Annotated in this window: 91 protein-coding genes, 1 tRNA gene and 1 pseudogene (2 of these 93 cut by a window edge); 18 read left to right on the forward strand and 75 right to left on the reverse strand. The window is 54.2% G+C overall.

Going from position 1 to position 115,343, the window contains the following annotated elements; translation table 11 throughout:
* Positions 1-55: transfer RNA gene (locus tag WD823_RS00605), tRNA-Ser, on the reverse strand; it reaches 134 nt to the left of the window's first position.
* A 292-nt stretch (positions 56-347) separates the two neighbouring features.
* Here WD823_RS00605 and mltF point away from each other — a divergent pair.
* On the forward strand, positions 348-1,796 hold the full coding sequence (gene mltF, locus WD823_RS00610) for a membrane-bound lytic murein transglycosylase MltF (protein ID WP_368427534.1): 1,449 nt from the start codon (positions 348-350) through the stop codon (positions 1,794-1,796).
* 80 nt (positions 1,797-1,876) lie between these two features.
* Here the strand turns inward: mltF and tadA are convergent, their stop codons facing one another.
* From tadA to guaB, 3 genes are all read right to left on the reverse strand, one after another.
* A complete protein-coding gene (gene tadA / locus WD823_RS00615) occupies positions 1,877-2,359 on the reverse strand; it encodes a tRNA adenosine(34) deaminase TadA (protein ID WP_368427535.1) in 483 nt (160 codons plus the stop codon).
* On the reverse strand, positions 2,350-3,921 hold the full coding sequence (gene guaA, locus WD823_RS00620; RefSeq protein ID WP_368427630.1) for a glutamine-hydrolyzing GMP synthase: 1,572 nt from the start codon (positions 3,919-3,921) through the stop codon (positions 2,350-2,352). The genes tadA and guaA overlap by 10 nt, the downstream gene beginning before the upstream one ends.
* A 77-nt stretch (positions 3,922-3,998) precedes the next feature.
* Entirely contained in the window at positions 3,999-5,456 is a 1,458-nt protein-coding gene (gene guaB / locus WD823_RS00625; protein ID WP_368427536.1) for an IMP dehydrogenase, read from the reverse strand.
* A gap of 175 nt (positions 5,457-5,631) precedes the next feature.
* On the opposite strand from guaB, the gene WD823_RS00630 reads away from it, so the two are divergent.
* From WD823_RS00630 to WD823_RS00640, 3 genes are all read left to right on the forward strand, one after another.
* The gene (locus tag WD823_RS00630; RefSeq protein WP_368427537.1) at positions 5,632-5,970 is read left to right on the forward strand and encodes a hypothetical protein; all 339 of its coding nucleotides are present in this window, start codon (positions 5,632-5,634) and stop codon (positions 5,968-5,970) included.
* A 135-nt stretch (positions 5,971-6,105) separates the two neighbouring features.
* Positions 6,106-7,464: an exodeoxyribonuclease VII large subunit gene (gene xseA, locus WD823_RS00635; protein ID WP_368427538.1), complete on the forward strand. Its 1,359-nt coding sequence runs from the start codon at positions 6,106-6,108 to the stop codon at positions 7,462-7,464.
* Entirely contained in the window at positions 7,454-8,299 is an 846-nt protein-coding gene (locus WD823_RS00640) for a peptidoglycan DD-metalloendopeptidase family protein (protein ID WP_368427539.1), read from the forward strand. The genes xseA and WD823_RS00640 overlap by 11 nt, the downstream gene beginning before the upstream one ends.
* A 45-nt stretch (positions 8,300-8,344) precedes the next feature.
* On the opposite strand, the gene WD823_RS00645 is transcribed toward WD823_RS00640, so the two are convergent.
* From WD823_RS00645 to WD823_RS00735, 19 genes are all read right to left on the reverse strand, one after another.
* Positions 8,345-10,504 (reverse strand): protein kinase, encoded by a 2,160-nt coding sequence (locus WD823_RS00645; RefSeq protein WP_368427540.1) that lies wholly within the window; start codon positions 10,502-10,504, stop codon positions 8,345-8,347.
* A 79-nt stretch (positions 10,505-10,583) separates the two neighbouring features.
* Positions 10,584-11,996, reverse strand: a complete 1,413-nt coding sequence (der, locus tag WD823_RS00650; RefSeq protein WP_368427541.1) for a ribosome biogenesis GTPase Der — start codon at positions 11,994-11,996, stop codon at positions 10,584-10,586.
* Between the two features lie 91 nt (positions 11,997-12,087).
* A complete protein-coding gene (gene bamB / locus WD823_RS00655) occupies positions 12,088-13,230 on the reverse strand; it encodes an outer membrane protein assembly factor BamB (protein WP_368427542.1) in 1,143 nt (380 codons plus the stop codon).
* A complete protein-coding gene (locus tag WD823_RS00660; RefSeq protein ID WP_368427543.1) occupies positions 13,227-13,865 on the reverse strand; it encodes a YfgM family protein in 639 nt (212 codons plus the stop codon). Before WD823_RS00660 ends, bamB begins: the two co-directional genes overlap by 4 nt.
* On the reverse strand, positions 13,862-15,142 hold the full coding sequence (hisS, locus tag WD823_RS00665; RefSeq protein ID WP_368427544.1) for a histidine--tRNA ligase: 1,281 nt from the start codon (positions 15,140-15,142) through the stop codon (positions 13,862-13,864). The genes WD823_RS00660 and hisS overlap by 4 nt, the downstream gene beginning before the upstream one ends.
* A 10-nt stretch (positions 15,143-15,152) precedes the next feature.
* Entirely contained in the window at positions 15,153-16,292 is a 1,140-nt protein-coding gene (gene ispG / locus WD823_RS00670; RefSeq protein ID WP_368427545.1) for a flavodoxin-dependent (E)-4-hydroxy-3-methylbut-2-enyl-diphosphate synthase, read from the reverse strand.
* On the reverse strand, positions 16,292-17,323 hold the full coding sequence (locus WD823_RS00675; protein WP_368427546.1) for a RodZ domain-containing protein: 1,032 nt from the start codon (positions 17,321-17,323) through the stop codon (positions 16,292-16,294). Before WD823_RS00675 ends, ispG begins: the two co-directional genes overlap by 1 nt.
* A gap of 3 nt (positions 17,324-17,326) precedes the next feature.
* Complete coding sequence (pilW, locus tag WD823_RS00680; RefSeq protein ID WP_368427547.1) at positions 17,327-18,100, reverse strand: type IV pilus biogenesis/stability protein PilW; 774 nt, start codon at positions 18,098-18,100, stop codon at positions 17,327-17,329.
* Positions 18,097-19,194: a 23S rRNA (adenine(2503)-C(2))-methyltransferase RlmN gene (gene rlmN / locus WD823_RS00685; protein WP_368427548.1), complete on the reverse strand. Its 1,098-nt coding sequence runs from the start codon at positions 19,192-19,194 to the stop codon at positions 18,097-18,099. Before rlmN ends, pilW begins: the two co-directional genes overlap by 4 nt.
* Positions 19,195-19,410: 216 nt before the next feature.
* Positions 19,411-19,614 (reverse strand): Fe-S cluster assembly protein IscX, encoded by a 204-nt coding sequence (gene iscX, locus WD823_RS00690; protein WP_368427549.1) that lies wholly within the window; start codon positions 19,612-19,614, stop codon positions 19,411-19,413.
* A 10-nt stretch (positions 19,615-19,624) separates the two neighbouring features.
* A complete protein-coding gene (gene fdx / locus WD823_RS00695; protein WP_368427550.1) occupies positions 19,625-19,963 on the reverse strand; it encodes an ISC system 2Fe-2S type ferredoxin in 339 nt (112 codons plus the stop codon).
* Complete coding sequence (gene hscA, locus WD823_RS00700; protein WP_368427631.1) at positions 19,960-21,855, reverse strand: Fe-S protein assembly chaperone HscA; 1,896 nt, start codon at positions 21,853-21,855, stop codon at positions 19,960-19,962. The genes fdx and hscA overlap by 4 nt, the downstream gene beginning before the upstream one ends.
* A gap of 116 nt (positions 21,856-21,971) precedes the next feature.
* A complete protein-coding gene (gene hscB / locus WD823_RS00705) occupies positions 21,972-22,511 on the reverse strand; it encodes a Fe-S protein assembly co-chaperone HscB (protein ID WP_368427551.1) in 540 nt (179 codons plus the stop codon).
* Between the two features lie 19 nt (positions 22,512-22,530).
* A complete protein-coding gene (gene iscA, locus WD823_RS00710) occupies positions 22,531-22,854 on the reverse strand; it encodes an iron-sulfur cluster assembly protein IscA (RefSeq protein WP_368427552.1) in 324 nt (107 codons plus the stop codon).
* Positions 22,855-22,888: 34 nt separating this feature from the next.
* Positions 22,889-23,296, reverse strand: a complete 408-nt coding sequence (gene iscU, locus WD823_RS00715; protein WP_368427553.1) for a Fe-S cluster assembly scaffold IscU — start codon at positions 23,294-23,296, stop codon at positions 22,889-22,891.
* A gap of 39 nt (positions 23,297-23,335) precedes the next feature.
* Complete coding sequence (locus tag WD823_RS00720; protein ID WP_368427554.1) at positions 23,336-24,550, reverse strand: IscS subfamily cysteine desulfurase; 1,215 nt, start codon at positions 24,548-24,550, stop codon at positions 23,336-23,338.
* Positions 24,551-24,673: 123 nt separating this feature from the next.
* Positions 24,674-25,129 (reverse strand): Rrf2 family transcriptional regulator, encoded by a 456-nt coding sequence (locus WD823_RS00725; protein WP_368427555.1) that lies wholly within the window; start codon positions 25,127-25,129, stop codon positions 24,674-24,676.
* A 57-nt stretch (positions 25,130-25,186) separates the two neighbouring features.
* Positions 25,187-25,981 carry a serine O-acetyltransferase gene (gene cysE / locus WD823_RS00730; RefSeq protein ID WP_368427556.1) on the reverse strand — a complete coding sequence of 265 codons (795 nt, stop codon included), beginning with the start codon at positions 25,979-25,981 and terminating at the stop codon, positions 25,187-25,189.
* A 33-nt stretch (positions 25,982-26,014) separates the two neighbouring features.
* Complete coding sequence (locus tag WD823_RS00735; RefSeq protein ID WP_368427557.1) at positions 26,015-26,764, reverse strand: RNA methyltransferase; 750 nt, start codon at positions 26,762-26,764, stop codon at positions 26,015-26,017.
* 140 nt (positions 26,765-26,904) lie between these two features.
* Here WD823_RS00735 and WD823_RS00740 point away from each other — a divergent pair, with 140 nt between their 5' ends.
* Positions 26,905-27,711 (forward strand): inositol monophosphatase family protein, encoded by an 807-nt coding sequence (locus WD823_RS00740; RefSeq protein WP_368427558.1) that lies wholly within the window; start codon positions 26,905-26,907, stop codon positions 27,709-27,711.
* On the opposite strand, the gene WD823_RS00745 is transcribed toward WD823_RS00740, so the two are convergent.
* Positions 27,708-29,441: a hypothetical protein gene (locus WD823_RS00745; RefSeq protein ID WP_368427559.1), complete on the reverse strand. Its 1,734-nt coding sequence runs from the start codon at positions 29,439-29,441 to the stop codon at positions 27,708-27,710. The two genes, WD823_RS00740 and WD823_RS00745, sit on opposite strands and share 4 nt — an antisense overlap.
* Before the next feature lie 223 nt (positions 29,442-29,664).
* Here WD823_RS00745 and fdxA point away from each other — a divergent pair, with 223 nt between their 5' ends.
* From fdxA to WD823_RS00760, 3 genes are all read left to right on the forward strand, one after another.
* On the forward strand, positions 29,665-29,988 hold the full coding sequence (gene fdxA / locus WD823_RS00750) for a ferredoxin FdxA (RefSeq protein ID WP_368427560.1): 324 nt from the start codon (positions 29,665-29,667) through the stop codon (positions 29,986-29,988).
* Positions 29,978-32,914 (forward strand): PD-(D/E)XK nuclease family protein, encoded by a 2,937-nt coding sequence (locus WD823_RS00755; RefSeq protein ID WP_368427561.1) that lies wholly within the window; start codon positions 29,978-29,980, stop codon positions 32,912-32,914. The genes fdxA and WD823_RS00755 overlap by 11 nt, the downstream gene beginning before the upstream one ends.
* 271 nt (positions 32,915-33,185) lie before the next feature.
* Positions 33,186-36,662: a UvrD-helicase domain-containing protein gene (locus WD823_RS00760; protein WP_368427562.1), complete on the forward strand. Its 3,477-nt coding sequence runs from the start codon at positions 33,186-33,188 to the stop codon at positions 36,660-36,662.
* Positions 36,663-36,665: 3 nt separating this feature from the next.
* Here the strand turns inward: WD823_RS00760 and WD823_RS00765 are convergent, their stop codons facing one another.
* The 3 genes from WD823_RS00765 to ppsA form a co-directional block, all read right to left on the reverse strand.
* On the reverse strand, positions 36,666-37,745 hold the full coding sequence (locus WD823_RS00765; protein ID WP_368427563.1) for a GGDEF domain-containing protein: 1,080 nt from the start codon (positions 37,743-37,745) through the stop codon (positions 36,666-36,668).
* A gap of 16 nt (positions 37,746-37,761) precedes the next feature.
* Positions 37,762-38,514 carry a DsbC family protein gene (locus WD823_RS00770; RefSeq protein ID WP_368427564.1) on the reverse strand — a complete coding sequence of 251 codons (753 nt, stop codon included), beginning with the start codon at positions 38,512-38,514 and terminating at the stop codon, positions 37,762-37,764.
* Positions 38,515-38,623: 109 nt separating this feature from the next.
* Positions 38,624-41,017, reverse strand: coding sequence for a phosphoenolpyruvate synthase (ppsA, locus tag WD823_RS00775; protein WP_368427565.1), 2,394 nt, complete (start codon positions 41,015-41,017; stop codon positions 38,624-38,626).
* Between the two features lie 298 nt (positions 41,018-41,315).
* Between ppsA and WD823_RS00780 the strand changes: the two genes are divergently transcribed.
* On the forward strand, positions 41,316-42,323 hold the full coding sequence (locus WD823_RS00780) for a DUF3187 family protein (RefSeq protein WP_368427566.1): 1,008 nt from the start codon (positions 41,316-41,318) through the stop codon (positions 42,321-42,323).
* A gap of 29 nt (positions 42,324-42,352) precedes the next feature.
* On the opposite strand, the gene WD823_RS00785 is transcribed toward WD823_RS00780, so the two are convergent.
* Positions 42,353-43,207, reverse strand: a complete 855-nt coding sequence (locus WD823_RS00785; protein WP_368427567.1) for an NAD-dependent epimerase/dehydratase family protein — start codon at positions 43,205-43,207, stop codon at positions 42,353-42,355.
* On the reverse strand, positions 43,146-43,307 hold the full coding sequence (locus WD823_RS00790) for an NAD-dependent epimerase/dehydratase family protein (protein ID WP_368427568.1): 162 nt from the start codon (positions 43,305-43,307) through the stop codon (positions 43,146-43,148). Before WD823_RS00790 ends, WD823_RS00785 begins: the two co-directional genes overlap by 62 nt.
* Before the next feature lie 154 nt (positions 43,308-43,461).
* Here WD823_RS00790 and galE point away from each other — a divergent pair, with 154 nt between their 5' ends.
* The 7 genes and pseudogenes from galE to WD823_RS00825 all read left to right on the forward strand — a co-directional run bounded on the left by galE (position 43,462) and on the right by WD823_RS00825 (position 46,907).
* On the forward strand, positions 43,462-44,439 hold the full coding sequence (gene galE, locus WD823_RS00795; RefSeq protein WP_368427569.1) for a UDP-glucose 4-epimerase GalE: 978 nt from the start codon (positions 43,462-43,464) through the stop codon (positions 44,437-44,439).
* A 269-nt stretch (positions 44,440-44,708) separates the two neighbouring features.
* Positions 44,709-44,996, forward strand: coding sequence for a type II toxin-antitoxin system RelE/ParE family toxin (locus WD823_RS00800; RefSeq protein WP_368427570.1), 288 nt, complete (start codon positions 44,709-44,711; stop codon positions 44,994-44,996).
* Positions 44,997-45,001: 5 nt separating this feature from the next.
* Positions 45,002-45,316 (forward strand): HigA family addiction module antitoxin, encoded by a 315-nt coding sequence (locus WD823_RS00805; protein WP_368427571.1) that lies wholly within the window; start codon positions 45,002-45,004, stop codon positions 45,314-45,316.
* A 37-nt stretch (positions 45,317-45,353) separates the two neighbouring features.
* Positions 45,354-45,917: a type II toxin-antitoxin system RelE/ParE family toxin gene (locus tag WD823_RS00810; protein WP_368427572.1), complete on the forward strand. Its 564-nt coding sequence runs from the start codon at positions 45,354-45,356 to the stop codon at positions 45,915-45,917.
* Positions 45,914-46,192, forward strand: coding sequence for a hypothetical protein (locus WD823_RS00815; RefSeq protein WP_368427573.1), 279 nt, complete (start codon positions 45,914-45,916; stop codon positions 46,190-46,192). Before WD823_RS00810 ends, WD823_RS00815 begins: the two co-directional genes overlap by 4 nt.
* 171 nt (positions 46,193-46,363) lie before the next feature.
* Positions 46,364-46,612, forward strand: a pseudogene (locus WD823_RS00820) (BrnT family toxin); the annotation flags it as partial.
* On the forward strand, positions 46,596-46,907 hold the full coding sequence (locus WD823_RS00825) for a BrnA antitoxin family protein (RefSeq protein WP_368427574.1): 312 nt from the start codon (positions 46,596-46,598) through the stop codon (positions 46,905-46,907). The pseudogene WD823_RS00820 and the gene WD823_RS00825, both read left to right, overlap by 17 nt.
* Positions 46,908-47,064: 157 nt before the next feature.
* Here the strand turns inward: WD823_RS00825 and WD823_RS00830 are convergent, their stop codons facing one another.
* From WD823_RS00830 to WD823_RS00930, 21 genes are all read right to left on the reverse strand, one after another.
* The gene (locus WD823_RS00830; RefSeq protein ID WP_368427575.1) at positions 47,065-47,460 is read right to left on the reverse strand and encodes a VanZ family protein; all 396 of its coding nucleotides are present in this window, start codon (positions 47,458-47,460) and stop codon (positions 47,065-47,067) included.
* 210 nt (positions 47,461-47,670) lie between these two features.
* The gene (locus tag WD823_RS00835) at positions 47,671-48,771 is read right to left on the reverse strand and encodes an MraY family glycosyltransferase (RefSeq protein ID WP_368427576.1); all 1,101 of its coding nucleotides are present in this window, start codon (positions 48,769-48,771) and stop codon (positions 47,671-47,673) included.
* A gap of 317 nt (positions 48,772-49,088) precedes the next feature.
* On the reverse strand, positions 49,089-50,264 hold the full coding sequence (locus WD823_RS00840; protein ID WP_368427577.1) for a glycosyltransferase family 4 protein: 1,176 nt from the start codon (positions 50,262-50,264) through the stop codon (positions 49,089-49,091).
* Between the two features lie 8 nt (positions 50,265-50,272).
* On the reverse strand, positions 50,273-52,252 hold the full coding sequence (gene asnB / locus WD823_RS00845; RefSeq protein WP_368427578.1) for an asparagine synthase (glutamine-hydrolyzing): 1,980 nt from the start codon (positions 52,250-52,252) through the stop codon (positions 50,273-50,275).
* 9 nt (positions 52,253-52,261) lie between these two features.
* Complete coding sequence (locus WD823_RS00850) at positions 52,262-53,503, reverse strand: glycosyltransferase family 4 protein (protein WP_368427579.1); 1,242 nt, start codon at positions 53,501-53,503, stop codon at positions 52,262-52,264.
* Positions 53,416-54,318, reverse strand: a complete 903-nt coding sequence (locus WD823_RS00855; protein WP_368427580.1) for a glycosyltransferase family 4 protein — start codon at positions 54,316-54,318, stop codon at positions 53,416-53,418. The genes WD823_RS00850 and WD823_RS00855 overlap by 88 nt, the downstream gene beginning before the upstream one ends.
* A 112-nt stretch (positions 54,319-54,430) precedes the next feature.
* Entirely contained in the window at positions 54,431-55,693 is a 1,263-nt protein-coding gene (locus tag WD823_RS00860; RefSeq protein WP_368427581.1) for an O-antigen polymerase, read from the reverse strand.
* 38 nt (positions 55,694-55,731) lie between these two features.
* On the reverse strand, positions 55,732-56,646 hold the full coding sequence (locus tag WD823_RS00865) for a glycosyltransferase family A protein (RefSeq protein ID WP_368427582.1): 915 nt from the start codon (positions 56,644-56,646) through the stop codon (positions 55,732-55,734).
* On the reverse strand, positions 56,639-58,075 hold the full coding sequence (locus WD823_RS00870; protein WP_368427583.1) for a polysaccharide biosynthesis C-terminal domain-containing protein: 1,437 nt from the start codon (positions 58,073-58,075) through the stop codon (positions 56,639-56,641). Before WD823_RS00870 ends, WD823_RS00865 begins: the two co-directional genes overlap by 8 nt.
* Positions 58,076-58,107: 32 nt before the next feature.
* Positions 58,108-59,052, reverse strand: coding sequence for a GNVR domain-containing protein (locus WD823_RS00875; protein WP_368427584.1), 945 nt, complete (start codon positions 59,050-59,052; stop codon positions 58,108-58,110).
* A gap of 284 nt (positions 59,053-59,336) precedes the next feature.
* A complete protein-coding gene (locus tag WD823_RS00880; protein WP_368427585.1) occupies positions 59,337-59,546 on the reverse strand; it encodes a DUF4926 domain-containing protein in 210 nt (69 codons plus the stop codon).
* A 10-nt stretch (positions 59,547-59,556) separates the two neighbouring features.
* Positions 59,557-59,889, reverse strand: coding sequence for a DUF6883 domain-containing protein (locus WD823_RS00885; RefSeq protein WP_368427586.1), 333 nt, complete (start codon positions 59,887-59,889; stop codon positions 59,557-59,559).
* 131 nt (positions 59,890-60,020) lie between these two features.
* On the reverse strand, positions 60,021-60,236 hold the full coding sequence (locus WD823_RS00890; RefSeq protein ID WP_368427587.1) for a DUF433 domain-containing protein: 216 nt from the start codon (positions 60,234-60,236) through the stop codon (positions 60,021-60,023).
* Positions 60,237-60,438: 202 nt separating this feature from the next.
* Positions 60,439-61,935, reverse strand: coding sequence for an alkaline phosphatase family protein (locus tag WD823_RS00895; protein ID WP_368427588.1), 1,497 nt, complete (start codon positions 61,933-61,935; stop codon positions 60,439-60,441).
* Positions 61,936-62,123: 188 nt separating this feature from the next.
* Positions 62,124-64,856, reverse strand: a complete 2,733-nt coding sequence (locus WD823_RS00900; RefSeq protein WP_368427589.1) for an SLBB domain-containing protein — start codon at positions 64,854-64,856, stop codon at positions 62,124-62,126.
* Positions 64,857-65,299: 443 nt separating this feature from the next.
* On the reverse strand, positions 65,300-67,489 hold the full coding sequence (locus WD823_RS00905) for a YjbH domain-containing protein (RefSeq protein WP_368427590.1): 2,190 nt from the start codon (positions 67,487-67,489) through the stop codon (positions 65,300-65,302).
* A 236-nt stretch (positions 67,490-67,725) separates the two neighbouring features.
* A complete protein-coding gene (locus WD823_RS00910) occupies positions 67,726-68,004 on the reverse strand; it encodes a hypothetical protein (protein ID WP_368427591.1) in 279 nt (92 codons plus the stop codon).
* A gap of 354 nt (positions 68,005-68,358) precedes the next feature.
* Entirely contained in the window at positions 68,359-70,695 is a 2,337-nt protein-coding gene (locus WD823_RS00915; protein WP_368427592.1) for a response regulator, read from the reverse strand.
* 367 nt (positions 70,696-71,062) lie between these two features.
* Complete coding sequence (locus WD823_RS00920; protein WP_368427593.1) at positions 71,063-71,176, reverse strand: DUF5989 family protein; 114 nt, start codon at positions 71,174-71,176, stop codon at positions 71,063-71,065.
* Between the two features lie 38 nt (positions 71,177-71,214).
* On the reverse strand, positions 71,215-71,622 hold the full coding sequence (locus WD823_RS00925; protein WP_368427594.1) for an SxtJ family membrane protein: 408 nt from the start codon (positions 71,620-71,622) through the stop codon (positions 71,215-71,217).
* 5 nt (positions 71,623-71,627) lie between these two features.
* Positions 71,628-73,472, reverse strand: a complete 1,845-nt coding sequence (locus WD823_RS00930) for a carbamoyltransferase (protein ID WP_368427595.1) — start codon at positions 73,470-73,472, stop codon at positions 71,628-71,630.
* A 426-nt stretch (positions 73,473-73,898) separates the two neighbouring features.
* On the opposite strand from WD823_RS00930, the gene WD823_RS00935 reads away from it, so the two are divergent.
* A complete protein-coding gene (locus WD823_RS00935) occupies positions 73,899-78,056 on the forward strand; it encodes a tandem-95 repeat protein (RefSeq protein ID WP_368427596.1) in 4,158 nt (1,385 codons plus the stop codon).
* A gap of 83 nt (positions 78,057-78,139) precedes the next feature.
* On the opposite strand, the gene WD823_RS00940 is transcribed toward WD823_RS00935, so the two are convergent.
* The 3 genes from WD823_RS00940 to WD823_RS00950 form a co-directional block, all read right to left on the reverse strand.
* Complete coding sequence (locus WD823_RS00940) at positions 78,140-79,357, reverse strand: glycosyltransferase family 4 protein (protein WP_368427597.1); 1,218 nt, start codon at positions 79,355-79,357, stop codon at positions 78,140-78,142.
* Positions 79,341-80,651: a nucleotide sugar dehydrogenase gene (locus WD823_RS00945; RefSeq protein ID WP_368427598.1), complete on the reverse strand. Its 1,311-nt coding sequence runs from the start codon at positions 80,649-80,651 to the stop codon at positions 79,341-79,343. Before WD823_RS00945 ends, WD823_RS00940 begins: the two co-directional genes overlap by 17 nt.
* 203 nt (positions 80,652-80,854) lie before the next feature.
* Entirely contained in the window at positions 80,855-82,858 is a 2,004-nt protein-coding gene (locus WD823_RS00950) for an alginate lyase family protein (protein WP_368427599.1), read from the reverse strand.
* A gap of 1,542 nt (positions 82,859-84,400) precedes the next feature.
* Here WD823_RS00950 and WD823_RS00955 point away from each other — a divergent pair.
* Positions 84,401-86,089, forward strand: a complete 1,689-nt coding sequence (locus WD823_RS00955) for a hypothetical protein (RefSeq protein WP_368427600.1) — start codon at positions 84,401-84,403, stop codon at positions 86,087-86,089.
* A gap of 692 nt (positions 86,090-86,781) precedes the next feature.
* Here WD823_RS00955 and WD823_RS00960 read toward each other — a convergent pair.
* The 22 genes from WD823_RS00960 to WD823_RS01065 all read right to left on the reverse strand — a co-directional run.
* On the reverse strand, positions 86,782-88,179 hold the full coding sequence (locus WD823_RS00960) for a phenylacetate--CoA ligase family protein (protein WP_368427601.1): 1,398 nt from the start codon (positions 88,177-88,179) through the stop codon (positions 86,782-86,784).
* Positions 88,172-89,275, reverse strand: coding sequence for a glycosyltransferase family 4 protein (locus WD823_RS00965; RefSeq protein ID WP_368427602.1), 1,104 nt, complete (start codon positions 89,273-89,275; stop codon positions 88,172-88,174). The genes WD823_RS00960 and WD823_RS00965 overlap by 8 nt, the downstream gene beginning before the upstream one ends.
* A gap of 35 nt (positions 89,276-89,310) precedes the next feature.
* Positions 89,311-91,311, reverse strand: coding sequence for an asparagine synthase (glutamine-hydrolyzing) (gene asnB, locus WD823_RS00970; RefSeq protein WP_368427603.1), 2,001 nt, complete (start codon positions 91,309-91,311; stop codon positions 89,311-89,313).
* A 575-nt stretch (positions 91,312-91,886) separates the two neighbouring features.
* Positions 91,887-93,164, reverse strand: a complete 1,278-nt coding sequence (locus WD823_RS00975; RefSeq protein WP_368427604.1) for an O-antigen ligase family protein — start codon at positions 93,162-93,164, stop codon at positions 91,887-91,889.
* 122 nt (positions 93,165-93,286) lie between these two features.
* A complete protein-coding gene (locus WD823_RS00980; protein ID WP_368427605.1) occupies positions 93,287-94,150 on the reverse strand; it encodes a beta-1,6-N-acetylglucosaminyltransferase in 864 nt (287 codons plus the stop codon).
* Positions 94,151-94,522: 372 nt separating this feature from the next.
* Positions 94,523-95,725, reverse strand: a complete 1,203-nt coding sequence (locus tag WD823_RS00985; RefSeq protein ID WP_368427606.1) for a glycosyltransferase family 4 protein — start codon at positions 95,723-95,725, stop codon at positions 94,523-94,525.
* A 20-nt stretch (positions 95,726-95,745) separates the two neighbouring features.
* Positions 95,746-96,624, reverse strand: coding sequence for a glycosyltransferase family 2 protein (locus tag WD823_RS00990; protein ID WP_368427607.1), 879 nt, complete (start codon positions 96,622-96,624; stop codon positions 95,746-95,748).
* Positions 96,621-97,574: a glycosyltransferase family 2 protein gene (locus WD823_RS00995; RefSeq protein WP_368427608.1), complete on the reverse strand. Its 954-nt coding sequence runs from the start codon at positions 97,572-97,574 to the stop codon at positions 96,621-96,623. The genes WD823_RS00990 and WD823_RS00995 overlap by 4 nt, the downstream gene beginning before the upstream one ends.
* Positions 97,575-97,793: 219 nt before the next feature.
* Entirely contained in the window at positions 97,794-99,983 is a 2,190-nt protein-coding gene (locus WD823_RS01000; protein ID WP_368427609.1) for a bi-domain-containing oxidoreductase, read from the reverse strand.
* A 67-nt stretch (positions 99,984-100,050) separates the two neighbouring features.
* Positions 100,051-101,883: an asparagine synthase (glutamine-hydrolyzing) gene (asnB, locus tag WD823_RS01005; protein ID WP_368427610.1), complete on the reverse strand. Its 1,833-nt coding sequence runs from the start codon at positions 101,881-101,883 to the stop codon at positions 100,051-100,053.
* A 2-nt stretch (positions 101,884-101,885) separates the two neighbouring features.
* Positions 101,886-103,232 carry a glycosyltransferase gene (locus WD823_RS01010; protein ID WP_368427611.1) on the reverse strand — a complete coding sequence of 449 codons (1,347 nt, stop codon included), beginning with the start codon at positions 103,230-103,232 and terminating at the stop codon, positions 101,886-101,888.
* Between the two features lie 481 nt (positions 103,233-103,713).
* Complete coding sequence (locus WD823_RS01015) at positions 103,714-104,880, reverse strand: SGNH/GDSL hydrolase family protein (protein WP_368427612.1); 1,167 nt, start codon at positions 104,878-104,880, stop codon at positions 103,714-103,716.
* Positions 104,881-105,100: 220 nt separating this feature from the next.
* A complete protein-coding gene (locus tag WD823_RS01020; RefSeq protein ID WP_368427613.1) occupies positions 105,101-106,063 on the reverse strand; it encodes a glycosyltransferase family 2 protein in 963 nt (320 codons plus the stop codon).
* Positions 106,064-106,065: 2 nt separating this feature from the next.
* Positions 106,066-107,109, reverse strand: coding sequence for a 50S ribosomal protein L11 methyltransferase (locus WD823_RS01025; RefSeq protein WP_368427614.1), 1,044 nt, complete (start codon positions 107,107-107,109; stop codon positions 106,066-106,068).
* Positions 107,110-107,354: 245 nt separating this feature from the next.
* Entirely contained in the window at positions 107,355-107,666 is a 312-nt protein-coding gene (locus tag WD823_RS01030) for a glycosyltransferase family 2 protein (RefSeq protein WP_368427632.1), read from the reverse strand.
* Between the two features lie 258 nt (positions 107,667-107,924).
* Positions 107,925-109,949 (reverse strand): asparagine synthase (glutamine-hydrolyzing), encoded by a 2,025-nt coding sequence (gene asnB, locus WD823_RS01035; protein ID WP_368427615.1) that lies wholly within the window; start codon positions 109,947-109,949, stop codon positions 107,925-107,927.
* A 58-nt stretch (positions 109,950-110,007) separates the two neighbouring features.
* Positions 110,008-111,549 (reverse strand): hypothetical protein, encoded by a 1,542-nt coding sequence (locus tag WD823_RS01040; protein ID WP_368427616.1) that lies wholly within the window; start codon positions 111,547-111,549, stop codon positions 110,008-110,010.
* 179 nt (positions 111,550-111,728) lie between these two features.
* A complete protein-coding gene (locus tag WD823_RS01045; protein ID WP_368427617.1) occupies positions 111,729-112,397 on the reverse strand; it encodes a GNAT family N-acetyltransferase in 669 nt (222 codons plus the stop codon).
* A gap of 117 nt (positions 112,398-112,514) precedes the next feature.
* A complete protein-coding gene (locus tag WD823_RS01050; protein ID WP_368427618.1) occupies positions 112,515-113,696 on the reverse strand; it encodes a GNAT family N-acetyltransferase in 1,182 nt (393 codons plus the stop codon).
* 163 nt (positions 113,697-113,859) lie between these two features.
* Entirely contained in the window at positions 113,860-114,513 is a 654-nt protein-coding gene (locus tag WD823_RS01055) for an acyltransferase (RefSeq protein WP_368427619.1), read from the reverse strand.
* Positions 114,510-114,662: a hypothetical protein gene (locus WD823_RS01060; protein WP_368427620.1), complete on the reverse strand. Its 153-nt coding sequence runs from the start codon at positions 114,660-114,662 to the stop codon at positions 114,510-114,512. The genes WD823_RS01055 and WD823_RS01060 overlap by 4 nt, the downstream gene beginning before the upstream one ends.
* A gap of 155 nt (positions 114,663-114,817) precedes the next feature.
* A protein-coding gene (locus WD823_RS01065; protein WP_368427621.1) for a hypothetical protein crosses the window boundary here: on the reverse strand, positions 114,818-115,343 show its end. The gene runs 905 nt beyond the window's last position; the window shows 526 of its 1,431 coding nt (coding positions 906-1,431); its start codon lies off the right edge, out of view; its stop codon occupies positions 114,818-114,820.

The following is a 115,343-nucleotide window of genomic DNA, read 5'->3' on the forward strand; positions in this document are numbered from 1 at the left end:
TTTCCGCCCATCTGATTTCGAGTCAGCGCCGTTATGACCGCTTCGGTACCTCTCCGGAAAATGGGATTATATCAGCATCCGAATCATGGAATTAATTTAATAGCGGGAGGGATTACTCGGCGCATCCCTGCGCCTCGCCCCTTCGGGGCCGCCGCTGGCGCGGCGTTCGGGATCGCTCCCGGCGATCCTCGTCGAACCCCCGTGGCGTTTCCGCCCATCTGATTTCGAGTCAGCGCCGTTATGACCGCTTCGGTACCTCTCCCGGAACGGTTATTATACCAACGGGCATCAATTCAACCAGACGTGATATTTGCAATCCCCGGGATATGTTCCATTAGATTGCAGCCATGGTCCCCATCGAGTCGCTATTACCGTCCAACCTCGCCAATGCCGTGAGGCGAATCATTCGTTCGATTCTGCTCGTATCGATCATGCTCCCTGCCCTTCTGTCCTGTTCGCTAACGGAGAATAACGGCCTGAAGGCCATTAAAACGGGCGGAGAACTTGTGGTGCTGACGCGCACGAGTCCAACCACCTTTTTCGACACTCCGGAAGGACCGGCCGGATTCGAGTACGATCTGGTAACGAGTTTCGCCAATTACCTCGGCGTCAAACCTCGTTTCATCGTGGCGGAAAAGTTCAACGATATCCTCCCGCGACTGATCAAAGGGGAAGCCAATATGGCTGCAGCCGGAATTACGATCACGGAGGCGCGCCGCAAAGTGGTGCAATTCGGTCCGCCGTATCAACAGATTCGCCAACAAGTGATCTATCGCTTGGGCACGGACCGTCCGGCCACCGTGGCGGATCTGGTCGGACGGCACGTTGATGTCCAGGCCGGAACCAGCCAGGTAGAACTCCTCCAGGAACTTAAGCGGGAATATCCCGATCTGAAATGGACGGAAGTGAGCAAGGATACCGAGGAATTGCTGTTGCAAGTCTGGCAAGGTCTGGTTGAGCTTACCATTTCGGATTCAAACATTATGTCAGTAAACCGCCAGTACTTCCCCGACCTCCAGGTTGCATTCACCATGCCCAAACCGAAATTGCTGGCCTGGGCTTTCCCTCAGAGCGCAGACCGGAGCCTGCTACATGCGGCGGAGAAATTCCTGGAACAAAGCCGTGCCTCGGGAGAACTGGCGCAATTGATAGACCGCTATTACGGCCCGGCCAGCCGTTCGAACTTTATAAATATGAGCGTTTACAAGGTACGCATACGCAGCCGATTACCCGAATTCCAGATTATGTTCGAGAACGCGGGAAAGAAATACGATGTTGACTGGCGGCTGCTGGCGGCCATCAGTTACCAGGAATCCTTTTGGGAACCGCTCGCCACCTCACCGACCGGCGTGCGCGGCATCATGATGCTGACGGAAGAAACCGCCGGACAACTTGAAATCAGCGACCGTCTGGATCCGGCGCAAAGCATTGACGGCGGCACACGTTATATTCTGAATCTGATCGATCGTATGCCCGCCGGCATCACCGGCCCTGACCGTCAATGGATGGCGCTCGCGGCCTATAACATCGGAATCAATCACCTCGAAGATGCACGAATAATCACACAGAAAAAAGGTGGTGACCCGAACAAATGGAATGACGTCAAGAATAATCTGCCGCTGCTGTCTGATAAGAACTGGTATGGTAAAACCAAATACGGTTACGCCCGCGGAATGGAATCGGTTATCTTTGTCAACCGCGTGCGGACATATTATGACGTTCTGGTAAAAATCGACGACGAGGAAAAAGCCAAAAATAAACCCCGGGCGCTGGATTTGAAGGCACCGGCAATATAACTGCCGTGAGTCGTGAACCGTAAATCGTGAACCGTGAGAAGTAAAAGTTTTTTTGCGTTTTACGAATCACGATTCACGACTTACGACTCACGGTCACTGCGGCGTGCTTGAAAGAATTTCTGAAGCACGTGCCGGCAGTCCTCGGCCAACACGCCGCCTGTGATCTGCGCGCGATGATTGAACGCAGTTGAATCCAGCAGATTGACAACACTGCCGGCGGCGCCGGACTTGGGATCGGCGGCACCGTATACGACGCGTGCGATGCGTGCCTGGACAATGGCGCCGGCACACATGGCACAGGGTTCCAGCGTTACATATAAAACCGCATCCGGAAGACGATAATTTTTCACCCGTGCCGTCGCGGCGCGCAATGCCACGATCTCGGCATGCGCGGTCGGATCGTACGAGGCAATCGGTTGGTTCCAGCCTTCTCCGATCACCTCATCGTCGCGAACGATCAGCGCCCCCACCGGTACTTCACCGGCGTCTTCGGCGTGCCGGGCCAACGCGAGGGCGCGGCGCATGAACGCCTCATCGCTTGATCGCAACGGAGCTATTCCCATTCGATAGTGGCCGGCGGCTTGCCGGAGATATCGTAAACCACGCGCGAGACGCCTCGGATCTCATTGATGATGCGATTGGAAATAATACCGAGCACATCGTAGGGTATCGGCGCCCAGTTGGCGGTCATGAAATCCACCGATTCCACGGCACGCAACGCGATCACGTAATCGTAGGCGCGCGCATCTCCGAGCACGGCAACCGATTTGACCGGAAGAAATACGGCGAAGGCCTGACTGATTTTCTCGTAGAGATTGTGGCGCTGAAGTTCTTCGAGATAGATTGCATCGGCCCGTCGCAGGAGATCGGCGTATTCCTTCTTGACTTCACCCAGAATACGGACCCCAAGCCCCGGCCCGGGAAACGGATGGCGGTAAACCATCTGGTGGGGGAGCCCGAGTTCCTCGCCGATGCGGCGAACTTCATCCTTGAACAACTCCCGCAACGGCTCGAGCAGCTTGATGTTCATGATTTCCGGCAGCCCGCCCACGTTATGATGCGATTTGATGACATGCGCCTTCTTGGTCTTGGCATCCGCGGATTCAATCACATCGGGATAGATCGTCCCCTGAGCCAGCCATTTGGCATTTTTTATTTTCGCGGCCTGTTCCTCGAATACTTCAATAAATATCCCCCCGATGATCTTGCGCTTCTGCTCCGGATCGGACACTCCCTTGAGCGCCGCCAGGAACCGGTCCTCCGCCATGACGCGCGCGACCTTGACGCCCATGTGACGCGCGAAGGTATCCATCACTTGATCGCCTTCATTGAGGCGCATCAAGCCATTGTCCACAAAAATACAGGTGAGTTGTTTCCCGATGGCGCGATGCAGCAAGGCGGCGACCACGGAGGAATCCACGCCACCGGAGAGCCCCAGAACCACTTCGTCCTGACCCACCTGGGCGCGCACCGACTGAATCATGCTTTCGACAATGTTCCCCGGCGTCCATAACGAACCGCAGCCGCAGATGTCGTGTATAAACCGTTGCAGGATCGCGCGCCCCTGGGTGGTGTGCGTCACTTCCGGATGGAACTGGATGCCGTAGAATCCACGCGACTCGTCGGCGATTCCGGCGTACGGCGCCGCAGCGGTATCCGCAATCACCTTGAACCCCGGCGGAAGCCGGGTGACGCGATCGCCGTGGCTCATCCAGACATGCAACCATTCCGCGCCGGAATCTTCGCTTTCGTCACGCAAATCCCGGAAAAGCTTGGAATGCCCGTGCACGCGTACGCGTGCATAGCCGAACTCGCGCTTGTCGGAACTCTGCACGGATCCCCCCAGTTGCGCCGCCATGGTTTGCTGGCCGTAGCAGATCCCGAGAACGGGAACATGCATGTCAAAAATTTCCCTGGGCGCTCGCGGCGTCTCCGACTGCGTGACGGACTCCGGCCCTCCCGACAAAATGATGCCCCGCGGAGCAAAATTTCGTATTTCATTAATCGGTGTATCAAACGGATGCAGCTCGCAATACACTCCGGCCTCGCGCACGCGACGGGCGATAAGCTGGGAGTACTGCGAGCCGAAATCTAGGATCAGGATTTTTTGCGAGTGCGGATCCATGACATCAGTAGCAAGTAACAAGTTTCAAGTAGCAAGAAAAAAATTTCATATCCTTGTCACTTGCTACTTGCCACGTGCTACTCCCTCTGATAATTCAGCGCTTCCTTGGTCACCATCACATCATGCACGTGCGATTCACGGACCCCGGCGGCGGTAATGCGCACAAAATGGGTTTTGGTGCGGAGCGCTTCAATGGTCGCACAACCGGTATAGCCCATGCTGGAACGGAGACCGCCCATGAGCTGATGGATAATATTGATCATCGGACCTTTGTAGGGTACCCGGCCCTCGACACCTTCCGGGACAAGTTTGTCACCCTTGGTTTCTTCCTGAAAGTAACGGTCGCTGGAGCCCTCGCCCATCGCGCCGAGCGACCCCATACCGCGATAAGACTTGTATGAGCGGCCTTGGAAAATTTCCACCTGGCCGGGCGATTCATCCGTGCCGGCAAGCAAACTGCCGATCATGACGGTGTGCGCCCCGGCAGCGAGCGCCTTGGCGATATCCCCGGAGTAACGAATTCCGCCGTCGGCAATGACAGGGATATCCGCCCCCTTCAGCGCTTCCGCGACATTGGAAATGGCCGTTAACTGCGGCACGCCGACACCGGCAACGATGCGCGTGGTGCAGATCGAGCCCGGACCGATGCCGACTTTCACGCCATCCGCCCCGGCATCACGCAATGATATCGCCGCTTCACTCGTGGCAATGTTCCCGCCGATCACTTGCATGTCAGGATAATGCTGCTTGATCCAGCGCACGCGATCCAGCACGCCCTTGGTATGACCGTGCGCGGTATCCACGACGATGACGTCCACCTCCGCCTCGACCAGGCGTTCGACGCGTTCTTCCGTACCCCGGCCTACCCCGACCGCGGCACCGACGCGCAAACGGCTCTTGGGGTCCTTGGCGGAACGCGGATATTCGGTTGATTTCTGGATGTCCTTGACGGTTATCAGGCCCTTGAGACCGAATTTGCCGTCAACCACCAGGATTTTTTCGATGCGATGCTCATGAAGGAGTTTGAGTATTTCCTCGCGCGCAGCACCCTCCTTGACGGTAACCAGTTTTTCCTGCGGCGTCATGATGCGCGATACCGGCTCGTCATAGCGGGTCTCAAAACGCAGATCGCGGCTGGTTACGATTCCGACAAGCTTCTCGCCCTGCGTTACCGGGACACCGGAGATGTGTTGCGCGCGCGTCAATTCAAGTACTTTGCGAATGGTGGTGTCCGGCGTCACCGTTATCGGATCGCTGATGATGCCGGCCTCGAACTTCTTCACTCGCCGCACTTCATCCGCCTGTCTTGCGGGCGTGAGGTTTTTATGTATGACACCCAGACCTCCTTCCTGAGCAAGGCATATCGCCGCGCGCGACTCCGTCACTGAATCCATGGCGGCGGACAACAAGGGAATATTGAGACCGATGCGGCGGGTAAGGGAGGTTTTCAGTTCCACGTCCTTGGGCAGGACGGTCGAGTGCGCAGGAAGAAGCAGGACATCATCAAATGTAAGTGCTTCCTGGACTATACGCATGCCGCATTATACGTAAATCGTCGATCACCGTAAACTGGCGGCCGCGTGAACCCCATCGATGTCTCGGGTTTTTACAGCCGGGAAACCTGCCGCTGCCCATTTACCCGTTGACCCGACCTGGTTTGTGTTTTAACGTGATCCTGATTCAACTGTCCGCAGGCTCTGGAGGAAATGAATGAAACATGTGATCTTGGCAGGCGTTCTGACCGTGGCGCTGGCGGGGTGCGCCAGCGTTATCAACGACGACGAATACAATAACCTTCTCTCTCAGGCCGAAAATGAGATAAAGCTCGCCGATAGAACGGGATTTCTCTGGTTCAACACGGAAAAATATCTGATGGAATCCAGAGCAGCCAAGGCCGCCGCTGACAAGGCGGAAAAGGAAGGCCATCGCGCCGTTGCGGAACAGGAATTCAAAAAGGCCATGAGCAACACCAAGAAAGCACTGGTAGAAGCGCGGTTAGCCCAACAACAGGCAAAAGACAACGCCAATCCCGAAACCATCTTTCAGTAACCCGGCATACTCTGGGTTCGCGGGTTTGTGGCTCATCCCGGAATTTCCCAGCTGTCGCTGAGCGTCGGTGGATGCAGGATGAAACCATGCCGATCGGGAATATTGCTTGGCGGTTAAACGAGGATATGTTTCGATATGGAACTTCCGCTGTCAGCCGCGGCCCGCTCTCGGGATATTTACACGGTTTCGCGCCTCAATCGCGAGGTCAAAGTATTGCTCGAGGGCGGATTTCCGCCCGTCTGGATCGAAGGTGAAATATCCAATCTCTCACGCCCTGCCTCCGGACATGTGTATTTTTCCCTCAAGGATGCTCAGGCTCAGGTTCGTTGCGCCTTTTTTCGGCAATACCACCGCCAGCTCGGCATTGTGCTCAAGGACGGGTTGCACGTGCTCACGCGCGCGCGCGTGAGCCTGTATGAGGGTCGCGGTGATTATCAGATTATCGTCGAGTACCTGGAGGAAGCCGGCGAAGGCGCTCTGCGCCGTGCCTTCGATGCTCTCAAATCAAGATTGTCCCAGGAAGGGCTCTTCGACGCGGCGCGAAAAAAACCATTGCCGAGACTTCCACGTCGCATTGGAATCGTCACCTCGACTTCCGGCGCTGTTTTGCATGACATACTCACCACCCTGCGCCGGCGTTTCCCGGCAATCGCCGTGATGGTTTATCCGGTTCCGGTGCAAGGCGAAGGCGCGGCGGAAAAAATTGCCGCCGCCATCCGGCTGGCGGATGCAAGGCGGGAATGTGACGCCCTGATCCTGGCGCGCGGCGGCGGTTCACTCGAGGATCTATGGCCCTTCAACGAGGAAATTGTGGCGCGCGCCATATCCGCCTGTTCGATTCCAATCGTCAGTGGTATTGGCCATGAAACCGATTTCACCATTGCCGATATGGCCGCCGACGTCCGCGCACCCACTCCCACGGCGGCCGCTGAAATGTTGAGTCCCGATCAGCAGGAATGGCTCGCGCAGTTTGCCCGGATCGAGACTCGGCTGGTCTCGGAAATTCGCGGTCGCCTGCGCAATCGATACCAGCTTATCGATTGGTTGAGTGCGCGCCTGGTTCACCCCAGTCACCGCCTGAAGCTGCTTCAACAGGCGTTCACCGCGACTTATCAGCGGCTGCAATCGGCACAGATTTCCGCGCTGCGCGAGTGTCGCTCGAAGTGGCAAACGGTGATGGCGAGACTGCTGCAACATTCGCCGCAACCGAAACTGCGGCAGGCGGCACACCGTCATCATTACCTTTCCTCGCGTCTCATTACGGCTGTAGAACGCGAACTGGAACGGGCGGATTTCCGCTTGCGTCAAATCATGCAGACCTTGCAGGCACTGAGTCCGTTGGCCACGCTCGCGCGTGGTTACGCCATCGTGCAACGGCCGGCGACGGGTGTCATCGTGACCGATGCCAATGCGGTCAAATCGGGAGAGCGGATTCGGGCACGTTTAGCGCGCGGTTCGCTCGATTGTCTGGTGGAAGAATCCCGTGAGGACTAAGCTGGCGGCATTTTTGTGCTTGCTGCTGGGAGCGACGGTATATGCCGCCCAGGGATTACCGCGTGAAAGCCCGGTGCCTGGCGGCATTGCGATAATTCCGCTGACATCGGACAGTGAACCGCCGCCGGAGGTACGCTACGAAAATAACCGCGTCATGGTGCTGCGTCATGACGGCAAGTGGCGGGCTGTGGTCGGATTGCCGCTCACCGTGGCGCCCGGTCCGCAAGTCATCACGACCCACAACAGCCAGGGCATGACTGAAAAACATGCGTTTCTGGTCCACCCCAAGGAATACGCGGAGCAGCGGCTGAAGCTAATGGACCGGCGCATGGTGGAGCCGACCGAAGCGGATCTGATTCGCATCGCGCGTGAACAAAAACTCGTGCAAAGCCTGTTTCATTCCTGGACGGATGAGTCAATCGCGTCATTGCAATTCCGGCTTCCGGTACACGGCCGCATCAGCAGTGTCTTTGGATTGCGGCGTTATTTCAATGAACAGCCCCGACTGCCACACAGCGGAATTGACATCGCCGCGCCCATCGGTACACCGGTGGTTGCGCCGCTGGATGGAACAGTCATGGAAACCGGGGATTATTTTTTCAACGGAAAAACTGTTTTCATCAATCATGGCCAGGGGCTCATCAGCATGCTCAATCACCTGAGCCGCATCACGGTCGAGCGCGGAGTTTATGTCAGGCAGGGCCAAAAATTGGGTGAAGTGGGAATGTCCGGTCGCGTCACCGGTCCGCATCTGCACTGGACGATAAGCCTGAACAACAGCCGCATCGACCCGGCGCTTTTTGTCCCCGAAATAACCGGCGGCGGAAAAAAGTGACGATTTTCCCTCAATGCATTGAACAACGCCGGTAAATATTTAATTTTATTTCCAGAAGCGGATGGTCTTGTCCCGGCCGGCGGAGATGAGCAAGCTGCTTTCCGGAGAAAAGGCCACGGACTGCACATAATCCTGATGGCCGGTCAGCGTCTGCGCCAGCATCCCGCTGCTGACATCGAATATCTGGATGGTATTGTCAATAAGTCCCGCGGCCAGCCATCGACTGTCCATTGAAAAAGACAGCGTCAACACGGCCGTGTCATTGGTAATGGTGCGGACATGTGTGGCGCTGGCCGCATCCCACAGCCGTATCGCCTTTCCGGCATCGCCGGAAGCCAGCCATCTCCCGTTCGGTGAATAGACCACCGACATTACTCTATCGTTATGACCGACCAGCGTGGTCAAAATCTCGCCGTTTGCCACCTTCCAGATGTGAATGGTTTTGTCTGCACCGCCGGAGGCGAGGAATCTTCCATCGGGAGAGAAGTCAATGGAATAGATATCACCCGTATGCCCTTCCAGCGTAAGCACGCGTTTGCCGCCATTCACTTCCCAAACATACACATTTCTATCCTTGCCGGCGGCAGCGATAAGCTTTCCGTTGGGGGAAAATGCCACCGTGTATACCGACGTATTCGGCACGCTCAAGGCGCCGCGCGGTGTTCCCGTTTTCGCTTCCCACAATCTTACTGTCCCGTCATCGCCCACGGATGCCAGCCACATTCCGTCCGATGAGATCGCCACCGCATTGACCGCGTAACTTTGTTGCAATGTACCCAGGAGCGATCCGTTATTTGTCTCCCAAAGCCTGATGCTCCGGTCAAGGCTGGCCGATGCAAACCATTTCCCATCCGGTGAAAATGCCAGCGACTGTATCCAGTCCTGATGGCCGGTGAGTGTATTGTCGAGGTGTGACGGAAATGCGACGCTTTTCGTTGTCGATCCAAGCCGCGGCGCGGGTACGCCAGGCGGCGAGGATTTCTCAACCGGTTTCAGCGGGGGTTTGATAATTTCCGGCTCAATCCTCGTCGCAACGTTTTTTTCAGAAAATTTTCCCGCCGGCTTGGTATCAATCGCCGAGGTGAGGGTCAGAAAGTTTCCAAATCCTTTCCACTGGGTAATGATGCCCGACCAATACAGAAAACCTGCCAGCGAGAGGCTGGCCACCATCAAACCCGCCGCCATCCAGGCCACGGCGGAGGAATGCCCGACTTTTCGTGCTACGGGCTTGGACGCGAACACGCGTTTGCCGCCCCCCATGGACGACGTGCTCCTGAACTTCGCCGGTTGACTGACCGCTGCAAGGCGGGTCGAGGCACCTCTTCCCATCAAAGCTTCCTGCAACTCGCGTGCGGTCTGTGGACGGTCGCGAGGATAAACCTGCATGGACCAGTCAACGCATTCGAGCACATGACGTTGATAGCTGTTTTTCCCGGCCTTCACCGCCGGCGTGAGCGGGTCTACCTGATATTTGAGGATCGCCTGATAACGCTCCAAGGCATCCTCCGGCTTCCTGCCGCTGATACAACGGTACATGGACGCGCCGATAGCGTAGACATCGGTCCAGGGTCCCGGTGTGCCCTTTTCAGGGTATTGTTCCATGGGCGCGTAACCGTGAGTCAGGGCGACTTTATTCATTTGCGCCGTTCCCCGCCGGGCTGATCCGAAATCAATCAGCATCGGGCTGCCATTCTTGCGCAAATAAATGTTTTCCGGCTTGATGTCGAGGTGCAGCATTTCAGCCTGATGCACCGCGTAGAGCCCGTTCAGAATAGGGATAAAAACACGCAGGATCGTCTGCTCATCAAGGCGTGGTCCGTGGCGCTTGAGATAATCCGAGAGACTGTGTCCCTCCTCGTATTCCATGACCATATAGGCCGTTCCGTTGGCCTGCAGATAGCGCAAGACCCGTACGATGTTCGAATGCTTGAAGCGGGCCAGCGCCCTGGCTTCCTTGACGAAATTTTTCATGCCAGTCTGAAAATTGCGCACCGCCTCGCGGGCAGGGCTGGGCATGACAACGGTTTTGTTGTCCCGGGTAGCGATATCGTGCGGTAGATATTCCTTGATGGCCACCAGCGCGCCCAGCGACTTGTCGCGCGCCAGATAAGTGATGCCGAATCCGCCGTGACCCAGAACCGACTCAATAACGTATTCAGCCAGCCGGTGACCCGATCGGAGAGCATTTCTATGAAACGCGCCCATGTAACTGCCTCGCTAGCCCCGAGTTTTGATTCGCCGATATTTTTGCCGCGAATCCACAACATTTGCGTTATGTTTCAAACTACAACTGAGTATAGTTCACGCGTTTTGAGCGGGGTTTTGCCGCGGATCGCCGGCGACCTTTCTGGCTGCGGCCGGGTATCTCTTTGTAGGGGTTTTTTTCCTGGCGGCACTCGATTAACACCGGCGTACCGACAAGCTGAAAGGCCTTACGAAACGCATTGGCGAGATAACGCCGATAAGACTGGGAAAGCGAGGCGACCTGATTCCCGTGTATGACAATCCGGGGAGGGTTTCTGCCTCCCTGGTGGGCGTATTTGGGGCGCGCGCGCCGACCATGCATCCGGGGTGGCGGATTGGCCGTCACGGCCTCGTGGAGGACACGATTTAGCTTGGGGGTAGTCAGGGTACGTTTGGCTGACTCGTAAGCCTCGTCCACGGACGGGAACAGCCTGGCCACATTTGTCCCCGCGCGTGCTGAAATATAGTGGAGCCGGGCGAACTCGAGAAACGGCAATTTGCGTTCGATTTTGCGTTTGGCCCACGTTCGCTCGGATTTCTCGACGGCATCCCACTTGTTTGCGGCCACCACCAGCGCACGTCCCGCGTGTAGCGCATAACCGGCCAGCGAGGCGTCCTGGTCGGACACACCAGACTGGGCATCAATTACCAGAATCGCGACATTCGACTCATCGATGGCTTGAAGTGCCTTGAGCACGGAAAATTTCTCCAAGGGCGCTACTATTCGGGCACGGCGCCGGACGCCGGCGGTGTCGATCAGCAGATAGTGCCGACCATGGCGCTCGAGCGGAACATGAATACTGTCACGGGTGGTGCCTGGCAATTCGCCGACCACCACCCGCTGCTCGCCCAGCAGTGCATTAACGAGCGTGGACTTACCCGCGTTTGGCTTTCCAATTATGGCAATCCGCGGCATGTCCTCGGCCGGGGCGATTTCCTCCGTAATCGGCAAGGTAGCCAATACACGCCGGGTCAATTCAGACACGCCGTCACCGTGCGCGGCGGAAACGGCCACGGGCTCGCCCAGGCCCAATTCGTAAAAATCCGCTGCCACCGTTGCGGGATCGAGCCCTTCGGATTTATTTACGGCGAGCCACAACGGCTTACCTCGTTTTCGTAAATCGGCGGCAAGTTCGCGATCAGCGGGATGGATGCCCTCTCGTCCATCGACCAGAAGAATCACCGTGTCCGCTTCAGCCAGTGCCACGCGCACCTGGGATGCGACATGCATGGCCAGATCATCGCCCGGTTTGACGCTCTGCATTCCATCGACGATTCCACCGGTATCCACAACGAAGTAAGGTCTGTCGCCAATTCGTCCATCACCGTACTGACGATCGCGTGTCAGTCCAGGCGCATCGGCCACCAGTGCCGCGCGACTGCGCGTCATCCGGTTGAAAAGTGTGGATTTTCCGACGTTAGGCCGGCCTACCAGGACAACAACGGGTTTCATCGGTGCTTAGATTATATTCGGCGTCTTCACCGCAGAAGTAACGAACCAATACTTGATATCTCGATGCCTCGGCGATCAGGTAGCAAGTTTGCTACTTCTTCTCAAGCTGCAGCGCGGCAAGTGTTCCCGACTGGCTGCTGACATAAAGCGTATCGTCGCGAACCAGAGGCTGGGACCGGATAGCGTTATTGGCAACACGATAGCGTGCGACAAAATGTCCGTCGTCGGCTGACAACCAGTGTACATAGCCTTCCAGGTCACCGACGGCAATCTGGCCATCGATATGACGGGGTGCATTCAGTAGACGCGCGCGCAGCTGTTCCTGCTTCCAGACGCTGGCGCCGGTACGCAGGTCGAGCGCAATTACGTTACCCTGGACGTCCGTGAGATAGAGATTGGAAGAATCGGTATCCATTCCCGAATACGTGGACATATCTCGCGACCACAAAATCCGGCCGGTTTGCACATCCAAGGCAATGACCTTACCCTGATAGCTGGCCGCATAAACGACGTTGCGCACCAGCAGCGGTGAAACATCCACATCCACCAGGCGTTCGATCTCGTTACGTCCGCGCGGTTGAGTTACAGCCATGTCCCACAGGAGTTTTCCGTCCTGAATCTGGACAGCAACCAATTTACCGCTGGCAAATCCTGAAAACACCACGTTATCGGTTGCCACCGGTGTGGCAGTACCGTGAAGGCTAAGCGGCGGTTCGGCGCGTGCGTAGACCCATAATTTTTTTCCGTCAACCGCCGATAATCCGGTAAGCTTTCCATCCACCGACTGTACCACGACCACTCCGGCGTAAATGGCGGCGGGCGACAGCACCTGACTGGGAAGATTGCCGGTCCATATTTTTTTACCGTTCGCCCCATCAAGGGCGACGACGTGGCCTTTTTTACTGGCAACAACGACAATTCCACTGCCGGCCGCCACGGCCCCCGTTATCGGCAGATCCACGCCTGTTTCCCACGATTTACGCCCGTTGTCGGCAGTGAAGGCGGTGACGTTACCCTTGGGATCGGAGGTGTAAATCACGCCGCCTTCGATTGCCGGAGACAGGGTGACGGCGCGATCGACGGCGCTTGCCCCGCTGGAAGCACTCCATAGCAATTTCACCCGTCTTTCAGCCGGAAAATCGAGAAGTTTCGCCGGTTCTTCACGAACCGACCTGCCCCCACCACAGCCGGTGACCAACAGGACGGCCATGAAAAGAATCAATTTTTTATTCATGGAGCTTTATCCGGTCCCAGATCGTCAAGTTTGATATTCAGAATTTGGGCATAAGGCGAACCGGGTGGAAGAGATCTCAGCGCTTCACGAAAGGCCGCGCGCGCGCGGTTTTTTTCGCCTTGCGCGAGGTAAATATCGCCGCGTAATTCCTCATACTCGCTTTTAAAACCACCTTCGCCATTCACGTTAAGCAGCGCCAGCGCAGCATCTTTTTCGCCGTCGCCAAAATACAGGCGCGCCAGGCGCAAACGCGCTGCATGCGCCACCGCCTCATCCTCGGCATGGTCCACCACCCATTGCAATTGCCGGCGTGCGGCAGACTTATCGCCGGCCTCAAAATCCAGGCGCGCAAGCATCAGTCCGGCCAAACCGGCATAAGGCGTGGAAGCATATTCCGTTACCAGCTTTGAACCGGATTTACGCGCTGCGTCCTTGCTCTTCAGGTTGAATTCCTGCAACAGTTGCTCATAAAGGACCGAGGCCTGATCCAGGCGCTGTTCGGTGTATTGGTTCCAATAGCGAACGCCGACAAGAATGGCGGCACCCAAGGCAATTCCAAATATCAGGGAGTTGCCATACTCTTTCCACCACGATTTGAGTTTTTCCAGTTCTTCCTGATCAGCGTAAGCACTCAAGTTTTCGATCTCCTGCCTAGTTTCTCATGCAGATATTCAACCAGCTTTTCCTGCGATACGGACGACTGTGCGCCACCGTCCCGAAGATCCTTGACGGAGACGGAACGATTACGGATTTCCTCGTCACCGAGCAGTAACGCAAAACGCGCGCCGCGCCGATCAGCCCGCTTGAGCTGTGCCTTGAGACCGCCGCCACCGCAATGACATTCGATATGCAATTCAGCGTCACGCAGCCGCTCTGAAAGCATCAGGCCGTGTTTTTGCGCTGCTTCCCCCAGAAGGATCATGTAAGCATGCGGGTGCTTTGTTCGAACTCCATCGGAATGCAACGCCAGAAGATCGGCCAGTCGTTCCATGCCCAGGGCAAACCCCGATGCCGGAGTCGGTTTACCGCCCAGATGTTCCACCAATCTATCATATCTCCCGCCGGCGCAGACCGTCGACTGCGCGCCCAGACGGTCCGTGGTCCATTCAAAGACGGTGCGGGTATAGTAGTCGAGTCCGCGTACCATGGCATGATTGATCGCATAGCTGATCCCGGCCTGTTTGAGATAATCGCCAAACATTTCAAAATGCCGGAGTGAAGGTTCGTCCAGATAATCCAGGATGCTGGGCGCACCGGAGATTATCTTTTGCATTGCAGGATTTTTACTGTCAAGAATGCGCAGCGGATTTTTTTCCAGGCGCCTCAGACTGTCATCATCCAGTCTGCTTTTTAGCTGCTTGAGATAATTTACCAGCTCACCACGGTAAACTTTACGTGATTCGTCAGTGCCGAGAGAATTCAATTGCAGCGTGAGCCCGTTCAGACCCAGATTACGCCACAGGCGGGCACAGATCAGGATCAGTTCTGCGTCGATATCCGGGCTATCGACACCGAATGTCTCAACCCCGATCTGGTGAAACTGTCGATAGCGGCCTTTTTGCGGGCGTTCATGGCGAAACATGGGGCCGGCGTACCACAAACGCTGAATCTGGTTATGCAAGAACCCGTTCTCGATTCCAGCGCGGACAACCCCCGCGGTGCCCTCGGGCCGCAACGTGAGGTTATCCCCGCTGCGATCCTCGAAACTGTACATCTCTTTTTCTACTATATCTGTCTCGCTGCCGATGGAGCGCGCAAACAGTTCTGATTTTTCCAGCACCGGAAGGCGGATTTCGCGATACCCGTAGGCCGACAGAACATCCCGTGTCACGGATTCTATATACTGCCAGCGCTCCACGACATCCGGCAGCAGATCATTCATGCCCCGTACGGCCTGTATGGCCTTGCGCAATGGATTGTCCTCAACCGGTCTGCTTGATGGGAAATACCTTCTTGTCCGGTGTGGCGTCGCCGTTTCCCTCCACCCGGCGCCGTTGCAATTCAGCACGGATTACGCGTTCGATCTCATCCGCCAGTTGCTCATTATTGATTTTGTGATCGGGTTTGCCATTGATATAGAGCAGACTCGGGTTTCCGCCCGCCAGCCCGACATGCGCCGCCCTGGCCTCTCCCGGGCCGTTCACGCAGCAGCCGATCACGGCGACATCAAGCGGTTCCTTGATGTCTTCCAGACGCTGTTCCAGATCGTTCACCGTGGCGATAACGTTGAATTCCTGGCGCGAGCAGGACGGGCAGGCAATGAGGTTAATGCCCTTGTTGCGTACATGCAGGGCCTTCAGTATGTCGAACCCCACGCGCACCTCTTCCACCGGATCGGCCGCCAGCGAGACGCGGACGGTGTCACCGATGCCATCGGCCAGAAGCAACCCCAAGCCTATGGCTGATTTCACGGCGCCGGAGCGGAATCCCCCCGCCTCGGTAATCCCCAAATGGAGGGGTTGTTCGATCAAAGTGGCGAGCTTGCGATAGGCCGCCACCGCCATGAAAACATCGGAGGCCTTTACGCTTACTTTAAAATCGTGGAAGTCGAGCTTATCGAGATAATCGATATGACGTTGCGCAGATTCAACAAGTGAATCGGCTGTCGGCTCGCCATATTTTTTCTGCAAATCTTTCTCGAGCGAACCGGCATTCACACCGACCCTCAACGGAATGCCGCGAGCGCGCGCGGCGTCCACCACGGCGCGTACCCGGTCTTGACGGCCTATATTCCCCGGATTGATGCGCAGGCAATCGGCGCCCAGATCGGCCACGCGCAATGCGATTTTGTAATCGAAGTGGATGTCCGCCACCAACGGAACCGATACCTGCTGTTTGATTTTCCCAAACGCCTCGGCGGCATCCATGGTCGGGACGGACACGCGCACGATGTCGGCACCGGCGTTCTCCAGGGCGTCGATCTGGGCCACGGTCGCCGCCACGTCGGTGGTCTCCGTGTTGGTCATGCTCTGGACGCTGATTGGCGCATCGCCTCCTATGGCGACGTTTCCAACCATAATCCGCCGGCTTTTCCGCCGCTTGATGGGGTTTTCACCAAACATCAATTCACCGTTGCGTTCTCGCCAACCGTAAATCGCGCGATGCGGCCGCGCCGATAACGGCTGAAATCGAAGTTTTGTCCATTGAATTCTACCCGGACTCCGTCCGCATTGCCGAGAAAAATCATGAAAGGGGCCACGCCCTCAATGGCTATGTTGCGCCCTGCCGGTATGTTTTCATACAGCAGCTTGTTGTCCCGGGCATCGCGAATGTCGGCCCAGGATTCCTCGCTGGCCCGCAGCACCAGTTTTGATCGGGAAACTCCGGGTGGAATATCCGCTTCCCGTCGCGTACGCGTGATCGCGCGGTCAGTGACTTCCGGGATCAGTGACGCTACCGGCCTGGGGCCATCGGCCGGAGCAACACCAGGGCTGCTGCCCGATGCAGCAGACCGGTTGTCGGACGATGCGGATCTCACCGGCGTGAGCTGTCTCGTCGGGTCCGATCCCTGTTCTGCGCTTGAGCCCGTCATAGTCGCCGGGGATGAAGCGGTTATCGGCGGGGTGTCGCCACCGGGAGGCGGTGCCGAGGCGCGTTTGGGCGCACCCGGCCGGCTTTCCGGTTCAGCAGTGATCGCTCGGCTTTCCTGGGATGACAACAACGTTGCACGGTCAAGCGATGCTCCATCACTGCGCCACCAAAGGTAAACCAGCCCCAACACGATTATCACTAATACCATCGTGGCTGCTTTGACAAGACGATTAGCGCTTGTCATTTGCGGTGTCGGCATCGACATGCGCGGAAAGATCGGTTTGGACGAAATCGCGAGATTATTGTATGACTCGAGTACCTTCTCCGGTGATAATCCGAGCAGCTGGGCATAATTGCGCAGGTATCCGCGAATATAGGTCGCGCCTGGCAGATTCTTATAATCGTCCTTCTCAAGGGCGACGATCTGTTTCGCCGACAAGTGCAGGATCTGCGCGACATCTTCCGGCGCCAATCGCAAATCCTTGCGGGCCTGATGCAGCAGGCGTCCGGGCCCGGCGGGCTGCTCTGTTGCTTGCGGTTTGGCAGAATTGTTTTTTTCCATTTGTTACCTTTTTCCGGGGCCGGATATGCCGTGCAACTTCTCGGTTTCGGGCGAATTGGGAAATTTGTTCCGCAACCGCAATGCATAACTGGCCTCCGCATTCTTGTTTTTCAACGCGCGCTCGATCTTAACCGCCAGTAATAACGCTTCCGGCGTATCATCCGCGGCTTGGAAATAGCGCTCGATAAAACCGCGTGCCGGCAGCCGATTGCCGGAATCGAGACTGATTTTAGCCATCTGGTAAAGTGCGCCAGGCAGTTTCGGATTGATTCTTAACGCTTCGCGGAAGTATTTTTCCGCCGCCGACGGCAACGGCTTTTTCATCAGACAAACCCCGGCATTCAGATTCACCTCTGCCGCATAGGGATAGAGCTGATTGGTCGCTGCGGCATCAAAATATCGAATGGCTTCGTCCAGCCTCCCCCGATCGCAAAGAAAAGTGCCGTAATTGTGTTGCGCCGAGGGATTTTTTTCATCGCTATCGAGGGCGCGGCGGAATAAGCGTTCGGCTTCATCCAAATTCTTCAAGCGCCATTGAAAAACTGCCATGATATTATTGGCTTGAGAGTCGTTCGGCGATTCTTTCAGCGCTATTTCCAGTTCTTTTTTGGCGACATCCAGTTGACCTCGCTGCAGATAGCTCGCGCCAAGCATGACATGCGTTTCAACCCGTTTGTCGATTTGCTCCCGTCTGGCCTGTCGTTCGGCTGACGAGGCACAACCGACCAGCAACGCGGACAATAGCAGAAGTACCGGTATGGAAACTTTGCCGTTCATGATTGGATTTGCGACATAATACGCACACGACGGCGCGTGCGGTCCTGGATTCGGCCGGCAAGCTGGCCGCAGGCGGCGTCAATATCGTCACCGCGTGTTTTGCGGGTTATCGTGGTGAGTCCCGCTTTGATCAACACTTCACGAAATCGGTCTATGGATTCATTCGATGACCGCCGGTAGCGCGTCTGAGGAAATGGGTTGAAAGGAATCAAATTGACTTTCGACGGCACCGTCATCAGGAGCTCCGCCAGCTCTTGGGCGTGCTCTACGCCATCGTTAATGCCGGCAAGCATTACATATTCAAAGGTAATTCGGCTGCGTGGCGAAATGTCGCAGTATCGGCGGCAGGCACCGAGCAATTCACGTATGGGATATTTCCTGTTCAGCGGCACCAACTCATTCCGCAACAGGTCGTTTGGGGCATGCAGCGATACCGCCAGACTGACGGGACATGCTTCACGCAGCCGGTCCATCATCGGTACCACCCCGGCGGTAGAAAGTGTCACGCGACGACGCGACAACCCGTAAGCATGGTCATCCAGCATGAGTCGCATGGCCGGAACGACGTTCTCGAAATTGAGCAGAGGCTCCCCCATACCCATGAATACCACGTTGGTAATAATCCGTTCGCCTTTGGGATCGCGGCCCAGGGAACGATTGGCGACAAGCAATTGCGAGATTATTTCGTCTACCGTCAAACTGCGATTGAACCCCTGATGACCCGTGGCGCAAAAAGTGCAATTCAGCGTACAGCCCACCTGGGATGAGACACACAGCGTGCCCCGGTCTTCCTCAGGGATAAACACGGTCTCGATACAATTGCCATCCATCAATCTCAACAGCCACTTGCGCGTGCCGTCCGTCGCCACCTGATCCAACTCGACTTCCGGCAGGCGGATCTCGGCAATATCTCGCAAGCGCGCGCGCAATTCCTTGCTCAAATTCGTCATGTCATCGAAATTGTCCACGCCGTACTGATGGATCCACTTTACAACCTGCGTGGCGCGGAATGGCTGGTCACCGATACCGGCAAAGAAATCCTGCATGCTCCGACGGTCATGGTTAAGCAAATTAGTTTTTGCGGTATCTGACAAGATTGTCCTCTGCGTACGGGTAAGCGCCGTTGCACCTTGGCGAGCCAAGTTAAATTATTGCCTTGGGCTTGCCATCTGTGGTGATTTTCAAAAAACTCTCGCAAACTAAGGAAAAAGCAGGAAATTTTCACCCGACCTGCGCGTATAGTGTAGCGTCTGACAACTTGCCAGACAATGAAACCGGCCTATTTCCCCTGGGTGGTCGCGAGGCGCGCCTCAGCCTTCGTGTTCCTCCATCCAGGCCATCTGAATCGCCTCGAGGATTTTTTCGCCGGTTCGCTCGGGTTTATCGTCGAAATCCGGCAAGCCAATCACCCACTTATGCAAATCGGTGAAGCGGACGGTCATCGGGTTCACATCCGGAAACTTCTCGCTCAGTTCGATGGCGATATCCCGGGTATCGGTCCATTTCAGTCCCATAGGCGGCTCCTTAATGCTGTTCGGACACGAGATTGATGGTGTATTTGGGAATTTCCACAACCAGCTCCTGATTCCCGACCTTGGCCTGACAGGAAAGACGCGATTCGGGTTCCAATCCCCAAGCCTTGTCGAGCAGGTCTTCTTCCTTATCCTCGGCGGTCCCAAGGCTGTCAAAGCCTTTGCGCACCACGACATGACAAGTGGTGCAGGCGCAGGATTTTTCACACGCGTGTTCGATTGGAATGCCGGCATTGAGCGCAGCATCGCAGATGCTGATGCCTGGCTCCACTTCGATGGTTTTCCCTTTCGGGCAAATCTGTGGATGCGGCAGGAAAGTAATGCGCGTCATGTTTGAGGAGCGTCCTCGGGAGGATTGAACTCCTCGATCTTGTGGCCGGCAAGGGCTCTGCGAACATTCGCGTCCATGCGACGCATGGCAAACGTCTGGGTGGCGTCATTGAGAGACTTGATGCATTGCCTGATGACCGCCACTTCAGTCACATTCCGCGCATGTGTCAGGTTGCGCAACGCCAAGTCGATTTTATCCCGTTCATTTTCATCAAGCAGATGCCCGTCGGCCGCAAGCGCTCCCGTAACCGCGGAGATCAAGCGATCGGCGTCGACCTGTTGTTCACGGAGCGCGCGTTTCTGTTCGTCATCGCGGGCATAGGTTATTGAATCGCGCAACATCGTCTCGATTTCATTGTCCGTAAGGCCATAAGACGGTTTCACGACCACGCTGCTCTCCACGCCCGTTGTCAGCTCTTTGGCTTGAACACCGAGTAAGCCATCCGCATCGATCTGGAATGATACCCTGATCCGCGCCGCGCCAGCTGCCATGGGCGGGATACCGCGAAGTTCAAAACGCGCGAGCGAGCGACAATCGGAAACCAGTTCACGCTCGCCTTGGACCACGTGAATCAGGAGCGCGGTCTGACCGTCCTTGAATGTGGTGAAATTTTGGGCCTTCGCCACCGGAATGGTGGTATTGCGGGGGATAATCTTTTCCACCATGCCGCCCATGATCTCGATACCCAGCGACAGGGGAATAACGTCAAGCAACAGCATATCTTCATCACGTTTGTTGCCGATCAAAATATCGGCTTGGAGCGCCGCCCCGATTGCCACAACCTTGTCCGGATCGATGTCCGCCAAAGGTTCACGTGCAAAAAATTGCGCGACCTTTTCACGTACCCGCGGCATGCGCGTCGCGCCGCCTACCAACACCACGCCATCCACGTCGCCGGAGCGGATGCCGGCATCGCGGAGCGCGCGACGACAGGGAGGTAGCGTACGATCAATCAGTGGATCGACCAGTGAAAGCATGTGTTTTCGGCTAAGCACGCCACGCCAGATGTCATTTTGGCTGCGCTCGATTTGAATTGTGGTGCTTTCGTCCATTGTCAAGCTCTCTCTGGCTGCGCGTGCATCGCGCAACAAGCGCCGCAACCGTTTGTGATCGGCGTCATACTCGATATTCGCCTCGCGCATGGCCCATTCGGCGATTGCATAATCCATGTCATCGCCGCCCAATGCGGAATCGCCCGCCGTGGCCATCACCTCGAATACACCCCGATTAAGCCGCAGGAGCGAAATGTCAAACGTGCCGCCTCCCAGGTCGTAAATGGCATAGATGCCCTGCGGATTCTTGTCGAGTCCGTAGGCGACGGCGGCAGCGGTCGGTTCATTTAGCAATCGCAAGACATTCAGGCCGGCGATACGGGCGGCGTCCTTGGTTGCCTGACGCTGGGCTTCGTCAAAATAGGCAGGCACGGTGATTACCGCCTCGGCGATTTCTGTTCCCAGAATCTCAGAAGCGCGATTTCTTAGGTTTTTCAGTATTTCGGCTGACACTTCCACCGGACTTTGCTCGCCGGCTACGGTCCGGATGCGTGGCATGGCGGAATCGCCACGTGAAAACTCATACGGCAGGAATTTCCCGAGTTTTCGCACATCCTCAATGCCGCGGCCCATCAGTCGCTTCACCGAAGCGATGGTATTGAGCGGATCTTCGTGCGCCACGGCAATGGCCTCGTAACCGACCACCGGCCTGTTCCCGGCCAGATAACGTACCACGGAAGGCAGCAGATGGCGGCCCTGTTCGTCCGGAAGCGTTTCAGCCACGCCATTGCGCACACATGCGACCAGCGAATTGGTCGTGCCGAGGTCAATTCCCACGGCGCTTCGCCGCTCATGAGGCACGCTCGTCCGGCCCGGTTCGCTAATCTGAAACAATGTCATAGTCATTTAATGTTAAGGCAGTGACCCGCGCCTGAGATGAAACGGTTATGAAACAATCAGATTGAGGATTTCAATGATGTTGAAGCTGCCTATGCTGACAACTTTAAGGCGATTGGTTAACCCATTTCTTCCTCAAGGTTGTCGATTTCCTTGCGCATCTTCTCAAGAAACTGAAGTTCTCTGGCCGTATCACGGGCACGTAAAGTAGCTTCCGGGGTGTTTTCGGCAACCGCGCCGCGAAAATTTTCAATTCCTTTTTGCAAACGTCTTTCAATCAGGTTTGCCAGTTCGGTTATTTTCTTGTGCGGATTATCCGCCTGCCTCAGCGCTTCGAGATTTTCGCGCCATTCCATCTGTTCCAGGAGAAATGCCGAATCCATCGAGGTATCGGACTCATCGTCGATATCAACTCCGCGCAGACTCAGGAGGTAACGGCCTCTCCGGATCGGATCCTTGAGTATCTGAAAGGCATCGTTGACCAGCGTCGTCATCTGCAACGATACACGGCGGTCCTGATCGGAGGAATGCGCAAATTTGTCCGGATGAATACGGCGCTGCATTTCACGATAACGCGACACCAGATCGGCCAAGTCAACATCGAACTTCACGGGAAGACCGAACAATTCGAAATGATTTTTTTCCGGAGCGGCTCGCATGCCGGAGGCGATCACCGGCTCAGACGTTGAAGCTTTCGCCGCAGCCGCAGCTGTCCTTGACGTTGGGGTTATTGAACTTGAAACCTTCATTCAATCCTTCGCGGGTATAGTCGAGTTCCGTGCCATCGAGATAAATCAGGCTTTTCGCATCGACAATGATCTTGGCGCCGTGACTTTCATAGACATGATCCTCGGGCTCGATCTTGTCGGCATATTCGATGACATAAGCCTTTCCCGAGCAACCTGACGGTCGCACACCCAGACGCAATCCTTCCCCCCTGCCGCGCTGCTGAATGAAATTGCGGACACGCTCTGCGGCTGCTTGGGTCAAGGTGATCGACACGTCGTTAAGATTCCGTATGCCTGACTGAAATGGTTCAAGCCGCGTCGGCCTTTTTGCCTTTGCCGCCGGACTTTTCCCGATAATTCGCTATTGCCGCCTTGATTGCATCTTCAGCAAGAACGGAACAGTGAATCTTGACCGGTGGCAGCGCCAACTCCTCGACGATCTGGGTATTCTTGATCTTGCCCGCCTCTTCAATCGTCTTGCCCTTGACCCACTCGGTCAAGAGGGAACTTGAAGCAATAGCGCTTCCGCAGCCGTAAGTCTTGAATTTGGCATCCTCGATAACACCCTGGTCGTTGACCTTGATTTGCAGCTTCATGACATCGCCACAGGCAGGCGCGCCGACCATGCCGGTACCGACATTTGGTTCGCTCTTGTCGAACGAACCCACGTTGCGCGGGTTTTCATAATGATCCAATACTTTGTCACTGTATGCCATATAAACCTCCAGTACCAAGTCCTGAGTCCTCAGGACTGTTTAATGCGCGGCCCACTGTACCTTGCTGAGATCCACGCCTTCCTCGTGCATTTCCCAAAGCGGCGAAAGCAAGCGAAGCTTTGCTACTTTCTCCTTTACCAGTGCAGACGCATGATCGATTTCTTCCTGCGTGGTAAACCGGCCGATGGTGAAACGAATGGAACTGTGCGCCAGTTCGTCATTGCGGCCAAGTGCGCGCAACACGTAAGAAGGCTCTAAACTCGCCGAGGTACAGGCTGATCCCGAGGACACGGCGATGTCCTTAAGCGCCATGATGAGCGATTCGCCTTCGACAAAATTGAAGCTTATATTGAGATTTCCGGCGATGCGGTGATTGAGGTCGCCGTTGATGTAAATCTCGGGTATATCCTTGAAAGCATCGAGCAAGCGATCGCGTAGCGCGCGGAGCCGTGCCATCTCGGCGGGCATTTCCGCTTTAGCCAGGCGGAACGCTTCGCCCATCCCGGCACACTGATGTGTCGCGAGCGTTCCGGAACGCATCCCGCGTTCGTGTCCTCCGCCATGAATTTGAGCCTCGAGCCGCACGCGGGGCTTGCGGCGAACATACAGCGCGCCGATTCCTTTCGGGCCGTAAATCTTGTGCGCCGAAAGCGACATGAGATCGACATTGATGGCATTCACGTCTATCGGGACCTTGCCGGCACTTTGCGCAGCATCGCAGTGAAACAGCACGCCGCTTTCGCGTGTAAGCTTTCCAATCGCCGCGACATCCTGAATGACGCCGATCTCGTTGTTCACGTGCATGACGGAAACCAGAATGGTGTCTGGCCGGATTGCGGCCTTGAGTTTCTCCAAGTCGAGCAGTCCGTTCGGTTCGGGGTCGAGGTAGGAAATTTCGAAACCTTCGCGCTCGAGCTGGCGACACGTATCAAGCACCGCCTTGTGTTCTGTCTTGCAAGTTACGATATGCTTGCCTTTCTTTTCGTAAAATTTCGCCACGCCTTTGATCGCCAGGTTGTCGGACTCGGTCGCGCCCGAGGTCCAGACGATTTCCTTGGGATCTGCCCCGATGAGCGCCGCCACCTGCGCGCGCGCCTCTTCCACCGCCTCTTCAGCATGCCACCCAAAGGAATGTGAGCGGGAGGCCGGATTGCCGAATTCGCCATCGAGGGTCAGGAACTGGCACATTTTTTCCGCCACGCGCGGATCAACCGGCGTGGTCGCGGAATAGTCCAGATAAATCGGCTTTTTCATATTCAGTACTCTCCGGCACCTCGGCTTTTATCTACCCAAATAGCGGCGTGCACCCGCCGCCATCTTTAAGGATGCCATATCGGGATACGTCAGCATATCCGAACCAGCCACGAAAATGATGGGTCATTGCGCCGACGCCTGCATCCTTTCTTCCAGGCGTGAAGCCACTTCCTGCACGTGCGGCTTGGTGACCAGATCGCCCAACGTGATCCCATGCAGGAATTCATAAATGCGGATGCTCAGATCCTCCCACAGCTGATGCGTAAGACAAGTTTCATCGCCATGGCAGTTCTTCTCTCCGCCGCAACGCGTGGCGTCAATGCTTTCATTGATGGCCACGATAATTTCCGCGACGGATATTTTTCCCGGCTCCATAGCCAGGGTATATCCCCCTCCCGGACCGCGCACACTGTCCACCAACCCGGTGCGACGTAGCTTGGCAAAGAGCTGTTCAAGGTACGACAGTGAAATTCCCTGCCGTTTGGCGATTTCCGCCAGTGTCACAGCCCCCTTGTCATAGCGCAGGGCCAGATCCAGCATTGCTGTCACGGCATAACGACCTTTGGTTGTCAGTTTCATGGATTTAATCCCATACGATATTGTACCGATACAATTCTACATACTTGATGGATTTAGTCAACTATTCTCTTTGTTTTCGCTGCTTTTCTGGTGAGCGGTATCCTGTGATTCTTCCAAGGCTTCGACCTCAAGTTCAGGTAAGTCCAGATTTACCTTGATTCCAGCCGCCTCCAGGGTGGATGATAAAACTTTCATCTTTTTATCAATAAGATGCATATGGTCCAGCATCAAATCTATCACTTGGGCCACTGGGTCTAAGATATCCTTGGTCTGACCGTAGGCCTCAAACCCAATTTTCTTAGCCATCGCCTCGCGGTGTGGGGATTTTGATGCATCTTTTTCTGCGCCGATAACCCGACCGGGTATGCCAATCACTGTCGCTCCAGCCGGCACATCTCTGACCACTACCGAGTTTGAACCTACCCGGGCCCCATCACCGACATTAATTGGCCCAAGAATTTTCGCCCCGGCACCCACAACCACGTTGTTTCCCAGCGAAGGATGACGTTTTTCCTTTCTCCAAGTGGTGCCGCCAAGCGTAACGCCATGGTATAGCGTGCAATCATCGCCGATCGTGGCGGTTTCCCCAATAACTACCCCCATGCCATGATCGATAAAAAAGCGCCGGCCAATTTTGGCGCCGGGGTGAATTTCAATACCCGTAACCCAGCGCGCCAGCAGCGATAACACCCTGGCGAGCCACTTCAGGCGCCACTGCCATAGTAGGTGAGATAAGCGGTGGATCACCAGCGCATGCACTCCCGGGTAAGTCGTTACCACTTCAAATACCGTTCGTGCCGCCGGGTCGCGCTGGAAGACGCTGTTTATATATTCACGTAAGTTTTTAAGCATAAGCGTTAATTTCCTGATTTGGCTATATTATCTTTATTCTTGAGTATTTTTGTCAAGATTACCGAGGTTTTGCTGCACGGATGTGAGTATGCCGCGCATGATATTCAATTCGTTATGGTCAAGACCAGCGCGATTAAACAATCGAGCCAGACGTCGCATCAGCAGCCTCGGATTTCCCGGGTCGAGAAATCCAACCTGTTCCAGCACCGCTCTCAGATGGCGGTAAAACAGCTGCATTTCTTCACCCTTCACGGGCCTGCCATCGCGAAAATCGGAAACATGTGCCCCAGGATATACCTGCGACGCGCGGTATATCTCGTAGGCCAGGATTTGTACCGCGCAAGCGAGATTCAGGGAGGAAAAGTCCTTGTCCGCCGCTATGGTAACGACAAAATGGCATCTATCCAGCTCGGTGTTGAGCAGGCCGGTACGTTCTTGCCCAAAAAGCAGGGCAACCGGCCCTTCAAGCGCCCCATCGAGTAGCCGGCGTGCACAGCCATCGGGCTCAAGCCCCGGCCATTCGATACGTCGCTGCCGAGCCGTGGTTCCCATGACCAGGTGGCAATCCTTAAGCGCCATATCGAGCGTGTCGCATATCACGGCGTCTCGTAATAGATCGATCGCACCAGCGGCTCGATCCATGGCCTGGGGGCTTGGGTAACTCTCGGGGGCCACGAGATACAAGCTTCGCAACGACATGTTCTTCATCGCGCGCGCCGCCGCTCCAATATTTCCGGGGTGTGTCGGTCGCACGAGGACGATGCGAATATTCGAAAGCGGCATGATTTTAGCCTGTTTTTATCGCCAGCGGGTATTCTACATACTTCGCACGCCGTCTTCCGCTTTCAACGCGCGGCCGCGCCCATTACAATCCATCCCCATATTCAGTCCATCCCCGCACAAACAGCCTTCCGGGTATTTCCATGCATCCCATGCTCAACATGGCCGTCAAAGCCGCGCGCAATGCCGGAAGCATTATCATGCGTCATCACGACCGGTTGGAACGTCTTACCGTGGAAAACAAAGGCAAAAAAGACTACGTGAGCGAAGTCGATCGGATGGCGGAAAATGAAATCATACGTCATTTGCGCGCGGCATACCCAAACCACGGGATTCTCGCAGAAGAAACCGGTAACCAACCCGGGGATGATTACGTCTGGATTATTGATCCACTCGACGGGACCACCAATTTCCTGCATGGCTTTCCTCACTTTTCGGTGTCCATCGCGCTCAGGCACAAGGACCGTCTTGAGCAGGCGGTCATTTTCGACCCGCCGCGCAACGAGCTGTTTACCGCCACGCGCGGTAGTGGGGCGCATCTCAATGACCGGCGCATACGCGTGAGCCGCGTCACAGAACTGGAATATGCGCTGCTAGGGGCCGGTTTTCCTTTCCGCTCACATCGGCACATGGATGCTTGGATAAAAACGTTGCGCGAATTCATGCTTGCCTCAAGCGGCATTCGCCGGCCTGGATCGGCCGCGCTCGATCTGGCGCATGTGGCCTGCGGTCGATTCGATGGTTTCTGGGAAATAGGGTTAAACCCGTGGGATATGGCGGCCGGCGCGCTCATCATCCAGGAAGCCGGCGGCATGGTAACTGATTTTTCCGGCGATCAAAATTATCTTGAAAACGGAAACATCGTCGCGGGCAATCCAAAAATACATGCCGAGATGTTGCGGCGCATACAGCCCCACCTCACGCCTGAATTGCAAAATCAGGCGCGTTAAACCTCTGACAGAATATCCGCAAACACCATCAGCTCGAAAACATTCGTGTACTCAAGCCGCTGTAAAAGACGGACTTTACGCGAATTCTTTTCTTCCTCGACCAGCAGTAAATTGCTGCCGGTTGAATAAATGCCGCGCGGAAGCAGTAAACTGGCCGGTCGACGCAATGCTTCTATAGCCGGCAACAGTAACGCCGGCTGGTATTGATCTCCACTCGTATTGCGAGCGTGGGCAACGGCCACCGGCCGGACACCGGAAGCCAGCAATTCAATTCCCATTTCGACGCAATCTATTTCCGGGGTTTTCATCCAACGTACTACACCCGCATTCCAGCGGCCGATCTCATCGATCTGTTGGACGCCTGCCACATCGCCCACGCGCACGTAAGCGCGTCCACCACCCTGGCGTATGAGCTGCAGACCCTTGGGGGCGGCATCCTTGATCTGCCAACGCTCGACGCGGTAAAGATTACTCGTTATGGAAGCAGCCTCCTCCATACGGTCCGGTTCAGGCGTGGGTCCTTGCTGAGCAACGGGCTTGTCGAGAACGATAAAATCTTCATCTGCATCAAATTCGAGTTCAATCTCATCCTCGATTTTCGGTGGCAAGATAAATTTATCGTCTGTATTCTCGGTAATTGACTCCATAACAGGAGGCGTGAAGGGCTTTTGACCGCTGGAGAAAAAATGCAACGCCCCAATGCCCGTGCATACAAATACCGGCCCGCTGCGCTGAATACGCGAGAACTGACGGCGCGGAACCTGACCCCACGAGCGCAGCATTCTTTGAAGCATTTCGAGACAAACCATATCCAATGTGTCAACGCCCAGCGAAAGCGCGCGCGCGCTGTCTCCCTGCCGCAGACGCTGGATGAAAAACCGGATCGTTTGCAATAAATCCGATGCATCAAGCAAGCGCAGACTCGGCCCCGGCTGAAACTGCACCTTCGTCGGGAACGGTGCTGGCGGTGAGTCCGTGGTCAGGTCGACAAGAAAATGGCCGGGTTGACGAGGAACATCCAGATCTTCCCGCAAAATGGCTTTGGTTCCCCAGTGCCGCAGGAACAGCCGCGCCTGATGGCATTCATTCTGCGGGAGCTGGTAAGGATTGCACAGCCCCAGCAAGAGTATGCGGATATATTCGTCGACAAGCGTGGTTTTCTCGTCTCTAGGCACCGATACATCCACGACTTCCGTCGCGAGTTGCTGTTCCACGGCGTGACGATAAATCGCATGTATCTCGCGCCATGTATTCGACAGAAATGGCATGTAAACCCGATAGCAATGAAACAGCACTTCGCCAAGATAATGCATGGCTCGAAGCAGCGAGATCGCCCGCTGCGGCTTCTTTCCCCAGCGCAAGCGCAGGTGTTCCAGATCCTGTAAACAACCCTTGTACCCATAAGCCATTTCCGTGTGGAGCTGGAGAATGAATTCCGCCAATTGCCGTTTTTTCGGGCTCAGGGGAAACGCGGCGTGTGTAAAATAATTTTCCAGGGAGGCAGTAACGGTGGCGACGGGAGCAGTGTATAACTCCATCAACTCAAACCGGCGCGTACTGTCCAGGTCCTGACGGTTGAGGGTGTAAAGCGCCTGGTAAATTTCGCGCGCCGTTGCCGCACTGTCCGCCAGCGGCAAGGACGCCAACCATTCACGCGCGTATTTTGGGTCAGTTTCGACTATCCAGGCGGATACCCGCTTTGCCGGTAGTGTGAAGGCGAGTCCAGTCAATGCATGCTCCGTGGCGCAACCAAGGCAAATATGTGTACTTTCAATTAATTATATAGCACATTCTCGTACAGCGAATGACAGGAGGCCGTATTCTCCATAATTTTCCGAATTTATTAATCGATGTCATGCCGACAGCGGGATAAACATTCCGGTCATTCCCCATGTACTGAAGGGCGTGTATCATTCGGCGCGATTAAATTTTTCTCGCTTGTGGAGATCGTCGATGACTTATGTGGTTACTGAAAGCTGTATCCGTTGCAAATACACCGATTGCGTGGAAGTATGCCCCGTGGACTGCTTCCATGAGGGGCCCAACTTTCTGGTCATCGACCCGGATGAATGTATTGACTGCACGTTGTGCGTGCCGGAATGTCCGGTAAACGCCATCTTCGCGGAAGACGATTTGCCGGAAGACCAGAGGCATTTCACGCAAATCAACGCGGATCTGGCCAAGAACTGGCCGGTGATAACCGAGAAAATTCCGGCGCCGCCGGACGCGGCGGAATGGGAAACCAAACCCGATAAACTCAAATACCTTGAGCGTTGAGTCGGAGATTCTGCTTGTCTCTCACGGAGACGATCCGCTACGCCATCTCGTAACGCGCATCCTGGAGGATCACCGTGACCGGCTTCCTGATTTAAGCCGCCATGCGGTTCTGTTTCCATATTCCGGCGCAATCCCGCGATTCCGCCGGATACTGCGGGAACAGGCGGAAAAGGCGGGGCACGCTGCCCTGCTTCCTCCCGCTACCGGGACACTCAACACCTGGGCCTGCAAGTTTGCCAACGCTAAGGCGCGCCGCCTGAGCGCCAATGCGCGTGAAATTCTTTTGCTGGGATTATTGAATAAATATCCAGACTGGCAAAACCAATACGGTGCCTGGCCATTAATCGACAGCCTGCTGGCATTACTCGATGAACTCACTCTCAATCAGGCTCAACTCCCTGATGATCGAACCCAATTCGTCCGGCAAATCAGCGGATATTTCGGAATTCAGTCAAACGGGAGTTCGCCGTTCGAGAGCGAAGCCGGCATGGTGCATACAGTGTGGATGGCATGGCAAGAGCGGTTGAAAAATCGCAACCTCCTGGACCAGACCCTGCAATTTACCGATGGCCTGGCGCGCAGCCTCCATATTCTGTCCGAGGATACCCGGATCTATCTCGCCGGGTTCACGAATTTTTCACGTTCGGAATTTCAGTGGCTTAAGAATTTACACGCACGACGCCAACTGACGCTGGTGCTGCAGGGCCAATACGATCCAGACAGCGGTGACCCGGATAATTGCATTGCGCGCATGCTGCAGGAACTTGGCGTGCAACCGGTAACAGGCGTAGTGTCCGATCCCTATTCGGATTTTTTAAACCGCGCCTTTGCGGCGGCTGACGGAAATCTGTTGGCTCGTGCTCAGGAACAATTCGCCGCGTCCGCGAGCAGTCCGGCCGGGAACCACCTGGTCATTCACGAAGCCGCCGACGCCGAATCCGAAGCGCGTGCCATCGACATACAGGTGCGCCGTTGGCTGGGCGACGACATCCATGATATCGGAATCGTTACCAACGATCGCAAGCTCGCGCGCCGCGTACGGGCTCTGCTGGAACGTGCCAACGTCGAACTGCGTGACGCGGGAGGTTGGGTGCTCTCGACCACGAGCGCGGCCACCGCGCTTGACCGCTGGTTGGAATGTCTGGAGCGGAATTTTTACTATAAACCGCTGCTCGATCTCCTCAAATCACCATTCCTCCATCTTGACTTCGAACGCACCACGCTTGACCGTCTTGTGGCGGCATTCGAACAGGGTATTGTGCGTGATCGCAACTTGACTTCGGGTCTCGATAATTACCGTTTCGGGATTTCTCATGTCAGGGACAAACTGGAAGAGCGCCATTCCTCCGGAATATCTTCGGCGTTGGCACTGTTGCTTGACCGGCTGGAAAACGCCGCAGCGGAATTACTGCCGCTGAAATTCACCCAGCAACAGTCAGCCGTGAAATTCATTGCAGCATTGCAAGCAAGTCTCAAACGACTCGGTCTGTGGGACGGCTTTGAAAACGACGTGGCGGGACTTGAACTCCTCGCGGTTCTCGATGAAATGAAAACCGCGGTCGGAGACGGCCATTTGCATCTGACGTGGGCGGAATTTCATCGCTGGTTGAGGCGCAACATGGAACAGCGGCATTTTCACCCTCCCATGCACGGCCGTGGCGTCGAACTGATGGGTTTCACGGAAAGCCGGCTTTATCGCTTTGAAGCACTGATTATCGCCGGGGCGCTGCGTGATCACCTGCCGGGGCACATCAGCGCCCCACCTTATTTCAACGATCGGGTCCGCGCCGACCTGGGATTACCTGCCCTGGGACAGCGTTACTCCCTTATGTTTCACGATTTCCGGCACGTTCTGGAGGCCGCCCCGCATGTCTTGATCACCCTGCGGCGCGAGCATGAGGGTGAGCGGCTCGTGGCCAGCCCCTGGGTGGAAAAGTTACGCGCGTTTCACGAACTGGCCTACCAGGAAAAACTGAATAATCCTGAATTAGAGTGGCTGGTACAGCAACCCGAATCCATGATCGTGGATCATGAAACGCCGTTGCCGTCCCCCGTCAATCAGCCGGCGGCACGGTTGCCGGCCGGGCTGGTCCCGGTCGCGATAACGGCCACCGATCATCAGCGAATCATGGACTGTCCTTATCAATTTTTCTGCGCCAGCGGTCTGGGTCTGGCGCCGGAGGAAGCGGTCCGGGATGAAATGGAAAAAGCCGACTTTGGGATGCACGTGCATCGCATATTGCAGGCGTTTCATGCGGGCGTGCACGGCCTTCCCGGCCCGTGGGAAAAGCCGCTTACCGATGACACCATTTCGGAAGCCGCCGGTCTATTGCGGGAGATTTCGAGGTCGGCGTTTGCAAACGATCTGCGTCGACACTTTCTCGCGCGAGGCTGGCTCTACCGCTGGGAGGAATGCATTCCGGCTTATCTCGAATGGGAACTGAAATACGGTTCCCGCTGGCGGATTAAGGCAACGGAATGGAAGCAAGAACGTGAATATAGCGGGACAGGTATACGCGTGATTCTCAAAGGACGCATTGACAGGCTGGATCGCGGCGCCGACGGCTACCGGCTCGTCGATTACAAGACCGGCGTTGTTCCCACGCGCCAACAGGTGCAGCGTGGTGAAAAAGTTCAACTTCCGTTTTACGCCTTGCTGCCGGAGGAAGGAACCGTTGCGCAGGCGCTGTTTCTTTCGATCGGCGACGGTAAAGTGACGGAGCGGAACAAGCTCGAAGGCGAAACACTGCAGATATTGAAAACTGCGGTCAAGGAAAGAATATTGATGCTCAAGCGTCAACTCGATGCCGAAAGCCCATTGCCTGCCTGGGGCGACGTGGAAACCTGCAATATATGCGATATGGAAGGGCTTTGCCGTCGAGGGATGTGGAACGAGCAGATTCGGGTCAACAGCCAAACGAAATAAAAAGGCGGCCTTTCATGGCCGCCTTCTGGATACTAATTACGGATTGCTTGTTAGTCCAGGCTGCTTCCCTGTAACCCGGGTACATCCGTGTTTGCTTCCCGTGTTGGCGGTATTTGGCTTGTCCCTGCGTGCTTCCCTTCCTCTCTACCTATAGACCGGGACGGGAAAGTAGCAAGATTATGCTTACTTTGCTGGAAAAAACCGAAGGTTTATGCGGATTTTTTGAATTTTATGAATCGGTAACCGTCACGCAACGCCAGGACCTATGTTCATGATCAATATTCCGATAGCCACCGATCCAAATAATAACGTTGTCGTCCACGCCGCCGCCGGTACCGGAAAAACCTGGCTGTTAACCAGCCGCATTATTCGACTGCTGCTTGAAGGCAGCGACCCGGGGTCGATCCTGGCCATTACATTCACCCGCAAAGCCGCGGCTGAAATTCACGAACGTGTTACCGGACGCCTGCTCGAAATCGCCGTCAGTGAGGAAGACAGGCTTGCCGCGCTGCTGGAAGAGCTGGGCGTCGCCCCGAGCCGCCAAGCATGCACCGCCGCGCGCGATCTTTATGAAAAACACCTGAATGCCATTCACGCATTGCGCACCACCACGTTCCACGCATTTTGCCAGGAGATCCTGCGTCGCTTCCCGCTTGAATCGGATGTGCCTCCCGGTTTTGAGCTGGTCGAGACGACCGACACGCTGGAAGACGCCGCCTGGCAGGCATTAGAGCAAAAAATAAACCGCGACGGAGAAAGCGAACTGGCAAAGGCCGTTGACATGTTGCTGATGGCGTGTGGCGGGGCGACCAATGTCCGCAAGGCGCTGAACGGATTTGTGGCGCACCGCAGCGATTGGTGGGCTTATACGGAAAACAAGACCGATCATGTATTGCAGGCTGCGGAACGCCTCAAAATACTCCTCGATATCGATGAAGCGACAGATTCACGCGTGGAATTTATCGGCGATCCAGGCAAGCGCGACCTGATACTCCGTTATCGTAACCTGTTGGGGGGACACTTAACCGCCACGAACAGGAAAATTATCGATAATCTGGATCGCGCCCTGTCGGTGACGACACCCGCGGTGTCTACTTTTCACGCGATAAGCCGGGCGTTTTTAACCGAAAAAGATGAACCCCGGAATTTAGCCGTTGCAAAAACCCTCGTGAAAGCCATCGGCGCCGAAAAGGCCGATGAATTGGTACGGCTGCATCGGGAACTGGCCGAATCCCTGCTTGCTGCGCTCAAACGATACCAGCGTCAATGGACATACGGCGTTTCACGTGCCTGGTATATCAGCGGAGCGGCGCTGCTGGATGAATTTCAACGGGTTAAAACCGAACGCGGCGTGCTCGATTTTTCCGATCTGGAATGGAAGGCATATCGTTTGCTCAATCGCAGTCAGCACGCCGAATGGGTGCAATACAAGCTCGACCAGCGTATCGACCATCTGCTGGTGGATGAATTTCAGGATACCAATCCGACACAATGGCGCCTGCTGCTCCCGTTGCTGGCGGAAATGACAGCAGGCGACCCGGAGCGCCGACGAAGCGTATTCCTGGTCGGCGACGAGAAACAGTCCATTTACCGCTTTCGCCGGGCTGATTCCCGGCTTTTCCATGAGGCCAGACACTGGCTGCACCGATATGCGCGGGCGCATACCTACACCCAACATATTTCCTGGCGTTCCTCTCCTGCCATCATCCAATTCGTAAATCTCGTATTTCACCGGGTAAATGACGACCTTTCGAATTCTGAAGCTGATTATCCGCTTCAGGATTTCCAGACACACGATACGCGGCATCAAACGCTCTGGGGTCGAGTCGAACTGCTGCCGTTGATACGGAGAAAGGAAACCGATCCGGCGGTAACGGACTCGGCTGTCTGGCGAAATCCTCTGGAGCAACCGCGCATGTCGGGCGATGACGTCCATCACCGCGAGGAAGGAGATCTCATTGCGGCAAAAATCCGGGAAATTCTGGGCATGCCCGTGATGGTAGGAAAAATTGCACGTCCGCTCGATGCCAACGATGTCATGGTCCTGTTGCGCGACCGAACCCACGCGCGGTTCTACGAAGAAGCATTGCGGCGCGCCGGTATTGCTTATATAGGAACCGGCCGCGGCGCTTTTCTTCAGTCGCTTGAGGTGCGTGACCTGATGAATCTGTTCCGTGCCCTGGTTGAACCGTATAACAACCTGGCGCTTGCCTCGGTACTGCGTTCGCCGATCTTTGCCGCTTCGGAAGATGATCTTGTAGCCCTCGCACGGATGAAAACAGGTCCCTGGCGCGAACGACTGGCGAGGATCGGCGCGACGGGTTCGCCGAATAATCCGCTTGCCAGAGCAAACAGCCTGCTGGAGCGCTGGCGCGGGTATGTCGATCGCATACCGGTGCATGACATGCTCGACCGCATTTACTCTGAAGGAAACATGATTGCCCGCTACACATCGGCGGCGCCGGCTTATCTGCGAACCCGGGTTGAGTCCAATCTCATACGATTCATCGAGCTGGCGCTGGATATCGACAGTGGCCGCTATCCGAGCCTGTCTCGCTTCCTTGACCGCCTCGAGAGCGAGTCGGACGATGACAACTTCGCGCCACCCGCGCCCGCCTGGAACCGCGGACCGCGCGTGCGCATCATGACGATTCATGCCGCGAAAGGACTTGAGGCGCCGGTGGTTTTTCTCGCCGATTCCGCGCGCGCTTCAGCCAACCGGGAACACGGCATGCGTGCATTGATTGACTGGCCGGTTACCGAACCACAACCGCGCTGCTTTCATCTTGTGGGTAATAAGGAAATGCGCGATGACCTGAGCAAAACGCTGCTGCACGAACACGAAGCATCATCCCGACGCGAAGAAGCGAATTTATTGTACGTGGCCCTCACCCGGGCAAAACAATTCCTGTTTGTTTCCGGTTGTGAACCCGGACATGACGATCGCGGGTGGTACGGCTTTATCGAAAGACGCGTACGCCAGGCAGCTCAAACAGATCGGGCGCAACGCGCCGGCCTGCGGGTCAATGAGATATCCATGGACGGAGGAAAATCCGTTTTCAACACCAGTGCCCTGCTGGAATATGGCATCCCTGAAAAATTACCCGATGCATCGCCAATCCCCCCGGTGCCGTTCAGTATCGATCCGTCGCTGTCCAGGCCGTTTCCGGTTATCCGGACGAGTACCGTGTTCAATCCCAGCCTTTCGGTTCAATATCAGGATGACACTCCTTACGATTTGAGTGCGTCAAGCCTGCGCGTGGAATCCCAACGCCGGGGTATCGTCATACACAGGATGCTGGAGCAGCTGGCCGGTGGCGAGGCGCGAGCGGTTGTTGAGATGAAACTGCGCCTTGAATTTGCCGATTGGCCGGATGCAAAAAAGTTCGATTCGTGGTGGCAGGAAGCCTGCAAGGTGCTGGATGATGAGGCGTTACGCGTTTTTTTCGATCCCGCCGGTTATCAGGAAGCCCGTAATGAAGTGCCTATCCTCTATCGGGATGGGAATGACGACATCTACGGAATCATCGACAGAATCGTCATGCTTGAAAAGGAAATTATCGTCATGGATTACAAGACCCATGCGCAGGCTACCTTGAACAATATCGCCCACATCGCCGAAGCGTTCGCGGAACAGATGCGACAGTACGGAAACGGGGCGCGGCGGCTGTGGCCGGGGAAAAAAATACGCCTGTTATTACTCTTTACGGCATGCAGCGGCATCGTGGAGATACCGCTGGAAAAATAACAGCTACGATGCCAACACGATGCGATTCCGTCCCGCCTGCTTGGCCTCGTAGAGCGCGCCATCCGCCTTCTTGACCAACCAGACAGCGGGATCCGGCCCGTACGATTCGAAACCATGAACGATACAGGCCAAGCCAATGCTTACTGTAACATCGAGATCGATTCCCTCCGGAATCACGAACGCACTGTGTTCCACATTCGCGCGCAGCCGTTCGGCTATTGCCGTGCCATGCACGATCGTGGTGTTCGGCAGTAGTAACACGAATTCCTCGCCGCCGTAGCGCGCCAGCACGTCGCTGCCGCGGAGATCCTGGCCCAGGATACTGGCGATCTGCCGCAGGACCCGGTCACCGACCTGGTGGCCATATTGATCGTTGACCTGCTTGAAGAAATCGACGTCCACCAGCATGCAAACCAGCGGCCCGACGTTGCGGGCCCAGCGCTCCACCTCTTCTTTGAGCCGCCGCTCGAAAAACCGGCGATTGGCGACATCGGTCAGGGGATCGGTGAGACCGTCGAGCTTAAGCCGTTCCTGATTGATGGCATTGTCAATGCATAACGCCGACACGGCGGCAAGATGCTCGAGCAGGTCCGTGGCTATTCCGGGGACAAAATGACCGCGATCCTGGCTCCCCTGATTGAGACTTCCGATCAATTCACCGCGACGGATAAGCGGTGCCAGCGCCACGGATCCGGATGCTCGTGGATCTTTCGAGAAAAGCAGGTTGTGTGTATTTTCGTCAACCGGTCCGAGTCGCGGACGCCAGGGCCGGGTGAAAAGCCCTTCCAGAATTTCCCGTGACATGGTGATGAAACCTTTTCGAATCAGTTTAGCCTCAGGACTGGCGTCTATGAGGCGAGACATCTCGTAATCGGGGTCGACACAAGCCAGGGTGACACAATCGATGCCGGAGAACGCTTCGGGGATACCGCGAGTAATTACTTTGACCAGATCGGTAAACGAGTTTGACCCGATCATCTGAACTTCAATCTGCCGGAAACCCGCCCAAATGCGCTCGTTGTCGCGCAACTGGTCACGGAGCTTCTCCCAGTTCCGATCCAGCGTTTTTTCTCCTAGTTCCATCTCCTGGCTGAATTTATCACCGCGCTGCGCTGCCCGACGTTGCGTTTTTAATCCCGAGCATTTCGAGCAACCGTGGTGCCGGGACATAACCTGGAATTATTTTACCATCGTCGATGAAAATCGTGGGAGTCCCCCGGATCTCGAGCTGGGCCCCCAATTGATGATGTTTTTCAACGGGATTCGGACAGGTTTTCATGGTCAGCTTGCCGCCGGCCTTGGCCGTCCCAATCGCTTTTACGCGGTCGGCGTCGCACCAAACGGCGACAGACCGCTTATAGCTCTCCGAGGCCAGCCCTTCGCGTGGATAAAAAAGATATCGTACCTTTACCCCCGCCCGGTTCAGCGTGGGAACGTCAAGATGAAATTTGGCGCAATAAGGGCAATCCACGTCGGTAAACACGGTCAGCGTGCGTTTGGGTTTGGCCGGGCCCATCACAATCATGTTATCTTCCCCCACCCCGTCGAGCACCTGCAAGCGACGCGTGGCGCGTCTGCCTTCGGTTATATTTTGGCGTGTTCCCACCTCGACCAGATCGCCCATAAACAAGTATTTTCCGTCTTCCGTGGTGTAGAAAATCTTGGCGTCAAACTCGATTTCGTACAGGCCGGGTGCAGGCGCGGGTTTGACGGTCGCTGTCGCGAGTTCCGGAAAGGAACGCACGAGCTCGGCTTTCACCTGCTTCAGGTCCTTCTCACCGGCGGCAACGGAACAACCGAGAATCATCGATAAAAAAACCGATAAAACGACGCGTAGCATGGAGGTATTCATATCTTCCCTGGAAATGGATGCGGATTTGTTGCGGCGCTGATGCCAGCCATACTGGCAGTATACACGGCGCAGTAACGATTAGATGGGGTTTTTGGGATTCAGTTCGAGGCTATTTCGTCATTCGCTCGGCGTCCAGCACCGTCCGCGTCATGGGGATGACGCTGTCTGGATTGAGCGATATGGAGGCGATGCCCTGACGCACCAACCAGGTGGTAAATTCAGGAAAATCCGAAGGTGCTTGGCCGCAAATACCGATGTACTTACCCATTTTCGTGGCCGCTTGAATCGCCATTTCCATGAGCTTCAGAACCGCCGGATTGCGCTCGTCAAAGCCGGTCACCAGCCCTGAATCGCGGTCGACGCCCAAGGTCAGCTGGGTCAGATCGTTGGAACCGATGGAAAAACCATCGAGGTGTTGCAAAAATTCCTCGGCCAGCAGCGCATTCACCGGCAATTCGCACATGAGGTAAATCTTGAGATCTGCTTTTCCGCGCTCAAGGCCGTGGGCGCGCATGAGATCCAGCACCTGCAACCCTTCCTCCAGGCTGCGAACGAACGGGATCATCAAGGCAACATTGGTTAGTCCCATTTGCTCGCGAACTTGTTTGAGCGCCGCGCACTCCAGCGCAAAGCTCTCGCGGAATGACTCCGAGTAATAGCGGGATGCGCCACGGAGACCGAGCATCGGATTTTCTTCCATCGGTTCGAACCGGGCGCCGCCGAAGAGAGTGGCATATTCGTTCGACTTGAAATCGCTCATTCGTACGATGACGGGTTTGGGATGGAAGGCCGCGGCGATCATGCCGACACCTTCGGCGAGGCGGTTGATGAAATAGGAACGCCGATCGCCGTAGCACGCCGTCAGCTGATCGATATGTTTCCGCTCCTCGGCGCTGAGTTTTTCGTACTCCAGCAGCGCGCGCGGATGCACCTGAATGCTGTGATTAATGATGAATTCCAGCCGGGCAAGCCCCACGCCGTCGTTCGGCAAGAACGAGTGTTCAAACGCCTGGTCGGGATTGCCGACATTCATCATCATTTTCGTGCGCGGGCGGTTTGCCGTATCGAGAAGAATTTTCTCGACCCGGAATTTCAGAACCCCTTGGTAAATTTTCCCGGTATCTCCTTCCGCGCAGTTCACCGTCACCGGCTTGCCATCGCCGATAACTTCGGTCGCATTACCGCAGCCGACAATCGCCGGAATCCCGAGTTCACGCGCAATGATCGCGGCATGACAGGTGCGTCCACCCCGGTTGGTGACGATGGCGGAGGCCGTTTTCATGACCGGCTCCCAGTCCGGATCGGTCATGTCGGTAACCAGTACTTCACCTGCTTTCAGCTGCGACATATCGGCGACATCGCCGATAATGCGCGCCGACCCGGTGGCGATGCGCCGACCCACGCTTTTTCCGGAGGCCAGCAGTTCTCCGCGCGATTCGAGGTAATAAACCTCGTATTCATTGTGCGCGTCCTGCGAGCGCACGGTCTCGGGCCTGGCCTGCAACACGTAGAGCTTTCCGTCATTCCCGTCCTTGGCCCACTCCACGTCCATGGGCATGTCGCGGCCCGCGCCTTTCGAATAATGTTTTTCGATTTTCACGGCATACCGCGCCAGCTCGATGATATCTTCATCGGTAAGGGAAAAACGCAGACGGTCCGGCTCCGGCACCTCCACGTTGCGGATGGCATGGCCGGTGCCTTTGTCTTCGGCATACACCATTTTTATCGCCTTGCTGCCGAGGTGGCGTTTCAGAATCGGCTGTTTGCCCGCCGCCAGCATGGGCTTGAATACATAAAACTCATCCGGATTCACCGCCCCCTGAACCACGTTTTCGCCCAACCCATACGCCGAGGTGATGAACACGACATCGCGAAAACCGGTCTCCGTATCCAGCGTGAACAGCACGCCCGAGGCGCCGAGATCGGAGCGCACCATTTTCTGCACGCCGATCGACAGCGCCACGATGTCATGCGCAAAACCATGATGCACGCGGTAGGAAATCGCGCGGTCGTTGTACAGCGAGGCAAAAACACGACGGCAGGTAAAAAGCAGATCTTTCAATCCGCGAATATTGAGAAACGTATCCTGCTGGCCGGCAAACGAGGCCGTGGGCAAATCCTCGGCGGTCGCGGAACTGCGGACGGCGACATCCGGATCAGGCCCGTATTCTTTTGCCAGACTTTCGTAGGCGGAAGTCATTTCCGCAACCAGCGCCGGCGGCATTTCCCCGTTCATGATCGCCTGGCGAATATCGGCGCCGGCCTGTTCCAGTTGCGCCAGGTTGCGCGAATCGAGATTTTTCAGCCGATCCCGGATTAACTGTTTCAACTTGTTATGTTCGAGATAATTCCAATAGGCCTCGGATGTGGTGGCAAAACCGTTGGGCACCCGCACCCCCTCGCTGCTCAAATGGCGGTACATTTCGCCCAAGGAGGCGTTTTTTCCCCCAACCAACGGAATGTCCTTGATGCCTAGTTCGGAAAATGGGCGGATATAGCGCATACAGTGCGGTTGACTAGCCTATGCAATCCAGAAATTAAATGTTGAATTTTTTGTCTCAGCCGGTATAAGCAAGTTTTGCAGGCTGGGAAACGGATAAATTTATTATCTTGGTGTAACTTATAGTCAACGAGCGCTCATGGCATCGGAGCGCTTATTTTTAATACTATTATCAGGTATGAACTATGCTTTTCCCGATAAAAATTTATCAGGTTCCCGACTTTACCACAATGCCGGCCGGTAATTATCCCTGTGAACGAATCCGTGGGCGAAATAACATATTAAATTGAAAACGCCAACCGTGAGTTCGTTCGCAGCCGGATTATTGCGGTATCTATCGATCATGGCCGGCGGCATGGCCATAACCGCGGCGGAAGGATCGACCGACATTATCCCGCTTTACAGTTTTAACCAGAGTCCACTCGTTCAAATATACGGTCTGCCGGCACTCGGCCCGGCGAAAGTATTGGACCAAGACAAAGTAAACGTATCAGTCCAGCTGCACGCCGCGAATAACTCCACGGTGGCGTCGAACAACGCCGAAAGTCTCGTCTTGGATGGGGAGACGCATCGACTTACGCTGGTAGCCCGTCAGGGGCTGGCCAACGGGTACGAATGGGGCGTGGAGCTGCCTTACGTCTCCCATAGCGGCGGGTTCATGGACAATTTCATCGAGGACTGGCACCAAACCTTTGGTCTGCCGCAAGGTAACCGTCCCAACACCCCGCCTAACCGGATTAATTACCGTTACATCGGAAATGGCGCCGAGCTTGTCAATGTCTCCCGTTCCACGGAGGGAATCGGGGATATCCGCCTCGCCGCTGCCGTGCAACTCGCGCGCGATCCCGGAGCAAGAATCGTGGCGTTGCGTGGCAATCTGAAATTACCCTCGGGCAAGAGCGCCGATCTGCTCGGGAGCGGCAGCACCGATCTGGCTCTCTGGGTGAGCATCGCGCCGGATCTAACAACTGCCGGTGCCTTGCGAGGTTACGGCGGGGGCGGATTACTGTTGATGACGGATGGGGACGTATTGCCGAATCAACAACGGAATTACGTGGCCTTTGGGAACATCGGCCTATCCTATCGGCTGTTCCCATCACTGACACTCAGCGCCCAATTGGACGCCCACAGTTCGTTTTATACCGGCAGCGATTTCCGGCAACTCAATGCCAACGCCGTTCAGGGGTTGCTGGGTGCCTCGTGGGAATTTGCCCCAGGGAAAAACGTGGGGCTGTCGATATCGGAGGATTTGACGATCCGCGCTTCGCCGGATTTTGTCTTGAATCTGTTCATGTCGTTTTCGTTTTAGGATTCCATCACGCCGCGCGCATGCTCATTTCAACGGCCTGATTTCAGCGCCATCGACTCGAGCAGTTTTTTGAGCCCCTGGTCGAACGGTGTGGCAGGTGCGCTCCCGAAAGTCTGCTTCAATCGCGTGATATCGGCGCAGGAATGCAGGATATCGCCGGGCCTTTCGGGTTTGTGACGCCGTTCGATTTTCTTTCCGGATAATTTCTCAAGATGGTCCAGGAGTTCGAGCAACGAGTGGCGCGTGCCGGTGCCGACGTTGAAAATCCCGCCCGCACCGTGCGATTCATCGAGCGCCTTGACGAGCAGGTCAACCAGATCCGATACATACACAAAATCGCGCGTCTGCGCTCCGTCCCCGAAAACCGTCACCGGCTGATTACTCATAAGCCGGTCGACGAAGATACTGATCACGCCTGAGTACGGTGAAGACGGGTCCTGCCGCGGCCCATAAATATTGAAAAACCGGAAGGAGGTCGCGGAAATTCCGAAGCGGTTGAAATAATCAAGCAGGCATTCTTCTCCCGCCAGTTTGTCAGCGGCATAGGGGGATAACGGGCTGGGAATGGTGTCCTCCGATACGGGAACTTCCGAGGTATCGCCATAAACGGCGGCTGAACTGGCGTAAAGCAACCGGTTGATTCCGTTTTGACGCGCCGCTTCCAGCATGTTCACCGTGCCGTCAAAATTGGTTTGATGGGTGGTAACCGGATCGTCAATGCTCGCCTGCACGGATGCCACCGCGGCCAGATGCACCACGGCGTCCATCCCACGCATCAGCTCGGAAACCAGCGCCGCGTTACGGATATCTCCCTGGATGAACTCAAGATCGCCATGCGTCACCGGCAGATTTTCCCATTTCCCGGTGGAGAGATTGTCGTACACCAATATTGTCGTACACCAATACAGTATGCCCGCGTTCCAATAAACGCTCGGTCAAATGCGACCCGATAAACCCGGCTCCACCCGACACGAATACCTGCATATCTCAAACCCCTTGCGTCATGACTCATCGTGGCGATTTACTTCCGCCCAGCCGCTTTTTTTGCAGCGGCAAGAGATCAAATCTACAATATGTTCATCGATTCCGCATCCAGACTTTGAGCACGGCAGAACAATAAAGAACCCATCGATCAATCATGAATATACTTGTGTGTGGTGGCGCCGGATATATCGGCGCGCATATGTGCATGCAGTTGGCCGCCTCCGGACATGGCGTATTCGTCTTTGACAATCTGTCAACCGGCCATGCCGAAGCGGTGCGCTGGGGCGAGCTGATCCAGGGTGACCTGACAGTCACGGGCGATCTTGATCGCGCGTTCAAACGGCAAAACTACTCCGCTGTCATGCACTTCTCGGCAAAATCGCTGGTCGGTGAATCCATGCTGCACCCGGAACTCTATTATCACAACAACGTGACCGGGACGCTGAATCTGCTCGATGCCATGGTTCGGCATGATGTAAAAGCGCTTATCTTTTCATCCAGCGCTTCGGTGTACGGTACTCCGGCGTATTCACCGATAGACGAACAACACCCCAAAGCGCCGATAAATCCTTACGGCCGCAGCAAGCTGATGGTGGAGACGATGCTTGCCGATTTCGATGCTGCATTCGGCGTGCGCAGCGTATCGCTGCGCTACTTCAACGCCGCCGGGGCCGACCCGGGAGGCGTAATCGGAGAAGATCATGATACCGAGACACACTTGATCCCCAACGTGTTGAAATCAGTGTTACAGCCGGAGGCTCACTCGCTCAGGATTTTCGGCAATGATTACGACACGCCGGACGGAACATGCATTCGTGACTACATTCACGTCGTCGACCTCTGCGGCGCGCACATGAAGGCCCTTGATTATCTATTACAAGGCGGGAAAACCGAAGCGTTCAACCTCGGCAACGGCAAGGGATTTTCCGTCCTCGATGTGATCAACGCCGCGCAAAAAGTTACCGGCCAAGATATTAACTATTCAATTCAAGCGCGTCGTCTGGGCGATCCCGCGGTACTGGTGGCATCGTCAACCAAAGCCAAAAGTACTCTAGGCTGGACACCGAAATACACCGATTTGAATAAAATAATTGAAACTGCTTGGCGCTGGCACCGGACCCAGCACGCCTGACCGTGTCTGAGCGTTTCTGAAGTCTGGCGTTTCTCTGCTGCTGTTTTTGCTGGAGAGAGGCCCGTAGGGCGGAGGGCCGCCCCAATGGATTTTCCATTGCCCGCCCCCGCCTCACGGAGTATTCTTCGCGCGCGTCTGCAGCCGGCCTCGGCTGCGTCGACTGGCCGGCGTGCTTCGGCCAGAGTGGCGTGAGTCTTCTTCTGTACCTCCGACCCTTTTCGACCGGACCGGCGCTGGCGATACTACGAGGTACATAGTACACTACACAGATGATCAAGACTTGGGCGAACCGGGCCTCGGAGCGTTTTTATACCGACGGGAAAAGCTCGCCGTACCGAGGCCTCGACGTTGAGGCGACCCAGGATCTGCTCGCGGCGCTCGACGCCGCCCAGAGCTTGCAGGACCTGAGCCCACTGAAAAGTGTGGGTCTGCACAAGCTCAAGGGCGATCGCGCCGGTCAGTGGGCCATGACCGTCAATGGCCGATGGCGAATATGCTTCCGATTCAAACACGGGGACGCCTATGTTGTGGAGATAACCGATTATCACCGAGGGTGACTGACATGCTACCGATCCATCCTGGCCGAATTCTGAAACGCGAGCTGGCCGCGCGCGATCTCTCCGCCAATCGCCTCGCGCTCGGGCTGCGCGTGCCGTCCGGACGTATTACCGATATCCTGAACGGCAAGCGCGGCGTCACACCCGAAACCGCTCTGCGGCTCGCCCGTTTCTTTGGAACGAGCGCGGACTTCTGGATGAACCTGCAGATTCGCTACGACCTGACAATCGCCAAGCAATCCATAGGCGCCAGGGTTACGGCAGAAGTCGAGCAACTAGGCTCCCCCTCTCAAACCAAAAAGCGGCACAAGGCGGCGTAACCGGGAACACCGAGGTCTCGGTGATTCTCTCGAGGCGTTGCGCGCCTTTCCGCACGAGGCGCGCCGGGAGTCCGGGTTACAACTGGACCGCGTGCAACGCGGACTCCTGCCCGAGAACTGGAAACCGATGAAGATCATCGGCTCCGGTGTCACCGAGATCCGGGTACACACTGAAGGCGGTGCCTTTCGGGTGCTGTATGTCGCCACGTTTCCCGAAGCCGTTTATGTGCTACATGCCTTCCAGAAAAAGACCCAGAAAACCGCCAAGGCCGATTTGAGCCTGGCGACAACGCGCTATAAGGCGCTGAAGGAAAGAGCGATGAAGAAACGGACCTATGCAAGCGTCTGGGATGCCCTCGAAGACACACCCGAAGCGGCCGCCAGTATGCGTGTGCGCGCGGAATTGATGATTGCCGTCCAGCGTTACGTGGAAGCGAGCGGCGAAACCCAGGCCCAGGCCGCGAAACACCTGGGGCTCACCCAGCCGCGTCTCAATGATCTGCTGCGCGGGCGAATTGAGAAATTCAGCCTGGATGCCCTTGTGAACATGTTGGCGCGCGTCGGCAGACTAGTAACCGTGAAGGTGGGAAGGGCCGCATGAAGGCTCTTGACTACCTGCTGCAAGGCGGAAAAACAGATGTCTTCAACCTCGGCAACGGCAAGGGATTTTCCGTGCTCGATGTGATCAACGCCGCGCAGCGTATTACCGGACAGGACATCGACTATTCCGTTCAAGCGCGGCGGCCGGGAGATCCCGCGGTGCTGGTGGCGTCGTCAACCAAAGCCAAAGACACCCTGGGCTGGACACCGAAATACGCCGATTTGAGCGCGATCATCGAAACCGCCTGGCGCTGGCACCGGACCCAGCACGCCTGACCGTATCTGAGCGTATCTGAAGCCTGGCGTTTCTCTGCTGCTGTTTTTGCTGGGGAGAGGCCCTATAGGGTGGGGCCTTGCCGCGGTTAAAAGCAAGACCAATCCGCCCTGGCTCTCCCGCGATACGTATGCTATACATATCCAATGCAGTTCGAGTGAGACGACGCCAAAGCAAGGGCCAACGTGCGCAAGCACGCGATCAGCTTCGCCGAGGCGATGAGTTGCTTCTACGATCCCCGGCAGGTCGCGTTCCACGACCCGGATCACAGCAAAGACGAGGAATGTGAGTTGCTCGTCGGCCACTCGAATAAAGGCAGGTTGCTGATCGTGATCTACACGATCCGCGCCGACACCATCCGTATCATCTCGGCACGGCGGGCCACCCGCCAGGAGGCAAAAGTCTATGCGCAAGGAATATAATCTCAAGAAGCTCAAGGCGAAGCGCCGGGGGATGCTGCCCGGCCTCAAGGCAGGAGGGCCGCCGCCCGCGAAGGTGCGCATCACCATCGCGCTCGATGATGACGTCGTCGAGTACTTCAAGGCCCAATCCACTCGTCCGGGGGCGCTGCCCTACCAAACCCAGATCAACCAGACACTGCGTCGGGCCATCGAGACCGGAGGGACCGATGCCGAGGCGCTCAAGACCGCGCTCCTTAAAGACAACAAGTTCCTGCGGGCGGTGGCGCGCGAAACGCGCGCGGCGACGCAGCGCTAGTGTAGTGCTTCGCAACTAAACGACCCTCGGCTGTAAGCCGAGGGGTTTCTGAAAGGTTGTCGCCTAAAGCGAATGTTCATATAAAACGTGCCCAAAAACAGGATGCTTAAATAACCTTCGGCTCATGGGCTGCGCCCATATCGCCGATCTTCTCTTCTCAGATCCTATCTGCCGGGGACGGAAATATACCTAACGCAAGCTTGTATCTCTCAAGCGCTGCGATCGTCAAACCCGCTGCCACCGCATCGAACAGAAAGTCGGAAAAGTCCGCGACACGTCCCGGCAACGCCCCCTGATGCAGTTCATCCAATCCGCCGATCGCGGACACGGTAAAAACGAGCAGCACGGGCCACCTTCCCCCCGTGCCGAACCAAAGCATCATGCTGAGCACGCCGAAATAGAGCGAATGCGCCAGCTTATCGTACGGCACGGGGACCAATCCGGCCGCAAACGGCTGGCTCCCACCCCAGAACAACACCACCACCAGCGTTGCCGCGCCGAGCAGGTAAAAAGACCGCGGCAGGCTTATTAAATACAGTCCTACCTCACGCATTACCATGCCCCCCCTTGATCAGATTTGATGGACATACCTCAAAACAAGCCGTTATTCAAAAAACCACCGCGAAGCCCAGTCAACATACCCTTAATGAGCAAATTTCCAACCGCCCAATACGAAGACCGGTAAGCTTGATATAGGCTACCTGCAATATCGTGACTTCGAAAATCTTTCGAGAACTGTTATACGCCGCTTAGAGGAGATCCTTTAAATCCTGGTATCCAGCGTGGCCGGCTTGTTTTTATTCGGATACTCAATCTTGCGTTCGGGCGCCACGGCGTTACCGGCTCTCGCGACCCGCGCGGTCGCCCAAAGATACGCGACGAACAAACCCAAGAATCCGGAGAAAAGGAGTTGTTCAGACAATCCGCTGTATAGCCCGAAAAGTCCCAGTACACCCAGCGCGATTGCCGTACCCGCAATAATGCCGACAGTTGTATTAACACCGCACCCTAAGGCCGACAATATATGGTGCATATGATCTGTCGCCGCGGTGAACGGCGGGCGCTTGGCATACAGCCGACGCACCAGGATACTTACGGCATCGATCACCGGCACCGCCAAAATCCACAAAGCGGTCACCGGCGTCATGGCGCGGCTCTCCCCCTGCGACAAGGTGATCGCGAACCACGCCAACGTAAAACCAAGGAACATACTCCCGGCATCGCCCATGAATACGAGCGCCTGTTTGCGACTCGGAAAGCGCATGTTGAACAGCAGGAATGTGCCGACTACGGCCGCCAACAGGAACAGCAGTTGCCCTTCCGTATTCCTTCCTGCCGCCATGGCGACAATACCGAGCAATAAAAAAGCCGCCAAGGCCAGACCACCGGCCAGTCCATCGAGGCCGTCGGACATGTTCCACGCGTTAATGACTCCTATCGTCGCAAAGATCGTGAAGGGAATGGCCCAGGGACCGAGTTCAATAATACCACCGCCCGTAATGGCGCCCAGATCGGTCACCACAACTCCGCCGCCTACCGTCATGATCAACGCCGCGACGAACTGCGCGGTAAATCGCGACCAGGTGGGCAGTTCGTGAAAATCGTCGAGGATACCGACAATGATGAGCAGCGTCGCCGCCGCAAAGTACGAACGATAGCCGGCGAGCGATGCATCCAGCATGAGCACGGAGAAAATCAGTCCGCAGAACATCGCGATACCGCCGATGAGCGCGACGTTCCCACAGTGTTGCTTGCGCTCGCCCGGTTGATCAACCAGCCCGATACGAAGCGCCAGCGGCCGAAGCAGCCACAGAAGCAGACAACTCACGCCGATCGCCACACCACCCGCCAGAAAGTAATTCATACCTTATTATCTCATCACAGGGCACGCAGGAGCTCCTTCCATGTCTTCATTGCGAGCGGTTTGTCATATATCCGCTCAAACCTCTCCCTGGCGTTGCGTCCCATTTCCGCACACAGGTTCTCATTGTTCGTAAGGTGTTGCAAGTGGTCTGCCAACACTGGCCATTTGCCCTGCGCAACCGCTGATCGCGACGTTCCCACTGTGCTGCTTGCGTACACCGGGTGAATCTACGAGCCCGATACGTGTTACCAGTGGTCTCGTTAACTACACCAGCGCAGCACTCACCAGCATCGCAATCGTTACCGACATAATCACTCTCATGGCAGCACCCGCGGTTCACCAACATTGTGGTCAGCTCTCATCGTGCCCGCTTCAACAGGCAGACCCGCCAACCGATAGACATCTAGCGTTTCTGAAATTACCCGCTTATCGGAGAACTCCTCGCAAGCAATCTTTCTCGATATCTTCCCCATTCTGTCTCGCAGTTGGTCATCGCGTAGCAGCATCATAATCGCATCCGCCAGAGCATGGCTATTCTTGATCGGGACGAGAACCCCGTTTACGCCATGCTTGACAATCTCACGACAGCCTGGCACATCGCTCGCTACAAGTGGTAAACCACATGCAGCCGCTTCGATAAGTGCACGTGACACTCCTTCGCGATAACTTGGAAGAACTACCAAATCGACCTGATTCAACAAGTTGTACATTTCATCACGATGACCCAGGAATTCCACGTTCTTGGCTTGGTTCCAGGCGAGCATGAAGTTGTCTTCAATCTTATCTGGGTTTTCTGTATCTTTGTCGCCGGCAATTTGGAACAGAACGTTTGGTATCGCTTTGCGCACAAGAGAGGCTGCCTCCACATACTCTGCGACACCCTTAGCTCGAAGTAGTCTCCCCACAAACAGGACTCGCTTCGGACCCGTTTTGTCCTGCGGCGAGGGTTTAAACTGCGAAACATCGATACCGGACCCACGGATCAACCTTCCCTTGTCGCCAGACAACAGGTTCTCCTCTGCATATTTTTGTCGATCATCTGTATTTTGGAATATCACATGTGTATTCCGTAATACGATTCGGTAAACGGGTCGTACTAACCACCGCAGTATTCTCGCCTTCCTTCCTTCATCGATAAAGACAAAGCCCAATCCTGTAATAGCATTGATGACAGCTCTTACGCCGGTTGCGCGGGCCGCGATAGAGCCATAAAGCACGCATTTGATGGTAAAGTGATGGACCAGCGTCGGCTGTTCGCGCCGGTAGACCCGTATCAGCCGTATCAGGTTAATCAACTCCATCAGCGGATTAAGGCCATGGCGCTTCATGGGCAAGGAGATCCAGCGAAATCCAGCTTCAACCAGTCGCTGTGAATAACTTCCGGGAGGAGAGACAAACACGACTTCAAAACCATTCGCGCGTAGCGCGGTTGCAAGCAACAGGCGAAAGTTATATAAGTACCAATCGGTATTGGCAAAGAACAATACTTTCATCGGTTCATTCAGCCTGGACCTTTCTGCACTTCCAGCCATGCCTGAAACATGAGCACGTTCCAGAGATGGTATTGCCAGTTTCGCCGACCTGACAGATGCTCGGTCCATTTCTCCCTGATGGCACCTTGATTGAAGAATCCTTCCTGACGTAGCCTTTGCTCGTCGAGCAACGATTCTGCCCATTCTTTTAGTGGATCTCGCAACCATGCATCAATGGGAACACCGAATCCGGCCTTTGGGCGTTCTACAAGTTCCTTTGGTATATATCGATAAAGCACCTGCCGCAGCAACCATTTCCCCTGGCCGTTACAAATCTTCATGGAAAGCGGTAGGCGCCACCCGAACTCCAAGAGCCGATGATCCAGGAACGGCATGCGAGTTTCGAGGCTCACCGCCATGGCTGCGCGATCGACTTTGACTAATATATCATCCGGCAAATACGTAACCATGTCCCAGTACATCATGTGCTCAGTGAACTCTGGAAAACTCGGCCACTGACCAGGATCAGTTAGGACTGTTAGAGGTTCGTTTCCCTTGATGACCAGCGACGATGGGTTTTTCCAATGTGAGACCAGACCGAGATACATCGCTTCGGGTCCGTCCATCGTCAGGATATCCCCCAACTTATGCAACTTGTCCCCGGGCTGACGAGGCTGGCCGACATTTGCCGTTATAGGGGGAATTCTTTGAAAGAAAGAGTCCCATTTTTCGGGTGTCACAGTGCGCAGAATATCCGCCGTCACCCGCCGCAAGCCCCTGGGCATCCAGCCGACCGTTTTCCAAATCTTGCGACCCCAAAAGTAGCGGTTGTAACCGGCTAACAACTCATCACCGCCGTCACCTGACAGACTCACTGTAACATACCGCCGCGCCAGACTAGAAAGCAGGAAAGTTGGAATTTGTGATGAGTCGGCAAACGGCTCGTCATACATCTGCGGAAGATCCGGGATCACGGACATTGCCTGATCCGGCGTAACATACAGCTCGGTATGCTCTGTGCCCAAATGGTGGGCCACTGCATTAGCATACATTGCCTCATCGTAACCTTCTTCTTCAAAACCAATTGTGAACGTTTTTACAGGTCGGCTGCTTTGCGCCTGCATCAGCGCCACCACCGTGGAGGAATCAACCCCGCCGGAGAGAAAGGCACCCAAAGGAACGTCTGCCACCATCTGTTGTTTTACAGAATCTTTGAGCAAAGTCTCCAATTCATTCACTGCCTCTGTACTGCTCCCACCGTACCGATTACCCATCCCTCGTCCGGCGACATCTCTAACGGACCAGTAGGCGACAGGTCTACACGACTCCTTGGCATCCCTGACAGGATCCCTCGACAGGCTCAGGATTGTTCCCGGCAGCAGCTTGCTAACTCCCTCGTAGATGGAGTGTGGCGCCGGTATGTAGTCATGTCGCATGAAAAGCGCCAGCGCATTGCGGTCTATTTCACCCCGCCACCCTGGATAGGCGCGAAGCGCTTTGAGTTCCGAACCAAATAGAAAGGTTTTGCTCATCCATCCGTAATAGAGAGGTTTCTCTCCCATTCGATCACGGACCAGGTGAAGTATCCGCTCCTCGCGATCCCACAGGGCAAAAGCAAACATACCCACGAAACGCTTGACTGCCGCTACTAGTCCCCATTGCGTAATGGCAGCAAGCATCACCTCAGTATCGGAATGACCCCGCCATGCTACCGCACCGCCATTCGTTTCCAGCTCCTGCCGCAGATTCGGAAAGTTGTAGATCTCGCCGTTGTACGCAATGACGTAACGGCCACAGGCCGATACCATCGGCTGGTGGCCATGCACAGAAAGATCAACAATGGCCAAGCGCCTGTGTCCTAGGGCGATGCCTGCATCCGCATCCTGCCACACGCCGGCATCATCCGGCCCGCGATGAACCATCATCCCAACCATCCGGGACGCGACAGCGCCTAGGTTTTCAGCCCCAGTCGCAGATCCTGTTGCTACAAAACCAGCAAAACCGCACATAATTGATGTTTAAGACATGAAATCGTAACAACGCTGCCGCTTTGCCAGATCATTGTAAAGCCGTTCGTATTTATGAGTAATAGTAGCCAGAGAAAACAAAGAACCAATTCGATCCCGCGCCGCCGTCCTTATTGCGGCCCGTTGATCCGCCGGAAGTTCCAACAGTTCTATACAAGCGTTTGCAATGGCTTCCGCATTTCCCGGTTTAACCACTATGCCAGTTCTGCCTACAATTTCTGCCGAATCACCAACATCGGTAACCACGCAGGGCACGCCGCACGCCATTGCTTCGGCCACGACATTTGGAAATGCCTCATAGGCGGAAGATGTGGAAACATAGATATTTAATGCTGCCATAATTTGGGAGATGTCGCCGCGCTCACCAAGAAGGTGAATATGCGTTTGCAAATCTAGATCATTGATCAATTCGTTGAGGGGCGTGTTGGCTCGATTAATACCGCTTCCAGCGAGCACATAGTGTAAATCCGGTTTGTGTGATCTCAGTAAAGAAGCTGCCCGCAGAAACGTATCGTGATCCTTCACGATATGGTAGCGCGCCACAAGTCCGATTAACGGAGTATTGTGCGCCACTCCTAACTCGTCCCGCAGTGCCAAACGAGACTCGCTACTTGGGCGAAATTCGTCAGTATCTATGCCGTTTGGGATATACTCCCAGCGCTTAGGACTGTAACCAATTTGCTCGTGGGTGACTTGTCCTGCTCTTGAGTTGGTGATGACGACATTCGGCAGGCGAGAGAGTCTAGCGAGTAGCCGCGATATAGCGTAGGTAATCCAAGGTCTATACGCAGTATTCAGCGCCGTACACCGCACATTCCAAGCAAGAGTTCGTACACCCGCAAGCCACCCCGCGATGAGGCCGACAAAATCCGCATGGTATAGCCATGTCTGAAGGATGTCGGGGCGCTCTGCACGCAACATCGAGACAAGTCGCCATAGTCCAAGCAGACTCATCGGGCCAGATCGCATACCAAGAGAGACCACCCTAACTCCCTTCTGCTCAAGACGCGCACCGAATAACCCATGTCCGGTCAGGGACACAACCTTTACGTCGAATCGTGACCGATCCAGTCCCGAAGCGAGCCTGTATAGCATCGTTTCAGCGCCCCCGGTGTTAAGGCCTGTTATCAAAAAGCAGATCTTGATCACCGCCCGCGACCTGCGGCCACGAGCAGCGTGTTCGCCAACTTCGGTGCAAGTACCTGGATGGAGAAGTGCTCCACTGCCACGCACCTTGCGCTTTGTCCCATCTCACGTCTAATGGACTCGCTCTCCAGTAACAAAACCAGCGAATCTACCCATTCGCGCTCGCCGACGGCACCCAATCCGACCTTATCGATATCCAGAATTTCTTTGTTCATACCGACCGGCGATACCACAACCGGAATGCCGCAAGCCATGTAAAGTAGCATCTTGTAGCTACACTTGCCGCGGGCCCACATCGAATCATCTATGGGCATTATTCCAACAGCCATCTCCTGTATACCCTTGATCTCTATCTCCGGAGCCCAGCGGAGAAATTCGGCTCGCCCTAAGGGTATCTGCTCAAAAACCGGTGCCTTATCCGCAATGATACGCAGTCGAACATGAGGCACCCGATCTAGAACCTCACGCAAGGCTGATTCGATCATATATAGATATTTGAAGTTACTGCTCGTTCCGATCCAACCGATCAGCAACTCCTTCTGTACACTCAACGCAGGGCGAAACCGATCTGTGTCCACCGCAGTAGGTATGATCGTAATCTTCTTGTTCCACTGCCCGAACTGGTCAGCCAGAAACGAGTTACCACATATCACGGCATCACAGATAGTGGCTAACTGTTTCGTATAACCACCGCGCCGGTGCAGCCAAATCGCATCGTCTACATCCAGCACCCTGGGCTGATGAGTTAAAGACTCTAGCGTTACGAAGGTAGAAAGCATTTCTCGTTGTAGCAATGTCACATCGTACGCATACGATCTCAGGACATCTGGTACGCGGGCCATCACCGACAGCATGCCCCAGAGCGGACGCACCATGCGCAGGGGTGGTGGATACACACCCATTGGGGAGCATGCTTCCTTTATCTCCACTCCTAGTGGGCGAACGGCATTGACGTATTGCCGGACCCTGAAGCGAGCACCCGGGACATTCTTTCCACCGGTTAACGCGATGCATTTAAGCATTAATTGGCCTGCCTGCACTTGACCTGACCGGCGCCGTCCTGGCTACAACCAGATACAAAAAGGAAAAGAAGATAATCGTCTTTAGAATGAAATTGAGCGCGAGAAGAAAATGCTCAGCGTGAAAGCTGAGTACAATACCTGCTGCGGCGATGGCGTACAGCATTACGGCGACAGGCAGCCCGCGCCGCGCCAATCTGAAGACCCAGGTTAGGATGCCCCCCAAAACAGCTAGGCAGAGAACAGTCCCAAACCAGCCGAAATCGAGAAAATAAGTGTAGTAGATCGTGTAGACATTGGTGTCCATCGTGGCCGAGATGTCTGTAAACTCGGCATGCAGCGAGGGAACAGGAAAGCTTGCGCCAACACTGTTTGCGGTCTCGAGAAAGAATCGGTTAACACTCTGCACGGCCTCGATACTGCCGGGGTCGAGCATGATCCGGTCAAAGGCAACCAACCCACCCAGCCAATAGTTCTGTATGACAGGCAGCAGAAAACGCGCGGACTCGACGAGCCCTCCCGTATCCATATACGCGTAGTTGACCAAGAGAAGCCCGACAGAAAAGAAAGCGAGCACCGATGTCCCACCGACAATAAGCTGCTTGGGATTGATCCGGCCGGTCTTTACCCAGGAGATGAACAGTAGCATCACAACCAGGACAACGGCATTTCCCTTCGTTCCCTCGGCCACACCGTAGATCAGGGCGATGCCAATCGCGAGATAGGCCCGCCACCGTCGCGCGCCCGTACCGTTATTCTCATAATGCATCGCCATGGCAAGGAGTAGTGAAACGATACTCAGATTACGTACCACACTGAACGTTCTTACCTGTCCACTCGCCTCAACCACCGCCTGACGCATAGTAGCAAAGTAATAAGCCGGATTACCCATATCTAATTCACCAGCAGCCTCTTTCAAATACATTGGTAATCCGAGCAAGGCGACCGCCAAAACGATATCCAGAACGAAATAGAAGAATGGACGTCTGATGCCCAAGTTTGCCAGCGACCTCTTAGCAACTATCGGGATGCACACGTCGGTAAAGATGGCACCCAGCGTAAACGCCACCGCCCCAAGGAGATACAGAAACAACGTCTGGTCTGACACCGGATACAGGGTATCACCCGAAAACATCAACCCGGCCACACTTGCGCACCATACCGCCGCATACAATGCCGCAGGCGCAAGTAGTGACCGGTTCCAGTAATAATTCAGCGCCAGCAGCATCGCGAGCGCAAGGACTACGACATAGATCAAACTACCTCCTCCTCGCATGGCTTATGCGTCATCTGTTGCTAAACACCGGTTAGCCGTCGCTGATCGAGCTTGTAGGCGAGATAGCCCAGCGGCAGCAACATTAGAATGAGGGAAGTACGACTCGCACCAGCCGCCAAGGCTCTTCCGCCTAGTCCCGCATGAAACGAGAAACGAATGTAGTTGATCAGTGCCTTGATCTTCCATGCAGTGGGTACCGGTAATGAGGAGTACTCAGCATAATACAACCTTGCACCTTTAGGATTTCTTGCTCGTATTGCTACAGAGGAGGCACTAAGACCATCAGTATGCCATTTTTTGCGCACCAACATTTCGTTGACAAACCGCGTTTTATACCTCTGCGACAAACGATTCCATACAATGCCTTCCGATATAAAACGTTCACCCTCGATCTCGGGGAACGGGCATTGCCTCAACAGTGCGGTCTGATTTACGCCACATCGCTCTGCGAGCGAGCGATATTTTATCTGTATATCGAGTCGCGCTATATCCAATACATCCGCAGGAAAATACTTTCCCAGGATACTGCCGTCTTCATTCATACAAAGCGCAGTGACAGTTGAATACTCTTGTTTCTGTTCCTCGGGAATTGATGCCCAATGATAGTTGAATCGTTCCAGCGTCTTCGGCACGCAACTGTCGTCCGAATCAATGATGAAAAACAGCTTTCCACGGGCTTCTCGCACGCCGCAGTTGAAGGCCACATGCTTTCCCCGATTTTCCTGATAGATATAGCGGATAGGAAATCCTGCCTCCGTCTGCCAGGCGCTCACAAGATCGGAAGTATCGTCGGTCGAGCCATCATCAACAACGAGCCATTCAAAATCTCGAAGCGTCTGCGCCTGCAGACTCCGATATACGTACGGCAAGGTGTAGCCTCTATTGAAGGTTGGCGTGAATACCGTGAAGGTGTAGTGGGATTCTTCTTCACGCATATTTCCACTTTCTTTCCACAAAGGCGCCGACCTTCTTCCGAAATCCTCCGGCGTTCAGCAACCAAAGGAAAAAGATGTACACGGTTGCACCACAGATAACTTGCATGACCAAAGCTATTGGACCCCGGAACGAAATGATGGGCCAGAGACTCAGCGCCATCACGGCTGACGCCAGCAGGAGCTTGTAGGTGTCCCTCGGAGGCATTGGCACGACAAAAACTTTCCTTACCAGTAACATGCTTGCGCCTAGTCCTACGGCAAACGCGGCTATTGTCGCGTAAGCGGCGCCAACAAGCCCAAACAATGGAATCCACCACAGGTTTAACAGAATATTTGCCAGTGCCGCACCCATCACACTCCACAGCAGTCTGTGAGTGGCGCGCGCCAACTGAAACCCCAGATCGACATAAAACGATTTGATTCCAGAAAGTAATACTGCAACCGCAATCAACGGAATAACCAGAGACGCGTCCTTGCTAAAGGCTTTCCCGAGAATGACATTGCCAATATTGTCGGACAACATGCACAAACCGGTAACAGCCGGAACCGCGATGCCGAGCAACAGAAACGCGCTCTTTCTCAGCCGCTCCCGAGCTGCATCTGCACCGCCGTCTTCCATCGCCCGGACAATCAAAGGGGACGCCGCCAGGTTTACGACCGACATTAATAACCCGACGGACTGCTGAGCCAGATCGTAACCGGCTGCGTACACACCGGCCGCGCCAACGCTCATAAGATATCCCAAGAGAAACCGGTCCGAACTGCTCACCAGGAAGTTAAGAAAGAACAGTATCGTGAGCGGAAAGCCATAACTGCCCAGGTTCAGGAGCACTCTGCGGTCCACTCGCCTCAGGCGCACGCCAATCCACTCGCCCCATCCAAAACTCACTGATGCCAAAAACAAACCTGCCAACAACCCCAGCAAGGCGCCAGTCGTCCCATAACCAAGAGCGATCAGAATCGTTCCCAAACCGAGGGCTATACCCGCCTTAAGTGCGGAGATCGCCCCGTAACGAAGCGGGGCGAATTTGCTTCTAGCCACGGCAAGGTTCAGCTCAAACCATGCCTGCACCCAAAGCATGACAACTCCCAGTCCAATCAGCCAGCGCAGAGTTTGGTCCTGCCGAAAATACAGGACAAGGACGCCGCCAAGTATTGCCGTAAGCCCCACCAACCAGAGGAAGACATGAGCAACTGCCTCAAACAGTTCCTGGTTGCTACCGCTATGTGCGGGAAGAAAGCGTTCCACACCCAAAATGAGCCACGAGAAAAACACAGCGTTCAACAAGCTTACAGCAGCGATGACTATTGCGTACTGCCCATATTCGTCTGTGCCCAGCAACCGGGTATAGAGCGCTATCGCCAGTAAATTGATAACTGCTGGGAATCCACGTGCCAGAAGATAAAGTGCACTATGTCGAAACAACATCGGAATTGATCAATTTTTAGATCTGTAATGGCCTACCGCAGCGGAGGATCCGTTTGCACCCCGCGCCTGCCTTTAGCGTTACGAATAAGCACAACAGACACCGCAAACATCAAACCAATCAGGAAGCCCATCACGATCATTAGTATCCGTTTTGGTCTAATTTTTCTCTCAGGAATAACTGCCGCATCGATTACTTTAAATGCATATTCTTCACGTGTGCTAGCGACCATCTTCTTCTTCGTCTGTGTCTCGATGAGGCGATAAATAGCTTGCTGAACTTCCACCGAAGTTGTCGTTGGCAACTGTTTTCCCAAATAAGCAATACTCTTCTCGGCATCCTCAATCGCTTCCGTCCGAAGCCGGGTGTTCACGTGCCTGGTGAAATCGTTAGCCCACTTCGCGGCGAGAGCCGGGTCTGTCCATTCGACGATCAGTGTCACCAACCCCGTTCGCTTGTCCAGATTGACCCGGCGGATATCCTTGTCCCAGAGTTCGAACGCCTTCCACTCGGTTGGCGCGTCAGCGCTGTCTTTCCACTGTTTCTTCGCGTCATCCCACTTGCTCGCGAACAGGACGGGCATCAGGTTTGCTTCCTTTATATAGGCCACCGACAACACCCGGGACTTGAAGGCAGCAATGTACTCGGCAGTCTTGTCCTTGCTGGGACCCACGTTGATGCCGGCCAGTGCCGCCAGGTCCCCGTATTGGCTGGCTATAGCGCTGAGGCCCTCGCTTTTGTCTTGCGTCACCGGCGCCAACAGCACTTCCGCCCGGTAGACCGGGGGCAACAGGAAGGCGATCAGCAGCGCAGTGAGGGTGCTGGCGGCGGTGATAATGCCGATCAGCTTGCGGTGCTTGACGAGCACTCGCCAGTATTCGCTCCAGTTGATCGGCTCTTCCGGCGGGTAGACCACGTAGGGAGGTGGATAGCCGGGATACGGCGGCGGAGTCTGGGATGGCGGTTGCTGCTTGGTCACTGTTTAGGAGTCCACCATTGGAATTTCGAGATTCTTACAGATCTCGCGCACGAGAAACTCGTTGATTTCGCGTTAGCGCGGCACACTCGACGCCTTTTTTGCATCGCCGCGTTGAAGCAGACCGAACGTTTCGCGACTTCGCGTAGCAAGCGACAACCGTGAGTTTCGAAGTGTCGAACGAGATCGCATCATTTCACGCGACGAGTCGAAACGGTTCGCCGATCACCTCGACACCACAAAGTTCTTCCTCGGAACGCGCAGGTCCAGGAAGTGGGTGCGAACGCTCAGGCGGCCTCCTCGACCGGTCCGTGATGGAGAATCATCAGCTTGTCTTCCGGCACGGCAAGAGACGCATACGTCCGCCCCTCCAAATCGGCAAACTCCACCTCGAATACGTCGGGACCAAGCGTCTCGACAATCGTTCCTACTTGACCGCATTGGAGATGCCTTTCTGGCATGTCCTTTGTCAATGCCACCACATCCAAGAGCTTCATGACTAGATCCTCACAAAACGAAACAGCTCGTCACGCGCGGGAAGTCTTCGCCGCGCCGGATTATCCAGGCGGAGCGAATCCGCGCTTCCTGATGGCCACGACGCATGGCAAAATCCACCACGAATCGCTGACCATGCTCGTCGCTTTGCCCCGGGATCGCATTGCCCGAACGGGCGGCGCCAAGCAAGGCCTCCTTAAGGTCTTCCGCCTCCGCGGCGGTCAACCCGAGCGCGGCAAGAAATAGCCGCGCTTTGTGCCTTCCCTCCGGGTGTTCTTTGTTCAAACAGTAGTTCCGCAGCTTGGAAAGATCAACTACCGCGTGCTCGCCGTTTGGAAGTCTCACTGTCTATGCGAACCAAATCGCCAGATCATCGGCCCACGCGTCCGTGTACCGTCTACACATCTGGAGAGTTTTCTGGCCGGTGACCGTGTGATGTCCACATCGGCATCAACGAGAAATCGTAGCGGCGGCATTCAAGGCGCGCGCACTTGTTCTTCCGTGAGCCAGGCAGCGTATTCGATCGCTTGCTGGATATCCTCGCGTGTGAGGTCGGGGTAACCCTCGAGGATCTCCTCGAACGATGCCCCGTGGGCGATTTGACGCACGATCACCGAAACGGGTATACGCATACCACGAATGCAGGCCCGCCCGCCCATGATGTTGGGGTCGAAGGTAATACAATTTAACATGGCTAGCCTCCTTCACTAATTCTACATCGCCGATGCCTGCTTGTCGCACCATTCTACCGGCGCCGCGATGCTTAACGCCGCAATCCGCCGAATGCCGGTGCTCGAATGGCCGACCAACCCGGTACGCTCGTTCCGCGTGACCTGACGAACTTCTTTGTCCTACATCTTGAAATCTTCGCCCGATGTGTCGCTACCGGCCTCTTTAATTTGCCATATCGAATGAGATGGGAACGCCATCGCAGTCGGGAAGCGTGAATTCGAGCAATGACGTAATCGTCGGCGCGATGTCCTCGACCGCCATGGGGTTAATCATCCCGCGCCGCGTCACGCGGGGTCCATGGGCGTAGAGCACGCAATCCGGGTTATGGTCTCCCGTGCGTGCGCCGATAATACGGGTTCCGGTGACGAGGCCGATCTTGGGAGAAGTAACCGCCCGGATGGGGGCCTCGCGCGCCCAGACCGCTAGAAGGTCCGGAAGCGTATCAAGGCGATGGCCGTGACACTCGTCGGCAACGCGGACTACTTCTTTGACAACGGGACCTCCGGTGTCGGCGTTTACCAGATCCAGTAGATCCTTGGTGAGCGATTTACATACGGTCTCATAATCCGCTCCCGGCTTCACGCATCCCGCCGGCTCGCGTCCAATGACATTGATCCGAACTCCGCCAGCAGTCTCGTTATGTGGAATCTCAAAGTATTTGCGCCGGCCGATGCTGTACACTGACTTTGCATGATTAATGCGTTGGCCGAGCTTTTGGAGCACCGCCGGTCGCAGCCGGCTCACAATGGCGTGGGGAACAAGGTTCCTGTCTCGGTCCGGCCGTCCATCGATCCGGCGCAGTATTTGGTCGAAAAGAAAGTTGCCGGAGTAATTAGGGCCCATGCCCGGGCCGGCGAACACGACGGTCATCGTCTGCGGCCCAATACAGTCAAGCAGCCTGCCGATTGCGCTGTCGAGCGCGATATAAACGTCCTTCACCGGGTCTCCGTAACGTTGGACCCATTGAGCATCGTATAGGGCGTGGCCCGGGTCATGTTGGTGCCAGCACTGATGGCCGATATCATGGGCATCGCCAAACGCCACCATAAACAAATCCCACGAGTCTTGCTTTAGGTAACGCTCGCAAAGCGTCGCCTTGGCGTGCACGCGAGCGACCATGGCGTCGCGGAACGACTTATATTCCTCGGCGGTTCGTTGCTTGTAGGTATCGGTTTCGCCATTAAAGGGATCGGAACCATAACGAGCGATGATTTCTGACGCTAATGAGGCAGGCGAGCTTCGTGTTGGCCATTTCCGGCTGTGCACATTCCAATCAACGATTTGAATACCTTCGATGTCTTTCAAGAGCGGGGCCTTTACCATATCTATAGTCGCAACCCGGTGACCGGCCTGACTTAGAAATTCCCAAAAAGGCTTGTGTCCAAATTCCACATCTTCCGCGAAGTCTTCAATATTGTAAGTGCCGAGCTTGATTTGTCGGTAAAAGTAACGGCCGTGCCGGCCGGGATTGACGCCGGTAAAGAGACTTGGCCATATCGCTCCATCGCCAAAACCGCGTGGCCCTCGCACCCGCGTCCACGCGCCCTTGCTCCGCAAGCCTTGCAACACCGGCAACCAGCCGGCATCGCAACCCTGCGCGAGCAGCGCGGGATCGGCCGCATCCAGACCTATGAAAAGCACTTTTGGTCGCGTTGTCATAAACTCCCCTTCGGAGAAATGCAAAGAATCCGTGCCGGATTTTCTTCTAAGGAAACCCTGAATAATCCGATGTAGGGTGCGTCCCATGCACCATTTTGTCGATCGGTGCGCAGGGCGCACCCTACATTTTTGAATAAATCAGAGGTTCCCTAACATTATTTAGCCCAAGAAAGAGTAAGCATCATTCTTTAAAATACACCGGCTGCATCCAACGCAGCCACCGTGACCGCCAATTGGAATAGTATGGTTGTGATTTCACCGAAAAGCTTGAGGCCGCTCACCCGGTCAACCTTCAACGGCACGACAATGGTATCGCCGGGTCCCAGTTCCGCGTTGCGGCTGAACCATCCGGTGGGGGGGCTGACCGATCCGTCGGCACGCACCACATACGTGGCGCTCCGCTTGCCCCGTTCCGTCACTCCGCCACTCAGCCGCACGTAGTCAGTGACGCTAAGCTTTGCATCGAACAGATGCGACGTGGGATGGTAAACTTCACCCAGCACGGTGACTTCTTGGGGCCGTTGGGGAATAAAGAGCTTGTCACCCTTCTGGACGGTCACATCGAAATTTTCGCGACCTTGCAACAAGTCATTTAGCTTGATTACCGTGCGACCCGCAGCCCTGGTTGCCCGTATTTGCCGCAGCAGGGCTTTGCCCTGCGCCAGAATCTCCTCTTTTTTAACGCTGGCACTTGTTTCCTGCACACTGAGGAGCGCGAGATCGCGCTCCAACTGGCTTGCGAGTCGTTCGAGATGTTCCTGTTCGCGTTCGCGTACCGACTCACGGACAAAGAGCGCGCCATCGGGATAGGCCTGATCCGTGATCCCGCCGGCGCGCCTGAGCACATCGCTTAATTTCTCATTGCGGGCGATGGGGTATTTACCGGGAAATTTCACTTCACCGACAATTTCAATCGCGCCTTCTTCGTCCCACTTCGGGATCCGGCGGATGATCAGTTGATCGTGCGTCCTCAGCACCATGTCTTTTTGCGCGTCGGCTTTCATCACTGCCGCGACATCCACATTTTCTCGCGACGATTCCCGTTCCTTGCCGTCAATGACGGTGAAGCGCGTCAGTTCAGCTTCCATGGTATAGGCGCGGTCCGTGAGTCCGCCGGCGGCGCGCAACAAATCGCTGACTTTCATGCCGGATGACAAGGGGTACCGGCCCGGATGATGCACCGTGCCTTCGATAACGACTTCGCGCACCGGATTATCCGGCGCGGAGCGCGCCCTGGCCTGTTCGAGCAGCGGTTTGATCAGCGCTTCGCGTTTGGCGCGTATGTCGAACGCATGAATCTCGTCCCGAGGTTGAAGCAGAACATCGGCCGCGCCATTCGGATTATTCAAGGCGGCAATCAAGTCCGTATCGAGAAACGTGATGGTATGGTCAAGCGCAGCTTCACGTTTAATCAGCAGATATCGGGCGTCGGCCTGAGGCTGCAGGTCGGATACCGAGAGAATAACATGCGTGAGGCGCATGTCCGGCTTCCATGGATAGACGCCCGGGCGTTGCACCTGTCCCGCCAGTTTGACGACGTCTTTCAGTTGCTCGAGCGATGAATATATTTTCACGATATCGCCGTCGCGCAGCGCGGTATTTCTTGCTGCTTCCTGCGCCAGATCGACTCCGATCAGGGTGCGCTCGCGATTCTCGAGGATTCGCTCCACTTTCACGTTTTGCAGATACGCATCGGGCGCCAGGCCCCCCGCCATCGCAATCAAGTCGCCGATGGTTTTTTCGTCCTTCAACTCATATATCGCGGGGCGTCGGACCCGGCCGGCGATTCCGGCGGTTTTGCCGATGGGCGGAATGAAAATGACATCGCCCGATTGCAACCGCGCATCCGCGCTGTTATCGCCGCGCAGCAATAAATCGTAAAGATCCATGCTCGAGATCGTCTTGCCTTTACGCTTGAGCTGGATATCGCGGAGACTCCCGATGCGCTTGATGCCGCCACTGGTAAACAGAGCATTGGTCAACGTAGACAACCCGCTGACGATATACGATCCGGGCCGCTCCGCGTCGCCCAGCACAAATACCCGAATTGACCGCAACCGGCCCAGCGTCACGGAGGCCTTCATCCCAATCAATTGCTTCTGGACCCGGTTTTGAACCTGCCGCTCCAGTTGCGCGAAGGTGAGACCCGCTACCGATATGGGTCCGATGCCGGGAAACAGGATTTCGCCGTCGCGGGTGATCACCAGCTCGTGTTCCGCGTTCTCTTTGCCGAACAACTGTACCAATACGGAATCGCCGGGCCCAACGGTATAGTCCGCCGGTATGGGTATATCCGTTCCCGGTGCGAAGGTTTTGGGGACACCCGTGAACAAATCATATCCGAAGGGTTTCAGCGGCTCTTCCACCGGCAGCCGCTTTACCGTTACTTGCAGCCCTTTGAACGCCGATTCCGCCGCGATGCGCTGTTCGGCCTCGGTTTCATTCAGACCCTTGAGCACGATACGGCCGGCCTTCTCAAACGTTACCGCGCCGAACTGATCGAGCACGTGTAGTTTTTGTTCCGGAATACCAGCCTGTGCGTCGCGATCTTCCTGGGAAAATTTATCTGGTATTGGTTGGGCGACGGCTTCGGTCAACACACGCTGGAATTGGATGACAACCGTATCTCCGGCCTTGAGTCGCGGTGGTTGTAGCAGGCTCGGATCGATAACTGACACTGCATTCGATTCGGTTATTCGCGAACCAGAATTATCAGGAACGGCTGAGGACCCTCGATCGACCGGTCCGCGTGTCTTGCCCTGCAAGGACCGAAGGATTGCTTCCCGCTCAGCCTTGGGCAATTGCTGAAACTGCTGCATTTGCTCCTTGGTGGGCGCCGTGTCAGCGGGATAGGACGCAGGGGGAAACCAAAGCAGCAGAACAAAAAGTACGGCGCCCCAGCGATACAACGGAATTGCCATGCTACCCTCGTGTGTCTTTATGATTCTAACGGCTTGTCTGCTCAGCGTTAGGCATATTACCGGCCGATTGCGACGCATGACAAGCCGGAATCCCTAAAAGCGCCAATAAAATGTACATCGCCACGAACCCCCTCTCCCTTCGGGAGAGGGCCGGGGTGAGGGGATTCTTAAACTCACCGCGGAAATATCCCCCTCATCCTGGTTCCTGCCGGGGCGCACGAAAATTACGCGCGCCCGTTCGACGGCGCGGATGCACGTTAAGTGCACCCGCGACGACCCCGTCTCACCTCCCGGAGGGAGAAGGAACTCCATTTTTGACAGCATGGTATCGGTTTTCATTTTGTCAGGGACCTTAAGTGCCAAGAGAGTAGAATCCAACTATGTGCGGCGTTACCGTTGTACTGTGCAAGAATTACCCCAGTTTCATGCCCACACGCATGTTGCTATTTTGCGAAATCCGTCAGCGGATTGTGTTCCCCGCTGTCAAGCATCAGCGGCCGCTCTACCATACGGTAAAGATCGCCCGGTGAAGTAACCATCTGGCCGACATCCCTGGTGGCTTCCACCAGCGCGAGACTTGACCGCTGCTGGGTATCCTTCGTCAACATCGAACCCAATGGAACTGAAATGAACAAACCCTTGTCGCGGAATAGGTCGCCGGCGCGATTCGGCTGGGTGAGGTCATTCTCATTCGTGTGCGTGAACCAGATACCGGTTTCAACGCCGGAACGGAATCTTCGTTTGACCTCAAATCGCACGCCCTCATCCTTGGCCAGGAAGCGGCCAATTCGTGCTGTGGTTGTTATCCCGAATCCTGGAAATCTATAATGAAACGACCCTAATGACGTCACGACATCGTAATCACGAAACCCAAAGCTTTTTTCCGGCGCGCGCTGCTTGAGCCAGTCTATTGACAGATCAAAGGCCCAGTGGCTCCGTTCCGGCAGATACAGTATCTGTCCCCCGGTGCCGGCGAACATTTCTTCATAGTAACCAAGCGACACGCGCCCATAAACAGGTCTTCCTGGCTTAAAGAACTTGTTTAGAAGCAATGAATTTAATTTTATTGCATCACCTTCCTTCCGATAGGCAGTGATATCTGTTCTTACATGAGGTAAAACACTCGCTGAAGGCTTTATGACGTCAGTGACATTTTCAAACAACTGCAGTCGAGCCGCTCCATCGAGAAACAATCCATTTCCCAAATGCTGGGTATGACCGAATAAAGCGTACGTGTCATAGCTTGCATTGCCGTTTGGATTTATGAAATAAAAACCCAGATTGAATGGGGCGATATACGATCCAGATAGCGAGCTGCCCTGGCGGCGAAATTGCATGACCTCGCCTCCATCCTCGGACGCACTCCGCGGGGGCGTGTTTTCTGCTTCATCGTAGCGAGGCAGTTTATCCAGCGTGTTCAATCGGGATAAGTCTGCTGTCCCGGTAGATTCAACCGTGATGTGTTTACGCGCATCGTCCCAGGTAACCTCGCCGGCGAAATAACGCCGCACCAGAGATACGTCATCGATGGTATACGTCAACAACGGCAGGTCGTTCAGCGTATAGGTAATCTTGAGCGTTTTCGTTTCCGCCGGGGTCAGCAATAAAATCGTTCTGGCCGCGCGCCCGATGGCACGGCTCATCAGGGATATCCGCGGATGGGTCAGACTTGCCTCGGCAATGCCGTCGTCCATGCGCAGCTTGATGTTCTGGAATTCCTGTCGCTCCAGCGCCTGGACAAGTTCGCGGGTATGCCGAGGGTCCGATCGCCATTCCTCCAGGGTCGGCAGTGTTACCGTCTTGGTATAAGGTTTAGGTTCATGGACTTTGGGAATGAATTCTTTCTGCATGAGCGGGATGGCGACAAAAAAATTAACGGCGGATTGGTCTTCCTGATGTGACAACTTGGCGCCCAGCCAGCCGTACTTATACTCGATGCCATAAGTCGCGCCCCCTTTACGTTTATCAGCCCCGGAAAGACTGGCGTTAAAATCATTCTTATAATCAGTGGCATCATGCTCAACTACAAAACTGAAATGTTTTAGCCAAGATGGGCTGTAACGCAAACCTCCAAACGCGCCATCGATTCGATCCGTTCCGTAACCTGCCGTAAAATCGATTGATCCGATCTGCTTGCTGAATGCAATAAAACTCGCTTTTGATATCCGCGTGCCGGTAAAGTCTTGAGTACCAATACTCAGCTGCGGAAAATACTGCGACTCTTTAAACAGCACAGCTTTTGCATCAAATGCTTTGTCAACATAATTTCCGAAATCTGGATCATTTATCGAAGCAAGAATTCCATCAATTCTTGTAAAACGAGCAGATAATTCTAACCGCGGTAGATAAGTTATGCTGCTCCATAGAATAAAATAAGGATCGTCACTGCTCACACCGAATCTCAGCGTACCCTCTTCCTCGATCCGCGCATCAGGCATGTATATAAGACCTGTTTGGCCGAGTACAGTTGGCTCAGCCGCACGGACTATAGTTGAAATTAAGAAAAAAAATGAAATGATGATTTGCCAGAGGCTGCAGTATAGAAGCCCCCGCCTAAACCTTTTGGCATGGACGAACAAACAATCGCGGTCTTTGTGAACTAACGATCCTACCAGCGAATCAATGATCTCCAACCTCCAGTTAAATACGCTTTATTTTATTAGTGCCCAAAATTAACTGGGTATCTCGTAATTGATTTATGTAGGAAATATTCTCTCTCGGGTCGATAGCAGAATAACTCGATTTATAAAACTGAAAAGCAGTTTGTAGCCTAAGGATTATACATAGCCGATGAGAGAGCATGATGTCGAAGCGTGACAACTGATTGAGTCACAAGCTGCACGGGCTGTTATGACCCGTTGACGAAATTTTATGGATGGCCTCCACCACCGCCACCACCCGCTAAGGCCAGTAATCCGGCAATCGCAAGGCCAAGTTTTGCAGCCGGTGACATTGGCTGGGAATCAGCCGGAACATCTGGAGTTTTTGCCGTCTCTGTTCCTGGCGGCGTGGGTGCTGCAGGAGAGGATGAAGAATCCTCACCGATAGCCTTAGCCACCTGTATGCTGCCCTCGCCCGCGGCGTGAACGATCGGCGAAATCGCGATGGCAATCGAGATGCACCAACTTAACAAGGTGTGTTTCTTCATCGTTGCTCCTCAGCCATATGTAACGGCATCTGTATTTTGTGCCCGATCATCCCGCCCAAGGTACCTGCAATTCGCTGCGTTGTCATACCCGGGAACCATGCCCACAATGCATCAACGAATACAACCATCAAACCACACATTATTTCTGCTGACAATGGAAAAGTTCATTAGCATTCAATACAGTGCTAGCAGGTTGCTGAAAAACTCCCTCTCCCTATGGGAGAGGGAAGGGGTGAGGGTGTTCATATTCCATTAAGCATTTGTTTTTTAATGTCCCCCTCATCCTGACCTTCTCCCGGAGGGAGAAGGAAAAGACTTTTTCAGCAACCTGCTACAGACACTGTTTGTGCGGTCTCAGCCTCCGCCAGCCCTGCGCTGGCCGTGATAAAGTTGCTTAATGAGCAACCGTCCGTCATTTTTCACTACATTGAAAGTCAAGCTGCCCACAAAGGCCTTGATTTGCGTCTCGCCTTTTTTCCGGACCTTGACCTCGAAATTTCCCCAGCCATCGGCCGTGTTGTCACGCAATTCCCAGGCGACGTTTCCGAGAGTCATATGCCGCAGATCCGTGGTTTTGAACAGGCCTTCGTAATCTTCACGCAAACCTTCTTTAGTAGATTGGTCATTCGTGCGCACATTTTGATCGAACAGAGTCAGGAACTGGTTGATATCGCCCGCTTCGTAAACAAAAATGAATCTTTTAATCAAAGCGGCCAGCTCAGCCTGGCTGACGTGTCCGATGGGGGTAGCCGGCGCAATCGTCACGGGCGCCAGTTCAACTTTGCTCCGCGCCACTGTTGTATTGGATTCTGCTACCGAAGCACTCTGCGATGATTGTGAATCACTGGGCGACGTTACGGAGAAGTCACCGACGGACGCCGATTGCGCCGGTTTTTGTCCACTTGATGGCGCCTGCCCCAATTTCAGATCCTTGGTTTCTGCCTTCAACGGCCCCGGTGAAGACACGTTCGATTTCGAGAGTGAAGTAGATGCGGCGCTCGACGCACTTTTCCCCGCGCTTGATTTCTCAATGGTCGTCGTGGGTTTCGCCGATTTTTCAGTGGTCACGATTGATTTGCCGGGAACAGCATTAGCCGCCACATCGGGTAATTTTGGTTTCTGCGGTGAGCTTGCTGACACAGCCTGAGCGGCAGTCTTATCCGCCGGAGATGACGTCTCTTTAACCGTTGACTTGATCGCTCCCGGTATGGCCGATTGACTTTGTTCTTTTGCAGCACCACCCGCTTTATCTGTTACGCCGCTACCTGCCGTCATCGGCGACATCTCGGGCTGCGAAGCAGTGCTGCCGGATTTCGATAGCAGCGATGACGTTTCCTGCTCAGACAATGGCTGTCGTTGCGAATCATCGTTTATTGTCTTCGCATCAGATCCTGCCGCTTGCGCAACTTCGATTGGTTGTTCCGCCACCATTGGTTCGAACAGGTCAAGACGAGTGATCCCAAAGATGATTGTTAAAACTAACAATGTCGCGGTCAGCGTAATGGTGACAGTCGGGTTGAGACGAGACTTGGGTTTCGCCGCCATTGCCTCGAGTTGATTCGCTTTCCCAACCGCATATCGCTCATGCATCCCTGCGGTGGGTGTAATTTTCGCGTGGGCGGCGGAATGTTGCACTCCGGGTTTGGCGGTATCCGGTTTACCGCCAGCAGCCGTCTTGCTGGACTGTTTATTTGCCTGAGCCAACGATGCCACATGGGTTTTAGCGCTGCTTGCACCACCCTTGGCAGAAGCCGAGGCGGAGTTACCTGTGGAATGAGCAGCGCCTGATGGCGGCATGGGCACGTTCAAATTCGGCCTGCGATTGTAGGTTTTCTGCTTCTCGGTCTCCTTCAGTGTCTGGGCCAGCCGGTATCGGGCCAGGACACGCGCCTGCAATTCCGCGGCATCGGTACTTTTCGTGATAAAGTCGTTCGCCCCGCAAACCAAAGCCCTGAGTTTGGCGTTGGTGTCTTCAAGCGTCGTCACCACGATGATAGGAATGCCGGAAAGGTAGGATGGGGCTTTATCCGACCGGATACGCTCAATGAGGCCGTAACCATCCAGATTGGGCATCATCAGATCGGTCACCACCAGCTCGATGTCGTTATTCGCAAGCAAATAATCCCAGGCATCGTCGCCATCCGAGGCCTGGACAATCGTAAAATCTACCCCCAGGGCTTTATTCACCACGGCGCGTATGGTCGGAGAATCGTCGACCACAAGAATGGTCGGCAGCGCCGTGCCTGAACCAGGCTTGACGGCTATTTCCTGAGCGCCATTGCCACGGGATTTCGCGGCGACACCCGCGGTGGTCTTGTTGTGGTCGATCTTCAGGCTCGAAGCCGCGCCCATTTCGAGTTCTTTGGCAAGCTGCTCGATCGACAATCGATCGTTCTGCTGATTATTCAGGACATGCTCCTTGTTGTTCCGGTTTTTCTTTATGGATTTGTCCAGCATATCCGACATCCGCACCAATTCGTCGATGGCCGCTTCAACGACATCGTTGGTAACTTCACGCTTGGGCTGTTGAGAACCGATGGAAACTACCTTGTAATAAAGTTGGCTAAGCCGATTTTCGTAACCCCGGCTGAATTGATGAATCATCAAGTATCCGGGCTTGTCGAGATTGACGGCCCATCCCAATCTGCTCAGGCGCTTATCGATATATCTTTTGGTTTCGTCCAGGTTCATCAGGATAAATTCTCAAAAATATCAAAACCGAGACGTTAGGTACGTGAGCTCAAACTCGATCGGAAGAATATCAGTCTATCGGTGGACGCCCGAACATCCGGCCGCAACTGCTTAAGCACCACCCTGGGGCGAACTCAGAGACCTAACCCCCATCTACAGACCTGATATTTATAAAGTTAAATTTTATCACAAGCGTCATCCAGCAGCATCCGCCGCGATAAACGGACCGGTCATACCCGGTCGCAGGATGGTAAACGCCTTTTCTTTCAAACAGATATTCGCAACCGTGTTGCCGTCACCACCGGCGGCGGGATCAGCGGCTTAAATCAATCGATTTAACATCGGCCATGCAATCCGGCGCCCACCTTTAGAATAACGTATAGATAAACGGCGCCACCGCCGAACCCTGCGTCAGAACGATCAACGCGCCGAGCAGCACCAGGATAAGGATAATCGGGGCGAGCCAGAATTTCTTGCGCACTCACATGAATACCCACAGGTCTTTAAGCAGATCAAGCATTAGAAAGGTCTCTCCAGATGTTTTCGCGATTGATCGATACTCGTCACCCGGTACGTGGGAGCCTTGGCATCGAAGCGCCGTGACATGGGGTCATTGCCGAAAACACGCATAATACCGGCCGCGGGCAATATAACAACGTAGAACATGAGTCCGAGGATGATGCGGGAGTTAACCCATCCCAGGACATGGCCAATGGCCATCCAGGCGCGATAAACCGGGTGCAAAGTCGCGGGAATCAGGAGCGCCCACGCCGCCAGGATTCCACCGACTATCCAGGGCCACAAGGGAAAGCCATGGCCGATAATCCATGGCAATAGCACGCCAAACAGAACCGCGGTAATGGCGCCGGTTGTCAGCCCGAATTTGCGCAAGAATATCGCGTCTGGTGTCGCGTTTATCAAAGCCATGCGGATCAGTCCAAGGTAAACTCTTTGCGCCAATCACCGGATTCCTGCCACGACGGTTGATCCTTTTTGGCCAGGAGAATATTTTCCATCACCAGATAGTCCATCTCGGTGCGCATGAAGCAGCGGTACGCCTCCTCCGGCGTACAGACGATCGGTTCACCCCGAACGTTGAATGAGGTATTCACCAGCAACGGGCAGTTGGTCAGCGACTCAAAGGCCTCAAGCAGCGAGTAAAACCTGGGGTTGGTCTCGCGATGCACTGTCTGGATACGCGCCGAGTAGTCCACATGAGTGATAGCCGGGACATCGGAGCGCGGTACGTTGAGCTTCTCGATGCCGAACAATTGTTGCTGCTCCGGCGTCATGGAGATGCGCCGCTGTGGCGTGACCGGCGCCACCAACAACATGTAGGGGCTCGCACGATCGATCTCAAACCACTCCGACACCTTTTCAATCTTGATCGCCGGGGCGAAGGGTCTGAAAGACTCGCGGTACTTGATCTTCAAGTTCATCACCGACTGCATCTTTCGCGAGCGGGCATCGCCGATAATGGAACGCCCACCCAACGCTCGCGGGCCAAACTCCATTCGTCCCTGGAACCAGCCAATCACATTTTCCGCCGCCAGAATTTCCGCCAGGCGCGGCATCAGGCTCTGGTCATCAATTTGCACATAAGGGGCTTTGATTTTGTCGAGGTAGCGGCGAATAGCCTCATTCGTGAAGCACGGCCCCAGATAGGATCCGCGCATGTTATCGGCGCCGTTGGCGTGCCGCGGCTTTTCCAGATACTCGTGCCAGACCGAAAGCGCCGCCCCCAGCGCGCCGCCGGCATCGCCCGCCGCCGGTTGGATCCAGATATCCCGGTAAGGGCCCTCGCGCAGAATGCGCCCGTTCGCGACACAATTGAGCGCCACGCCACCCGCGAGACACAAGTACTCCGTTCCGAGTTCCTGATGCACGGTACGCGCAAGCCGGAGGATCACTTCCTCCGTTACCGCCTGGATCGAGCGCGCGATGTCCATCTCACGCTGGGTCGGGGGCTCCTCCGGCTTATGCGGTGGACCGCCGAAGAGTTCGTCGAACCGGCGGTTCGTCATCGTCAGGCCGGTCGCATAGTTGAAATACCGCATGTTGAGCCGGAAGGTGCCGTCCGCTTTGAGATCGAGCAAATGCTCAAGGATAAGATCCACATATTTAGGCTCGCCATAGGGCGCGAGGCCCATTAGCTTGTATTCGCCGGAATTGACCTTGAAGCCTGTGTAGTACGTAAAGGCCGAATAGAGCAGGCCCAGAGAGTGCGGAAAATCGATCTCCCATTTCGCGGTGAGACGGTTGCCCTCGCCGAGCCAAACGGAGCTTGTCGCCCACTCACCGACACCGTCCAGACACAATACGGCCGCCTTCTCATAGGGGCTGGGGAAGAACGCCGAGGCGGCATGCGAACGGTGGTGTTCATTGAACAGCAACGGTGGCAGGTTTTTTTCATCGAGCCCGCTCAACGCCGCCAGTTCTTTTTTCAACGTGCTCTTAAGATAAAGCTTTTCCTTAAGCCAAATCGGCATCGCGGCGACGAACGAACGAAAACCCTTGGGAGCGTACGCGAGGTAGGTCTCCAGCAAGCGCTCGAATTTTACCAGCGGCTTGTCGTAAAAGACGATGTAGTCAATGTCCTTAAGATCGCGACCGCCCTGCGTAAGACAATACTCGAGTGCATTTTCCGGAAAGCCGGCATCGTGTTTCTTGCGCGTAAAGCGTTCTTCCTGCGCAGCGGCAACGATGTTGCCGTCCACCACGAGCGCCGCCGCGCTGTCGTGGTAATACGCCGAAATCCCGAGTATGGCCTGACTCACAATTACTCCTTAAGGCATTGCCGCAATCCGGCAATCGATAAATAATTCGCTGAACTCATTCTAACTTTTGTAGTGGACTCGTGAATTCCCTTGCGCAAAAGGGATAAAGTATCGACGTTAATCCAACCCCGAGCAACTGAGTCGTTGTTGGTTCCTTCGGTACTAGCCAGGGTTTGAAGCAATCGCTTTATTCATATTTATTCGATTGTTATGAACCAATATTCATGATTTTATTCAATATCGATTTACTAATACTGCCAAGGTTCCCGAAATAACGAGTTGGTTGATAGATACTTCTAAGTCAATCACGTATTATCTTTCCTATTCGGGAAAAAACTTCTAGCGCCAAGGATGGACGCGTTGTGACTACAAGAATTGGGGTCGCACGTGCATATCCTTTTGCGACGGTTTATACGGTTCAGTACCGTGATACTGCTGCTATGGATCGAGCAGTTGAATGCAGCAGGTATGCTTGTGCTTGCTCCCCACCCCGATGATGACGTTCTTATCGCCTCCGGAGTAATCAGTAACGCGATCAGCCAGGGACAACCAGTCAAGGTAGTTTATGTAACCAACGGCGATATCAGCGGTACTGGTCAAGGGTTTCTACGAGAGGGAGAAGCGGTAACAGCGCAGACAACCTATCTCGGAACCGCCGAAAATGATCTGATATTCCTTGGCTATCCAGATAGTCATCTTCAGGAAATATATTCTAATTTTATAAACAGTGGCGATCGTTATACGACCCCTTTTGGTCAATCCGTGACCTATGGCAATCGCGGTCTCGGTTTAAGCGATTACCACACGTTTCGATTCGGTTCGGCTGCGCTCTACAATCGCTTCAATATTGTTCTCGATCTACAGGACATCATCTCCACGTATCGACCTGACCATATCTATACCGTCTCTGAATACGACACCCATACCGATCACTCTACAACCTACAGTTTGCTTAAGCTTGCACTCTCGGCGGTGTTTAGTGTCGATCCGAACTACAGACCCGTTGTGCACAAGACGATGGTCCATTTCCACTTCACTTGGCCAGCCCCTCCGGACCCCACAGCCTACAACACTCATGACGAGGGTCACTTCGCCGATGTAGGACTGCAATGGAACGACAGAGAGAGTCTTGACGTTCCGTTTTCGATGCAGTCAACCGACACGGCATTGAATCCAAAGTATCAAGCCATCGATACGCATGCCAGTCAGGGAGGCAACAGCGATGCCCTGTTGGGAAGGTTTCTACACAAGGACGAGGTTTTCTGGCCTGAAAATTTAAATGGCAGCAACCGACCCCCTCGGGCTAATGCCGGATTTAATTTTGTTGTGGGCCAGGGAAACGCAGTACAGCTCAACGGCACGGGGAGTGTCGATCCCGAGGCAAGCCCATTGACCTACCAATGGACTCAAACCGCGGGTCCGGCGGTGGGGCTCACCAACGCCGCGAGCGCCACACCTTCCTTCACCGCGCCCTCGGGGCTGTCGCAGAACACCATCCTTACCTTCCAGTTGGTGGTGAGCGACGGAGAGTTGAGCAGCGCTCCTGATCTGATGAGCATTACAGTGCAGTCCACCGCCCCCTCCAATAACTCCCCCACCGCCAACGCCGGACCGGATCAGGCGGTGAACCCGGGTGCGCTGGTGCAATTGAACGGCACCGGAAGTCTCGATCCCGAGGGCGTCTCCCTCACCTACCAATGGACCCAGACCGCGGGTCCGGCGGTGGTCCTCGTCAACGCCGCGAGCGCCACGCCTTCCTTCACCACGCCCTCGGGGCTGTCGCAGAACACCATCCTCACCTTCCAGTTGGTGGTCAGCGATGGCATCTTGAGCAGCGCCCCCGACCTGGTGAACGTCACGGTGCCGGCGACGGCCAGCGGCAACATCGCCGGCCTCGCCACCGTCACGGCCTCCTCGCAGAATCCGGCGGATAACCAGCAGGCGATCAAGGCGGTCGACGGCGTGGTGGACGGTTACCCCGGAGATTACACGCGCGAGTGGGCGACCTTGAGCCAGAAGGTCGGGGCCTGGCTCAAGCTCACCTGGGCCAGCGCCTACACCGTCAACCAGGTGGTGCTGCATGACCGGCCGAACAGCAACGATCAGATCACCGGCGTGACGCTGAGCTTCAGCGATGGCTCGAGCGTGGCGTTGGGAGCGCTCACCAACAACGGCGCCGGCGTGACCGTGAACTTCACCGCGCGCACGATCACGAGCCTCACGATGACGGTCACCGGCGTGAGCGGCACCACCATCAACATCGGCCTGGCCGAGATCGAAGTCTACGGCGTGCCGGTGCCGAGCGGTCCGCCGAACCAACCCCCCACCGCCAACGCCCAGTCGGTCACCACGCCGGAAGATTCACCAAGGTCGATCACGCTGACGGGCAGTGACCCGGACAGCAACCCGATCACGTTTGCCGTGGCCGGCGGCCCCGCGCACGGCAGCCTGTCCGGCACGCCGCCCAATCTCCTCTATGCCCCAACGCTGAACTACAACGGCCCCGACAGCTTTACCTTCACGGTCAGCGATGCCGCGCTGACCTCGGCGCCGGCCACGGTCTCGATCACGGTCACCGCCGTGAACGATGCCCCCAGCGCCAACGCCGGATTGGATCAGCCGAGCGTGACCGCCGGGGCGGTGGTGTCGCTGCCGGGCAGCGGCACCGACATCGACGGCACGATCGCGAGTTACACCTGGACCCAGACGCTCGGTCCCGCGGTCACGTTGAGCGGCACCAACACCGCGACGGCGGGCTTCACCGCGCCCGCGGTCAGTGCGGCCACCGTGTTCACCTTCCGGCTCACCGTCACCGACAACCAGGGAGCCACCGGGTTTGATGACATCAACGTCACGGTCCGTCCGCCGAACCAACCCCCCACCGCCAACGCCGGACCGGATCAGGCGGTGAACCCGGGTGCGCTGGTGCAATTGAACGGCACCGGAAGTCTCGATCCCGAGGGCGTCTCCCTCACCTACCAATGGACCCAGACCGCGGGTCCGGCGGTGGTCCTCGTCAACGCCGCGAGCGCCACGCCTTCCTTCACCACGCCCTCGGGGCTGTCGCAGAACACCATCCTCACCTTCCAGTTGGTGGTCAGCGATGGCATCTTGAGCAGCGCCCCCGACCTGGTGAACGTCACGGTGCCGGCGACGGCCAGCGGCAACATCGCCGGCCTCGCCACCGTCACGGCCTCCTCGCAGAATCCGGCGGATAACCAGCAGGCGATCAAGGCGGTCGACGGCGTGGTGGACGGTTACCCCGGAGATTACACGCGCGAGTGGGCGACCTTGAGCCAGAAGGTCGGGGCCTGGCTCAAGCTCACCTGGGCCAGCGCCTACACCGTCAACCAGGTGGTGCTGCATGACCGGCCGAACAGCAACGATCAGATCACCGGCGTGACGCTGAGCTTCAGCGATGGCTCGAGCGTGGCGTTGGGAGCGCTCACCAACAACGGCGCCGGCGTGACCGTGAACTTCACCGCGCGCACGATCACGAGCCTCACGATGACGGTCACCGGCGTGAGCGGCACCACCATCAACATCGGCCTGGCCGAGATCGAAGTCTACGGCGTGCCGGTGCCGAGCGGTCCGCCGAATCAGGCGCCGGTGGCCATCAACGCTTGTGTATCAACCCCCGTGAATACACCAGTAACCGGTCAATTGACTGCGACCGATCCGGAAGGTCAGCCGTTGATGTATGCCCTTGTTACACAAGCCGGCAAAGGAACAGTGAACCTCGATATATCGGGTAACTATGCCTATACGCCCAATAATCCGAATTTACGCGGGATGGATAAATTCACCTACAAGGTCACGGACGCAGCCGGACTCACAGCAACTGGCGACGTGTGGGTGCTCATCGACGGAGCCGTCCGGATCATGCCACTGGGAGACTCAATTACCGCGGGTTACCCGGGCCTTAATATCACGGAACCTTTCTGGGTCGGTTACCGCCGTAAGCTCTATAACGATATTTCTGTACTCAATCCGGCCCGGTTCGGTATCAACTTCGTGGGGACCGTCACCAACTTGGGGTCAAGTGCTAACCCGACACTCGCCGATCGCGATAACGAAGGACACGACGGCTGGCGCGATGACGAGATCGTCAATGGATCCGTAGTTCCGGGCAAACAGGACCCTGCCTGTCCTAATTGCAATATCACCGATTGGCTGAACAGCGCTCGGCCCGATATCTTACTGCTACATATCGGCACCAACGGCATAAACGAACCAGGCGGTACCTCTTCGGCAGACGTCGCCGCAATTCTGGATAAGATCAAGGCTTGGGAGATCGCCAATAGCTCGCCTGTGACCGTGTTCTTGGCGCGCATCATCGGCTCGCCTAATATCACAACCAATAGCAATATAACGTCATTTAATAACAATGTAGAGTCGATGGCACAGACCCGCATTGATAGTGGAGACAAAATCGTCATCATAAATCAGCAGACGGGAGCAGGGCTTGATTACTCAACCGATATGGGCGACAGCCTCCATCCGAACCAGACAGGCTATGACATGATGGCGGATAAATGGCGGGGGGATATGTTGACTGCAGACGTGCTACCCAACTGCCCGTAACGACCAAGACATCGTGCAGCGATTTTTTATACCAGCAAGCAGAAGTTTGCTAAAAAATATCCTTTTCTATTAATTAAAAGGCCTTACTGATATTGCCCGCAGTTATGATCCGAGAGGGCTTGATAGGCCCTCAATAGTTTTGGTGCCTCGTGTTTCCACTCCAGCTCGTTCTCGATACGGCTTCGGCCAATGCGGCCCATCTTTTCCCTAAGCTCTGGATTATCTAGTAATTCTATGATTTTACGCGCCAGGTCACGTTCGTTGTTTTTCTCGGCATACAATGATGCTTCCCGGGCCGAGTGCCGTCCCTCGGTCAAATCGAACTGAACGACGGGTTTTCCCAAGGCCATGTACTCCATGATTTTATTCATGGTGGACTTGTCGTTCATCTCGTTGGCCACGTCCGGATTCACGCACACGTCCGCCGTGTTCAACATTTCAAGCATCTGTTGATCGGGTACACGCCCGGTAAATGTAATGTAATCGCTGACACCTAATGAGTTTGCATAGACTTTCATTTCCTCAAGTTCAGTGCCGCCACCCACCAACCCGAAGTGAATATCCGTCCGCTTCAATTCCCGGACGGTGTGTTGTGCTGCCCGAAGCAGGTAGTCAATACCCTCCTGTTTTCCCATGACCCCTACATAGCCCACAAGAAATTTTCGGCCCTGTTTGAGCCCCGGCACCGGCGGAATAATTTTCAAGCGACGCAAGTCAGGGCCGCTGCGCACGACGAATACTCGCTCCGGTGGCATGCCGCCGCGCTCGATGGCGATTCTCTTGTACGACTCGTTGGTGGCAATGGAAATATCCGCCGTTCTAAATGTCCAACGCTCGAAAGCGATTAATAATTTGTAAAACAGATCGCGCCGTCCGAATTTCGCCTCGTACAACTCCGGATTGATATCATGATGATCGAAAATGAATTTCTTGCCGAATAGCTTGAAAAAACCGCCAACCAGGAAGATAGTGTCGGGAGGATTGCAGGCGTGAATGACATCAAACCCGCGGCTAAGCAATACCCGCCATGCCAATAAGAACTCCCAGAACAACGCCCACGCGTATTCCATGGCGTAGCCCAGCGCGCCGGATGCCTCGATGGGCAGCGTGTGGCGGTAGATGTGAATCCCGTCGATTACTTCATGTCCCCGCTCATAGCCCTTGCCTTTCGGGCATATGATTGACACCCGATAACCGGCCTGCTGCAACGTTGTCGCTTCCTGCCAGACACGTCGATCGAACGGTACCGGAAGATTTTCGACGATAATCAGAACACGCTTCGGATTACCAGCAGATGCCATCGTAATTGCTATTGCTGACGCTGTCTGTCACGCGAACGAAATCGATCATGTTTTGTCCGTCACGCAGACGGCCGGGGACATCACGGAATTCCTTATCTCCATTGCCGATCACAATGGTTTCGGCAAACCCCAAAACATCGTCGATCGTCTCGACCATCAACCGCGAGATATGGGGAATACGATGCAGGATATATTCGCGGTTGGCGCCCACCAGGCCGGCGAGCTTGACGTTGCGGTCGTAGATCCGCAGCTCATGTCCCTTTCCGAGCAGCCGCTCAATCACTTCGACCATCGGACTCTCGCGCAGATCGTCGGTCCCGGCCTTGAAACTGAAACCCAGAATCCCAATGCGCTTGCTGCCCTTACCCAGGATCATGCGCAGCCCGCGCTCGATCTGTCGCTCGTTGCTCGGCAGAATGGCATTCAAGATGGGCAAGTCCAAATCCAGACTGCGCGCCTTGTATGTGAGTGCTCGCACGTCCTTGGGCAGGCATGATCCGCCGAAGGCGAAACCGGGCTTGAGGTAGTACGGCGAAAGGTTAAGTTTGGTGTCATGGCAAAAAATATCCATGACCTTATGACCATCTATTCCTAGCGACTTGCAAATATTACCGATTTCGTTGGCAAAACCCACTTTTAGCGCGTGCCACACATTGTCGGTGTACTTCACCATCTCGGCGGTCTCGATAGTGGTGCGAATCAGCGGCGCATCGAGATCCGCGTAAATCTGCGCCAAGGTATCGCCGCTCCGCGCATCGATCTCTCCGATAACGGTCTTGGGCGGATGGTAGAAATCGAATACCGCCGTTCCCTCGCGCAGGAATTCGGGATTGATGCAAACGCCGAAGTCCTTGCCTGCTGTCTTGCCGGAAAACCGCTCGAGCGTCGGGATCACCACTGCACGCATGGAGCCGGGCAACATGGTGCTGCGGACAACCACGATATGAAACGTCTTTTTGTTCCGGAGTTGCTCGCCGATTTGCTCGCACACGCGTCGCACATAACCGAGATCCAGGCCGCCGTTCGCCAGACTCGGCGTGCCGACACAGATGATCGAAAGATCCGAGTTGTTGAACGCGGCCGCAATATCCGTGGTCGCGCGGAGGCGTTTATCCTTGACGGCGTGCTCGATTATCCCGCCGATGTCGGTTTCGATGATGGGCGTCTGACCTCGATTGATCAGATCAACCTTCGCCTCGGAGGGGTCGACACCGGTTATTTCATGGCCATCCTGCGCCAGACACCCGGCCGATACCGCCCCCACGTAACCCAGACCGAAAATGCTGATTCTCATAGTGCTCTCTTTATAATTAATTGCAGACGAAGATTGCTTGATTTCTAAATTAATTCATTATTGTAATTGTGTGGATGTTTTCATTACCTTCCACTTACACTGGTCATTGCCGATAGGGACATTACGAATCTTAGCTAGAAACTAGCTCAAAAACTCCCTCTTCTCACTATGGCTGAGCGGAGCACGTAATCCATCCACGTGGTTCAATCGAGAATTTCGATCCTGGATTGAAGCTGCGTGTCTCCGAAAATCCTGGAACGCCAAACCACCGTCGTGGTCGCGGACTTCACGTCGAACCGACGCGACACCCATCCTCCAATCAGGTCTTCCTCGCCTCGCCGCAGTTCTACCTTGGCATCACGACCATCGGAAATCAGGCGTATTTTGTGCTTCCCATTCACGGCCAGAACCGACCCATCCCGCTCCAGCGAGACTTCGCATGTTTCGGCAACGTTCCAGTGTGTTTCTGCCACGTGCTCATCGCGGCACAACAGATTATCCTCGATCTCTATAACACGCGCCCTTTTGTCGAACACGATCGAGCGCCGGTGCGTAACGGGGTCGGACAGACGCTGATATCCAGTGTGCTCCCCGACAAAACGGTCTTGATTTTCGCCGGGTTCCCAGGCTTCGCATTTTGCTTGAGCATGGTGCGCCCACATGAAATTTCCGCCAATTACCGATTGATCCTGCCCGTCTACCACCACGGTGTTATGCGCGGAAGTTCCACGGAAGTAATCACGCCAGGCCTTGCTCGTATGATAGGCATAGGTTCCCGGATCGATCAGGAATTCGCGTCCCCCGACCGACAGCGTGAGTGACAGCGCATCTGCGTGTCCGTGAGCAGCCAGACTCAGGTAACCCAGCGGCCCCGCGTCCACAATAAGCTTGATTTCACGCTCCGTTTCGAAATCAGCACCTAGAATATAGTAGCCGCCCTCCGGAAATGCCCGTCGAATTGGAAGCGAATTCGGATCCGGCCGTAGTGCATTAAAATCCGGCTCTGCCCGATCCCCCAGCAGCCAACGCGTTTTGTCATCTAACGCCGCGGATTTTGCCTTGAAATCGCCGCGACCGAAAAGTACCGCGCCGGTGGCCAAGAGCGAGCGGTAGGGACAGAAGCCCGGCTCCTGTGAGAGATGTGTCACGTAGCCATCATCGGCATCGCCGATCATCGGAACATGCCCGCCGGCATCCATGATCGATGCTAGAAACTCGAGCATCGCTTCGATGCGCTTCCAGTACGTATTCGGGAATTTACAATTATTCGCTTGTCCCGCCAGTGCGGCGATTATCAAGAAATCCAGGACAAACTGCTGATATGAAATTGCCTGCTCCCGATTGACGCCATCCGGCGTGTTCTGCAAAAGCACCTCGCGCTCGAGTATGGCCTGTGCTTCCGAGCCCCAGTCTTGCGTATCGTTCCAATAAGGCCAGGTAATCGAGCCAATAAATACTCCAGCGGCTTCACCGATCAAGTGATTATTGGCGGATGAGAAACGCGAGTAGTACCTGCGAATAAAATGCATGTGTTGGTAAATCGTTGCAAGCCAGCGTTCCCGGAATTTCTTTCCTGCATCTCCCGAGAACATCAGCGAGTCAATCCCGCCGATCAGCTGCCAAGCGATACTCCAATTGATCAACCGGATGGCGAGCTCCAGCGAGCTGGTCCAGTTCGGACCCCTCAGATAGGGACATTGGTCAAACCAGGACGCAAGGTGACTCTGCAAGCCGTCCAAGTAACGCTGATCCTTACTAAGGCGATAAGCTTGCGCCAATGTCACCAGATGGAGATGGCGATTTAATTCCCAAAGATATTTGATATCGCCAACAAGCGATTCGTTGCGATAATCCAGCGATTTGGAAAAGACCAGTGGCGCGACGGTTCCTGTTTTAGGATCCTGGTTCCACTGAGGAAAATGCCCAAAAACGTGTTTCAAAGCGAAAATTCGTAACTTTCCCTGGAGGATTTTATCCGCGGCATCGATGTACGGTTGAGTCTGGCTCCCATGTCCAGAACCGATAAAGTCGACTACGGATTTCGATAAAATCTGTTGAGGCACCGTGCCCGCCGTACCGATCCCCATTTTTTGCAACAGCGACGCGCACTTCACCCGGATACGATACCCTATCTCCGAGGGAGACATGCGCCTCAGGCGGGTCCAATACCAGACCATGGTTGAACGGGAATCTAATTTTGAAGTCATCACGCTTATTTTTTTACTCAGCCTGCGCAACATCATTTAATTGTTTTTTTAGATGAGCTTCCATGCTCCTTGAGTATTTGTAAATTACCCATATCGATTTCCCACCTTCATGTAGGAAAATACTGGAGATAACCTACTTAAACCATCAGGATTAGGAAGAAAATTGAGGTCGGTAAATTTGTTCTGGTTCCAATCTTTTCACGAAGTGTTAATTACATTTTATATTTGACTTCCTGCTTTACGATTGGGCTTTGCGATTGGATAGTATGCATGCCGCCTGAACTGGTATCTTAAAGACAGTCGCGGTCTTTTTTCAGCTGTGAGTTTCTTTTTTCGCCGCAAAGATTATTACCTGGCAAATTATTTCAGAGGTTAATGTAACGAGTTTCTCCCGGTACTGCGGGGGAAGAGGGATATTCCTGCCCACTGCATTTCCTCAGTCCAGATTTCCAACTAACCATACCACCTTGTCACCCCGTTGATACTTGGCTTAAGAAGACTTTAACCGCTAATCCGTTGATTCACCGCTTGTATCGTAAATAATTTGGCATTTGCCCCCTGGTTACGATACTTACGCTACGCACCACATTGATGATCGCTGACTGAGTTCTTATCTTGATAAGGGATCAAGTTTGATGGCTGAAACGCCAGCCCTATCGGCTTACAGATAAAGAGTTGATTCCTGTAGTTAGATGACTTGATAAAGAACTTAAATTAAATAAGTTGGATAAGGAGTTGTTTTTTGACCACCTGCTTTGCATGAAAACACTTTGGTCGTTCACTCAACATTGGTACATGGCTGCGGCATGCAAAAAGCAAAATAGGATGTTACCAAGACAAGGGAATGTCACGTGTCATCGCTTACAAAAGTATTAGATCTCACAAGCAAAATAGCCGTTACCTGCATTAGTGCATTACTGATAGCATGTGAACCGCTCATTTTTGGCGGAATTTCCGGTCTGGGCGGGTCTTCTTCTGTCACCTTCGCTCAATGCTCAAGCGGCGGCCCGGCAGATCTATCTGGTGCGTGCCGCAACTCCTCGCCAACCCCAGGGGCTCTTGAAGCCATCGGACCGGCGATATCAGCAGTTGCGTTGAATTTAACAACCTCTACCCAGTCGGTACTGACTGGATCAACACTAAATATTTCCTGGTTGCCTTATCCAGGGACCGCATCGGGTTACTTTATTTATTACGGACCAACGTCCGATACGGCCAGTACGCTTGCTTCTGACCTATCGTATAATACATCGAATTTTGATGCTTCCGCCCCCTCGGTCAGTTACCAACCGTTATTAGACCTGGGATTAAGCATGGGCGACACTGTGTGCTTCCTGATCCTAGCCTATGATACAGCGCGCGTGCCATACTCTTGGTCCGAAGTACAATGCACCGTCGTATAATCATGCACATCTAGAACAGCCCAGCAATGTGTAACCCTTTAATGTGCGTCATCGTTCCGTTCCCAACTTGTTCCATCACGTTGCTTAGCAGTCCTTATGGTTTGCTGAGCTTTTCATGGAATCGCTCGAGGAAGCTGTTATGACAAAATATTTTGTCGCTCTACTGGTAATGTTTTTTGTGGCATGGCCTACTTTCGCCGCTGACCCCAACGGCTATAACGCTCTTTACGAGTGTCGGGCTGGTGGGCCTCAGTGTAACGTGGATGTCGTAGGTTATGTTACAGCGTCTTGTGCCCAGACTATCACCACAGCAGACAGTGCCGGTACGATAAATACCAAACTGAACACCGGTAGTTCACCTATTTGTATCGAAAACGGTGACTACACGGGGAAAGGAATCTTTACGCTTACCACTTCAGGTACTTCGGGGGCGAGTCGTGTATTACGTTATACAAGGTCGAGTGACAACGACGACGATCCATGGAACCAGTCTAGTGCCAATCAGGCCAAGCTCAAGAGCCTTGACATTAACGCAAGTTATTGGATTATTCACCGCCTGACGTTCCCAAGTATAGACGTGGCCTTTAATGGCATAGCGCGTGTCGATATAGGTGATTTTGGGTTCGCCAATAATATTATCAGTCGTGTACTCATAGAGGGACATACTAACGGATTTTCAAACCTCTCCGATGGAATGTCTATAGGGGGAGATAATACAACGGTTCAGAACAGTGTGGTTAGAAACTCGTGGAATTTTGTCGGCGCCGAACCAATGGGCATATCTTGCGGGAATGGAACCGATGTTCATATAGTGAATAATGAAATTTATGACTGGTCGGCCCACCCAATTCAGTGCGGTCAAAACAACGCGCCCACGATGGGCGGGTTGGTTGTCGAGAATAATGATGTTTATCTGACTCCCGCTTGGTATACCGGAGATGGTCGCACAAGAGCAAAATCTAATCTTGCAATTAAATCACGGGGAACATCTACAAATCCAATCAGGATCATTCATAACCGGGTGTGGGGCAGTCGCGTTTTCGATGCGAGCCTGTCCGGTATCGTGGCAGGAGCGGGCGCTTCGTTTATCATTAACGGCCCGATACCTGGAGGGCTGAGTTACATCCTGGTACAGAACAACATTATATTCGATGCCCAAGAGGGTATAGAAGTTGTTAATGGCGATGATACCAACATCTCCTTCATAGGAAACCTCCTCTATCAGATTAAAAAATATTACGCGGGGCAATTCTGGTCGCATGCGTTTGCCCCGGAAAGTGCTACAGCCTCGGAAATCTATCTCAATTCGATCATTGAGGCGGAAGTTTTTACCATATCGGGTATTAGTGGAAATATGGACATACGCTGCAACGCAATCATTCAATCAGGCGCACCGGAAACAGGACCTGGAGGCTCTGGGAATATTGCCGACTTCAACGTGTTTTACGGGTCAACACTGTTTACTTATGGTGGAACAGATACAAATATTAACAAGACAGTGACGATTCATTCCAAATCAAAAGCTTACAGCATCGGGGACTTGATGGTCCCGGCATCATTAAACAATTATATGTATCGTGCCGTCGCTGCAGGAATCACATCCAATTCCTCTACCACTCCTTGCACCGTACTTGGTTGCACATTTACAGACGGAAGCGTTACATGGCAGGCGATCCGGGGACCGTACACATTTTACCGAAAACTACTCACATCACCGGAATCCTACACGATTCCCTATGCGCGCGCCCACGCCAGCACCCCAGAGATCAACGCCTGTCCGTCCAATTACGCAGCGAGGAGTGGGATAGGAATCAATAACTCGAACTGATCCAGACTTTACTATCGGGACGAATGTAGTTGGGTTAAAAAACGGAGGTGAAACCTATAGCGCTCCGCCCTCTGAACTTGTTTCTTCTCCAACTGTTCCAAATCTAGTTTGCAATAAGCCCACTCGGGGCAGTTACAGTCAGTAATTGGCCAACTCAATTTCCTTCCCCGTTCGTAACGGCACCGTTACGGCCAGTGTCGTTAGGGTCGTTTCGAACAGACTTTCAGCTGAATTCGACAGTGTTCCCAGAGCCTCCAGGTCCTGTTTCCGGTGTGCCTGATTGTATAATTGCATTGCAGCGTACGGACCAGTATGCCACCCGATTTGAGTGCCGGCTCCTCAACATCTTCGGCCCGAATTTGACCCGTCTTGTAGTTTTGCGAAACCTGCTTCATTACTCTCTTCCGAACTTTCAGCGTTACAATTCCGCTATTTGCGACTTCGCGTTGGAGTGCAGCCTCACCGACACTAGCACTTGTCCCGTATCAAACACTGCCGAAATACATCCAAAACCAGAGCTCGGTCATTAAAATAGTCCATATGACCAAGAAGTTGGCATTAAGCACTTTACGGTCACATTCGATCAAGTGGCTTGCTGACCCAGGATCGTACAAGGCCCACATCCTGTCCTTCTCCCGGAGGTGTAAGGGGCACAGTAACTGAACGATAGTGCGTACTATTTGCCATTCTCCTCAGTATGAATCTGATGCGTTCGTACTGACAGAGTTCAATGTACATACAACAGCACGGAACTTCCCATTGGGCCCACGTTGAATACTTTCTACTGACCGAACGCTAATCCTTGTATCGGCCCCTAGACGCTCTCTTGTGTTATGAATGATCCTGTCCTGATCCGGCTTACCAAACTTTTCGGCCGGTACCACCAGTATCGTAACCTCGCCAACTCTGTCTTGCCTAATCTGCGCCTCCACAACATTCCAAACGTCCTTAAAAATGTGATCCAATCTCCCGACTTGCCGGCCGTCTGGAGTAATCACATAATCATCTAGTCGCCCCTCGACTCGCTCCACAATCGGCATATTACGTCCACATGTGCAACGTTCCGACCGGTTCTTCAAAACGATTCTGTCGCCAATTCTGTATCGAATAAGTGGCGTCACGCTATTGTAGAAGCCCGTGCCCACCAATTCGCATGAACCGTCGTCGCAATCAAGGTATTCCCCGAACCCATAGTCCAATTCCATATGGCGCGTCCCTGCTTCGCATGTTCCTATCAATACTATCTTCTCGGTACTTCCATACTGATCGAAGACGCGGCATCTGAATTTGGACTCAACTATTGTTCTCTGTTCGGTGGTCAATGTCTCGGACGACGTCACAATCCCCTTAAGACTACGACCCTCGTAGCATCGCGACAACATCTCCATCGCCCTTGCCAGGAAGCTGATGGAGGATGGGTACGCCTGGATTACCACGGGATCGAAACTTTCAAGTGCCCGGATGTATCCTTCGGCATTCGCCTCAGACAAGTGGTAGGACGACAGCATCAACATGTTCGCCGGTCGATTCATGCGCCAGAACGGTGGTTCTGTTTTCTGCACCGGCGCGATCATGTCACCGCGAAACCACGCACGCCGTTGCCCGCGCTGTAGTCCCGCCCATAGAAGGTGCCGCCAAACAAAAGCGTGCTCCCGAATGATCGCTTCCTGATCTTGATAAAGCGTAAGCGGTGTTCCCGTGGTACCGCTCGTGCTTACTCGAAATCGCGGACGGCCTATACTAACCGCGACAAATGCGCTTGGATTTGCCACGATATCTTGCTTTGTAAGCACCGGCAGCAACCGTAAGTCTTCTGCACCGCGGAAATCGCGAGGATCCCACCCTTCGCGGCGAAATAACTCCCGGTAATACCTAACATGCCGCACCGCATATCGGACGATCGCTATAAGTCGCTTGTCCTGGAGAGACTTCAGCGCTTGCTCGTCAAGCCACTGTGTACTTTGAATTTCGGCGAGCACACAATCAAACCTGCGATTTTCCCGAAGAGCGCGCTGTATCCGTTCCCGCATCGCAATCATGGCTTGTTGCGCCCACAGTGGGCTGTGGACATAGAAAGCACTGCTAAACACGCTTGGCCTCGATCGTCTTCACAATCGCCACGGCGATTCTGTTGCAAATGGCATCCGGTTGATAACGATCTACGTCACGCCGCAACTCACAGCCTAGTCTTTTCCGAAGTTCCGCATCCTTCACTACCCGCTCGATTGCCTCTGCAAGGCCCTTGGCATCTCCTGGTTGGACAATCAGCGCGTTCCGTTCATGCTCCAGTACATCTGTTACCGCTCCAACCGGTGTTGCAACAACTGGAAGGCCAAACATCCCTGCCTCAAGCATTACGATGGGTAGACCCTCAGAATGGCTCGGTAAGACTAAATAGTCATTATCGCGGAATTCTCTATACAATGTTTCGCCTTCTAAGGGGCCAGTAAATCGCACGATATCCTGAAGGCCAAGTTTCTTCCAACATGTCATCACAGTATCCCACTCTCCCTTGAACTCAGGTGGACCTACGATCGTCATAAGCGCCTTCTTACCAGCGACCTTAAGGCACTGTAAGGCCTCAAGGAGTTCGAACACACCCTTGCGGGCACCTACTTGACCAACGAATAATCCCTTACCGAAACTATTCTCGTATCGACGGACAAACGTCTTCCCTTCCTCGTAGCATTTCCATGAGACTGTCGGCGATACGATAAATACGTTACCACGATACCCGTAGCTTTCTATGAGCCGTTTCCACGGTGTACCCAGCATCAATAGGGTGTCGTACTGGCTGATACAGACGCGTACCAGTTTTCCTGTGAGGCCTTTTCGCGCAAGAATCCTATCGAACCATGCCCCATGCACGTGTCCGACGATCTTTGCGCCAACGCGTCGACCTATCAGCGCCAACACCGCGTCGCGCCAAAAACCGGACCATGTTGCGGTAACTGGCATGTAGACCGCGTCTGGCTTGAAACTCGTTGCATTACTTAGCATGCGACGAAAATGTATCATCGCCCACCACATGTTGCCGAGGTCAAATTTTCCTTGTGTCTGCTTCGAGCGGCCTTTGGTTGTATCACAGTGGCGCACCTCGAACTCACGGAACGCATGAGACTCAAGCAGCGCCTTCGTGACGGTCTCTACACCTCCAACCGGCGGGGGAAGGGGGCCAACGATCATTATCCGTTGCCTAACGTTTCCTTCAGTCTTAGTAGTCATATCGATAATGCCTGCCGTGAATTTCGAACGATAGAAAACCAGTCGTTCCTAACCCGGTCAACCGCGTCCTCGCTGCCATCATCGTCGACAAACAGCCTGTGCCATATTTCAAGGGCTAGCAGAACCCATATCCCCTGTTCTCGGTCAACCTTAGTTTGCAGATGACCCTCTACCAAATCGATAAGAACAGAAGGTTCCCAGTAGCCACGCGCCAAACATCTTTCACTGAGCAAGACGTTACGTACAGAATCTCTCATGGGCCCTACAAACCAGCTCGATAATGGCACCGTAAAACCAACCTTGCGCCGATAGATAACTGACTTTGGAACGTATTGCTCGGCAAGGCGCTTTAGAATGATCTTGGTGCGAAGCCCATTCACCTTGTACTTTCTCGGCAACCTTGCTGCGAACTCCACAACATGATGATCAAGAAAAGGGACGCGCGCCTCGACACTCGCACCCATACTCATGCGATCGCCTTTCACAAGGAGATCGTCAACCAGCCTGGTGTGTATGTCGCAGTATAGAAACTGCTCGACATCGTCATTGCTATCACATTGTCCCAATACTTCGGCGAAAACAGTCTTCAGGAAGCAGTCTGCAACTTGGTCACGCAGTTCCTTGTTAAGTAAGGACCGTTGTATCGCTGTATCCAGCGCGCCGTACCATGAAGCATACCTCTCGCCTCGTTCTTCCAATGCTAGAATCTCGACAATACTGCGAAGTCTCCGCGCCCGGAACGGCAGCGCGGAACCTGCGCCTTTGAGTAATGTCGTTCTCGCCTTGTTCGGAAGTAACCGCAGATACCTTGAGAATTGTTCAAACACATATTTCCGATATCCGCCAAATTGCTCGTCGGCTCCTTCGCCGGTTAACATTACACTCACATCTTGTTTAGCCTTCATGCACATAAAATATGTCGGCACCGCTGATGGTTCTCCGACGGGTTCGTCATATATCCAACTGAGCAAGGGGAGTTCATCGAAAAACTCCCGAAAACCAACATGTATTTCGCGGTGATTCGTACCATACCTCGAGGCAACAATTTGCGCATATGGAAGCTCGCTATAGCCCTCCACGTCGAAACCGACGGAGTAAGTCTTTATGGGATCCTTCTCCCCATTGCGTCTGCGCACCTTGTCCATCAGTGCGACAACTACACTGCTATCAACGCCACCCGATAACTGAGCCCCCACCGGCACATCAGACATTAGCTGCATCTCAACGGTTTCCGTTAGCAACGAGTCAAGCTGTTCGACAGAATCCTCAAACGATGCCTCGCTACGATTTTCGCCGTAGCGAACGTCCCAGTATTGCTTCGGTACCGGTGCACCAGACTGTCCCCGAGCAACAGTCATAAACGTACCTTCCGGCAGCCGGTGAACACTATCAAACATGGTATGCGGACGTGATACGTACCGCGTAACCAGAAACTGCGCCACCCCTGCGCCACTTACGCGACGCTCAGACAAAAGTGGATGAGCGAGCAGAGCTTTGATTTCACTGGCAAAAAGGAAAGTGTTTCCATCGTTCCACCAATACAACGGCTTTACCCCAAGCTGATCGCGCGCGAGGAAAAGTAGCCCCTGCTTCGTATCGTAGATGGCGAACGCAAAAATTCCTCTGAGCCGATTGACGAGTCCCTGACAGCCCCACTCCTCAAACCCATGCACAAGAACTTCTGTGTCGCTGGCGGTACGGAATACGTGACCACTCTGAGTCAGCTCTGTCCGAAGGAGCTTATAGTTATAGATCTCTCCATTAAATACGGTCCAGACAGTCCCATCCTCGTTTGACATCGGCTGATCGCCAGACGACAGATCGATAATTGCCAAGCGCTTGTGACCCAACCAACACAACTTGTCGTTTGAGTACCACTGGCCTTCCCCATCAGGACCTCGCCGCCAAAGGGTTTTTACCATTCGACTCCCAGTAGCTGGCTCCAACGGTCGCGCATGCTCGGGCCGAATCCGGAAAATTCCAACGATGCCGCACATATTTTTACTTTCCTATTGACGGTTTCTTAGAAGAGACAGATCAACACTGTAGCCGCTCTCCACAAACATATATGTCTGTGTCAAAAGGACACATTATAACTACCTTTGCCGCGTTGCCCGTCGATTTCAAATGGTCAAGTGCGCCAACCAGATCGAAAACAGCTTTTAGCTCACCGACGGAAACAAACAAGCCCATCGGTTCATTAGTATCATACGAACGTATGCGTGCCCAACATTGAACAATCCACAATCGAGCGTCGGCGAAACGACGAATACGCGCGCGATAGCCATTATCGCCCGGAACACGGACTTTCATTTCGGTAAATACCACTGGGGGTGTTGATCGCTGATGAAAAATGCTACTAGTACAACCAACACAACAAGTGACATGCTTGCATTATTAGAATACGTTATCAGTTGACAGTTAGAGGATGAAATTAGGAAACATCGACGATTCTCAAAAAAAGCGCCGGATTTATCGCCTTCGGAACGGACAACTTCTAGGGTGGCCAGAACAGTACTTACAGCTTGTCACATACATCTGTTCCCCAAAGCCTACTGAACTGAGGCTGGCCTTAGCCAGTACCTCGCCCATATCTATCCAGTGCGTTGCTCTTTCCTTGATCCGTTGTTATCGCTGTATGCACTGCCTTAGGATTCAAAGTTTGTCGTATCTCAATGTATCCGAGCATCATATAATACAATTGCCCAACTTGAATCCTCCATACATAGCTATTGCTGACAAACATCATAAAATTTACCGCTATAAAGAGCGCAATAAACGCGTATTTCTCCCTTCCTTTCATTCTTAGAATCTTTTTGAAAATCAAAATTTGTAAGGTTGCAAATAGCAATAAGCCAATAAGTCCTGTTTGCGTAAGCAATTCCAGCCAATCGTTATGACCATAAACCTGGCCTTCGGCCTCACCGATTCCAGATCTGTTACCGATTCCCGCACCCGCAAGCTTTGCATCGATCGGCCGCTCGGCGAATACCCTGATGTCATTCAACCAGAGATTGGGCCGACCCGACCCTATATTTATTACGCCTACTTCTACGCCACGTCCTTCTGCACCCAATTCAGGATTGAAGGCCACGAGCCAGTAGGAAGATGTCGCGATCGCCGCCAAGACGAAAGTAGTTGCTCCAATTAGGAATACCTTCTTATTCACTGCAAGCGAAAAAATACATAAGAAAATCAACAAGCCTAGCACTGCCGTGCGAACCTGACTCATATAAAGACCATAGAGTGCCGCAATACCAAGCAATGCAAAAAGAGTATTCGCGAGATGAGTGGATATCGTATGTTGTTCGGTCTCACCCGTTTTTCGTAGAGTAAAGAACAGCACAAGGGTGATAAAAAATAGTGTCATACTGTGGCCAAAACTATGCGCACCGGTGTACACACCTTTCCAGCGCGGTACTTGGGTCCAATAATTCACTATATCAAGCGCCGTTGAACTACTTACCGCTATCAGCAAGGCACTCACAAGCGTCGGAACGGCAAAGCCAATAATTATCCAGAAGAGCAGGCTTCTATACGCTTGCTGATCCGGAATTATATTCTTGACCAGCGTATAGCTAAGCACCGGCACTAACAGCTTTACTACTTCGGCGATCTTTGTACCCTCGTAATAGATTCCAGAAATAGCGATACACCATACTGCGAACGCCACTATCACTCCATCAACCGCACTCAATCTAAGCGACTTGTTCAGCGCGGCTTTCATGAGCACAGCCGCAAAGAGCAGAGCGAACAGTCCGACACCCAATATGGAGAACAATGTCTCGGCATATTCCATCGATGCCAATGGTCTTAACAGTGCGACCAGTTTTAGTAGGAAAAGCTCCATTTACGACGTCACTCCAGTTACGAAATAACCATATCGTAGACGGATACCGACTTCATGTCCGTAACGACAGTCATCCAGGATAAAGAGAACGGCGGATCCAGAGCTATCTATTTGTGAAATCATCAAATATCCATGGCAATGTAACTTCTAATTCTCGATATGATGTCTGGGGAGTTGGTGCTATCGAATTTCCTGGCGTAAAGGCTGTCAGACGCGACCAAGCGATCAAAGTCCCCGCCAGTCAGTACTCGTGGGGACGATGCACCGGTTTCCCAATCGGTAAATCGCAACGCATCATTTAAAACATGATCGCGAAATGGTGAGTTCAGAATCAACATCTGAAAGAATAACTCGTCCGGGACAAGTGTGCGCGCGAAAAATCTGCAATACTCAGGGTGCGCCCGCAAATAATTAAGTACATATTTTGCGCAGCGGGATGATATCGCGAACCAACTTGGGCCGCCGTAGGGCGCAATCCCCGGCAGAAACTTTCTTTTTAAACTAGGTGCGTGCCTGTACACCGATGTGGTTAGCCTGGAATAGGCGCTCCATCCCCATCTTTGTAACCTTTTTGAGCCAAACATTTCCAGCAGATGACTGACACCGTCGACCCTCCAATAGTATTCGATGCGCTCCATTATTTCAGGGCCCCAGCCCCACTCCTTAGGCGGTAACGGGGTATAGGAAATGAATTCTTTTCCTTCGTGCGCCTCAAAGAACGACTCTATGTGTCTGTTACTCTTGATTGGAAAGTCCTGGCCGCTCAGTAACACCGCGTACTGAAATTCACCTTCGTCTACCGCCTTTCGAAGCAGCCGTAATGTTGCCTCCACGATAGAAAACCCTCCCCAGTACACCCTTACCCGGTCCTTGAGGAATGACACATTCTTCCGATCCATTATCGGCTTTAGAGCTGGACTATCGAGGATAGTCAGCGCTTCTTTGATCGACGTGGATGTAGAATTTCGATTTTTCCGGGTGGTCAAGTGCGGTCACTAATTCCACCACTTGAGATGGATGTATATGTGCAAGAATTAGGTAAGCGATCCGCATTTTCTGCGCCGTCTGTCCGTAAAGTTCTGCTCTTTCTTCGATGGATAAGGAGGTGGGAATCTATGAATAGACCTTGCCTTAAGGGTCTGGTGGCGGGGGAATCGCCTTTCGACTCGCCGACGCGATCGACAGGACAATGTGGTCCCGCTACAGTGATTTGGCTTCGGCGCAATACCCTCGTATGCATCTCCAGCCAATCATTGCGCCCGTAAATAGGTTGACAAGTAATAATTCCATCGACTGTTATCGTCAGAAATAACCGGAGAACCGGCACTTCGACATCACCTGTTCATACATCACTTCAGTTAACCCTTCGATAACACGCGTCGCGTGACGATGTCACCGAGCGTCGCATGTATCCTATCAATCCAAAGCTCACGACTGTGCCTCTCACGAACCGCGCGGCACGCATTCTGGCCCATAACAAACCGCAACGCCGGATTGTCAATCAATTCCAGTATGCTATCGGTAAACGAGTCGAGGTCACCCTCTGGCACGACAAAACCGGTCTCACCGTTCCTAATCAACTCGGGGGGCGCGCCTGTATCAAAAGCGATCATCGCGCGGCCGTATCGCATAGCCTCAAGCACGGTGTAACCGAAGCCCTCGCTATGAGAAGTCAAAATACAGATATCCGCAACGGAATAATAATCGTCAACATTCCGCACGTAGCCGGGCGCTAAAATATGGTCGCTGAGACCACACTCCTGCACTTTCGCGAGGAACGATTTGCGCGTTACGCCATCCCCGAGAAAGTAAAACATCACGCCCCTTCGCTTCCTAAGAATTTCTTCGCATAGCTTGAGTGCTATCTCGTGGCGCTTCTGAGGGGTGAAAGCTGCGACCATTAACACAATCTTCACATTGACATCGATTCCTAGCTGCTTACGAAGCGCGTGCAACTCAGCTTCGTTTAGTTTTCGCGAGATCTCCGGCCTGATACCGTTCAGTATGGTGTGGACGTGATATTGACGTGGCAACGTGCGACAAATGAATTCAGAGACGCAGATAAACTCGTCTACAAAAAAGCGATAGAAGAGCCGCTTCAACGGCCCGAATCGCATACCCAGCGAATACCAATGCTCGTTCCAAACGGTTGCCTTTCCGAAGAGCTTACCGATGAATGCCGCCCAGAACCGCTCATATCCAAAATGAGTGTACACAGCATCAATTCGATACTCGCGAAAGATCCTGCGAAACAACAAAATATTTTCGATTACGTTGAATTTAGATATTGTACCAACAATGTATGAAACCTTGTTGCTTCTGAGGTGCTGGACATAAACAGGCTCCTTGAGTGTTGCACGGCTTTCTGGCTTCGCAAAGTTATCGTAGTTTGACGAAATGTCGGGCACTAGCCATAGAAACTCCATGTTTTTGTTTTCAGCGGCGCACAACTCTACGAACGACTGCTCGATCTCGGAGTAGGTGTCGGCCACGAATCCCGGGACGAACAGGATGCGCGGTTTTTCTTCCGCGAGACGCGCCGTAACCCAGTTGGACCGCATTTTTCCGATACCGAAGAAAGTTACTTAGAACGGGCGTTGTTTGAAATGCCTGACCAAACGAGTAATCGTGCGCGCCGCAATACCTTATCCAGGAGATTAGCTGCGACTGGCAGGACACCGCATTGCTTGACGGCGTAAGCGATGGACTTCAGCTTGTTCTGCCGGCTACCGATGTAACCCAAGAAAGTGTCAGCCAGGTGAAACTTGAACCACCACACTCCAAAAAATTCGCGATGCTTGCGCAAGATGGCCGTGCGTTTGTCGAGCTCAGTGCCGCTAAGAAACTTCGCCTCGTTGGTCATGCGGTCATGACCACCTTCGTTATATATAAGCAGCGGCTCGGCAACCCATCCTATTGAGTAGCCCTGAGCGATACGTATGAAGGCGTCCCAGTCCTCACCCTGTCTGAGACTCTCGTCGAACATTACATTGCGAAGGGCCGGCGTTCTCATCATAAGGCCCGAGGGGGCGAAGCTCCCTCTCTTCAAGTCTTTCAGCGTAATTGTGGGATCCCGGTGAACCCTGAGCGCCTTCCCATTGACGTCGGCGATACAAGCCACGGCATCATAGCCTTTGATCGCCTCCAGTTGCCGTTCGAGTTTATTCGTACGCCACTCGTCATCGTCATCCAAGAACGCTATGTATTCACCGGCCGCTGCACGTATGCCGGTATTTCTGACTGCGGGTAGTCCCTTGTTAACATCGTGACGAATGTACCTTATTCGAGGATCAGGAATCGCGCGAACCACTTCCCCGGTGTTATCGTCCGAACAATCGTCGATGACCAGTATCTCAATGTTACGGTGCGTCTGCTGGCGAACACTCTCAATCGCGCGTTGAACAAGACCAGGCCGTTTGAAAGTCGGAATTATTACCGTAACCAGTGGATTTTCGGTCACGGCTGACTTCCCCTCCGTTTCGTTTCTGTCGAGGCGGATTTTGAAAAAGAGTCGCGTAGCTTAATTGCCACCCGTTCTACCAACAAACACGCAACGTTCATGGCGCCGTAGCGACGTGCCGTAAATGCAAGCAATGCAACCTTGTCCCGTCGGTGCTTGATGCCATAGAGTAACGACCTGCACATATGGCGCTTGAACAATCTCCTACCGAAGAACTGCCTGTGCTTGTACACCATACAAAACTGCTGCTCTAACTCTGAAGCCGATATGTCGAGAATGCTGTTGGTAATACGGCGATGGGTTCCTGCATTATATCGTACAAGCGCTTTGTTCAGATATACGATCTTATGTTTCAGCGCAATACGAATGAAAAAATCCCAGTCCTGGTAACGTGGCAGGCTCTCATCGAACATTGTTTCTTTCAAAACATTGACCTTAGTCATCAGCACTCCTGTTCCACCACCAGTAAACTTACCTCGCCGAAGATCCTCAGGGTCCACTGTCTCTTTCGATTGGCCTTCGTGCAAGCCACTGCCCGGTTCCGTCGATGCGCACAATACCACGTCGCAATTTTGGAGGACCTTTATCTGCTCCTCGGTTTTCTCCGGCTCCCACTCGTCATCGTCGTCGAGAAAGGCAACGTATTCGCCAGTTGCCGCACGGATTCCGCTGTTTCGAGCCGCCGAACCACCCTTATTCGTCTGATGGTGGATATACCTAATTCGCGAGTCTTTGAATTGCTCCACAACCTCTTGCGTGTTATCTCGCGATGCATCATCCACCACAATGACCTCGAGTCTGGAATAGGTTTGAGCCAACACGCTGCTAATAGCGCGCTTCAATAGCTGCGCACGCTCATGAGTGGGGATAACAACGCTGACCAGGGGTACAACCTTCGTTACCGTCGTTTCCCTACTGCCGGATGGTGTATGTCCGCCAATTTCTACCAATGAAAATTCAACTCCCAAAGCACGAAACCGCCAAAGTCATCGACTGCCCGTGCATGCAAGCCTTTTTGATGCACATCAGTCATCGACATTCTCTCAATCAAAGATTAAAACCTATCTCAAAAACGGTGCGCCCTGCGCACCGATCTACAGCTTAATCGAAGCCATTGGTGCGTGGGACGCACCCTACGAAAATCAAAACATGGCATTTTGAGATAGGTTCTAATCTGTTGCCTTGTACAAATCCGCCAAATGGATCGGGGCCGCCGTTTTTAGCGATTCGATTACCGCCAACGTTGCCAAGGTCGTATCGATCAACTCTGTCAATGAAATCGGCAATGGATTGGCAGACTTCACACACTCGATGTAGGCATCCATTTCCTCTTTTTGTCCCTTGTTCACCCGCCACCGGTTTTTCGAGGATCGATCACCTTCGTAGTAGGTGACAGATTCAAAATTGTGCATTTGTGCCGTCACTCCGCCACCGAATACTTCGAAGAACTCCTTCGGTGACTTGGGACCGCCTTGCGTAAGGTACAATATGTTTCCAACCGACCCGTTTTCGAACTGCATCACGATCGCGATATTCTCCAGATCATCGACAGTCATCTTTTCTGGCCGCAACGACTGCGCAAAAACTGAAACGGGACGTGAACCGCTTATAAATGAAATCGTGTCGATAAAATGACCGCCCTCACCGACAAAACGTGAACCTTCGTTGCGATCAAGATACCATGATCCGGACTCCAGTTGGCCCGCGTGTATTCGATAGTGAACGGTCAACGGCGCCTGTACCTTTCTGAAACGCTTCGCGATCTCCGCCACGACCGGCGCAAAACGCCGGTTGAAGCCGACCATCAAGCGATCATTGCCCGATTCTGCGATCGCTTCTCTGATCAGCTTCACTTCCTCAAGGTTGAGCGCCAGCGGTTTTTCCACATACACCGCTTTGCCTGCCCGTATGGCCTCCACGACCATCCGGGCATGGGAAGAATGGCGCGTTGCAATGACAACCGCGTCAACGTCGGCACTCTCGAGTAGCTCCTTGTGATTCGTCGTTGCCCGTCGGAAACCGAATTTCCGCCTGGCGTCCTGACCGGACAGTCCTGACGCCGTCGCGACGCCGTCCAGGACTACAGCGCGATTCGCCTTGAGGTGCGGCAATAACATCGTGGACGCGTAATTGCCGGCTCCTATCGCCGCCAATCGCACAACGCCATCCACCCGAGTCCTTCCAGCCACCGCGCGCGCTGCTGTAGCGGTGGGGAGGCTTTTGCGGAAGTCCTCTTCCAGCGCATATTCAAACACCGTTCCGAGACTGTCTCCCTTGCCTTCCGCGAGCTCCTGGTAGACATGCTCCGCCTCCTCAAATGACCGGACGGAGGAGATGATCGGCTCGAGCTGCACCCGCCCGTCGGTGACGAGGTCCAGAAAGGACGACATGTTTCTTCTCTCGGTCCAGCGCACATAGCCAATCGGGTAATCGAGGCCCTGTTCTTCATACTGGGGGTCGTAGCGTCCTGGTCCGTAGGACCGGGAAAACCGCACATTCAATTCCTTCATGTAACAATCGTTCCACGGCAGATCGAGCTTCGTCTTGCCGATATCCACGATGCGGGCGCGGTCGCGTGCTATGCTCACCGCAAGCTCAAGTGGGCCATTGCTCGATCCTCCCGCCGTGATGAATACAGTATCCGCTCCGTGTCCATCGGTCATGCGCCCAACAACGTTTCTGAGCCTTGGATCGTCCGGCCCCACGGCCGCGGCTGCCCCGCACTTTAATGCCAGCTCGCAGCGTGCTTCGACAATATCAACGCCGATGACTGTCACGCCGGCGGCCCGGAGTATCTGAACCAAGAGTTGTCCCAGCAATCCAAGTCCCACCACGCAGGCGGTTTCGCCCAATTGCATCTCCGCCTGCCGGAATCCCTGCATGGCGATCGCACCGACAGTGGCAAACGCTGCGTGCTTCGTCGAAACAGAATCCGGTATCGGGACGACGAGATTTTTTGGGACGAAATTCACCTCAGCATGGTTCGCATATCCGGCGCCGCCACAAGCGACGCGCTGTCCAACACGGAACTCCTCAGCTCCAGAACCTACTGCGATGACTTCCCCGGACAGGGAATAACCGAGGGGCGTTAGCTTATCCAGCTTGTTCATCACCTTCTGATAGGTCGCCGCCAATCCTTGCTGACGAAGTGTGTTGAAGACTTTTTTAACCTGATCCGGGCGCGCACGCGCTTTTCCCAGATACGACATCTTCCCTTCCTTGACCTTCATGCCTTCGGTACCGGCGGAAACCACGCTGTAGTGTGTCCGCACCAAAACGCCGCCACCCCGGACAGCGGGGACATTTGTTTGTTCCAGACGTATCGCTCCCGTCTTGTAGTTTTGACTAACCTGTTTCATTTTTCCTGCTGCCTCGAATGTTTGATTGGAGATATAGCTTATCTACCGTAAAAACCAGCACTACACTCTATCCCGCGACACCATGTCGCTCCAACCAAAGCCCCAGCGTCAACAGGTTCCAGGTCTCGTAGTTCCGGCCGTGCTGCTGTTCGGAACGCACGCCGGGCAACAGTTCACGCAGTTTCGATCCATCGGCGAAGACCCGCTGCGACAACGTCCTGACCTCCGGAAACTCCAGCCATGCCTGGAACGGGGCGGCAAAACCCTGTTTGCCGCGCTTGTGTAACAAAGCTGGCCAGTATTGCTTAAGCGCGTGCTTGAAAAGGACCTTGGTCTCATCGTCCTTGACCTTCAACACAGAAGGCAATGACAGCGAGAATTCTACAAGATCACGATCCAGAAATGGGGCCCTCGTCTCGAGCCCATGGGCCATGGCGGCGCGATCCACTTTGACAAGGATGTCGCCTGGCAGGAAAGACATGAGATCGAAGTACAGTACTTCATCCATGCCCGTAGTGCTGGCGGGAGGTCGGTAGTATTCGCCGGGAAAGTAAGAACTCGATGCCATGCTCTGTTCCGCCCACCAGCTTCGCCGGCTCTCGCCCGCCACCGTAATCTCTCTGATATATCGCCTCCAAGGTTGGGGGGTCCGTACCGCAATACCGATAGCGCGCGAGTAACGGTCGAGTGATCGGACCTTATTACCGACAAGGCGGCTCACGCTTCGCAGCACGAGCCACACAAACCAGGAGGCCGATACCTCCGTCGATTTGGCCAACAGTGGGTACCAAGCATACCCCCCGAAAAGCTCGTCCGCGCCGTCGCCGGTGAGAACCACCTTCACGTTCCCCCGCGCGTACTGGGATATGAGGTACGTGGGTATATGCGAGGGGTCCCGGAAAGGTTCGTCGTAAACTTCCGCCATGGTTTGAAGCAATTGGGCCACGGGCGGTGTCCCAAGATCGATGTCGTGATGTTCGGTACGATAAAGCTCCGCCACCGCGCGGGCGTACGGCAGTTCGTTGATATATTCTCCGAACCCCACCGAGAAAGTCTTCACGGGTTGACTGGAAAGTTGCTGCATGAGAGCCACTATAGTGCTCGAATCGTGTCCGCCGCTCAGGAAAGCACCGACTGGAACGTCAGCGACCGTTTGGCGTTGCACCGCCTGTTGCAAAAGCTCCCGCATACGGACCGCCGCATCGTCCAAGGTCATCTGTTGTGCATCGAAACGCACATTCCAGTAGCGGGTGACTCGCAACCCTCGATCGTCCCACTCGAAATAGTGCCCCGGCGGGAGTGAATGGACATTTTGATAAATTGTCCGATCAGGAGGGACATAACCGAACGCAAGGAACGCATCAACAGACATGAGATCGAGACAGGGGACAATAAGATCCGAGGCAAGAAGCGCCTTGATCTCCGAGGCAAACAACAACGACCCCGTGGGCGCCATCGCATAATAAAGCGGTTTCTCGCCAAATAAATCACGGCCGGCAAAAAGTGTTCGCTTTTTCGTGTCCCAGATCGCAAAGGCGAACATCCCACGGAACCGGTCAAGGCACTGCGTGCCCCATTCCGCATAGGCGGACATAATCACTTCGGTGTCAGAATGAGTATTGAAGCGATGCCCTTTCTTCAGCAGTTCCTCGCGCAGTTTCTGGTAGTTGTAAATCTCGCCATTGAACGTGATGGCATAACGCTCGCTCGCATCCTTCATTGGCTGCACGCCGCCCTCGAGATCGATGATGCTCAGGCGTGTGTGGCCAAGCTGACACTCACCCAGATTCAGTATCCCGTGCCCGTCAGGACCGCGGTGCGAAAGCGACGCGACCATGCGCTCAACCGCCTTAGTGTCTTCTTTTGATTTGACGCCGATGATCCCGCTAATTCCGCACATGGTCAGCTACCGTGACCCCGCTGAATGGGTCGAGGTATTCCGCCATTTCCCGTATTCACAATCTTCGACTCATCAGTCACCACCGGTGATCCACAACCTGCCATCGGTGTTTGTTCGCCATATTGCTTGAGTAAGGTTGTGTACAGTTTAACAAGTTTTAAACTTAGTCCACCGATGTCAAACTCAGTCTCAACCTTGCGCCGCGCGGCGCGGCTCATTTGCGGCCAGATTTCCGGATGGTCGCAGAGATAGATGATTCGCTCGGCAAGATCGTTAACACTTCGCTCGGCAACCAGAAACCCAGATTCACCATCGGTCACCAATTCAGGGATGCCGGCGTGTTTCGTGCTGATGACTGGAAGCCCCACGGCCATGGCTTCCTTGATGACATTCGGAATTCCTTCTTCGTCACCATCCTCTGCAGTGACGCTCGGCGCCAGCAGGATATGGGATACCTCCATCATTGCCACGATTTCTTGGTGGCTCATCCAATCATGCAACCGGACTTGCGTGCCGACGCCAAATTGCTCGATCAAACGTTCGATCTCAATACGAAGTGGCCCGTCACCGACGATGTCGTAAACAACCGTGCGCCCCGATGCAATAACCTGCGCTACCGCCTTCAGTGCATACGTGACGCCTTTTTTCTCGACAAGGCGGCCGATGGACACCATCCGGTTCGGCTGTCTTTCGCGGAACCGAGGTTCGGTGTATTTGAACTTTGCGCAGTCAATTCCAGAATGTAGTACGTGGATTTTCGACGGATCGCAGCCCGCTTCCATCAGCCTTCGGGCCAGATAATCGCTCACGGGAAGAAGTAGCTGGCCCATACGGAATAGTTCCGCATATCTTCGAGGGTCGGCTCGCAGGTTTTGAGTAGCGTCATAACCTCTGAAAGATGTCACCAATACACCCTCGATAGCGCCAACCTCTAGGAGTTCCAGCGCGTACAGACCGAACGGTCCAAACTGGGCATGCACAATGTCGTATTTTCGTTCTCCGATGCGTACGAAAGTTAAAGCGGCATGCAGCAACCACAACGACATCGCCAGGCGACCATGCCGTAATACATTGAGCGAGCGTGCTACGACCCGCGGTGCACGCCAGCCGTACATGATCAGAAGCCCAAGCAGCTTGAACAGTCGGACAGCATAGTTCTTAGGTGGGGAAATTGAGTGTGTACGTCTTGATAATCCACCAATCTCGATATGCGCGGATGTATTTTTCTCCGAATGATCAGTAGTATAGATAGTTACGTCATGGCCGCAATTCTCGACACCCAGTATCTGGTTCGCCACAAATGTTTGCGACGGTGCCGGAAAAGAACCAACAATGTAAGCGACCTTCACCGCACTATGTCCTTGTCAAAAACAACGTTTATCCACAGCCTTGTAGAACTGAAAATGGCGCCTCGATAATGAAGATGCAAGGTCATCTTTATTCGACCCACACCGGTATCTCCAGCAACTTTCTTTTGATGCGGCGCAGACCGCGATAAAGTGCGGTACTGTGGAACACCATACCGACAGGCGGAAGGTACCGCCAGTTAAACAGTCGGTAGACGATCGTATACGCCTCGAGTCGCTCATTAAGTCGCTTCTGCTGTGTCTCGAATTCGTCCGCGACTGGTAACCGTGCTTAGAGTAACAGCGGGCTCTTCCGTAGAACATCTCTTCATATTCCATATCAAAAGCCTCACGGATTAACCAATATATAGATCCGCGCCTTTTGAGGTATCCATCAAATCCGGGAGCATCGATATATTCCGTCAGATTGGCGGGGCGATATTTGTCCAGGGCGCAGTATTCGAGGCTATTACTCTACTACAAGCTAAAGGCGATCTTTGATCGTCTCGTGCACCGCTTCGGCGATAATCTGGTTTCCATAGGGGCTAGCGTGAAACATGAATGGCCTAAGATTGAATTTCGCGCGGTCGAACGGTCGTTCAATGATGTTGACTACTCTTAGTCGATCCAGGTCACCGCGTGCCCGTACATGGGCGACGTAATTGCTGTAATCATAAGTTCCATTACGTTGTTGTAGCTTGACTGCATCACTCGTCGGTATGAAAAGCACTACGCCTACAAAATCATGCTGGCGGGCGAGCGACTGGAACTCTTCGAGAATACGATCCAGTTTTTCGACCGCCGCATCAAGTTCGTAGAGATTTGGCCGGGGACCAACAGACAGGTAGTAATGCGTCGCTCGTAGGAATGCAAGCGTATACGGAAACCTAAACACCGCTTTTCTCTGGTTAAGGGCGTACCAGTAATCTGCCTGCCGCGCCTTGTCATACGCGCGATCGTAATCCTCAAGCAAATTTGACTGAAAAACCAAAGGATTTGATAACCATTCAAGTTTTCCATTACGATTGTGTAACATGGGCTTAAAGCCGAGTCGCATTGAGTCCATTGATCCACTATAAAACGGGCGATAGGAATTCATCAGGCGGTTAATGTTTTCACTAAACACCCCGAGCACTACTATGTCGGTGCGGTATTTTGGCAGATTCTGCTTAAGACGTAGCAGCGCCTGATCGGTACCGTAACCACCGACTCCCCAATTCTCTACATGGCTGTTAGTCAATTTTGATAAGAAGTACGACCAAGTCTGGTCATCATTCACTTGATCGCAAAAAGTAAAGGAATCCCCATATGCAGATATTCTTACGAGTTTAGCCGCATAGGGGTTTCGACGGGCACGTTTACTGTCGATCGTATAGGACCAGTGAATACCATTTCCGTCGGGCGATAATTCATCGTGGCTATTCGACGGCGGAATCCACCCTGTTACTTTATCGTAGAAGCCGACCCGGAATCTTTGGAGCTCTTGCAGAGTGACGCTGTTCCGAAGCGCATCGTAATCGTCATAAATAAAACTTCTTTCCTTTCTGCTTATTACCAAAACAAATGATGCGTAAGTGAGACCTTCGATTATGAATAAGACGACAAGTATCGTTGCGATGTGGAGCTTGTAACGTTTTAGGAGATTGATCAACACGAGAATTGGTTTCTAATATTCCGATTGTTGACTACAGTTTTTTATCTGCGTGACGTGCACATGGAGTAGCGGAACGGTTCAGGTATTTCTGGATAAAAAAACAGAGAGACTTCAATATTTAATTTCCCTGCCGATATGGATGATGTTCCGACTTGGTATCGGCCATGACTATGGCATGGCTGTTAAAAGCCCTGTTTTTTAAGCGTGCGCCAGATACTTACTCGACCCATGCCGGCATTCCCATAATTTTTCTTTTTATGTAGCGTAGACTGCGATAGAGCGAAGTGCTGTGAAACAACATGCCGACGGGCGGAAAGTATTGCCGATTAAACTGTCGATAAACAATCATATACGCCTTGAGTCGCTCCCCCGGAGCGCGCACGTCGCTCGCGCGGCTGTAGTTGACGTTGGCAAAGAACTGCAATCCACGGTTGCGCACCTCGGCCTGCTTGTCGGGTGCCAGTTCGCACAGCAGGTCGAGTAGCTCGAGCGAGTCTTCGCACCACTCCCGCACCCGGGCCACATGCGTCCACTTGCCGCCGTGTTGCCGTGCACTCGCCTTCGTTTCCTCGATATCGATTCGCCCCATTGTCGCAGCTAATTTGGCCGTGGCAGCCACGTCCTGAAAGAGGTTGTGTCGCGAGTGAAGCCCCCCGATCCGTTTGAGACCCTCGCAATGATAGAGGGTACTGCACACATAAAGTGGCGTCTTGCCCGAAAACCACCCAAGGAAGAAATCGGCTGTTGATAAACCAGCCACAAGATTCTTGCCCTCATTGATCACGGTACCATTTGCATTAATGATACGCGTTCCTGTCCGGATGATTCCCACCTGAGCACTGTGTCCGGCTGCATGCATGCATGTCTCGACAAAATCACGATCAATCTTGTCATCGTCAGGAAGCATTAGAAAATAAACGCCATGCGCCTGTTGCAGGCAGAAGTTAAAGTTGTCGTTCGGCTTCATCCCTGTCTTATGACGAAAATAGCGGATGCGCTGATCACTGTAACCTGCTACCACTTCTCGTGTATTGTCGGGTGAACAATTGTCGGCAACAACAATCTCAATATTCTGGTATGTCTGAGCCAGCGCGCTTTCCAGCGTCTCTCTCAGAAAACCATTCGCGCGGTTATACGTCGGGATACCGATGGTAACAATCGGATTGCTGTTTTTAACCATCGCTACACTCTGTCAGGTTCCCTATTTTTTATCTTGTATTTGAGTTTCCAGGTACTGAAGACAGCGATATCTTCGAATACCCATTCAAACTCTATGACATCGCCCTTTCTCACATCCTCGCCAGTTAGCCTGACACACACATTCTCGAAATGGGTCCTTGGACTCAACGGTGACGTATCGAAGGATATTTCATCGTCGAAATTAACGCGAAAATAGATACTGAGGACATCGAGGCGTCCGTCACGAGTTACCTTTTTCACATACGTGAGTCTGTTTGGCACATCGCCTTTCTTCATGGTCTCGAGATCTATCGAAAACAGTTTCTCGGGATCACAGAGAAGATGCTTCACCTGGTATGGCCAAATCCGTTGCTGCAGGTAATCGGAGATGGTGCCATCATTTTGAAACTTCTTCCAGTCTTCGCTCATGTCAAGCAGGGCGTCGAACCGGATGCCGTGCAGATTTAACTGCCAGATAAAATGGATTCGGTATTCATCGTTGAGGGTCATGGGTTCAATGAAGAAGTCAAACCTGGCTGGTATGATCTTTCCGCCCTCCTCCAACACCCGATCGCGCAACTCCGTTATGTTGTCAACGAACTTCTCATCGAACAGGTAGTAGCCGATCTGCTCATGCAGAATGACGCTTACTTTAGCGGGAGGGTTGAATTCCCTACTATGCAGCTTCAGGAAATCAATATTAATCCTGTTATTACGCTGAGCGATGAGCTTGGCCGAGTCAATAATGTCCGAGTGGTCAATTGCGTAGATCTTTTTTGGATCTTGTTGCGAAGCAAGCAACGCCAGGAGTCCCGTTCCCGTTCCCATGTCTACGACTGTGTCATTTTTTCTAACGTATTTCTGGATCGCACGATGGTATGCGTTCACACGCACGGCGTCCGACAGCATGATCTCGTGGATGTAGTAATTACGAAATGTATCACGGCTCCACTTCTCATGCAGAGCTCGCTGTACTACGGGTTGTTCTCTTAACCATTCCTTTATTCTCAATAGCAGGCGGATCGTGATATTTATTAGGGCATTCATTTTATTCGTGCGCTTATCTCAGATCAGAATGGGTTTCATTTTACCCTTGGACAGTGAGCAACCTCAGAGCAAGGCGCACGTACTGGCAAACATATCGTCACCGGCCTCATCGTTAAACGCGGCCTTGTACCCGGCGCGCGGCATGCATAGGCGAACAGATCATCTGACTAGCGCGCATATTGGGGGTAGCGCAGTAAATGCCGTGATTCCCTCACGGTGCCAGAATCCTCCCGTCTCGGAGCACGTTAGTCCGCGTGGTATCGGCTCGCGTAAGAAGATTTTTTCAACATCAGTCGATTAGGGAAGCCCTGTATAAGTACCATTCGCCCGTCGCAGACAGGAATTGAAAATTTCATTTGGAATAACCGGTGGTTGCTGCCGGAAAAACGTATTCGCGGATCTGCATAGCTACGGACAATAGACTCCATGTTGTCGGTTGAACCGTTGTCGGACACTACAAACTCCAGGTTCGAATAACTTTGGCCCAAAGCGCTTTCAAGCGTTTCCCGCAGATATCTATTCACTCTGTTGTACGTCGGGATGCCGATAGTGACCAGAGGAAAGGTTTAGTTGCTCATATCAGCATGACATCAGTAGTTAATGGATCGTCAACATGTTGCCGGTTTGAAAGCCGATCGCGACATGAAATCTCCATAACTTTAATTCGATGCCATCAATAAATATTTCCCAGAACGTCCGAAACAAGAAAAAACGGTGACATATGCTGTGGTAGCTTAAAGGTTTTAACTGGCAGAGGAGATACAAGAGAATCAATCCTTCGGTTATTACAGGGCCGGGTAACGATTCTCCCAACATTAAACGACGGCATTTTTCACTTCAGTATTTGCTTTACGTGAACACGGTTTCATGAATTCAGGTGTGTAGGTCGTAGCGATAGGCTGCTCCAATTCCGAGATTCTCTCTTCAATCTTCCTGAATAGCGATTTGTTCTCATTGATGAAAAGCTCGTACCACAGAATGAAACTAATCGCGTTCCAATCCGTTCTCAACTGTTCATGTCGACGGAAATCAATGTAAGGATTGCGCGCCTCTGTCAGAATCAAATCAACGATCTGGCGATAATTCACAAAGAACTTTTCGTAAGGATACGGAAAACCCATTTTAATCCGGCGCCACACGACGTCGGCCGGCAGGATATCCTCCATCGCTTTGCGCAGGATCCACTTGTGCCAGCCGTGGCGTATGAGATAGGTAACCGGCATCCGCGCCGCCGCTTCGACAACACGATAATCGAGGAATGGACAACGTGCCTCAAAAGGCATGCCCATATAGTTCTTCTCGCCTGAGCGCAGCCAGTAAGGTATCTGGGTGTTAACGATCTCTTCCCGCAACCACGCCGACAGCGTAGCAGCGTAGTATTGCCTTCCCGGTGTGCGGAGGTTTCTGATTTTTTGGTTTTCGAGCATGGGGATCGCGGTCTTGATCCGGCGCACCAGGGGCCTTAATCCCAGCATCCCCAATATTTCCTTTCCGATGGCGGTCAGGGTGTGCTGGCGCTCTGTCCAGTGCACGGCGTTATCGACAAAATGCCCCAATCTGCCATGAATAAGATTTTCGATCTGGGCCTTCCAATAATAGCGTGAATATCCGCCAAACATTTCGTCGCCGGCCGCACCGGTGAGCGCGACTTTAGTCCCGGCAGCGCGCATAAGCGACCAGATCACCTGACTCGTCTGCATGTTCGGTGAATGGTACGGCTCTTCCTGCAGCTCGGTGAACACCGTGATTCCCTGCCAGAAACCACCGAACCCGGGCTCGAGCACGCGGTAGTCCGTGTTGTATCGGCTCGCGACGGAGCGGGCGAACGGCTCCTCATCCCACTGCGACTCGGCGAACTTCACGGTGTAGGTGGTGATCCGGCCGGGATGGTGCCTGGCGGCAAGCGCGAGCACGGTGGAAGAGTCCAAACCCCCGCTTAGCTCTAAGGCGAGCGGCACATCGGCGCGCAGTCGGATACGCACCGCATCGTCGAGCGTCTCGCGCACCAGCCGCATCGCCTCGGGGACCGAGATATCAGTCTCATGCAGGCGTTCGCGTGGTACTTCCCAATATGTCCGAATGTTGTTCGGAAAATTATTATCAACGACTGTCCAGCAGGCCGCCGGCAGGCTTTGGATCCCATCGAAAAAAGTGGAGTTATCGAGATCGCGCCGGCCGTCCACGCACCAATGCCAGATTGCTTCTTCATTGACCTTCCGGCTGCTCGACACAGCCGGGACCCGGAGCAGCGATTTGATCTCCGATGCGAAATAGAGCTTTGACCCGAACTGCGTCCAATATAGGGGTTTCTTGCCAAGCCGGTCGCGGCTGAGAATCAAGCGCCGCTTCCTAAAATCATACAGAGCCAACGCCCAGAAGCCGTTGAAGCGGCTGAAGCAGCCGGTATCCCAGATGCGGTAAGCCTCGAGCAGGACCTCGGTATCCGAGGTTGATCGGAATGTAACACCAAGTTTCACGAGTTCCTCGCGTAGTTCGATATAGTTGTAAATCTCGCCGTTGAACACCACGCAGCAAGAACCGTCCTGAGAAAACAGCGGCTGGTGGCCGCCGGCGGAGAGGTCGATGATGGAGAAACGCCGGTGGGCCAGACCGATGTTAGCGGAAAAATCTCCCGCTGAGGAAATTGACGGCAGAGCTGTGCGCACCGATTCCGGACTCGCCGGTCCCGAATAAGCCTGGTAGCGCGACGTGTTCTGATTGATCAACACATAGCCCTCATCATCCGGGCCACGGTAGTGAATCGCGTCCGTCATGGTCTTGAGCAGCCCCGGCAAGACCACGGCGCCGCTTAGATCAACTATACCTACGATGCCGCACATTCAGTTTTCCTCTTAGCTCTTGTCATTGTCCTGTTTCTCTTATGCCGATCGACACATATCAGCGATAACGAATGAAGTGCGCCGCGTGGCGCAGCAACTGTTCGGAACCGCGCAGGTATCTCCCCATCAGCGAGGGTTGTTTGTGGGGATTGATCGGTGCACCCAGTACCTCGGGCCAAAGATGTTCGATCATGCGCGCGAAGAACGGAGGCTTCAATCCCTTGCGGTAGCGTGACGGAACCGACAACATCAGCGTCAAGAGTTCGCGCGAATTGAACGGCGTAAAGATGTCCTTCCAGGCCATGTCGAACTCCAGTTGCGTCGTGGCCAACCAGCTGCCGCAACTTTGTTCCCATTCGAACAGATCGAGTCGATTAATTCCGTCTACCACGCCGACGTCTTGCAACCACTTCTCAAAGTAACGTTCGGTAAATTCGTTGCGCCCGCCCATCTCGCAGCGCGACAAATAGGCGGGCGTGACGTGCTTGCGGTCGAAGAACGGCAATTGCTGGCTGCCCTGACACCGCGCGACCTCGCCGCCGCTGCCCGTTACTACGACTTTCTTTCTTCCGAAATGCCCGAAGATGGCTTCCGCGTCCGGAGCGTAATAATCGTGCGCCAGATAGACGTTCGATTTGAATATCCGCCCGAACTCGGGGGTCGTCGTCACGGGCGCCAGGATTACTTCGTGCTTCAGACCGAGCTGTGCCAAAAGCGCTGACGGAATCGCAATGTCGGGGTTATCGTCGGACATGTTCCATTTACGCACGGTGACGAATGACACCCTATCCGCAATGTCCTTGCAAGCAGCCAACACCACGCGACTATCGATTCCGCAGGTGACGGCCACCGCCAAGTCGAACCGATTGGCGGCGGCTCGAATCAGTCCGCGGAGCAAACGGCCCGTCCTCAACACGCCTTCTTCCAGCGCCAGCGCCGGCAGCGTCTGGGTGGGCCAAAAGCGCCGCGATACCCCGTGCCGCAGATCGAGGGAATGATTGGGTACCAAACGCCGAATGTCGCGAAATGCCGAGGCCGTCATCGGCCATTTGTATTCCCGGTCCGTGCGAAAAATCTCCGAGTCCATGTAGGCCTGCGCGGCATCGTCAACCGGTAGGCCGAGCATGGCCGCGCCAAGGCCCGCCTCGGACATCGCGAAGACCTCGCCCACGGCGCCGGGCAGGGTATGGAACACCTGACGCAACCCGAAAGAGTCGTTGAACAGATGCGCCTCATCTCCAGCGACCGCGACGATCGCCCAGCGCCCGCCGAGCGAATCCGTCGCCGCGATCAAGGCAGCGAGCGATTCGCACCGATCCAGCAGTCGCGTGAGTATTTGCCGATCGTCATCCTCCGGTGCGTACGGATCGAGCATATGCCCGAGCAAGGCCAGAGTCTTCGCGCCGGTTCCGACCTGGACCACGTTGAGCGCCGGATGCGCCGTGAGCTTTAGCCGCGGCCCCACGACGACCTGCGTCCAATCTTCGAGCCCGGGCGCGAACTCCGGACCGATTATGAACTGGTTGCACCGGAACAGCGAGCGGTACGGGTTTTCGGTCAAGCCGAACGATCGTAATACCGACTTGGTTCGTGCCTCCATCGTTTCCGAGTTACACTTGCTTGACTATCACCGACGCGGTTTTTACCTACACCGCGCGTTCATAAAGAAGCGTACATCGGCGGCATGCCGAGGCGTTCGGCAACGGACAACATTGTCTCCAGCAGCACCCGCCAGTTGAATGGTGAAAAATCATTTTTCCAGGCAATATCGAATTCCAATCAAGCTGCCGTTCTCTCGTTGAATCTGGCCCACCATTGCATCAGCTGGGGGTCTTTTTGGGGTCCCAGGAACACCTTGCCCCAACCGCGGATGCGGTAATAATTCACCGTACGCTCGGGTTCCTCCCCGGTGCGGATACGTACCTTAAGGGCGATCACATTGTCGAATCTGACCAGCGAAAAAACCTCTTCAATTCCTTGTTCCTTTAAGATCCGAAAACTAAGCCGTCTGATCAATTTTCCAAGTCCCTGCCCTCGAAATTGCTTATAAGCATAAAGGTCATATACAAATGCCTGCGTGGCTTTCAACGGAAGAAACGGTATTTCCCACGAGGTACGGAGGGGATCGCACCAAGTGCAACCCGAGCGAAACGAAATCCACTGATAACCGACGAGTTCCTCGCCCTTCATCAGACATAGACAGCGATCGCCGTACGCGGCTCTCCTGGGATAAGCCGTGGGCATATCGGCTTCAGGATGTTTATCCATGAACGCTATTTCCTCCACGCTCGCCCATTTCCATCGATAAGGTGTCGGTATCGGCACAGGCTGGACGTTATTCAGTGTTTTTCTAAACAAAATAGTGTTGCCGTAAAACTTCCAGCGCGTAGGCGCCAGCCGTACCGCCAAGTTCAGCATTCGGTAGAACATATTCCAGCGTTGCTGCATCGGGCGATCACTTCGTTCTTTGCGTTTGCACTTCTTGCCAAGTCTTGGTTCGGTTAGTGTAAATACTGATCTTCCGTGGAGGCTGACTGACAACGAAATTTTGCCAAGGCTACGGAGCTACACGGATGAGAGAACAGGCGCCGGTCTCAGCTCGATACTGCCGGCGAGGTCAGCTGGAACAGGAATTTCCTCGCGCTGCCCGCCCAGGAGATAGATATTCAATCGTTCCATCCCCGGAACGTAGTAGCTTCGGTGTAGTTGCCTCAACGGCTGCTCTCCCACGAACGTCTCGCTCTCCAGGAAAACGGTGCCCGAAAACCCCGAGTCGGTCCGCGCAACAAAAGGATTATTGACCAAGAACGCTTTTACTCCCGGCGAAACTCGTCCGCATCGCAGCCAAAATCCCTTGGCAACGCTTCTGCCCGCAAAACGCAGGCCCCATCCTTTTTTGAATTGCAGCACGCCGTCGTTCAGGAACGCCCGCGTGTCGCCGGCGTAGACGCGTTCATAACCTTGCTCGCTGAAATACAGCATCTTGTAGTAGTACATCGCCGTAATCGCGCCTGCCTTGACGTGGTCGCGATTTCCATCCTTCACACCCAGGATCCACCAGTGCGCGCGGTGCGGTTCGTGGATAACGATCGAGCCCGCGACACAGTCGCCGTCTCGTTTGACCAGGCACAATTCGCTGCGGCCCATTTCCTCGCGCACTCGCTCATAAGGCTCCAGGAACGCGCGATCGCCGTGTCTTTGCTTCACGTACGGTATATACATCGTGTGGTAAAAGCGCTTAAATTCCTCCGGACTTTTAGACACCTCAAAATCGAAAAACCCTCCCTTGCTTCCCCTAATGCGCCGTGGATCGCGTGACGTGCCTTCACGAGACTTGAATCGCTCCAACGCCTCGGACAAGACAAATTCCGCGCCCATCCAGGTCGGTATGTAGAAACCGCCATCGTTTCCAAAGCGGTAGTAGTGCCGATCTTCCAGATCCATAACGATCAAATCCGGGTTCCCACGTCGGCAGCTGGTCCGCCGGGCGGCATTCCATATCCACGCCGTGCCGAGATCATGCTGCGCGTTTGCCCCTTCAAAAGCCAAATTCTCAATGTAATTCTTGTTTTCCAATTGCCCCATATAAAGAATACTGAGGCGCGCCCGGCTGGTGCGTTCTTGACCCTCGAGAAACCAGACACGCACCCTATAGGGATCAATAAATCCACGGACGCGGCGCACGGCTTTGCGCAGCGGTCCGATTCGCCTAAGAACGTTTATTATGCGATCGCTGGCGGCGCCCATTTCGATTTACCTTTATTCGGGACACCGGGCACGCTACCGCAACCCGGGCGCATGTCCCTGGCAAAACATCTCCTTTCTCCATGTCCGGGCCTGCCCCGGTCCGAGGACAATGACGCGGTCATCCGGATTCCGTTCCTGAAGTTCCGCCGTCGGTCACACACCGCTATGCGAGGCTGCTCCACCGCTGCGCCGCTTCGTCCCACTGCTTGACGATCCGCGCCGGCGCGCCGATCGCGATGCATCGGTCGGGAACGCTTTTCGTTACCACGCTGTTTGCACCGATGATCGACAATTCTCCCACCGTTACCCCCGGCATGATCACCACGTTTTGGCCTATCCAGCAGCCGCGTTTAATGACGATCGGTGAAATCTTCCACATTTTTTGATATTTGTACGGTTCGTTGGCGTTCTCGAAGCCATGCATGCCATCCGCAATCAGCACATTTGAGGCGATCATTACATCGTCTTCAATCGTAACCTCTTGCATCGCGGCAATGGTCAGCGATCCCGTCGACGTCACGCGGTTGCCAATTACAATCTTTGGATTGAATTTTTGGACATCATGTTTTATTTCCGGATTAGACATTACATGCGAAGGATAAATCCTCTGTGGAACCAGTAGCGAACCCGGTCCGATCGATACGTCGTTACCGATATCAATTAATTGCGCATCGTATATTCGGCGTGGTAACTCTATTTTCAGATTTCTGGGATTGCTGGCGAAACGTGGAAGATCGGCTTCGGCGATCTCCTCCATCTTTTTGTAAAGACGCAACAGCATTGAGCTGACCCATTTGCGCACGAATTTTTTTATCATTGCCATTTACCTCGCGACCGGTCCTGGTAAATCAGTACATCGCCCTCGTCGTCCGGGTCGCGATAAAAGATCGCGTCCTTCATATCATTGATCAGGCCGGGCTCTATTATCCGCCCAGACAGACTGATGAGTCCCGTTTTCCCACGCATGGCTTGATTTCCAGGTTCAAAGCAAGATTGTGTCATTTCGTACCTGACCTGGCGCAACCATGCCAACGTGCCCAGCGTGACGCACATTCACAATGAGCACGGCTTGCAGCATGGTGGCTTTCCTCGGTATCCGCGGCCGTTCAGGCAACCTCGAGTTAGCGATAACGGAAGCGTTGTAACACATGCCGCGCAACGAGTCCTGCCTCGTGCAAGTATTGACTGACGGCGGACCGCTTTCTGTGCGGGTTGATCGGCGCCCCTTGAACCTCTGTCCACAATTTCTGAATCAGGCAGCGGAAGAGCGGGTAATTCGGTCCCTTGCGGTATTTCGTCGGAACCGACAACATGGCGATGACAAGATCGCGACAATTAAATGGCGTGAAGATATCCTTCCACGCCATGTCGAACTCAAGCTGTGTTGTTGCAAGCCAACTCCCACACCCTTGCTCCCATTCAAACAAATCCAACTTGTTTATGCCTTCGCCCGGACCCGCATCGTCCAGCCACATCCCGAAATGCTTCATGGCGAATCCGTTTATGGCGCCAATTTCCAGCTGGGAAAGATAGGCGGCGGTTACCCGCTTGCGATCGAAGAACGGCAGTTCCGCCCGGAACTGACAGCGACCAACTTCGCCGCCGCTTCCGGTAACGGCAACCTTTCTGCGTCGATAGCGCCCCAGA

Source organism: Sulfuricaulis sp. (assembly GCF_040901545.1).
Classification (GTDB): Bacteria; Pseudomonadota; Gammaproteobacteria; order Acidiferrobacterales; family Sulfurifustaceae; genus Sulfuricaulis.

Coding starts and splice junctions, on each gene's coding strand:
- mltF (WP_368427534.1), top strand. CDS start 348: ATGGTCCCCATCGAGTCGCTATTACCGTCCAACCTCGCCAATGCCGTG.
- tadA (WP_368427535.1), bottom strand. CDS start 2,359: ATGGGAATAGCTCCGTTGCGATCAAGCGATGAGGCGTTCATGCGCCGC.
- guaA (WP_368427630.1), bottom strand. CDS start 3,921: ATGGATCCGCACTCGCAAAAAATCCTGATCCTAGATTTCGGCTCGCAG.
- guaB (WP_368427536.1), bottom strand. CDS start 5,456: ATGCGTATAGTCCAGGAAGCACTTACATTTGATGATGTCCTGCTTCTT.
- WD823_RS00630 (WP_368427537.1), top strand. CDS start 5,632: ATGAAACATGTGATCTTGGCAGGCGTTCTGACCGTGGCGCTGGCGGGG.
- xseA (WP_368427538.1), top strand. CDS start 6,106: ATGGAACTTCCGCTGTCAGCCGCGGCCCGCTCTCGGGATATTTACACG.
- WD823_RS00645 (WP_368427540.1), bottom strand. CDS start 10,504: ATGGGCGCGTTTCATAGAAATGCTCTCCGATCGGGTCACCGGCTGGCT.
- der (WP_368427541.1), bottom strand. CDS start 11,996: ATGAAACCCGTTGTTGTCCTGGTAGGCCGGCCTAACGTCGGAAAATCC.
- bamB (WP_368427542.1), bottom strand. CDS start 13,230: ATGAATAAAAAATTGATTCTTTTCATGGCCGTCCTGTTGGTCACCGGC.
- ispG (WP_368427545.1), bottom strand. CDS start 16,292: ATGTTTGGTGAAAACCCCATCAAGCGGCGGAAAAGCCGGCGGATTATG.
- WD823_RS00675 (WP_368427546.1), bottom strand. CDS start 17,323: ATGGAAAAAAACAATTCTGCCAAACCGCAAGCAACAGAGCAGCCCGCC.
- pilW (WP_368427547.1), bottom strand. CDS start 18,100: ATGAACGGCAAAGTTTCCATACCGGTACTTCTGCTATTGTCCGCGTTG.
- iscX (WP_368427549.1), bottom strand. CDS start 19,614: ATGGGACTGAAATGGACCGATACCCGGGATATCGCCATCGAACTGAGC.
- fdx (WP_368427550.1), bottom strand. CDS start 19,963: ATGACGCGCATTACTTTCCTGCCGCATCCACAGATTTGCCCGAAAGGG.
- hscA (WP_368427631.1), bottom strand. CDS start 21,855: ATGACATTGTTTCAGATTAGCGAACCGGGCCGGACGAGCGTGCCTCAT.
- hscB (WP_368427551.1), bottom strand. CDS start 22,511: ATGCGAGCCGCTCCGGAAAAAAATCATTTCGAATTGTTCGGTCTTCCC.
- iscU (WP_368427553.1), bottom strand. CDS start 23,296: ATGGCATACAGTGACAAAGTATTGGATCATTATGAAAACCCGCGCAAC.
- WD823_RS00720 (WP_368427554.1), bottom strand. CDS start 24,550: ATGAAAAAGCCGATTTATCTGGACTATTCCGCGACCACGCCGGTTGAT.
- WD823_RS00725 (WP_368427555.1), bottom strand. CDS start 25,129: ATGAAACTGACAACCAAAGGTCGTTATGCCGTGACAGCAATGCTGGAT.
- cysE (WP_368427556.1), bottom strand. CDS start 25,981: ATGCTTAAAAACTTACGTGAATATATAAACAGCGTCTTCCAGCGCGAC.
- WD823_RS00735 (WP_368427557.1), bottom strand. CDS start 26,764: ATGCCGCTTTCGAATATTCGCATCGTCCTCGTGCGACCGACACACCCC.
- WD823_RS00740 (WP_368427558.1), top strand. CDS start 26,905: ATGCATCCCATGCTCAACATGGCCGTCAAAGCCGCGCGCAATGCCGGA.
- fdxA (WP_368427560.1), top strand. CDS start 29,665: ATGACTTATGTGGTTACTGAAAGCTGTATCCGTTGCAAATACACCGAT.
- WD823_RS00760 (WP_368427562.1), top strand. CDS start 33,186: ATGATCAATATTCCGATAGCCACCGATCCAAATAATAACGTTGTCGTC.
- WD823_RS00765 (WP_368427563.1), bottom strand. CDS start 37,745: ATGGAACTAGGAGAAAAAACGCTGGATCGGAACTGGGAGAAGCTCCGT.
- WD823_RS00770 (WP_368427564.1), bottom strand. CDS start 38,514: ATGAATACCTCCATGCTACGCGTCGTTTTATCGGTTTTTTTATCGATG.
- ppsA (WP_368427565.1), bottom strand. CDS start 41,017: ATGCGCTATATCCGCCCATTTTCCGAACTAGGCATCAAGGACATTCCG.
- WD823_RS00790 (WP_368427568.1), bottom strand. CDS start 43,307: ATGCAGGTATTCGTGTCGGGTGGAGCCGGGTTTATCGGGTCGCATTTG.
- galE (WP_368427569.1), top strand. CDS start 43,462: ATGAATATACTTGTGTGTGGTGGCGCCGGATATATCGGCGCGCATATG.
- WD823_RS00800 (WP_368427570.1), top strand. CDS start 44,709: ATGATCAAGACTTGGGCGAACCGGGCCTCGGAGCGTTTTTATACCGAC.
- WD823_RS00805 (WP_368427571.1), top strand. CDS start 45,002: ATGCTACCGATCCATCCTGGCCGAATTCTGAAACGCGAGCTGGCCGCG.
- WD823_RS00815 (WP_368427573.1), top strand. CDS start 45,914: ATGAAGGCTCTTGACTACCTGCTGCAAGGCGGAAAAACAGATGTCTTC.
- WD823_RS00825 (WP_368427574.1), top strand. CDS start 46,596: ATGCGCAAGGAATATAATCTCAAGAAGCTCAAGGCGAAGCGCCGGGGG.
- WD823_RS00830 (WP_368427575.1), bottom strand. CDS start 47,460: ATGCGTGAGGTAGGACTGTATTTAATAAGCCTGCCGCGGTCTTTTTAC.
- WD823_RS00835 (WP_368427576.1), bottom strand. CDS start 48,771: ATGAATTACTTTCTGGCGGGTGGTGTGGCGATCGGCGTGAGTTGTCTG.
- WD823_RS00840 (WP_368427577.1), bottom strand. CDS start 50,264: ATGAAAGTATTGTTCTTTGCCAATACCGATTGGTACTTATATAACTTT.
- asnB (WP_368427578.1), bottom strand. CDS start 52,252: ATGTGCGGTTTTGCTGGTTTTGTAGCAACAGGATCTGCGACTGGGGCT.
- WD823_RS00855 (WP_368427580.1), bottom strand. CDS start 54,318: ATGGGTGTGTATCCACCACCCCTGCGCATGGTGCGTCCGCTCTGGGGC.
- WD823_RS00865 (WP_368427582.1), bottom strand. CDS start 56,646: ATGCGTGAAGAAGAATCCCACTACACCTTCACGGTATTCACGCCAACC.
- WD823_RS00870 (WP_368427583.1), bottom strand. CDS start 58,075: ATGTTGTTTCGACATAGTGCACTTTATCTTCTGGCACGTGGATTCCCA.
- WD823_RS00880 (WP_368427585.1), bottom strand. CDS start 59,546: ATGAAGCTCTTGGATGTGGTGGCATTGACAAAGGACATGCCAGAAAGG.
- WD823_RS00890 (WP_368427587.1), bottom strand. CDS start 60,236: ATGTTAAATTGTATTACCTTCGACCCCAACATCATGGGCGGGCGGGCC.
- WD823_RS00895 (WP_368427588.1), bottom strand. CDS start 61,935: ATGACAACGCGACCAAAAGTGCTTTTCATAGGTCTGGATGCGGCCGAT.
- WD823_RS00900 (WP_368427589.1), bottom strand. CDS start 64,856: ATGGCAATTCCGTTGTATCGCTGGGGCGCCGTACTTTTTGTTCTGCTG.
- WD823_RS00910 (WP_368427591.1), bottom strand. CDS start 68,004: ATGAAGAAACACACCTTGTTAAGTTGGTGCATCTCGATTGCCATCGCG.
- WD823_RS00915 (WP_368427592.1), bottom strand. CDS start 70,695: ATGAACCTGGACGAAACCAAAAGATATATCGATAAGCGCCTGAGCAGA.
- WD823_RS00925 (WP_368427594.1), bottom strand. CDS start 71,622: ATGGCTTTGATAAACGCGACACCAGACGCGATATTCTTGCGCAAATTC.
- WD823_RS00940 (WP_368427597.1), bottom strand. CDS start 79,357: ATGGCATCTGCTGGTAATCCGAAGCGTGTTCTGATTATCGTCGAAAAT.
- WD823_RS00945 (WP_368427598.1), bottom strand. CDS start 80,651: ATGAGAATCAGCATTTTCGGTCTGGGTTACGTGGGGGCGGTATCGGCC.
- WD823_RS00950 (WP_368427599.1), bottom strand. CDS start 82,858: ATGACTTCAAAATTAGATTCCCGTTCAACCATGGTCTGGTATTGGACC.
- WD823_RS00955 (WP_368427600.1), top strand. CDS start 84,401: ATGACAAAATATTTTGTCGCTCTACTGGTAATGTTTTTTGTGGCATGG.
- WD823_RS00965 (WP_368427602.1), bottom strand. CDS start 89,275: ATGATCGTTGGCCCCCTTCCCCCGCCGGTTGGAGGTGTAGAGACCGTC.
- asnB (WP_368427603.1), bottom strand. CDS start 91,311: ATGTGCGGCATCGTTGGAATTTTCCGGATTCGGCCCGAGCATGCGCGA.
- WD823_RS00975 (WP_368427604.1), bottom strand. CDS start 93,164: ATGGAGCTTTTCCTACTAAAACTGGTCGCACTGTTAAGACCATTGGCA.
- WD823_RS00985 (WP_368427606.1), bottom strand. CDS start 95,725: ATGCGGTCCAACTGGGTTACGGCGCGTCTCGCGGAAGAAAAACCGCGC.
- WD823_RS01000 (WP_368427609.1), bottom strand. CDS start 99,983: ATGAAACAGGTTAGTCAAAACTACAAGACGGGAGCGATACGTCTGGAA.
- asnB (WP_368427610.1), bottom strand. CDS start 101,883: ATGTGCGGAATTAGCGGGATCATCGGCGTCAAATCAAAAGAAGACACT.
- WD823_RS01020 (WP_368427613.1), bottom strand. CDS start 106,063: ATGGTTAAAAACAGCAATCCGATTGTTACCATCGGTATCCCGACGTAT.
- WD823_RS01025 (WP_368427614.1), bottom strand. CDS start 107,109: ATGAATGCCCTAATAAATATCACGATCCGCCTGCTATTGAGAATAAAG.
- asnB (WP_368427615.1), bottom strand. CDS start 109,949: ATGTGCGGCATCGTAGGTATAGTTGATCTAAGCGGCGCCGTGGTCTTG.
- WD823_RS01040 (WP_368427616.1), bottom strand. CDS start 111,549: ATGGAGGCACGAACCAAGTCGGTATTACGATCGTTCGGCTTGACCGAA.
- WD823_RS01045 (WP_368427617.1), bottom strand. CDS start 112,397: ATGCAGCAACGCTGGAATATGTTCTACCGAATGCTGAACTTGGCGGTA.
- WD823_RS01050 (WP_368427618.1), bottom strand. CDS start 113,696: ATGGGCGCCGCCAGCGATCGCATAATAAACGTTCTTAGGCGAATCGGA.
- WD823_RS01055 (WP_368427619.1), bottom strand. CDS start 114,513: ATGATAAAAAAATTCGTGCGCAAATGGGTCAGCTCAATGCTGTTGCGT.
- WD823_RS01060 (WP_368427620.1), bottom strand. CDS start 114,662: ATGCGTGGGAAAACGGGACTCATCAGTCTGTCTGGGCGGATAATAGAG.